Origin of the sequence: Ectopseudomonas oleovorans, assembly GCF_029845265.1 — a bacterium.
Lineage (GTDB): Bacteria > Pseudomonadota > Gammaproteobacteria > Pseudomonadales > Pseudomonadaceae > Aquipseudomonas > Aquipseudomonas oleovorans.
On sequence record NZ_JAOCLK010000007.1, the window covers coordinates 1 to 112,437 of the forward strand.

Below are 112,437 nucleotides of genomic sequence, written 5' to 3' on the forward strand. Positions count from 1 at the left end.
CATAAAAAACCGCGGCCCAAGGGCCGCGGTTTTCGTTCTACGCGATAGGCATCAAGCTTTGGCGCGCATTTTCTCGGTGTTGATCAGGAAACGAGCCAGGGCCGGCAGCAGCCAGATCGCACCGATCATGTTCCACAGGAACATGAAGGTCAGCATCAAGCCCATATCGGCCTGGAACTTGATCGCCGAGAAGATCCAGGTCGCCACACCGATGGCCAGGCAGACACCGGTGAACAGCACCGCCTTACCGGTAGATTTCAGCGTCTCGTAGTAGGCTTCCTGCAGCGGCATGCCCTGACGCAGGTAGGTCTCCAGACGGCTGTAGATGTAGATGCCGTAGTCGACACCGATACCCACACCCAGGGCGATCACCGGCAGGGTGGCGACCTTGACGCCGATGCCCATGAAGGCCATCAGCGCGTTACCCAGCACCGAGGTCAGCACCAGCGGCAGGATCACGCACAGGGTCGCAGCCAGCGAACGGAAGGTCAGCAGGCACATGATGCTCACCGCCGCGTAGACCGCGATCAGCATGGTGGTCTCGGACGCCGCGATCACCTCGTTGGTGGCCGCTTCGATACCCGCGTTACCGGCAGCCAGCACCACCTGCAGCTCGTCGGTGTTGTGCTGCGCGGCGAACTCTTCGGCGGCAGCCACGGCACGCGACAGGGTCTCGGCCTTGTGGTCCTCGAGGAAGATCAGCACCGGCGCTACCGAACAGTTGGCGTTGTACAGACCTTCGGCACGGGCGATGGAGTTGTTCAGCACGTCCTGGTTACGCGACAGCGTTTCCCATTTCAGGTTGCCCTCGTTCATGCCCTTGATCATCTGCTTGGACACGGTGACCATGGAGATGGCGGACTGCACACCCTTGGTGTTCTCCATCTTCCACATCAGCTCGTCCATGGCGGACAGTGCTTCATAGGTGGAGCAACCCTCGCTAGGCGTCTTGATCATCACCACCAGCACATCGGAGCTGGTCGAGTAGTTGCGGATGACGAAGTCGTTGTCCAGGTTGTAGCGCGAATCTGGATGCAGTTCCGGCGCGCCCTGGTCGAGGTCGCCGATCTTCAGGTTCTGCCCGTACCAGACGCCGCCGGCCAGTGCCACCACGGCGATGACCACGGAAATCGGCGCAACCATCGGGTGAGCGAAGTTGGAAATTGCGCGCCAGATCGGGTGATCCTTGGCGGCTTCCTCACGGCTCTTCTTCACCGCACGCTTGCCGATGCCGATGTAGGAAATCAGTACCGGCAGCAGGATCAGGTTGGTCAGGATGATCACCGCCACGCCCATGGACGCACCGATGGCCAGTTCGCGGATCACACCGATATCGATCAGCAGCAGGGTGACGAAACCCACTGCGTCGGACAGCAGCGCCACCAGGCCGGGAATGAACAGCTGACGGAAGGCCATGCGCGCAGCGGAGAGCGCGTCGGTCGCCTCACCCGAGGCCATGGCGATGCCGTTGATCTTCTGCACCCCATGCGAGATACCGATGGCGAACACCAGGAACGGCACCAGCATCGAGTAGGGATCGAGACCGAAACCCAGGGTATGCAGCAGGCCGAGCTGCCAGATCACCGCGATCAGGGTGGTGATCACCACGACCAGGGTGCTCTTGAAGCAGTGGGTGAACCACAGCAGCAGAACGAAGGTGATGCCGATGGCGACAGCGAAGAACAGCGCCACGCCAACCAGGCCATCGATCAGGTCGCCGACCTTCTTGGCGAAGCCGATGATGTGCACCTTGACGTTGGGATTCTGCGCCTCGTACTTCTCGCGAATCTTCTCTTCCAGTTCGTGAGAGAAGCTCTGGTAATCCAGCTTGATCAGCTTGCTCTGATCATTTGGATCCGGATAGGACTCCAGCAATGGCACATCGACGATGCTGGACTTGAAGTTGTTCGCCACCAGGCGACCGATCTGGCCCGACTTGAGGATATTGCTGCGCAGGTCTTCGAGGCTGTCGGCAGAACCGTCGTAGGTCTGCGGGATCACCTCGCCACCGGCGAAACCTTCTTCGGTCACTTCGGTCCAGCGTACGCTCGGGCTCCATAGCGACTTGAGACCGGAACGGTCGACGCCGGGAATGTAGAACACCTCGTCGTGGATCTGACGCAGGGTCTCCATGTACTCCTTGCTGAAGATGTCGCCATCGGTGGCCTCCACCGCGATCCGCACGGTATTACCCAGGTTGGCCAGGTCGTTACGGTGCTCGAGCATCTTCTGGATGTAGGGGTGGCCCAGCGGAATCATTTTCTCGAAGCTGGTCTGCGGGCGTACCTGCGCAGCCTGATAGAACAGGAAGATGCTGATCAGCAGGCAGATCAGGATTACCGCCGGGCGGTTGTTGAAAATCAGCCGCTCAAGGAAGGAGGCAGGCTGTTGTTGGTGCTTGCTCATGCAAAGGCTCCCGGCTTGTTATTGTTGGCCCAGATCGGCGCCAGTCGAGGCGGCGAGGTGAACGCCGCCCTGCCCCACCAGGATCAGGTTGCCGTTATCCAGTGCAGTTACACCGGCCAGCGAAAGACGGTCAGGGCGGTTGATGAGACTGAACGTCTGGCCGTGATCAGTGCTGCGCAGCACGGTACCGCCATGCCCCACGACCGCGATGCTGCCGTCGCGCAGCAAGGTGCCATCGGCAAGGCCAAATTCCAGCGGGCCATTATTTGGCGTGTGGAGGGTGATCTGCTGCCAGCTGTCTCCGAAATCGGCGGAACGGAATAGATGACCCCGCAGGCCGTAAACCAGCAGCGTGCCGGCTTCGTCGGTGCCCAGCGCGCCGAACAACGAACCCTCGTAGGGTTTATTTTCGACGGTCTCCCAGGTTTCACCCCAGTCGCGCGAACGGAACATGCCACCCAGCTCGCCGACAATGAACAGACCAGCATCCTTCACCGCGGTGATGGCATTGAGATGATAGGCATCTTCATTATCGAGACGATCACTGACGTCTTCCCAGTTCTCACCGCCGTCGGTGGTTTCCAGCAGCGCACCATAGGCACCCACGGCGTAACCGGTCTCGAGATCCTTGAACCAGATATCCAGCAGCGGCGCTTCGCGCTCCAGATCTTCGAACTGTTTGGTCCAGGTCAGGCCGCCGTCGGTGGTGGCAAGAATCTGCGCATCGTGACCGACCACCCAGCCATGCTGGGCATCGACGAAAAACAGGGAGGTCAGCATCTGCCGGGTCGGCACCTTGGCCTGCTGCCAGCTTTGTCCCTGATCATTGGAATAGAGAATGTGGCCGCGGTCGCCAACGGCAACCAGGCGCTCACCGGTGTTGACCACATCGAGCAGCAGGCTATGCACGGCCTTGGGCGACTCGATGGCGTAACCGGCGTCAGCCGCAGCCGAGGTCTCGGCCTGCAAGGGTGCGGCAGCGAAAGCCAGAATGGAAAGCACACTGCACAGCGAGAGCGCTTTAGCCAGCGGCGAATGGACACGGAGCGCCGATTTGCGCGCCTGTTTGGGCGCCAGACCGGACTGGGTGCGCCACATGACGGGCTCACTCATATACCTTCCCCCTTTCTTGTTATAGGCGGTACTGCTGATTAGCAGGCTGCCCATCCTAGCGAGCTTCGGAAAGCCCTGACAATTGGCGTGACGTTATGTTTTGTTAAGGCAGAACCCGCGTGATAGAAGCCTATTCGCCAAGCTGATACGAAAAGGCCGCTACTACCGTAGCGGCCTTCGCGTGAGACTACACGACTATTATCGAGTGCCGCGGCGACGCAGGGCAGCCGGTTTGAAATAACCGTCGTCCGGAACCGCCTGGGTGAAGTCGATGGTGTTGTTCTCTTCGTTGTCCAGGTTCTGCACGTGGTAACGGCGCGCCTGCAGATCGTGGAACACATCGAGTGCAGACCAGGTGGTCGGCAGATCGTAGTAGTTCTTCAGATAGGCGATGGACACGCGCCACAGCTCACCACGGCCGTCGTACTGATCCACCACCGCAGCCTGCCAGCTGTCCTCGTCGAGGAACAGGGTGCGCTTGGAGTAGATATGGCGGGCGCCGGACTTCAGCGTGCCCTCGACCACCCACACACGGTGCAGCTCGTTACGGGTCAGCGCCGGGTTGAGGTGACCGACCTGCAGCAGATCCTTGTACTTAACCTCAGGGCTGGTGACCTTGTAGTTGTTGTACGGGATGTAGATTTCCTTCTTGCCCACCAGTTTCCAGTCATAGCGATCCGGAGCACCGTTGAACATGTCGGTGTCGTCGGCGGTACGCAGACCGTCAGCCGCGGCGATCGGGGTATCGTAGGCCAGGTTCGGCGCACGACGCACGCGGCGCTGGCCGGCGTTGTAACCCCAGGCCTGACGCGGCTCTTTCACCTGATCGAGGGTTTCATGAACCAGGGTCGCGCCACCGGCCAGACGCGCCGGGCTGGTGGTGAACGACAGGTAATAGAACATGATGTTGTTCAGATCGGCGAACGAGCCGTTCTGCAGGTAGTACTTGAACAGCGCTTCCTGCTGCGAGGTCACCAGCGAATAGGCGCCATTGCGCTGCACGGCCACTTCCGAGGCACGGCGCACGATGTAGGTGCCACGGTAACGGGCGATGTGGTTCCACAGCGCCTCGACACCGCTCTGCGGAATCGGGAACGGAATACCGCCGTAAGCGTCGATAAAGCCGTTACCACCATCGGCCAGCTTGGCGCTGGTGGCGTTCTTGATGCTGTTGTCATAGACCCACTGCGGCGCGGAGCCGGAGCGGCGGGTCTGGTAGACCGGCATCTGATAGGTTTCCGGATAAGCCTTGAACATGGCGATCTGACCCGGCGTCAGATTGGCCTCGTACTGGCTCAGATTGGCCGCGGTGATGGTGAACAGCGGCTTGTCTTCCGGGAACGGATTGACGTGGTGCTGGCCCGAGCGGGTGTAACCCGCCGGCGGCTGGGTGATGCCACCGGTCCAGGCCGGAATGGTGCCAGCGGCATTGCCGGCTTTTTCGGCGCCGAAGGGGGTCAGGGTATCGCCAAGTTTTGCGGCTTCCTGCGGGGAAACGGCAGCCAGCGCGGAGCCGGCGGAAAATGCCAGCGCAACGGCTACGGCCATCAGCCTGTGCTTGTTCAGCATGGGTAATTCTCCATGAAGAGTCATGACGGGCGCCCGCAAGCGCCCGGCGTTCTTTCCGATTTTGGTTATTAGAAGGAGTACTTGACGTTGACGCCGATATTGTCGCGATCGCGCGCACCGTTGTTCTGGCCAGCGCCATAGAACTCGGTGTACTGAATCTCGGCTTCCAGGCTGTTCAGGTAGCTGGCGCGCATACCGACGGTGTACGCCTTACGACCTTCGATGAAGTTGCCGGTCTGGTGCGAGTTGCCTTCGAAGTCGTGCTTGAACACGGCGAAGGGCGACAGGTTCACGCCAGCGTAAACGTCGTTCCAGGTGCCCGACATCATCAGGGTGTAGCCGTAAGCGTTCTTGTTGATCTGGTCGTCGCGGCCATAGTCCGAAATGTAGGAATTGTTTGGACGCCCAGCATAATAACGAACATTACCCTGATAATCCGTGTACTTCAGGCTATCGCCACGCACATGCTCGGAAGCGAGTTCTGCGATACCGAACAGAGAGTCAAAGCTCAGCGTCGGCCCAAAGTTATGAATGGCCCCAAGGGAAGTATTGAAGGCTTCTACACGGGTGTAGTTGCTGATGGAACCATCACGGGCGACCTGCCGCCCAGCGATTACCGCAGTTCCGGCGTTTGGCAGCGCACCAGAATTATCGGCAAGCTGTGCCCCCTGCCCCGCCAGGTCGCCCAACAAATCGTTAGTCGCAGCGATACCGATAGGCAGGTTAGGACGATAGGAAAGCTCGCCGAAGACCGATGTCTGGCCAACCGTTGTATTGAAGCTGAGGCCATACATACGGATATCTTCCGCGTACTCCCTACGAGCCTGCACGTTAGCCAGCAGATCCGCAGTAGCCAAACCACCAGCAAGCGACGCATTACCCAGCGCACCAGCAAGAGCACCTACGTTGACACCTTGATAACCGTTCAAGTCCGCGTAGATGCTGGGTTCTTTGCCGTGGTAGTTGACGAAGTAGAAACCAAACTCAGTAGAGTTGAGTTCCTCTGCTATATAGCGAAACGCAACACCATACTGACCGTCATTCTTTGCATTCAGATCACCGCCAATCTTAGCCACTTGCGCAATCTGATCACCCGGATAAACGAACGTCTTCCCACCCGGCCCTTGGTACAAACCCAACGCACCGAAAACAGCCTGACTCTGGCCGATGAGGGCTGGGTTATTGTATACGCCCAGCACGGTATTATTGAGCAGCAGTGGGTTCCTGGCCCCGAGTGCGGTTTGCGAGAAGTCGTTATAAGCCGTATTCCCGCCGTCGGCAAAAAGATCTGTCTCGGAGAAATAAGTTCCGACCGGATCGACTGCGGTTTCCTTCCAGTTGAACTGGTAGAAGGTCTCCATCGACAGATTATCGGTCAAACCGATGTTGAAACTAAGCGCCTCGACCGGAACCAGCACTTCCTTCACTTCCGAGCCTGGCAAACGGAACTTGGCAGCATCGACCGGGTTGGTGGTGTTCACCCCACCGCGGTAGTACAAACCTTCACCCCAGTTGAATACCTGCTTACCGAAACGACCGGAGACCGGCATGTTGGCCACGTCCCAGTTGCCATAGACGTAGGCGTCAAGAATCTGCGCATCGCGACCTGCCTTGTGGCGGGTTTCGCGAGTGAAGCTGTTATCCCGCGGATAGCTTTGGCTGGGCTGAGCCGGCGTGTTGGCGTCGTAATAGTCGTTGCGCTTATCCATGATCTGGGTGTCATAGAACGCAGTACCACGGATAAAGACGCCGTAGTTACGGTAAGACGCCTCGAGATCCGAGGTAATTTTGAACACTTCGGAAACCAGGCCGGTATCGAAGTTGCGGTTGCCATCGTTGGTGTTGATGTCGTTGTTGGTCTTGTCCTGGCCTTGTACGCGCCACAGTTGACCGTAGGAGATGGTGGTATCGAGGGAGCCGGTGATTTCGTTATCGGCGAAGCTGAACTCCACCGCATGAGCCTGGGCGGCGACCAGCAACGGCAGAACACCAGCGAACGCAAAGCCGGCCTTGGCCGGGGCAAAACGTAGAACGGGCTTGCGGGACTTAATTTCCATCGAGACTCACTCCGTGGACAGATCATTCTTTTGGGCGATCCCGTAGCCGGGCCGCGAATTGCCGTACTGACGACGGCTTGTGTTTTTATTTTGTAGCGACGTGTTCCAACGACCAGCGAGCGCTTGCACGCGGTCAAATCCAGTGCGACGCTGCAACCATAGTGCCAATTCAAACACTTGTATCAGCGCAAAAGCGCCTTGCAGAGCGATTGCCGGATTTCTTTTCGTGACTGATCAGCCACTGACCAATGGATCAGAAAAGATGGCGCACTTTGTCCTACGATCCGACGCTTTATGCCAATTACCACGCGCCTCGCAGCGCAGTTGGGTGATGAATATCACCTCGCTGTCAAGCGACGAAGCCCGAACTTAAGTGTGCAAAGGCATAACGGACTGCATGCATATTTCATTGGGTAACAAAAAAGTGTTACCAACCAGAGGTCGGTAACACTTTTTTTGTGGAGCAAAACCCGTTTCAGGCCTAAAGCCAACCAGTCAAGCGTCGACGTACCGAGTATGTAGGAGCGGCGCCTCGCCGCGAACCTGAAAAGCTTCGCCCCGGGGCGGGGCTCCTACGAAACACAGCTTCCGCAGCCTTGCCTAAGCGGCATCAGTCTTAGGCCAGGCTCTTGCTCACCACTTCATAGACATCGCTGGACAGCTCACCGGAGGCAAGGATGCGCTCCAGTTCGGCCTTCATCAGTGCCTGCCGCACCGCACCGTATTTGCGCCAACGGGTCAGCGGCGCCAGCAGGCGCGAAGCGATCTGCGGGTTGAGCGCATTGAGGGTGATCACCTGGTCGGCGAGAAAGCGGTAGCCCGCCCCGTCCGCGCGGTGAAAGTTGATCAGGTTCTGATTGGCAAAAGCACCGATCAGCGCGCGCACCTTGTTCGGGTTCTTCAGGGTGAAGGCATCGTGCTGCATCAACGCATGCACGCGCTCCAGACCACCCGGCAGCGGGCAACCAGCCTGCACGCTGAACCACTGATCCATGACCAGCGGGTTGTCCTTGAAGAACTCGGCGAAGGACGCCAGCGCTTGGCTGCGCTCAACCTCGAACGGTGAGTTGACCAGCACCGCCAGGGCCGCCAGGCGCTCGGTCATGTTGTCGGCGCTGTCGAACTGATCGACGCAAGCCGCCAGCACTTCAGGCTTCTCGCTGAGCATCAGGTAGGACAGCGCGATGTTCTGCAGGCTGCGACGGGCGAAGTGCGCCGCCTCGGCCACGTAAGGGGTGGCCTTGGAGACTTCACGATTGGCTTGGTAGCGCGCCCACAGTGGAGCGAACAGCGCGTCAGCCAGCGCCTTGCGAGCGAACTCGCGCGCGGCGTGGATGGCCTCGACATCCGCCACCTCACTGATTTCGGTGAGATAGGCCTCGCCCGGCAGCGACAGCATCTCGGCGACCATGGCCTGATCCAGCGACTCGTCTTCAAGCAGGGTGCGCAGCGCGGTGACCAGGCGCTGATCCAACACCAGAGCTTCACCACGCTGGTGCTGGCCAATCAGTTCCTGCAGTACCTGCACGGACAGCTGCTGGCCGGCTTCCCAGCGGTTGAAGCCGTCGCTGTCGTGCTGCATGAGGAACATCAGTTGGTCACGGCTGTAGGGGAAGTGCAGCTTGACCGGGGCGCTGAAGCCGCGCAGCAAGGAGGGCAACGGTTTCTCGGCGACGCCCTCGAAGGTGAAGGTCTGCTCGGCTTCAGTCACCGACAAAACGCGACTGCTGCCCTGCGCCGCGCTTTCGCCCTGCAGGCGCAGCGGCAGCTCATTGCCCTGGGCATCGAGCAGGCCGAGCGCCACTGGAATCACGAACGGCAGCTTTTCGCTCTGCCCCGGCGTGGCCGGGCAGCTCTGGCGGAAGGTCAGGCTGTAGGTCTGCGCCGCCTCGTCATAGGCTTCGCTGACGTCGAGACGTGGCGTGCCGGCCTGGGTGTACCAGCGCTTGAACTGGGTCAGGTCAATGCCGCTGGCATCTTCCATGGCCTTGACGAAATCGTCGCAGGTCACGGCCTGGCCGTCGTGACGCTCGAAGTACAGGTCCGAGCCCTTGCGGAATAGCTCCGGCCCGAGCAGGGTGTGAATCATGCGCAGTACTTCGGCACCCTTCTCGTAGATGGTCAGGGTGTAGAAGTTGGAGATTTCCATGTACGCGTCCGGGCGCACCGGGTGCGCCATGGGGCCGGCGTCCTCGGCGAACTGGTGAGTGCGCAGGTAGGCCACGTCTTCAATGCGCTTGACGGTACGCGAGTGAGTGTCGGCAGAGAACTCGCTGTCGCGGAATACGGTGAAGCCTTCCTTGAGCGACAGCTGGAACCAGTCGCGGCAGGTCACGCGGTTGCCCGACCAGTTGTGGAAGTACTCGTGTGCCACCACCGCCTCGACGCGCTGATGGGCAGCGTCGGTGGCGGTCTCGGCCTTGGCCAGCACGCAGCTGGAGTTGAAGATGTTGAGGCCCTTGTTCTCCATGGCGCCCATGTTGAAGTCGTTGACCGCGACGATCATGAAGATGTCCAGGTCATACTCGCGGCCGTAGACCTCCTCGTCCCACTTCATCGAGCGCTTGAGGCTGTCCATGGCGTGCTGCACCTTGTCGATGTTCTCCGGCTCGACGTAGATGCGCAGCGCCACTTCGCGGTTGCTCATGGTGGTGAAGCTGTCCTCCACGCACCAGAGGTCACCGGCGACCAGGGCGAACAGGTAGGCCGGCTTCTTGAACGGGTCTTCCCAGGTGGCCCAGTGCCGGCCGCCCTCTTCCGAACCACTGGCAATCGGGTTGCCGTTGGACAGCAGCACCGGGTAGGCATGCTGCTCGGCGCTGACCGTGGTGGTGAATTTGCTCATCACATCCGGGCGGTCGAGGTAAAAGGTGATCTTGCGGAAGCCCTCGGCCTCGCACTGGGTGCAGAACATCGTGCCGGACTTGTACAGGCCTTCCAGTGCGGTGTTGCTTTCCGGGTGGATGCGCACACTGCTGTCGACCACGAAGCGTTCCTGCGTCGGCTGCAGGGTCAGGTGGCTGTCGGTCAGCGTGTAGTCGCCCTCGCCCAGCTCGCGGTCATCGAGCTTGAGCTCCAGCAGTTCAAGCTGCTGACCGTCGAGCACCAGTTTCGGCAGGCCAGCGCCGGCGGCGGGGTTGCGACGCATGACCAGTTGCGCGTGCACCAGGCTGTGATCCTCGAACAGCTCGAAGGTCAGGTGGGTCTCGTCGATCAGGTAATCGGGAACCTGATAGTCCTTCAGGTAGATGGTCTTGGATTGTTCGGTGCGCATGGCTCTTGGCCTCTCGTCTGCGGCGCCCCGGGCGCCGGTGGCAATCGGGTGTCAGGCGGCGATCTCGTGGATGGCCAACTGATAGGCGGTGTACTTGCGGATATTGATCACGCCGGTGTCGAACATCAGGTACTGGCCCTTGATACCGAGCAGAGTACCTTCGGCCAGCGGCTGCTTGTCCAGGTTGAAGCTGCTGATCTTGGCCGGGTAGGCCTCGATGGGGTAACGAATCTCCAGCACTTCGGCTGCGCTCAGCGGCTGAATGGCTTGCAGGCCGAAGCGCTGCTGCAGCTCGGTGATGCCCGAACCGCAGCTATCGAACAGTTGCTCGCGAATCGCCAGCAGATCGACCGGCACGGCATCGCCCTTGAGCAGCGCGCGCCAGTTGGTCTTGTCCGCTACCTGGCTACGCAACAGGTCCTCGACGAAACCGGACTGCTGCCGCGTGGCCACGCGCAGGATGGGCAGCGCCTGGGTCGCACCCTGGTCGATCCAGCGTGTCGGCACCTGACTGGCGCGGGTGATGCCGACTTTCACGCCGCTGGAGTTGGCCAGATAGACGATGTGATCGGTCATGCAGAACTGCTCGCCCCAGCTCGGCTCGCGGCAAGTGCCTGCATCGTAATGACACTTCTCCGGGCTCATGATGCAGACGTCGCACTGCGCCAGCTTCTGCATGCAGGGGTAGCAATAACCCTGGCTGAAGCTGGTCTTGGTCTTGCGCCCACAGTGCGAGCAATGGATGGCGCCGAGGTATTCCAGGCGCAGGTGCTTGCCCACCAGCGGGTTGACCGGCACCTCTTCATCGCCCAGGCGAAAGGCGTACTGCACCGGCGCGTCGAGGTGCGCCTTCATCTTGCTCAGCGAGCCACGTCCCAACTCGCTCATCAGTGCAGGGTATCCGAGGACTTGAACAACAGGTTGGGGAGCGGCTCGGACTTGCTGCTGCATTCCTGCGGGCCCATGTAGCCGGTGCGTTCCTCTTCCGGCAGGTTCTGCATTTCCCAGGCGATCATCGCCTGCAGGCTCAGCTCTTTCTGTTCCTGAGTCAGCTTGCGGCCGTCCGGCCATTTACCGATTTCCACGGCCAGCTTGAGGCTCTCGTAGATTTCCGGGGTGATGTTTTCAATCGCATCGAGAAAGGACGACATACAGGTCTCCAAGTAAATCATAGGGCGGGTGAACCCCGCCGAAACGCCGTGCTGGCGGGTTGCACCCGCCCTACAGGTCAAAAAGTCGAATCAAGCGCTACGTCGGGCCAGCATACCGCCAAGCAGCCCGGTCAGGCAGCCGATGAGCAAGCCGCCGACGTGCGCGGCGTTGGCGATGGCGCCGAACTGCAACAACTCGAAGATGCCGGTCATGCAGATCAGCAGCCAGGCCAGCATCATCACCAGCACGCCGGGCGGCAGACGATAGGCAGCATTCGGTGCCAGACGCTGGTAAATCCAGCAATGCCCGAGCAAGCCATAAAGCACACCGGACAGCCCGCCGAACAACGACGGCCCGGCCCACCAGTATTGGGCGAAATTGGAAGCGAAGCCGAATAGCAGCGTCAGCCCCAGCAAGCCGACGGCCCCCTGGCGAAACTCGATGCGCCGACCCAGCTCCCAGTACCACAGGCTGTTCATCGCCAGGTGCAGCCAGCCGAAGTGGATCAGCATGGGCGTGATCAGGCGCCACCACTGGCCGCTATCGAGCGTGGCCTCAAGATAGGTCAGATAGATGCGCTCGCCGTCGATTCGAAAATCAACGAAGCTCAGCCAGCGGATTGCCGAGAAATTCTCGCCCGCCCAGGTCACGGCGAAGACGATAAAGGTCGCCAGCAGCATCAGGCCCGTCACCGGGCTGCGCCGTAACTGGGCAACAAACCCCTCACGCACCGGCGCCGGCCTGGCCGGCAATTCGGCACCCGCGTCGCCCTGCGGATGGCGCACGTAAAGCTCACGCACCTGCTCGGCGAGCTCCTCACTCGGCACCCAGAGCACCTGTTGCCCACCCTCTTCCGCCACCCGGTGCGGCACTCGCAGACGCTGCAACAGGGCGACGAAGCCGCTCAAATCGGTATCCAGCGGCAAGCGCAAAACTACGACTGCCGTCATCGCGGCGCCTCCTGCGGGTCGACGTCGACCCAGACGAATTTAGCCGCATCCAGGCGCGTTTCCTGATCCAGGCGGTAAGCCACCAGCCTGCCGCCGATCACCGCGCTGTAGTCCAGACAGGCCAGATTGGGGCGAATCGGCGCCGGCTTGCCACGGCGCCAGTAGTGGCCGACGAACAGCAACGGCTCGTGCGCGCCATAGCGCAGCAGTTCATCCTTCTGCAGCTCGCTCAGTGGCGTCTGCGCCGCCAGTTCCGGCAGGGCATCAGGCTGGAAGACGATATCGCCATAGGTCTGCGGATTTTCTTCCCAGAACTTGGTACGGAAATAGGAACGGGTAAAGCCGTCACCACCGGTCAGGGTCAGGCCATGCGGCAGGCGCATGTCGGTGCCACGCAGCAGGCGGTCGAGCGCCATGTTGGCGAAACTGCCCGGTACGGCTGCAGCCTGAAGGAAATGCTCGTCGATGCAGCCATCGGGGAACTGCGCCTTGAGCGGGGTGATCAGGTCGTCGTCCCAGCAGGCATGCACCACGCGGAAGCGCCCGGCGTCGATGAACAGTGGCATCTCGTAGAACCAGCGCAGAAATTCGCGCCATTCCTGCGGATAAGCCTCGAACTGCGCCAGGGTTTCGCGCATCAGGCGCTGATGCCGTGGGCTGTGATCACGCACGTACTGTCGGCCGCTGCCTGGCGGTGCCGGCGTGCTCCAGCCCAGCGCGTTGAACTCGTGATTGCCCATGATGCACAGCGCCTGACCAGCACGCACCATGTCATGCACCAGATGCAGGGTTTCGCGAATACCCGGGCCACGGTCGACCAGATCACCGAGGAAGATCGCCATGCGCGTCGGATGGCGCCACACGCCACCCTGGCGGCTGTAACCCAGCCGTTCGAGCAGGCGTTCGAGGGTTTGCGCACAACCGTGGATATCACCGATCAGGTCGTAGCCACGACGGGGGTCGAGGGACATTCAGTCCTGCCCTCCCAGGCGGCTGCCCCATCCAAGCTTGGTGCGGCAGACCTCATAGTAGTTGTGATCCAGCGGATGGATCAGGCGCAGCTTCTGCGCCTTCTTGGCCACATGCAGGGTATCGCCCGGGGCACAGGTGAAGTGGTTCTGGCCGTCGCAGGACACCTGCGGATAGATGGTCATGTCCGCCGACACCACCACCTTCAGCTCGCTATTGCCGTCGACCACGATGGGCCGGCTGGACAGCGTATGCGGGTACATGGGAACCACCACGATGGCATCGAGTTTGGGATGCATGATCGGCCCGCCAGCAGACAGCGCATAGGCGGTCGAGCCCGTGGGCGTGGCGACGATCAGGCCGTCGGCCTTCTGGCTGCAGACGAACTGGCCATCGATGTACAGCTCAAACTCGATCATCCGCGTCGACTTGCCGGGGTGCAGCACCACGTCGTTGAGCGCATCGCCCTGGCCGATGGCTTCGCCCTGGCGGCGAACTTCGGCCTCGAGCAGGAAGCGGTTCTCGGTCAGGTACTGCCCTTCGAGCACCTGCGCCACTTTCAGCTCCAGCTCATCGGGGCGGATATCGGTGAGAAAGCCCAGACTGCCACGGTTGATCCCCAGCACCGGCACCTTGTGCCGTGCCAGGGCGCGGGCTGCGCCGAGCATGCTGCCGTCGCCACCGACGACGATCACCAGGTCGCAGACCTCACCCAGCATCTTGCGTGAGGAGGTTTGCAGGCCGTGTCCCGGCAGCAGGTCGGCGATGGTGTCCTCGAGGATCACATGCAGGTGGCGGTCGATCAGAAAGCGCTTGAGCCGACGCACGGTCTCCAGCACCCGCGTACTGCCCAGACGCCCGATGATGCCAACATTGCGAAATTGCTCCATGGGACTCCCGCCAGACAGATAAGAAACGATGAGGTATTATCGGCCAAAGCTCTGGCCGGCAGCAAACCGCCTCTGTTACTGCGCTATGCTCGGGGCCATGAGCAATTCCGAACTGCTGCATGACCTGCTGCTTGAGCTGCGCACCCCGGCGGTGCGCGATCTGGCCTGGGCGCTGCTCTCGCCCGCCTTGCTGGCCAACACCACACCGGGCCAGCGTCATCCGCTGCAGGCCAGTTGCTGGATGCAGCAACCACAACAACTGGCCGACTGGCTTGCGCAACAGGACAAGGATGCCGGCCCCCTGCACGCCTGGCTGACGGCAAAACCGCTGCGCCGTCTCGGTCTCTATTACGAGCGCCTGTGGCAATACGCGCTGCATGCCGCACCATACATAGACGTGGTCGCTGCCAATCTGCCGATTCGCCAGAACGGTCAGACCTTGGGCGAGCTGGATCTGTTGTTGCGCGATGACGAAGGCGAGCACCACCTGGAGCTGGCGGTGAAGTTCTACCTGGGCACGGGTGGCGGCGACGCCGCTGACTGGCTGGGCCCGGGCAGCCAGGACCGGCTCGACCTGAAACTGGGCCACCTCACGCAACACCAGTTACCCCTGTTTTCGCGCCGCGAGGCACGGGTAGCGCTGAACGACCTGCAACTGGGCGAAACCCGATCCGCCTTCTGGCTCGGCGGCTACCTGTTCTATCCCTGGCCTTATGGTTGCCCATCACCTCGCGGCGCGGGTACCGAGCACTGCCGGGGCAATTGGCTACACCAGCGCGACTGGGATACGTTCGCCGCGACCAAACCAGACGCTCGCTGGCAACCCTTGCCGCGATTGGCCTGGCTCGCACCCGCGCTGATAAAGACTGGCGAGGCCTGGCCCGCAGACACCTTCCAGCAATGGCTGAAGCTGTTACGACCGGACGCTCAGGCGCAGCTGCTGGTGCGCCTGGAGGAAGATCACGCCGGGGATTGGCGAGAGGTCGAACGAATCTTTCTGGTCAACGATCAGTGGCCGGCGCAGTCGTAGCCCGATGCAATCCGGGATGCTGCTACCGGCAATCCGCGGGCGTCACCCACCTCGTTGATAGGCCGCAGGGCCAGCGCCAATCAACGGCTACGCTCGGTACGCCCGCCGGAACGCGCCAGATACCCCGCCCCGCTTTCACACAGCAGCGCATCACGCTGCACCGCCGGCAGGACGTCCAGGCCTCCGCGCAAGGCATAAACGCTGTAACCCAGTTGCGAGAGCAGAAACACTGCACTGCTGCTGCGCTTGCCGCTATCGCAATAGCACAGGTAGGTACGTGAGCGATCCAGCAGGCGCGCCTTGAGGCGCAACAGCTGCAGCGGCATATGCAGCGCTTGCGGCGCGTGCGCCTTCTCGTACTCTTCCTGCAGCCGCACATCCAGCCACTGCGCGCCCTGTGTCAGCAACCTGGCGCCCTCGCCCAGCGACACCTCGGCCACGACTGGAGCCTTGAGCAAAGCAAAGAAATCCTGGCGATCCAGGCGCAACACACTGCCCGCCTCGACCATGGTCACCGTGGCATTGCGTGGCCGATCAGCAAGCAGCGCTTCTTCACCGAAACAGGCGCCCACCTCCAGCTCCGCCAGCACCTGGTGATCACTGCCGGCGCCGCGAATCACCTCGGCGCGGCCGCTTTCCAGGAAATAGCAGCAATCGCCAGTGGCACCCTCTTCGATAATCTGGCTGCCAGCCGCCAGCTCGATCTTCTGCAAGCGAGCGAGCATGTTCTGCACGTTGGCCGGCGGCACCTTGGCAAACAAGGGGTTTTCCAGCAGCCGCTCCAGCCACTCGACATCGGCGCCACTCTGTTGCAGCGCCAGCAGCAGGTCCTGATGCGCCAGGCGCCAGGTCAGCAGGCGATCGAGCGTGGCACTGTCGATCATCAGCACGCTGACATCGCTCACGGCGCGGGCGTCATGTAACCGCGGCAGGCCGGGCGACAACGGGTGGCAGCTGATCTCGCTACCGGCCTGCACCCTCTGCGTCCTGCCCTCGGCATCCTGCAGCTGCAACTCGCCGGCCAGCAGATAGCAGGTCAGTCGCGCCTGATCCCCCCGACGAAACAGCAGTTGCCCGGCCAACAGAGGCTGCGGCACCAGTTGGCTACGCAACTCGCGCCACTGCTGCGCGGAAAGCGCGTTGAGCGGCGTCAGGCTGCGCAGTTGTTCGGGGGTAAGGGGTTCGCTCATGAGGATTTCCAGGCTCCGCTGGTCAGACCTGAGTGTAGTCGGCGCTGGCGCCCATCAACACCCGACGCCCTTGCAAGCCGCCAGTATGAATGAATATCAGCCGACTGCCGCGCGCAAGTTGACCGCGCTTGCAGAAATCGCGCAGCGCCATCAGCGCCTTGCCGGTATACACAGGCTCCAGCGGCACAGCGCTGGCCTGCTCGGTTTCCAGGATGAACTGGCGCAGTGGCTCGTCGAGCCGGGCAAAACCGCCGCGCGCGGCGTCGATCAGTTGGTAGCGCCGCTCCGACGCCCCGGCCTCGTCCAGCAGCCCGGCGACCTGAGTGGCGACGCCGTGATCGCTCGGTACCGCCTGCGCGCCGAACACGCGGCGCCGAACATCACCCAGCAGCACACCGGCCAGGGTGGTGCCGGTCCCCGTAGCCAGCCACCAGGCATCGAAATCAGACCAGCCGATATCGGCCAACTGCGCTTCGGCCATCGCCACCAGACAGCTGCAGCCACTAGCGCCCTGAAGGCCCAGGCCGCCCTCGCCGATTACCTGGAAACCCGGATAGCGGGCGAGCCAGGGCGCCCAGAAGTCCGGCTGATGCCGCGCACGGTAGCCGCCGTAACCCAGCCAGTGCAGCGTCATGCCCATGCGCTGCAGATCATCGACGGTCGGGGTCTGCTGCGCTTCACCACGCAACAGACCGACGCAGGCGAAACCGAAACGCCGGCCCGCCGCCGCCAGCGCATGCAAATGATTGGAGTGCGCTCCCCCCAGGCTGATCACCCCCTGCGCGCCGGCCGCAGCGGCCTGCTCAAGATAGGGCGCGAGCTTGAACCACTTGTTGCCGGACAGCAGGGGGTCGACAAGATCCAGGCGCAGACAGGCAAGCTCGACACCGGCAGCCTCGAGCCAGTCCAGTTGCAGAGGTTGTAGCGGCGCCCGCGGGCGCCAGGTGGGAATCCGTATTGGCAAGGTCAGCTGACAGTGCGCAGACGACTACTCGCCTTGTGCCGCGCGCAGCAGTTCGAATCACCCAGGGTGAAACGGCTGGGCGTATCGACACGATCGATGGGAATGGCGCAGCGCTCTCCACTAGGCAAAGCTGCGTCGCAGCTGGGCTGCTGATAATGCGCCAACCAGTGTCGATACTGCTCTTCGGAAACGAAGCATTTGCCAGCGGCGTAGGCCATGGGATTGTCCTGATAGCGGGCGACATCCTGCAGGGGAATGGTCAGGTGCCCGGCGCCGGGGTGGTACACCACGAACACCACGCCAAGCTTGGCCAGACGATCCAGCACCTGATCACCGCCCTGACTGGCGAATGCATCGCGCTCACGCTTGAGGCGTTCGATTTCCGCTTGCAACTGGGCATCCAGCTCGTTGCGATAGGCCAGTTCGACGTCGCGTATGGCAATCTGTTCCTTGTACTCCGCCACGGCCGCAGCGACCTTGGCGCGCATTTCACCATCGTACTGCGCCCGCAGGATATCGCCCTCGGTACGACCATGACGCTCCAGGGCACGCAGTTGTTGAGTCATTTCCTCACGGCTGCTCTGGAAACTTTCGGCCTGGGCGGCCAGTTGCGCCTTGAGGTTGGCGTTGAGCTCCTCCTGCTGGCGCAGCGCCTGATGCAGTCCATGGATCTGCGCCTGCAGATTCTTGCTCTGCTCCTCGCTGGCCAGTTTGAACTTGGCCAGCTCGTCTTCGTGCTGCTGGGTCAGGCTGGTGATGCGCAGACGCTGCTGCTGAATCAGTTGTGCGGTCTTGGCGCGGTGCTCCTGGTCCATTTTCTGCGCCAACTGCTCGGCCACTTCCTTGGCCGGATCGGGCGCATACCATTTGTCTTCGGAGGCCACCTGCAAACGCTCGGCAACCACCGCCTGAGCACTGTCGTCCTCGATCAGCAGCCCAAGCTGATTGCGCTTGACTGCATCGCGCAGCAATACCAGATCGTTTTGCCCCGGCGCCAGACTGGGGTCCCACAGGTGCATCTGGTGCCAGGACACCGGGCACTGACTGCGACAAGCCAGACGAATCGGCCCGGCGCCGAGATCCGGGCCACGCCCGGCACGCTCGGCCAGATGTTGCAGAGGAATATTCCAACCCTTGTCGGGGCAACCGTCCTCGTCGAAATCCAGAAAGAAGAATACCGCCGCCCTGACCAGCAGCCGCGGGTTGATCACCACGAACACCGCGCGCATCTGTTCGTCGGCGAACTCGGGCATGTTCACTACACCATCGAGCAAGGCTTCGAACTCAGGGAACATCATCTGTTTGCAGATACCGCGTTCACTGAAGAACATCACGGCTTCCACCATCTGCGGCTTGTTCTGCATGCTCATTGAGGACCCTCTGGACCAACCGGGAATACGTCGCGTGACAGCGCAGCGCAGACTCTGCACCGATATCGTCCTTGATACCTCGAGCAAGTCTAGGGGAAAACCCAACCACAGCAATGTGACTGGGTTGGCACTCACTCTGCGAGCCAGCCCAAATAGGCCACTGCTTGGCGCAAAAATGTGACCAGACCGGAAAGTACGAAAGCTGCCAGCGGTCCGGTCCGCCGGGATGAGTAACAGCCTGCCCAACACAACTCTATCGGCGGATTCTTGCTTTTCACCCCTGCCTCACAAGCGGAATCTTGCCTATTTCAGCCCGTAGCATTGGGCTCATCCGCTCTAGAGCTTGTCGCCGCTGAAGCGCCTCCCACGGTTTGCGGTGCTCCACAATTCAGCGCGTTGGGCGGGTGCAACCCGCCATCGCCATTCTGGCGGGTTGCACCCGCCCTACGATGTATCGGTCACCTGTGAATTGAAGAGGGGAGGCAAGCCGGGCTGGCTCAGTGTTAGGGGCTTCAGCCGCGACTGCTGTAGAGCGGTGATCCGACAACCTGGCACGTCACCTGCTCTGGCACGTACAAGCTCGCGCGCCTGTCGCGCGGCCGGACTGATAAAAAAGACAAGAGGTCAGCCATGTTCTGCTATCACCTCACTGCCAACCCCTCATCGTTCAATCCGCTTCGCGAGTGCCTATTCCGGCGCCAGAAGACTGCCTGCACAGCACTGCCGCGTCCTTAGCTAAAAATAACAACAACGGAGAATTCCCATGCACTTAGCCAAGCGCCTTGGCCTGTTCGCCGCTGCCGCGATTTTGGCCAGTAGTCCCAACGCTCACGCCAATCCAACCTCGATCAACATCCTTACCGGCGGTATCGGCAGCAGCGCCTATCAGTCGGGCACCATTCCTGGCGGCACCTACAAAGGCCAGGCCAGCGACGTGACGACGGCGACCATCACCAACGTTCTGGTCAGCCAGACCAGCGTTTCCGACGCCGTGGCCTATCAGATGACCAAGCTGCTCTTCGAGAACCTCGACCGATTGGCCGATGCGCATCCAGCCGCCAGGGACATTAGGCTCTGCACGAAAAGTGCCTGCGCTCGGTGATGCTTCGTTAAAAACGGGTTCGGAATGCTCATTTACAGCTCGTAAACTCCGCTTCCTCACCCGTTTTTGCCTCGCCTGACCTTCGCTCGACGACTTTTCGTACAAACCCTGGGCTGGAGCGAGCCACCAGTGGTCTGCCGATTCCGCTGCACCCAGGCGCCGAGCGCTTTTACCGAGAAGTGGGCGTTCTCAAGTAGAGCGCCGTTCAGCCTTTGGCTGCGGCGAGAAAAGGCGCCAGGCGCTGCGCCATCTCGGCACCGAGCGCCTGCAGCCCACTCATCGGGCGCACCATCACCTCGAACTCGACGATTAGCCCCGAATCGTCGAAACGAATCATGTCGATTCCTTTCAACTCGCGCCCACCAACCTTCGCGGAAAACTCCAGCACCACATTGAGGCCATCGGCGGTGGCCAGTTCACGGTGATAGGCGAAGTCCTCGAATACCTTGAGCACAGTATTGAGGATCATATTGACCACCTGCGCTCCCGGATACGGGGTGTGTGCCATCGGTGAGCGGAACACCGCCTGTGGGTGCAGCAACTCAGGCAAGGCGCTCAGATCCTTGGCGGCGACGAATTGGTGCCAGCGCTCGAGGCTGGCTGCAGCGGCAGGTTGCAGCAGGGCATTGAGAGACACCGGCTCCTCCTTGTTGTTTTCAGGCCAGATAGCAAACGCCCCGCACTAGGCGGGGCGTCATCATTACAGCTCAGCAGCCAGACGCGAGCCCTGGTTGATCGCCCGCTTGGCATCGAGCTCGGCGGCAACATCCGCGCCGCCGACCAGGTGCACGCGTTGGCCGGCGCTTTCCAGACCTTCCTGCAGCTCGCGCAGCGGGTCCTGGCCAGCGCAGACGATCACGGTATCGACTGGCAGCACCTGCTCCTCGCCACCAGCAATGCGGATATGCAGGCCGGCATCGTCGATCTGCACGTACTCGACGCTGTTGAGCATCTGCACGTTCTTGTTCTTCAGGCCGGTGCGGTGAATCCAGCCGGTGGTCTTGCCCAGGCCATCGCCGACCTTGGACTTCTTGCGCTGCAGCAGGAAGACCTGACGCGCCGCCGGGTGCGGATGCGCCTTGACGCCCGCCACGCCACCACGCGCTTCAAGCGCGGTATCGATGCCCCATTCCTTCCAGAACTCGTCACGGTCGAGGCTGGTGGCCTTGCCCTGATGGGTGATGAATTCGGACACGTCGAAACCGATGCCGCCGGCACCGATCACCGCGACCTTCTGCCCGACCGGCTTGCGCTCGAGAATCGCGTCCAGGTAGCTGATCACCTTGGCATGCTCGATTCCCGGAATATCCGGCGTACGCGGGGTAATGCCGGTGGCCAGGATGATTTCGTCAAAGCCGCCCGCCACCAGGTCGTCCACCGACACACGGGTATTCAGGCGCACGTCGACGCCCGTGGTTTCCAGCTTGCGCTTAAAGTAACGCAGGGTCTCGAAGAACTCCTCCTTGCCCGGCACGCGCTTGGCCACGTTGAACTGGCCACCGATCTCGCCAGCCGCATCAAACAGGGTCACGCTATGGCCACGTTCGGCGGCGACGGTGGAAGCGGCCAGGCCAGCCGGGCCGGCACCGACCACGGCGATCTTCTTCACCGTGGTGGTGGGGATGTAGTTCAGCTCGGTCTCATGGCAGGCGCGCGGGTTGACCAGGCAGCTGGTCAACTTGCCGCCGAAAGTGTGATCCAGGCAGGCCTGGTTGCAGCCGATGCAGGTGTTGATCTCGTCCGCGCGGCCTTCGGCGGCCTTGTTGACGAAGTCCGGGTCGGCGAGGAACGGGCGCGCCATCGACACCATGTCGGCATCGCCCTCGGCCAGCACTTGCTCGGCCACTTCCGGGGTATTGATGCGGTTGGTGGTGATCAGCGGGATCGACACCTCCCCCTTGAGCTTGGCGGTGACCTTGGTGAAGGCCGCACGCGGCACCTTGGTGGCGATGGTCGGGATGCGCGCCTCGTGCCAGCCGATGCCGGTGTTGATCAGGGTGGCGCCCGCCTTTTCGATGGCCTTGGCCAGCAGCACGATCTCGTCCCAGGTGCTGCCACCCTCGACCAGATCGAGCATCGACAGGCGGTAGATGATGATGAAGTTCGGCCCGACCGCCTCACGCACGCGACGGACGATCTCCACCGGCAGGCGCATGCGGTTCTCGTAGCTGCCGCCCCAGCGGTCGGTACGATGGTTGGTGTGGGCGACCAGGAACTGATTGATGAAATAGCCTTCCGAACCCATGATCTCGACGCCGTCGTAGCCGGCCTGCTGGGCCAGGGCGGCGCAGTTGACGAAATCAGCGATCTGCTTCTCGATGCCCTCCTCGTCCAGCTCGCGCGGCTTGAACGGGTTGATCGGTGCCTGGATGGCGCTCGGCGCAACGGATTTGGGGCTGTAGGCATAACGCCCGGCATGCAGAATCTGCATGCAGATCTTGCCGCCGGCCTCATGCACGGCCTGGGTGACGACCTTGTGCTTCTCGGCCTCTTCCACTGTGCTCAGCTTGGCTGCGCCGGAATACACGCCGCCCTCCTCGTTCGGGCCGATGCCGCCGGTGACCATCAGGCCAACGCCGCCACGGGCACGCTCGGCGAAATAGGCGGCCATGCGCTCGAAGCCGCCCGGCTTCTCTTCCAGACCAGTGTGCATGGAGCCCATCAGGGTACGGTTGCTCAGCGTGGTGAAGCCGAGGTCTAGCGGGGCCAGCAGGTGCGGGTAACGAGCAGTCATGGAATTCTCCACATCGCGGTGCAGTTCACGGATTGCCGCGGTCTCATGGTCACGCGGTCGGTTATGGAGCCAGACGATAAAGAGGCTGCCAGCCATGCTCAATGATCAAAACTAACAAGATAATGATCAAAACTAGCAATAGAGGTTGGCAGCACGGCTCGACCGACCTAACCTGCACCGCAACCAAACCGAAAAAACCCAATGCGCCTACTGATCACCCTTCTGCTCGCGCTCGCACTGCTGACCGGTCTTGGCAGCTACGCCCACTGGATCGCGCAGCGTCCCAGCAGCCATTACCTGTCCGACCTGCGCAGCCAGGTCGCGCTCGATATCGGCGAGCCCGGCCCGCGCGGTAACCTGCTGGGCATCCAGCCGGAGCTGTTCCCAGCGGACTACCAGAGCCTCGCCCGTCTGCGCCTGAAGCTGGCCGCCTACCTGGATCACGCCCGCGAGCAGGGCATGCTCAACGAACGTACCGTCGTCGTGCTGCCCGAACATATCGGCACCTGGCTGCTCGCCGTCGGCGAGAAGGAAGAGCTCTACCACGCCGCCGAGCGCCGTCAGGCCATGCACTGGCTGGCGGCGAGTAATCCACTGGACTTTCTCGGCGCACTGCTCAGTGCTGGAAGCGAGGCGCGCCTGGACGACGCCATGTTGCGTACCAAGGCCAAGGCCATGGCGCGCGACTATCAGCAGCTGTTTGGCGATCTGGCCCGCGATTACCAGATCACCCTGATTGCAGGCTCGATCGTTCTGCCCGAGCCTCGTATAGAACGGGGTCGCCTCGAAGTCGGTCGCGGGCCGCTGTACAACGTCAGCCTGGTATTCGACCGAACCGGCAAGCCACTGGGGCAACCGCAGCGCCATGCCTTCGAGGCCGGCACACTGACCACCGCGGCAGCCGACACCCTGCAGGTGCTGGAAACTCCGGCCGGTCGACTTGGCGTGCTCCTCGGCAGCGACACCCGCCACCTTGCCCGGGCTCAGACGCCGCACCATGAAGCCATCGAGCTGCTAGCCATGCCCAGCGACCTCGACGACCAGACGGACGACACGCCGCTCATCGCACACCTGCAGGCCCATGGCATTCGCGCCGGGCTGAAAGTCCATCTGCGCGGCAGATTGTGGGAGCGCAGCGGCCAGCCCAGCGCGCTCGCCTTCGATGCAGGTCGCAGCACTCACAGCGCCAGCGACCGGGGCGCACAACTGGTCAATATCTGGCTATGAAGAGCTCACGCGTTCGCCTCGGCGACCTCTCCGTCGGTTTCACCCAACCACTGGCCGCTGCACTGCGCGCCAAGGGGCACGATCCACAGCCCCTGCTGCAACAATTCGGCCTCGACACCGCCCGCCTGAGCGAGCCACGCGCACGCCTGTCGATCCCTCGCTTCATGCGCCTGGGCCACAGCGCCATCGCCCTCTGCGCTGATCCTGCGCTGGGGCTGGAGATGGGCAGGCACAGCCACCCAAGCCAGGTTGGCCTGGCCGGCATCTGCGCCGCGCAGGCACCGAACCTGCGCGAGGCAGCACGCACCCTGACGCGCTTCGAGCCACTGTATGCCGCCAACTATCGCGGCCGCTCGAGCTTCGATGAAGACCCGCGCGGCGCCTGGCTGCAGTTCTATTCCATCAGCCCCTACAACGCCTACAACCGCTTCGTGGTGGATTCGGTGCTGGCCGGCTGGCAGGCCAACCTGACCCAGGTGGTCGGCCATGACATCAGCCCGGAAAGAGTCGAGATCGAATTTCCCGAACCGGAGTACGCCGAGCGCTATGCAGCGCTGTTCGGCTGCCCGCTGGAGTTTTCCGCCAGCGCCAACCGCTTGCGCCTGAGCAACGACAGCCTGGCCCTGCGCAACCCGCAGCACTGCCCCGGCACCTGGCGCCATCTCGTGGAGTTGTGCGAGCGCGAGCTGGAGCAACTGACCCGCACGCGCAGCCTGCGTGAACGGGTGATCCAACTGTTAGGCCCACTGCTGCATGGGCACGAACCGGATCTGGAGGAAGTGGCCAGGCGCCTGCACCTGCCGAGCTGGACGCTGCGGCGCAAACTGGCCGAGGAAGGCACGCAGTTCCGCGCCATTCTCAACGATACCCGCCGTGACCTGGCCACGGCCTATATCCGCGATACCGAACTGGCCTTCGGCGAGATCGCCTACCTGCTCGGCTTCGCCTCGGCCGAAGCCTTCCAGCGCGCCTTCAAGCGCTGGCTCGGGCAGACGCCGGGCGATTACCGCCGCACACAGCGCAGGGCCAGCGGCGCAGCTCAGAGTTCGGTGGCGTCGTCGTCCACATCGGGCATGTCCTGACTGAGGACGTCGCGCTCGAGCAGTTCTTCCTGATAGTCATCCATCGGGCATTCTCCTGGGGCATTTCATCTTTCGTCAGCAAGCTACGTTGCCAGTGTGAAGACAAGATGACGAAAAGCCGCAGGGCGATTGATTACCTCGGATCACAGGCAATAAAAAACCCGTCGATCGTGCGATCGACGGGTTTCGTATATGGCGCAGCGGACGGGACTCGAACCCGCGACCCCCGGCGTGACAGGCCGGTATTCTAACCGACTGAACTACCGCTGCATGTCGGTTGGACTTGCGTCCAAAGAACTCTTGAAACTCTGTTGCATCTGATGGCGCCCTTGCGGGCTTTGCCATCTCAAATCGACAAGGTGCCGATCTGGGAAATAATGGCGCAGCGGACGGGACTCGAACCCGCGACCCCCGGCGTGACAGGCCGGTATTCTAACCGACTGAACTACCGCTGCGCGTCGGTGGACTTTCGTCCTTCTCACTGGGCTATGGTGGGTGATGACGGGATCGAACCGCCGACCCTCTGCTTGTAAGGCAGATGCTCTCCCGGCTGAGCTAATCACCCATGTGCCTTAGCGAGGCGCGCACTTTATGCAGGCGGCGATGCTAAGTCAACACCCCGCTTGAATTTTTTCTGAAAAAGGCGGGGTCACCGCCTGATGCCTGGCAGTTACACGTCGCCGCTGCGAATGCGTAGGAGCGGCGCCCCGCCGCGAACCGGGGCGATGCGCCATTGAAAAGCTTCGCCCCGGGGCGGGGCTCCTACGAAAGGCCGGTTTGGCAACCTAGGGTCATCGCCCAGCTCATTCCATCTCGCCGCACAGCTCGGCCGCTCTCAATAGCGCCGCTGTCAGGCTGTGGCGCTCCCAGTCGGCCAGCGCAGCGAAACGCTGGTTGAATTCCGGTGGCATCAACGAAGGTGCTTGCTGGATCAGTTCACGGCCCGCATCGCTGATCAACAGCCACTGGCGCCGGCGATCCTGATCATCGCGCTGGCGCTGCAACAGACCACGCTCTTCCAGGCGATCGAGCATGCCGGACAGCGTCGCAGCGGTCAGGCTAACGCGGCTGCTGAGCACGCTGGCGGTCATCCGCGTCTCGCTGGCCAGCACCTGCAGCACCATCAACTGCATGGGCGTCAGCCCACCGAAGCGGCCCAGGCGCTTGGCGTGCACCTCCCCCGCCTGCTGCAAGCGCCGCAGCGCCTGAAACAGGGGCATCTCGAAGGCCATGACCGATGACAAATCTATTTCAACAGGAACTTTTTTATCACTCATAATCACCAATTCATAACAACCAAAACTTTGACATGAAAGCATTATTTTGTTTTGGTGTAAAAGGCTCGACCACGAGCCACTCCCCAACGGCAACACCGGTAAGGAACTATGTGCGGAATAGCTGGAGAACTTCGTTTTGATCGACGCCCCGCGGACCTGGCGGCAGTCGAACGCATCACCCACCACCTGGCCCCTCGCGGACCCGACGCCCATGGCTTTCATAGTCAGGGTCCCATCGCCCTGGGCCATCGCCGGCTGAAGATCATGGATCTGGCCGAAGCCTCGGGCCAGCCGATGATCGACAGCGATCTCGGCCTGTCCATGGTGTTCAACGGCGCCATCTATAACTACCCCGAGCTGCGTGCCGAGCTGGAAGCGCTGGGCTATCGCTTCTTCTCCGGCGGTGACACCGAAGTGCTGCTCAAGGGCTATCACGCCTGGGGCGAAAAGCTGCTGCCCAAGCTCAATGGCATGTTCGCCTTCGCCGTCTGGGAACGTGACAAGCAAAGCCTGTTCATCGCCCGCGACCGCCTCGGCGTCAAACCGCTGTATCTGTCCCGTACTGGCGAGCGCCTGCGCTTCGCCTCGTCGCTGCCAGCCCTGCTGCAGGGTGGCGACATCGCCAAGACGCTGGATGCCGTCGCCCTCAACCACTATTTGAACTTCCATGCCGTGGTACCCGCGCCGCGCACCATTCTGGCGGGCGTGGAGAAACTGCCGCCAGCCACCTGGATGCGTGTCGATGCCGACGGCAAGGTCGAGCAGCACACCTGGTGGACGCTGCAGTTCGGCCCGCAAGGCGAGGAAGTGAACTTCGGTTTTGAAGAATGGCGCGACCGCACACTGCAGACCATGCGCGAAGCGGTGGAGATTCGTCAGCGCGCGGCGGTCGACGTCGGCGTGCTGCTCTCCGGTGGCGTCGATTCGAGCATGCTGGTCGGCCTGCTGCGCGAAGCCGGCGTGGAAAACCTGCTGACCTTCTCCATCGGTTTCCAGGATGCCGGCGGCGAGCGCGGCGACGAGTTCCAGTATTCGGACCTGATCGCCCAGCGCTTCGCCACCCGCCACCACCAGTTGCGCATCGGCGAGCACGAGATTCTCGAGCAGCTGCCGCAGGCCTTCCGTGCCATGAGCGAGCCGATGGTCAGCCATGACTGCATCGCCTTCTACCTGCTTTCGCGCGAAGTCGCCAAGCACTGCAAGGTGGTACAGAGCGGCCAAGGCGCTGACGAACTGTTCGCCGGCTACCACTGGTATCCGCAAGTCGATGGCGCCAAGGATGTCTTCGCCGCCTACCGCGCCGCCTTCTTCGACCGCGAGCACGACGAATACGCGGCCTGCGTGCAGCCCGCCTGGCTGACCGGCGACATGGCCGGCGACTTCGTGCGAGAGCACTTCGCCATGCCCGGTGCCGATGCTGCAGTGGACAAGGCCCTGCGCCTGGACAGCACGGTGATGCTGGTCGACGACCCGGTCAAACGCGTGGACAACATGACCATGGCCTGGGGCCTGGAGGCGCGCACACCGTTCCTCGACTATCGCGTGGCCGAACTGTCGGCGCGCATTCCCGCGCAGTTCAAGCTGCCGGAAGGCGGCAAATATGTGCTCAAGGAAGCGGCGCGCAAGGTCATCCCCAGCGAGGTGATCGACCGGCCCAAGGGCTACTTCCCGGTGCCGGGTCTCAAGCATCTGGAAGGCGCCACCCTGGGTTGGGTGCGCGACCTGCTGCTCGACCCCAGCCAGGATCGCGGCCTGTTCAACCCGACCATGCTCGATCAGTTGCTGACCAACCCGCAGAGCCAGCTCACGCCGCTGCGCGGGTCCAAGCTGTGGCAACTGGCGGCGCTCAACCTGTGGCTGAGCGAACAAGGCCTATAACTCACGTGGAGCGGCCCTCGGGCCGCTCCTGCAGGATCAATGGTCATAGCCCGGCAAAGCCGGGATGTGTCGCGACTCAATGACGATCCGGCCAAGACCGGACGTAGTGAACACGGACAGGGATTATTCCATGCGCTCCACTGCCTTCAACCAACGCCTGCTGCGAGGCCAGACACCCTCCTACGAGCGTCTGCAGGCCCGCCTGGCCGAGGATCACAGCAGCCAACCCAGTCAGCCACAAGCCATTCATTGCGGCTGGGGTCGCCTGCTGATCGGCCATACCTACCCCGACGCCACTGTCCTGGCCGAATCCCTGCTGGACGAACAGCCCGGTGAACGTGACATCGCCCTGTACGTGGCGGCCCCGCACCAGGTGCTGGCGCATGCACCGCAGCAACTGTTTCTCGACCCCTCCGACACGCTGCGCCTGTGGTTCACCGACTACCGCCCGGCGCGCCGTAGCTTCCGTGGCTTTCGTATTCGCCGGGCGCAGAACGATGCCGACTGGCAGGCCATCAACTGCCTGTACCAGACCCGCGGCATGCTGCCGATCGACCCGGCCAAGCTCACGCCTTACAACGAGGGCGGCCCGACCTACTGGCTGGCCGAGGACGAAGACAGCGGCGCGGTGATCGGCAGTGTCATGGGCCTTAACCACCAGCGCGCCTTCCGTGACCCGGAAAACGGCAGCAGCCTGTGGTGCCTGGCGGTCGACCCGCACTGCAGCCGACCCGGTGTCGGCGAGGTACTGGTGCGTCACCTGATCGAGCACGGCATGAGCCGTGGCCTGAGCTACCTCGACCTGTCGGTGCTGCACGACAACCAGCAGGCCAAGAAGCTCTACGCCAAGCTCGGCTTCCGCGAGTTGCAGACCTTCAGCCTCAAGCGCAAGAACGGCATCAACCAGCCGCTGTTCCTCGGCCCCGGCCCGCAGGCCGAGCTCAACCCCTATGCGCGCATCATCGTCGACGAGGCCCTGCGCCGCGGCATCGAAGTGCAGGTGGATGACGCCGAGGCCGGGCTGTTCACCCTCAGTCACGGCGGCCGACGCATCCGCTGCCGCGAATCGCTGTGCGACCTGACCAGCGCCGTGAGCATGACCCTGTGCCAGAACAAGCACCTGACCCATCGCACCCTGTCGCGGGCCGGTCTCGGCGTGCCGGCACAATGCCTGGCCGGCAGCGCCGAGGACAACACCGCCTTCCTGGCCGAACACGGTTCGGTGGTAGTCAAACCGGTGGACGGCGAACAGGGCCAGGGCGTGGCGGTGGATTTGCGCACACCGGGCGAGGTGCAGGAAGCCATCGAACGCGCCCGGGTATTCGACCAGCGCGTATTACTGGAAAGCTTTCATGAGGGCTTTGATCTGCGCGTGCTGGTGATCGGCTATGAAGTCGTAGCCGCCGCCATTCGTCGTCCGGCCGAGATCATCGGCGACGGCCGCCACAGCATCGGTGAGCTGATCGACGCACAGAGCCGCCGTCGCCAGGCCGCCACCGGCGGTGAAAGTCGCATCCCCAAGGACGCCGAAACCCTGCGCACCCTGCACGGCGCCGGCCTCGACTACGACAGCGTACTGCCTGCCGGGCAGCGTCTGGCCGTGCGCAAGACCGCCAACCTGCACACCGGCGGCACCCTGGAAGACGTCACCGCGATCCTCCACCCGACCCTGCGCGACGCCGCGATCAAGGCCGCACGCGCGTTGGAAATCCCGGTGGTCGGCCTCGACCTGCTGGTGCCTGCCGCCGATCAAGCCGAGTACGTATTCATCGAAGCCAACGAACGCGCCGGCCTGGCCAACCACGAACCGCAGCCAACCGCCGAACGCTTCGTCGACCTGCTCTTTCCGCTAAGCCAGGCGACCAGCTGATTTCAGCGGGCAACGAACCAGACAGCCCCAGGAGACTCCATGCAGCCACTCCCCGAACCCGACCTCGACTATATGCAGAAAGTGCTGCTGGAGATGCTTGCCATCCCCAGCCCCACCGGCTTTACCGACACCATCGTGCGCTACGTCGCAGAGCGTCTCGAAGAGTTGGAAATCCCCTTCGAGCTGACCCGCCGTGGCACCATCCGCGCCACCCTGCGTGGGCGCCAGAGCGAGTACGAACGTTTCGATCGCGCCGTATCCGTGCATCTCGACACCATTGGCGCCATCGTCCGCGAGATCAAGGACAACGGCCGCCTGGGCCTGGCGCCGGTGGGTTGCTGGTCGAGCCGCTTCGCCGAGGGCAGCCGCGTCAGCCTGTTCACCGACAACGGCGTGATTCGCGGCAGCGTGCTACCACTGCTGGCCTCGGGGCACGCCTTCAACACCGCTGTCGACAGCATGCCGGTGAGCTGGGATCACGTCGAACTGCGCCTGGACGCCTACTGCGCCACGCGCGCCGACTGCGACACGCTGGGTATTGCGGTAGGAGACTTCGTCGCCTTCGACCCGTTGCCGGAGTTCTCCGAAAGCGGCCATATCAGCGCCCGTCACCTCGATGACAAGGCCGGCGCTGCGGCGCTGCTGGCCTCGCTCAAGGCCATTCGCGATCAAGGCCTGCAACCGATGATCGACTGCCATCCGCTATTCACCATCACCGAGGAGGTGGGTTCCGGCGCCGCCGCCGCCCTGCCCTGGGACGTCAGCGAGTTCGTCGGCATTGATATCGCCCCGGTCGCACCAGGCCAGCAGTCCAGCGAGCACGCCGTCAGCGTGGCCATGCAGGATTCCGGCGGCCCCTACGACTATCACCTGTCGCGCCAGTTGCTGCGCCTGGCAGCTGAATATGAGGTACCGGTTCGCCGCGACCTGTTCCGTTACTACCACAGCGACGCACAGTCAGCAGTCACCGCCGGCCATGACATCCGCACCGCGCTGTTGGCCTTCGGCTGCGACGCCACCCATGGCTACGAGCGTACCCATATCGACAGCCTCAAGGCCCTCAGCCGCCTGCTCACTGCCTACATGATGAGCCCGCCGGTGTTCGCCAGCGATGCGCAACCGGCACAGGGTTCGCTGGAGCGCTTCAGCCACCAGCTGGAGCATGACGCTCAGATGGAAAGCGATACCCGTGTACCACCAGTGGATAGCCTGCTCGGGCAACGCGAACAGGATGCTTGAAGGCCATCGGCCATAAAGGCAAAGTGACACACAGGACAGGGGGGGAACACAGGTTCCCCCCCTGACGTGTTCTGCCCCTTGCGGCAGCCACCCGGCACGCTAAAAGCCGCCCACGCGCAGGGTCACCAGAGGTTCACGGATGCCTCGTTTCTGTCTGGCTTTTCTGCTTTTCTGCCTGATCGGCCAAGCTGGGCATTACAGCCCGTGGTGCTGGACAGTCAGGAGCAGCGCCTGTCGCTGACACCCTACCTGGGCAAGCTGGAACATCCTCGCCAGCCTGACCGTTTCGCTGGTGTCGCTGATCCTCCTGCTGACCGGTCTTTACGTCTGGCGCCAAGGCGGCGGACTGTCTGCCGAGCAAATTCCTGTGCTGGTGGTAAGAGATCGCAGTGGTCAGCAGGCAGACTTCAAGTTGGAAAAGCTGGATGCACAGCACATAGGGGAGCGGCTACGCCCGCTGATAGACGCGGATGCGATTCTCTGTACTGACAGCGCAGGTGTCTACGCCCATTTCGCCAAGGTTGAAGGCATCACTCACCGACCGATTAACCCGAGCCAGAATCGACGGGTTGATGGTGCTTTCCACATCCAGAACGTGAATGCCTACGACAGCCGACTCAAGAGCTGGATGATTCCTTTTCATGGTGTGGCCACCAAGTACCTAACGAACTATCTGGGCTGGCGCCGCCTGCTTGAGCGCTACAAAACACAGCTCAACCCATTGATTTGCTTGAAAGAGGCGTTGGGGTATAGGGATATGCAACAGTTAACTCAGACATAGCTTTTTTGAAACGCCCCGGCAATCGCTCCTGAACGCTCTCGCAGTTGAGCGCCCTCTAGCTCTATCATGGCTGCCAACAAATGGAGTCGATTCGCTGTGCTGATCCCCGCTCACCTGCTGCAAGCCGATACCCTCACCGCCCTGATCGAAGATTTCGTCACCCGCGACGGCACCGACAACGGCGATGAAACCCCGCTGGAAACCCGCGTGCAGCGCGTACGCCGCGCCCTGGACAAGGGCGAGGCGGTTATCGTCTTCGACCCTGACAGCCAGCAATGCCAACTGGCGATGAAGCGTGACGTACCCAAGGAATGGCTGGAGGCCTTGCAGCAATCGCTCAGTGATTGACCGTGTGCGCCAGCATCACCGATAGCTGACACAGCGGCCGCCCGCTCTCGGCCTGCCACTGGTTGAAGGCAGCCTGCACTGCGGCCAGGTCTTTCAGACTGGTCGGCGCCTTGTCGATCACGCCCTGCGCCTTGAGCGCGGCGACCATGTCATCGGTAGGGACGAAGGTGTCCTTGCCCACCATGCGCAGAAAGCGCGGTGCAGACAATCCACCCAGCTGGCTGCCATGCTTGGCCAGATACTTCCACAACCCGACGATATCGCTCACCGGCCAATCGGCGATCAGGGTGCCAAAAGAAAAATCGGCCGCAGGTCGAGCCTGATGCCCTTCTCCCTCTGGGAGGCAGCTCCCGCTCCCGGCGGGAGTCCTGCATTCACCACATCCCTGTGGATCAAGGTGGCGCGCAGCGCCGGATGAGGGACTGCCTTGTAAGCGTCCAGCCCGCACATCAAGAATGAACTGAGCGTTGCGCGGCACGCTTTTCAGCTTGCCCAGGTGGCGGATCAACCGCGTGTCCTGCATCAGGTTTTCCAGGCGCTCGGCGCCCATCAGTACCACCTTCTCCGGGTCGAAGCCGAAGAAGGCCTGCTCGAATGCCGGCCACTTGGCATCCACCAGGCTGTGCTTGAGCCCGGCGCGGAAGATGCGCAGGCTGATCAACGACAGGTAGCGGTCATCGCTCAGCGCGCGCAGTTCGGCATCGCTGCGCGGTTGCGGCAGCCTGGACTCCAGCGCCCTGGCTGAGCCGAAGCGGTTGAGGCAGAACGCGTGCAGCCACTTGTAATCACGCATGAATCGAGTCCTTCATAAAACGAACGACGAAGCCTGCACGGAGTGAGCGTCACAGTTCAAGTCCAGTGGGAGCCCCGGGGCGAAGCGTTTTGCCTCTGCGCCTGGGGCCTGAGCACATTCGCCGCGAGGCGCGGCGCCTACAGTAAAGCGCCGCCCGCCTACTCTCACCCGCGCAACCGCTCGGCGGCCTGGCGCAAAGTTGCCTCGGTGACACTCCAGCCCAGGCAGCCATCGGTGACTGATACGCCGTAGCGCAACTCGCCGGACAGCGCCTGGCAACCGTCGAACAGGTGACTCTCCAGCATCACCCCGCGCAGGCTGCTGTCGCCGGCCAGGCGCTGCTCGATCACGCTCTCCAGCACCGCGGGCTGGCGCAGCGGGTCCTTGCCGCTGTTGGCATGGCTGCAGTCGACCATGATCCGCGGCGCGATGCCCTGGCGCTCGAGCGCCTGCCGCGCGGCGGCGACGCTGGCGGCATCGTGGTTCGGCGCGCCGTGGCCGCCGCGCAGCACTAGGTGGGTGTCCGGGTTGCCGGCGGTATGCAGCAGCGCCGGGTGGCCGAGGTCGTCGATGCCGAAGTGCTGGTGCGGATGCGCTGCCGAGCGCATGGCATCGCAGGCAATACCGACGCTGCCATCGGTGCCATTCTTGAAACCCACCGGCAGATCCAGGCCACTGACCATCTCGCGGTGCACCTGCGATTCGCTGGTACGCGCACCGATGGCGGCCCAACCGAGCAGGTCGTCGAAGTAACCAGCGGCCATCGGTTGCAGCAATTCGGTGGTCAGCGGCAGACCACGCTCAAGGATATCCAGCATCAGCTGTCGCGACAGGCGCAGGCCTTCGGCCATGTCACCGCTGCCATCGAGGTGCGGATCGTACAGCAGCCCTTTCCAGCCCACCGTGGTGCGCGGTTTTTCCACGTAGGCGCGCATCACCAGCAGCAGTTGGTCATCGACCTGTGCCGCCAGCTCAGCCAGGCGTTCGGCGTATTCGAGGGCGCTGGTGCGGTCATGCAGGGAGCAGGGGCCGACCACCACCAGCAGGCGCGAATCACGGCCATCGAGCACGGCACGGATGGCGTCGCGGTCGGCGGCGATACGTTCGGCAAGGGCGTTGGGCAACGGCAGGCGCTGGCGCAATACGGCGGGGCTGGGCAGCGGCTGGGCGCTGCGGCGGGCGATGGTGGTAACGGTAGAAGCGAGTTGAGCGGAGCTGTTCATGATCTGGCGGTTCCTTGGCCGGCGCGGTCTATACCGCGGCGGCGCTAACTGAGTGTTCGTGGCAAAGGTGTCAGGGCGGTGGTGACGCTGCTAAATCGCCAGTCGTTGCGGTAATAGTTCTGGTAACGGTTCATCTGCACATCCTCTAAGTGGTTGGCCGTTTTTCGGCCGGAAAAAACAAAACCCCCGGTCGGGTTGCCGACCGGGGGTTTTCTGGAAAACGTCTCTGGTGGCGACCCTGGTGTCTCAGGCCGCCTGTGGGGTATCAGGCGCGCCTGTGGCTAAACCAATACCCAAAGAAATAATACGCTGCCGCCACAAGCGCCTGCGCACGCGCCAACGCGGCGCGCGAGGCACCGGCTTGCAGCATGGACAGAAGGTTGAGGCTGGCGGACATGAGATTCTCCAAAGCGATGGCCGAACCATACTCCAGGCCTTTGCGGCCTGGCAAGCGTCGCGACTAAAGCCGCTCCCACATGCGACGCGAGCCGTGGGAGGGGCTTTAGCCGCGATGGCTTACAGGCTCATCACATCGAGGAAGCGCGGCGTGGCGCTGTCGTCGATCTTCAGGCTCTTGAAGTCGAACAGGTTGCGGTCGGCCAGTTGCGAGGGGTGCACGTTCTGCAGGGCGCGGAACATGATCTCGACGCGACCCGGGCTCTTGCGCTCCCACTCCTGCAGCATCTCCTTGACCACCTGGCGCTGCAGGTTCTCCTGCGAACCGCACAGGTTGCAGGGGATGATGGGGAATTCCTTGAGCTGGCTGTAGGCCTCGATATCGGCCTCGGCGCAATAGGCCAGCGGGCGGATCACCACGTTGCGGCCATCGTCGGAGAGCAGCTTGGGCGGCATGGCCTTGAGCGTGCCGCCGTAGAACATGTTGAGGAAGAAGGTTTCCAGAATGTCGTCGCGGTGGTGCCCCAGCGCCATCTTGGTCGCACCGATCTCGTCGGCGTAGGTGTACAGGGTGCCACGACGCAGGCGCGAGCACAGCGAGCAGGTGGTCTTGCCCTCGGGGATCTTCTCCTTCACCACCGAGTAGGTGTCCTTCTCGATGATGTGGTACTGCACACCAATGGATTCCAGATAGGCCGGCAGCACATGCTCGGGGAAACCGGGCTGCTTCTGATCCATGTTCACCGCGACGATCTCGAACTGGATCGGCGCCACCTTCTGCAGGTACAGCAGCACGTCGAGCATGGTGTAGCTGTCCTTGCCGCCGGACAGGCAGACCATCACCTTGTCGCCATCCTCGATCATGTTGAAGTCGGTGATGGCTTCGCCGGCCAGGCGGCGAATGCGCTTCTGCAGTTTGTTCTGGTTGACCGAAAGGGTGCCCATGGTGCGTCGAAATCCGAGGGGTGAGAACGAAAGCGCGACATTTTACGCACAAAGGCGCCGCGCCCCTACCCCATCGGCGGTTAAATGCTAGGCTCGGCCGATGAATGACGACCTCGACCCCAGCCAGGATCTCGCCGACCAGGTACTGCAACTGCTGCAGGCAGCTCCGGACGGGCTGGCCGAATACGCCCTGATCCAGCAGCTCAAGGCCCGCCATAGCGGCCACCTGCCCAACCTACCACTGACCGACAAGCTGGTGCTGTTTCGCACCCACTTTCTGCTGTTCAACGCCCTTTACCGCCTGCGCGATCAGCTCCGGCAGGCTCAGACGTATCTGCTCGAAATCAGCCCGCTGTGCATTCGCCTGCTGCCCTATCAGCCCGGCACGGCTGCACTGAGCGAGCGCGACGAGCTGCGCGACTACTACCTGGACATGAGCCAGCTGCGCGATACCGACGAACGCGACGTCGAGCGCCTGCTCACCAGTTTCTGGACACGCATGCAGGGCGGTGACGAAAAACAGGCCGCGCTGGAGCTGTTCGAGCTGAACCACGAACAAACCCTCGACTTGCCACGCATCAAGCAGCGCTACCGACAAATGGTCAGCCTGCATCACCCGGACAGAGGCGGCAGCACAGAGCGGCTGCAGTCGATCAACCTGGCCATGGAAATTCTAGAGCGCTATTACCGCTGACCGGCACAGAGCAATTTGCTCTAAAGCCAGGCATCACGCCGGCTTCAGGCTCTGCCTATACTGCGACATAAGGTCGCAACGATTTGGCCTGATACCCGGTAACGCTGTCCATGCGCGCCGGGCCTCCGCCGGGGGGCGACTGTCATAAGAAAAGGAGGTGTCTGGCATGATCCACCACGTTTGGGGGCTCTTCACCCATCCCGACCAAGAATGGCAAGAAATTCGTGGCGAGGAAGAAACCATCAGCCACATGTACCTGACCCACGTACTGATTCTCGCGGCGATTCCTGCCGTCTCGGCTTACATCGGCACCACCCAGGTCGGCTGGGCCATCGGCGACCGAGCGCCGGTGATGCTGACCGAAGGCAGTGCGATGGTGATGGCCATCATGTCCTACCTGGCGATGCTCGCAGGGGTAGCCGTGATGGGCGCTTTCATCCACTGGATGGCGCGCACCTACGATGCCAACCCGAGTCTGACCCAGTGCGTCGTGTTCGCCGCCTACACCGCCACCCCGCTGTTCATCGGAGGTCTTGCAGCGCTGTACCCCCACCTGTGGCTGGGCATGATCGTCGGCACGGTCGCCATCTGCTACACGGTTTACCTGCTCTACGTCGGCATACCGACCTTCATGAACATTCCCGAGGACGAAGGCTTCATGTTCTCCAGTTCAGTGCTGGCGGTAGGCCTGGTGGTGCTGGTGGCCATGATTGCCAGCTCGGTCATTCTCTGGGGCATGGGCATCGGCCCGGTCTACACCAGTTGAATAGTTGAGGTATCGACATGGCCGCCCTCGGGCGGCCTTTTCATTGGCAGCGGCACGGGCTGCCGGCTTACGGCATAATCAGCGCTCAGCCAGCCCCTGCTCTCCCCCGCCTATGCCCGAACAGATTCACGCCCGCGTCGAAGCCTGCTACCAGCAGGCCGAAGCCTTCTTCAAGCAACGCTTTGCCCGCCCCGAGATCAGCTTCAAGCTGCGTGGGCAGAAGGCGGGGGTCGCGCACCTGACGGAAAACAAGCTGCGCTTCAATCTGCAGCTGTACCGGGCCAACCAGGAAGACTTCCTGCGCCAGACAGTGCCGCACGAAGTCGCCCACATGGTCGCCCATCAGCTATTCGGCCCACGCATTCAGCCGCATGGCGAGGAATGGCAACTGATCATGCGCGGCGTCTACGAACTGCCGCCGCATCGTTGCCACAGCTATGAAGTCGAACGCCGCAAAGTCAACCGCTTCATCTACCGCTGCAGTTGCGTGGATGGCGAGTTCCCCTTCTCGGCCCAGCGTCATGCGCTGGTCGCCAAGGGCCGCCGTTACTATTGCCGGCGTTGCAAGGTAACGCTGACCTTCAGTGGTGAGCAGCGTCAGGAGTGATGAGGGAAGCTCCATAACGCTGGTGAACACCGCCAGGAATGACCGCAGGCCCTCCATAAGGCATTGGTGCGCACAGCGCACCCTACACCAGCATCGAAATCGCCCACACCGGCTACGCTAGCCTCAAAATCCCGTAGGGTGCGCCGCGCGCACCGGCAATCACCACGCGCTGCAGCTTGCGGCTCAACCCAGCGCCCTGGACGCCCTCAACGCCGCGATCTGTTCGGCGTCATAACCCAACTCCAGCAGCACCTGCTCGGTGTGTGCGCCGACTGCCGTCCCCACATGCCTGGGCGGTGGCAAACCTTCGGAGAATTTCAGTGGGCAGGCCAGTTGCGACTGCGCCGGTAATCCTCCGCGCGGCACCTCCACCACCAGGCCACGCGCCTTGATCTGCGGGTGCTCGACCGCCTCGGCCAGCGACAGCATGGGTTCGACGCAGGCATCAAGCTCAGCGAAGACTTCGCACCATTGCGCAAAATCACGCTTCTCGAACTCGATCTCGATCTCGCGCTTGAGCGCGCGTTGAACCTCGGGCTTCTGCGACAAGCCACGTGCGGCCAGCTCGGGGCGGCCAATGGCGGCGCAGAACTGCTGCATGAACTGCGGCTCCAGACTACCCACGGAGAACCAGCGCCCATCACGGGTGCGGTAGTAGTCGTAGAAGCTACCGCCATTGAGCGCCTGGTTTTCCATGTCAGGCTCGACGCCAGCACCGAGGTAACCAGCGCCCGCCATGCCATGCAGGCTGAACGCGCAGTCGGTGATGCTCACGTCGACCTGCTGCCCCACACCGGTGGCCTGGCGCTGCACCACGGCCGCGAGCAGGCCGATCACGCCATGCAGCGAGCCGCCGGCCAGGTCGGCCAGTTGCACGCCAAGCGGCAATGGCCCGCTGTCGCGACGCCCGGTGTAGCTGGCGATCCCGGCCAGCGCCAGGTAGTTGATGTCATGCCCCGCGCGGTCACGGTATGGCCCGCTCTGCCCGTAACCCGTGATCGACACATAGATCAGCCGTGGGTTGATCGCCTTGAGCGCGGCATAGCCGACGCCCAGCTTGTCCATCACACCGGGGCGAAACTGTTCGAGCACGATGTCGTACTCACTGACCAGGCGCTTGACCACTTCCACAGCTTCGGGCCGTTTGAGATCGAGGGCGATGCTGCGCTTGTTGCGGTTAAGGTAGGCGTGGCTAGTGGAGGTTCCGCCATCGTGCGGCGGCAGCACGCGCACCAGGTCCATGCGCGTGGGCGACTCCACCCGCAGCACCTCGGCGCCCATGTCGACCAGCAGAAGCGAGGCAAACGGCCCCGGCAGCAGGGTGGAGAAGTCGAGAATTTTCAGCGAAGACAGTGGGCCGGACATGGTGACTCCCGATTTGCTTGTTTAACGTAACCGGATTGCATCCGGCTACGGATTAACGTTCCCAGACGATGACGGCATCACCGGGCATGGCGGCAATGGCCTCGGCATAACGCACCTCCAGCACGTTGCGGCGAATCTTCATGGTCGGCGTCATGCTGCCGTTATCCACTGTCCAGGCCTCGCTGACCAGGTAGAAATGGCTGACACGCTCGTGCGCCTCCAGTCGTTGATTGACTGCATGCAGATGCTCGGCAAGTGACTGGCCGAGCAACTCACGCGGTTGCTGGCGAGCGGCGGGTGACAGCTCGACCAGCGCCAACGGTTGATCCAGGTTGCTGCCCATCAGGCACACCTGTTCGACCCAATGAGTCTTGGCGATCTTGCCCTCGATGGGCGCTGGCGCGACGTATTTGCCCTTGCTGGTCTTGAAGATGTCCTTGACCCGCCCGGTGATGCGCAGGTAGCCCGCCTCGTCCAGCTGGCTGCGGTCACCGGTGTGCAACCAGCCGCCCCAGCAGCGGGATACGCAGCAGGCTCTCGAGCTTGTGCGCCGGCAATTTCTCCAGCACGCCCTGCTGAAAGCGCGTCCACAACCGTGGCACCGAGAAGAACACAGTGGGACGCACCTGGCGAAGGTCTCCAGCGACTCGACAAAGGCCACCGGTGCGCCGCAGTAGAGGCTGTTGAATTCGACCAGAAAGCGCTCGGCGGCATGCGACAGCGGCAGGTAGGAAAAGAACTGATCTGCGGCGTCATGTTCAGCTCCGCCGTGGCGTGAGCCGCAGAGAACGCCATGGCGTGGGCCGAGAGCATCACGCCCTTGAGCTGCCCGGTGGTGCAGGAGGTATAGAGGATCGACAGCAGATCCTCGCCGCGTTGCAGATGCGCGCCGAGCAGCGACTCATGCGCCGCCAGCAAGGCCTGCCACTGGTGCTCGGCAGGCATGGTCGGATAAGGCATGGCGATGCGGGTGATATGCGCCGCGATACCGGTGGCCAGCTTGTCCGGCTCATCCAGCTTGCCAACCAGGATTACCTTGCAGCCCGCCTGCTCCAGCACATAGGCGATCTGTTCCGGCGCCTGCAGCGGATGCAGCGGCACGCTGACCAGTCCGGCGAGCTGGATCGCCAGGTCGCTGATAAACCATTCGGCGCAGTTCTTCGCCAGCAGCGCAACGCGCTCGCCCGGCACGCAGCCCAGCGCCAGCAGCGCGCTGGCCAGGCGACGCGCCTGGTCGTCGACCTGGCGCCAGCTGTAATCATGCCAGACGCCCTCTACAGGCTGGCGCAGCCAGATGGCATCGGGCTGCCGATGCAGCCAATGGTTGAAGCGTTCGAGAGGCAGTTGCAGAGATTGACTCATCGCGCTGACCTTGGTTTTTGTTATAGGTAGCTGCCCGTAGGGCGGGTGCAACCCGCCAGAGCGCCGATGGCGGGTTGCACCCGCCCTACGGATGAAGCCTGCACAATCCTACAGCTTCATCCCGCGACTGATGATCTCCTTCATGATCTCCGACGTACCGGCGAAGATGCGCTGGATGCGCGCATTCGCGTACATCTTGCAGATCGGATACTCCCACATGTAGCCCCAGCCGCCGTGCAGTTGCACGCCCTCGTCCACCACCTTGCCGAGCAGTTCGGTGGTGAACAGCTTGGCCTCGGCGGCCACTTCGGGAGTGAGCTTCTTCTGGTTGTGGTCCATCACGCAGCGGTCGGTGAACACCTGCGCCACGTCGACCTGCGTGCGCATTTCCGCCAGCTTGAAGCGGGTGTTCTGAAAGTGCGCCACCGGACGGCCAAAAGCGTGGCGCTCCTTGACGTACGCGATGGTGGTCTGCAATGCCGCCTCGGCGCCGGCCACTGCGCCACAGGCATTGGTCAGACGCTCCTGGGCGAGCATGTTCATCAGGTAGAAGAAGCCGCCCTTGGCATCGCCCAGCAGGTTGTCCTTGGGCACCTTGACGTCATTGAAAAACAGCTCGGCGGTGTCCTGACTGTGCATGCCGAGTTTCTTCAGCTTCTTGCCGCGCTCGAAACCGGGCATGCCGCGCTCCACCAGAAATAGGCCCATGGCGTGCTTGTTGGCCGGGTCGGTCTTGGCCGCAACGATCACCACATCGGCCAGATAGCCATTGGAAATGAACACCTTGGAGCCGTTGAGTAGCCAGTGGTCGCCCTTGTCCACCGCTGTGGTGCGCATGCCGGCCAGATCCGAGCCGGCAGACGGCTCGGTCATCGCCACCGCCAGGATGGTTTCACCGCTGATGATGCCCGGCAGCAGGCGCGCCTTCTGCTCGGCATTGCCGTACTCGGCGATATAGGGGCCGCACAGCGCCGAGTGTAGCGGGATCATGAAACCCGGTTCGTTGATGCGCGCCAGCTCCTCGCACATGATCTGCTCGTAACGAAAGTCCTTGAGCCCCGCTCCGCCGTACTCCTCGTCCGCCCAGGGCAACAGAAAACCCATCTCGCCGGCTTTGCGCCACACGCTGCGATCCACCACACCAGCCTCTTCCCAGGCTTCCTGATGCGGCACCACCTCTTTATCGAGAAACGCAGCGAAGGCGTCGCGGAACAGGTTGTGCTCGGTGTCGAAATGGTTGCGTTGCATGGGGCGGGTCCTCCGCTGTTGTTATGTCCTTGAGGTTAAGGGCCGCCCCGCCGCCCCTCAATGACCCATGCGCTCAGCCTCGGTTGACCCAATCGCTCGGTTGGCTTGCCCTGGCTGGGAGCAACTGCCTACCATCGACCACCCTCGATTTCGGAAACCCAGCATGCGCGAACGCACCATTGCCAGCCACTTCGTCCGCGCCGCCCTGCGCGGTGCGGACCGCCACGGCCTGGCCTGCGACCCGATACTGCGCCAGGCTGGCATCCAGAGCGCCGTGCTGGTCGAGCCACGCGCACGCATCGCCCCGGAACAATTTTCCCGGCTGATGCAACTGCTGTGGGAAGCGCTGGACGACGAATACCTCGGCTTCGGCCGCCAGCCGAGCAAACGCGGCACCTTCGCCATGATGGGCCACGCCATTATTCACTGCCGCAGCCTGGAAAAAGCCCTGAGTCGTGGCGCGATGTTCTACGGCCTGTTTCCCGACGCGCCAGGCATCAGCCTGCAACGCGAAGGCGACTGGGCGCGGCTGAGCGTCGACGACAGCACGCTGTGGGACCCGGACCATTTTCTGGTCGAAAGTCTGCTGGTGATCTGGCATCGCCTGGGTAGCTGGCTGATCGGCCAGCGCATCCGCCTGGAAGAAGCCACCTTCGCCTACCCCGAACCCGCGCATGCCGCCGAGTACGAACTGCTGTTCCCCTGCAGCCGGCGCTTTGCCGCCGGACAAACCAGCCTGCTGTTCCACGCCCGCTACCTGGCCATGCCGCTGCTGCAGGACGAACGCACGCTCAAGCAATTCCTCCAACACTCCCCCGCCGATCTGCTGGCCCGTCCCGACGGCGGCGACAGCCTGATCAGCCAGATTCGTCGCCTGCTCGGCCGCGACTGCCGCACCTGGCCGGACCTGGAACAGGTCGCCCAGCACCTGCACACCAGCCCACAAACCCTGCGCCGCCACCTGCGCGAAGAAGGCACCAGCTTCCAGGAACTCAAGGACCACCTGCGCCGCGACCTCGCCATCTACCACCTGGGCCGCGACGAACTGGCGATTCAGGACATCGCCGAACAACTCGGCTTCTCCGAACCCTCGGCCTTTCATCGCGCGTTCAAGAAATGGACGGGGCTGACACCGGGGGCGTATCGGGCACAGGAGGGGTAAGGCAGCATGGCTGCCTGTGCATCGGGCTTCGTGGATGGACAGGTCAGGCGGATATGCACTAGGTTCTGACCCAAGCCTGCTGGCAATGCGCCAGAGGCGATAGGCTTGCCGTTCTTCATGTCGCTTTTCATCCTGGGTGCTGTCGCGGGCGGTTGCAGGAGCTGAGTGCAACACGCGCACTCGCGCGCCGAGCCTGCTTGCCCGCATGAATACTGTGTAATACATTGCATTCAAAAGTATGGAGGCATATCCATGAGCGTCACAACCGTCCGGCTTCAACCGGAACTCGAAGAAAATCTTGGCGCTATGGCCGAGAAGCTTCAGAGAAGTAAAAGTTGGCTTATTAATCAAGCACTTAGAGAGTTCTTTGAGCGCCAGGAGCTAGAGCAGAACCGCTGGCAAGAAACACTGCAAGCGATGGAGTCAGTGGCGCAGGGCCGAGTTGTATCCGGCGAAGCTGTAGCTGCCTGGCTGCAAAACTGGGGCACCGACAATGAGCTATCCCCACCGAAGGCTGGTCAGTGAGACTGGCCTACTCAGAAAACGCGGTGGCAGACCTCGTTCGCCTGCGCGAATTCATAGCAGAGAACGATCCTCTTGCTGCTGCACGCATTGCAGCAGAGCTCCTTTCCCGCATCGAGAATCTTTGTCTATATCCAGAAATGGGCCGCGCTGTTGAGCTTGCTCCAAGCCCAAAAGCCATTCGAGACGCAGTTTTCGGAAAATATAGAGTCCGCTATTCAGCCCACACAGAAACTATCGTCATTCTTCGTATATGGCACCACAACGAAGACCGTACACCAAGCATCTAACAACTGACATGGACTCTCCCCACAAGTAGTGAGCAAAGCTTCGCTTTGGCACCTGTCACCAGCGCGATGACATTCGTATATCCGGCCTGTTCTGGGCCTTTGCGCCCTGGCCATTCCGTAGTTCGCGCCGCGAGGGCGAAGCGTTCAATTGATCAGGGCTCACATTTGGTATCGACCTTGTTCCGCTGCAGGACTCGCCTGGTCCGGCAGCGGATCGCTTCCATACAAGAATCGAAAGAACATGCCTGACAGCAAGGCTCAGTCGTACAACCGCACCCTGAAACAGGCGCCGCCCAGTTCCGAATCTTCCAGGCTTAGCTCGCCGTCGTAGCTGTCGACGATATCTTCCACCACCGCCAGGCCGATGCCCTGCCCCGGGTTCTGTGCATCCAGTCGTTCGCCGCGCTGCAGCACCCGCTCACGCTGGTGCGGGGGCACGCCGGGGCCGTCGTCTTCGATGGTCAGCAGGCAGCCGCCAGCCAGGGGTTGCAGCCTCACACGCACCTGTTGCAGGCACAAGCGGTAGGCGTTTTCCAGCAGGTTGCCGAGCAGTTCCATCAGCGCGCCACGTTCCATGGTGATCTGGCTGTGCGCGGGCACGTCCAGGGTCGCTTCGACGCGCTTATCCCGGTAGACCTTGTCCAGCGAGCGGCACAGGCTATCGAGCAGCGGCCAGACCTGTTCGCGATGACGCACCAGGCCGCTGCGACGCAGGCTGGCGCGTTGCAGTTGATAGCCGACCTGCTGGCTCATGCGTTCGATCTGCGCCTGCATCAGTTGCGCCTGTTCGCGATTGTCCGGCTGCACAGCCAGGCTTTCACCAATGCCCTGCAACACGCTGAGTGGTGTTTTCAGGCTGTGGGCGAGGTCTTCCAGCGAGTCGCGGTAGCGCTCGCGCTGACGCCGTTCGCTGTCGAGCAGGCGGTTGAGGGAGTTGGTCAGGCGCAGCAATTCGCGCGGGTGTTCGTCACTCAGGCGCTGGCGGGTACCGGCCTCCACGCCATCGAGCTCGTCGCTTAAACCTCGCAAGCTGCGAAAGCCCCAGGTCAGGCCGAACCAGAGCAGGCCCAGCAGCACCAGCAGGGCGATGCCCAGCCACAGGCGCAGTTGCCAGGCGAAACCGTTGAACAGCCCCTGGTATTCGCGGGTCGGCTGCATGGTGACGATGCTCAGCGCGGTTTGATCGCCGCGCAGCAGGTCTACTTCGATGTCATAGACAAAGTATTCCTGGCCGTTTTCGTCGCGAATGCGCACGAACTCGTGGCCGCGACCGTCATAACGCGGCAGGTAGCGCACCAGTTCGTCGATGGATGAGCGCGAGCGCCAGAGCATCTGGCCTTCACGGTCGAAGATGAAGCCCAGCAGGTGCGAGTCGAGGCTGTCGAATTCTTCGTCCGGCATCTTCTCCGGCATGTGCAACTGGCCGTCGTCGATACGCGCGGCGGATATCAGCGCTGCCGCGTCGGAGGCCAGGCGCTTTTCGATGGTCTGCTCCAGGGCCATGAGAAACACGCCCTGCAGCACCGGCATCAACAGCAGCATGAACAGCATCGCCAGCGCGGCGCTGGCCAGCATCAAACGCAGCCGCAGGGAGGCGAAACGCATACGCAGCTTGCGTAGAACGGCGCGCGCTCGACTCACTTGCAGCGCTCGTTGAACATGTAGCCCTGGCCACGCACGGTTTCTATCGGTTTGCCGCCCAGCACTGCCTCCAGCTTGCGCCGCAGACGACCTACCAGCACTTCTATGACGTTGGGATCACGCTCGTCGTCGCCCGGATAGAGCTGTTCCATCAGGCGCTCCTTGGCCACCACCTGCTGATGGTGCAGCATGAGGTACTCGAGGATGCGGTACTCGTAGGCGGTCAGCTGCAGCGACTGTTCATCCACCGTGGCCTGCTTGCGATTGAGGTACAGCACCAGGGAGCCCGCTTCGATGGTCGACTTGGTGAACCCGGAAGAACGTCGCAGCAGCGCGTTCAGACGTGCTTCCAGCTCCTCGAACTGGAACGGTTTGACCACATAGTCGTCGGCACCGCAGGAAAGCCCTTCGACCTTGTCCTGCCAGTTACCGCGTGCGGTGAGTATCAGGATCGGAAAGTTCTTGTCCTGGCTGCGCAGCTCACGGATCAGGTCGATACCGCTCATACCAGGCAGACCGAGGTCGACCAGGGCCAGGTCATGATTGAAGGACTCAGCTCGGTACAGGGCTTCTTCGGCGGTGCGCACGGCATCCACCACATGCCCGTTTTCGCTGAGGCGAGTGAACAGATGGTGACGCAGCAGCGCCTCATCCTCCACCACCAGCAATTTCATCAGACTTCCCCTTTTTAAGTGGCTATGTCCCTGTTAACTGTTGCTAGGGTTCCAAGGAAGGCCGGGAGCCTTGTAGGGTGGGCTTTAGCCCACGCCAACCACCGTTGGTGGGCTAAAGCCCACCCTACGGGCCTTTGCACCCACTCCCAACACTTAGCGCAGACATAGCCTTTTAAGTTGTGCGAAGGCCGGGCAAATCAGTCAGCGTGAAAACTACTGCGCTCGGCCATGCTGCGTTAAAACCCGGCTCAGAATGCTCATTTACAAGTCGTAAACTGCGCTTCTTCGCCGGCTTTTACCTTGCCTGACCTTCGCTCGCTACGTTTTCACTCGGACTGATGCCCGGCCTGGTAACGCTATGCCGCCATTAGAAGGCGAAGTTGGCGCCGAGGTAGAGCTGCGAGCTGCTGTGCAGATCCAGCGACCCGACCTTGTCTGCACCATGCGGCGCCATTTCCGTGCTGGCATTGGTACGCAGGTAACGATAGCCGGCTTCGATCGAGGTGTTGCTGTTCAGTTCCTGCAGAATACCGGCCTGCAGGCCTGCGGCAAAACCGATGTCACTGTCACGGGAGAAGCCACGGCTCTCCTGTTCGAGCTTGACCAGGCCGGCCGTCACACCACCGAACAGCTTGGTGTTGTTGCTGCCCAGCGGTACGAACATGTCGTAGCTGCCCAGCAGATTCTGCTGACGCAGCTTGTAGCCATTGTGACTGTCCGAGACATTCTCGTAGGTCGCGTAGTAGCGGCCGTCAGCGGTCGTCTGGCCGGCCCGGATACCCCAGGTGCCTTCACCATCGATCACCTTGTCCAGCTTCGGATTGCCGAGGTTGGCATTCAGCGCGTTGGACTTCTGGATGTTGTTGTCGGTCTGGCCCCAGGTCAGGCCGACGAAATTGTCGTTGGCCTGGGCAGCGCTTGCACCCAGGGCCAGGCAGGTAGCGAAGGCGATACGGTTCAGGGTGATTTTCATGGCGTCATTCCTCTCGTTGCGGTTTTGATCAACTTGGCAACGAGTCTGCCGGAAGACGACTGAATCCCCGCTGAACCCTCCTTGAACCTGCACTGAACGAGTGGCAAACAGGCTAGATACGCCGCACCAGAGCACCCGCAACGACAAACAGCGCAGCCAGAACGCCGAGCAATGCCAGCCAGCCGGCATGCTCCCAGACATAACCGCCGACATAGCCCACCAGGCTGGAGCCCAGATAATAGGCGCACAGGTACAGCGCCGATGCCTGCGCCTTGGCGCCCTGCGCATGGATGCCGACCTGCCCGCTGGCCACCGCATGGGCCGAGAAGAAGCCCAGGGTGAACAGCGCCAGGCCGACCACCGCCGCGCTCAGCCAGGGCGCAGCGCACAGCGCTACGCCTAGCAGCATCAGGCCGATGCCGCCATTGAGCACCTGACGCGCGCCAAAGCGTGGCACCAGGCGCCCGGCCCAGCCAGCACTGAGAATGCCGAGCAGGTACACGGTGAACAGCAGGCCGATGACCGTCGCCGACAGGTTGAATGGCGCACCCGCCAGGCGAAAGCCGACATAGTTGAACAGTGCAACGAAACCGCCCATAAGCAGAAAGCCCAGGGCGAACAGCACGCGCAAACGCGGGTTCTTCAGGTGCAGGGCGAAGTTGCCCAGCAGCCCGCGCACCGACAGCGGCTGGGCGGTAAAATGCCGCGACGGCGGCAGCAACCAGATGAACAGCCCCAGCACCAGCAAACCCAGCCCGGCAATGCCGCCCAGGGCCCAGGGCCAACCGCCCAGGTCGCTGAGCAAACCGGCCAGCAAACGTCCGAGCAGACCACCCAGCGCCGTGCCACCGATATACAACCCCATCGCTGCCGGTAGCGCTTCAGGGTCGAACTCCTCACCGACATAGGCCATGGCCAGCGCCGGCAAACCGCTCAGCGCCAGCCCCAGCAGCGCACGCAAAATCAGCAGGCTGCTCCACTGCTCCACCAGCGCGCAGGCGATCCCCAGTAGCGCGGCCAGGCCCAGCGCCGCGACCATCACCGGCTTGCGCCCCCAGCTCTCGGCCAGTGCACCGGATACCAGCAGGCACAGGGCCAGGCTCAGGGTAGTCAGCGAAAGCGCCAGGCTGCTGCTGGCCGCAGACACGCGAAAGTGCGCGGCCAACAACGGCAGCAGAGGTTGCACGCAGTAAAGCATGGCGAAGGTGGCGAAACCGGCGCAGAACAGCGCCAGGGTGGCACGCCGATAACCGGCGCTGCCACGGCTCAGATGAGTCACGGACATGGATGGACTGGCTCACGAAGCTGGATGCAAGCGATAGCCGGAACATGCCGCAAGACCGAACCGGGTGACGCCTGCAGGTGAATGAAACCAGACGAAATATTAGCACGCTATCGATAATCGCGAGCGCGTGCCATTAGCGCTCGTGCAATTCCTTTTCCTTGATCCAGCTCAACAGACTTTGCCCTTACTAACGTTAGGGTCTAGACTCAATTGCGAACGCAACGGAGAAGAGCGAATGGCTACCCCGCCCGAGCGCAGCGCCATGAAAGGCAAGGAAACTCGCCTGTTCGTCTTTCTCGTGGTCTGCCTGTTCCCCATCCTTTCGGTCGCGCTGGTCGGCGGCTACGGATTCATCATCTGGTTCATGCAGATGCTGCTGGGCCCACCTGGCCCACCCACCTGATCCTTCCTTACCTACGGAGCCACGGAACATGGCCGCCTCTATGCATATTTCCAGTCTGCTGGTGCACGTACGGCCCGAATGGCTGGCTGCGGTGAAAGCCAACCTGCGCCAGCTGGAAGGCCTCGAACTGCATCAGGAAAGCCCGCAAGGCAAGCTGGTGGTGGTGCTGGAAACCGAACACGAACGCCACATCCTCGCCCGCCTCGAACAGATCAACGCGTTGCCAGGCGTGCTCAATGCCGCTCTGGTTTACCACGAACTCCTCGACACAGAAGGAGACTCAGAATGAAGCTTTCCCGCCGTGAATTTGCCAAGGCCAACGCTGCTGCCATTGCCGCCGCTGCCGCCGGTCTGCCGTTGGTGACGACCGCCAGCAACCTGATCACCGAAGCGGACATGACCCGCCTGGACTGGAACAAGGCGCCCTGCCGCTTCTGCGGTACCGGCTGCAGCGTGATGGTCGCCACCCGCGACAACCGCGTGGTGGCCACCCACGGTGACGTCAAGGCCGAGGTCAATCGCGGCCTGAACTGCGTCAAGGGCTACTTCCTGTCGAAAATCATGTACGGCGTCGACCGCCTCAACCAACCGCTGCTGCGCATGAAGAATGGCGTGTACGACAAGCAGGGTGAATTCCAGCCGGTGAGCTGGGAGCAGGCCTTCGACATCATGGAACAGAAGACCAAGGAGGCGCTGCGCGAGCATGGCCCCGAGGCCGTCGGCATGTTCGGTTCAGGGCAATGGACGGTGTGGGAAGGCTACGCCGCCAACAAGCTGATGAAGGCCGGTTTCCGTTCCAACAACATCGATCCCAACGCGCGCCACTGCATGGCCTCGGCGGTGATGGGCTTCATGCGCACATTCGGCATGGACGAGCCGATGGGCTGCTACGACGACATCGAGGCCGCCGACGCCTTCGTGCTGTGGGGCTCGAACATGGCCGAGATGCACCCGATTCTCTGGAGCCGGGTCACCGATCGCCGCCTCAGCCATCCGAACACCAAGGTCGCCGTGCTTTCCACCTTCGAGCACCGCAGCTTCGACCTCGCCGACATCCCGCTGGTATTCAAACCGCAGACCGACCTGCTGATACTCAACTACATCGCCAACCACATCATCCAGAGCGGCGCAGTGAACAAGGAGTTCATCGACAAGCACACCCGATTCGCCAAGGGTGCCACGAACATCGGCTACGGCCTGCGTCCGACCGACCCGCTGGAGCTGAAGGCCGAGAATGCCGCGGTGGCCAACACCTGGACCGACATTGGCTACGAGGACTACGTCGAGTTCCTCAAACCCTACACCCTGGAACACGCCGCCAAGGAATCGGGCGTACCGGCCGAGCGCCTGAAGGCCCTGGCCGAGCTGTACGCCGACCCCAAGGTCAAGGTGATGTCCTTCTGGACCATGGGCTTCAACCAGCACACCCGCGGTGTCTGGGCGAACAACATGATCTACAACATCCATCTGCTCACCGGAAAGATCAGCGAGCCGGGCAACAGCCCGTTCTCGCTCACCGGCCAGCCGTCGGCCGGCGGCACCACGCGCGAGGTGGGCACCTTCTCCCATCGTCTGCCCGCCGACATGCTGGTGGCCAACCCCAAGCACCGTGCAACCGCCGAGAAGATCTGGAAGCTGCCGGCCGGCACCATCCAGGAAAAACCCGGCTTTCATGCCGTGGAACAGAGCCGCAAGCTCAAGGACGGCGTACTCAAGGTCTACTGGACGCAGGTCAGCAATAACATGCAGGCCGGCCCCAACATCATGCAGGAGGTCCTGCCGGGCTGGCGCAACCCGCAGGCCTTCGTCATCGTCTCCGATGTCTACCCCACCGTCTCGGCCCAGGCTGCCGACCTGATCCTGCCCAGCGCCATGTGGGTGGAGAAGGAAGGCGCCTACGGCAATGCCGAGCGCCGCACGCAGTTCTGGCACCAACTGGTCAAGGCACCGGGCGAGGCCAAGTCCGACCTGTGGCAACTGGTGGAATTTTCCAAGCGCTTTACCACCGACGAAGTCTGGCCTGCCGAACTGCTGGCCAAGGCCCCGGAATACAAGGGCAAGACGCTCTACCAGGTGCTGTTCGCCAACGGCCAGGTCGACCAGTTCCCCCGCGAACAGATCGAGGCCGGCTATGCCAACGACGAGGCCGAGGCCTTTGGCTTTTACCTGCAGAAGGGCTTGTTCGAGGAATATGCCCAGTTCGGTCGCGGCAATGCCCATGACCTGGCGCCCTTCGACAGCTATCACGCCGAGCGTGGCCTGCGCTGGCCGGTGGTTGACGGCAAGGAGACGCGCTGGCGCTATCGCGAGGGCCACGACCCCTACGTGGAAAAAGGCAGCGGCGTGCAGTTCTACGGTTACCCGGATAAGCGCGCGCTGATCTTCGCCCTGCCCTACGAACCGCCAGCCGAGGCGCCGGATGACGACTTCCCGTTCTGGCTCAGCACTGGCCGCGTGCTCGAACACTGGCACACCGGCAGCATGACCCAGCGCGTCGAGGAGCTGCACGGCGCGGTACCCGATGCCCTGGTGTACATGCACCCGGACGATGCCAGGGCACTCAAGGCGCGACGCGGCAGCGAGGTCAAGGTGATCAGCCGACGCGGGGAAATCCGCGCACGCATCGAAACCCGCGGGCGTAACAAGCCGCCGCGTGGCCTGGTGTTCGTGCCCTTCTTCGACGCCAACAAACTGATCAACAAGGTCACCCTGGACGCCACCGACCCGATCTCCAAGCAGACCGACTACAAGAAGTGTGCGGTGAAGATCGAACTGGTCAGCCTGGCCTGAGGAGAACCGTCATGAGCCTGCGTTTCCTGCCTCTGCTACTGCTCGCCGCCTTCGGCCTGGCCATCGCCGGTGAGCTCGATTACCCACTCGACGCCCCCGCGCCGGACGGCCGCCGCCCCGGCGGCACCCTCAGTCAGACCCTGCCGGCACCGGTGCTGGGCAACGAGGCGAACAAGGACCTGCGCCGCGAGCGCAACTACCCGGAACAGCCACCGACCATCCCGCACAGCATTCGCGGCTACCAGGTGGACGCCAACGGCAACAAGTGCCTGACCTGCCACAGCCGCGCCGGTAGCGCCCGCAGCCAGGCGCCGATGATCAGCATCACCCACTACATGGATCGCGACGGTCAGGCTCTGGCGGCGGTTTCACCACGGCGCTACTTCTGTACCCAGTGCCACGTCACCCAGCAGGAGGTCAAACCTCTGGTCGGCAACGCCTTCCGCAATATCGACCAGTTGCTCGGCGACGAAGCAGCCGGCACGGCAAAACCCTGAGGAGGCCTTTCATGAAGTCGTTAATGGCCCTGCTCAAGGAGTACTGGGGCATCCTGCGCCGCCCAAGCGTGCATTACAGCCTGGGTTTTCTCACGCTTGGCGGCTTCATCGCCGGGATCATTTTCTGGGGCGGTTTCAACACCGCGCTGGAGGCCACCAATACCGAGCAGTTCTGCATCTCCTGCCATGAGATGCGTGACAACGTGTACGTCGAGCTGCAGGACACCATTCACTACAGCAACCGCTCCGGGGTGCGCGCCACCTGCCCGGACTGCCACGTACCGCACCAGTGGACGGACAAGATCGCGCGCAAGATGCAGGCGTCCAAGGAAGTCTGGGGCAAGATCTTCGGCACCATCAGCACCCGCGAGAAGTTTCTGGAAAAGCGTCGCGAACTGGCCGAACACGAATGGGCACGGCTCAAGGCCAACGATTCGCTGGAATGCCGCAACTGCCACAACTTCGACTACATGGACTTCACCAAACAGAGCCCACGCGCCCGCCAGATGCACTCCAGCGCCCTGGCCAGCGGCGCAGCCACCTGCATCGATTGCCACAAGGGCATCGCCCACCAGTTGCCGGACATGAGTGGGGTGCCGGGTTGGTAAGACAGGCACCGCTTGTTCGCGGTGCTCCGCTCTTGCGCTGGTCTATTCGCCGCGCAGGCGTTCGAGATGTGCGAGCAGCCCGGCGGATGTCTGCTCACCGACCAGGCGCTCACGCAGTTTGCCCTCGGCATCGACAATGTAGGTGACCGGCAAGACATCGGTGCGTGGCAGTTCGAAGCGTGCCGCCGGATCCTGCGCCAGCACGGTGAAGCGGATGTCGAAACTGTCAGCCGCACGCTTGAGGTCATCGCCCTGCAAGGCGTCGAAGTTGACGCCAATCACCCGCGCCGACTGGTTTTTCAGCGTTTCTTCCAACGCGTTGAGTTCAGGAATCTCGGTGCGGCACGGCGCGCACCATTCGGCCCAATAATTGATGATCAGCCACTGGCCATCGAGGCTGTCAGCCGTTACCTTTCGTCCATGCTGGTCAGGGCCGAAATCTTCGGCGCAAGCCGTTAGCAGCAAACCGGTGCAGATAACCAAGACAGCCTTGCCGAATTTCCGGAGCCCTAAGCCCATGTACTCGATCCTCGTCCACCCGGGGTTGATATGACGCTGGATGCCCTGCGCCTGGAAGTACCGGACATCCGCGAGGACAACAGTTTATCGCCGGCGGAAATCGCCCAGCAACTCGCGGCGGCCCGCCTGCTGGAGCAGGAACATGGCCTGCAACAAGTGCTGGGCCTTTTGTTTTCGCTCAATCGCAGCGCTCTGACCTTACTGGAAAGGCAGCGTGCGCTGCAAAACTTCAGTGACGAGTACCGCCATTACACCAGCCTTGCCAATCGCCAGCATCCGCCAAGCCCTCTATTCGTGCGGTTGTGCGGCGAATTGGCGATCGGTTTCAAACGCCTGCTACTGCAAATTTTGCAGGGTCGCCAGCCGTCGATGCCGCACCTTGCCTGGTGCCTGTACATGGCCCAGCATTTCCTTGCCCAGCAGTTGCTGCGCCACTACCACCTTTATCAGGAACCCCCGCCAGCACTGTGGCGCGACAGCCATTTGCTGTACTGGATCGGCGAACACCAGCAGTGCCTGGACGAGCCCGTGGCTGCTGCGTTCGAGCCGAAACCGGCCAGCACCCTGCGCGGCCTCTACCAGCAGATGCTGCTCTTGGCCCTGAGCAACCCCTTCCATCTCGATGAAGGCGAATGCCTGACTCTGTTCAGCGCGCTGGCACCTCTGGCGGCGCTGGCCAGGCTGCAAGCCCGGGACGAGGAAGACGATGCCGAAGGCCCGGTAGTCGACCTCAGCGAATCACAGGCTTGCCTCAGTTTCGAACAGCGTATCGAAGGCGAAGCCGCCAACCTGCGCCGCTTCGAACTGGGCGCGCTGCTGATCGCCCTGCATGAGCCGGCACCACTGCAAAGCATGCAGGAACGCCAATTACTCGAACGGGTACGCCAGCACTGGCTGGGCCGCCAGCAACGTCGCCATGAACGTGCCGAACTGGAAGGCCAATGCAGCCTGGTGGTGGGTCTGCCGGCCATTCATGCGCAGCTGCTGGATAAACTGCCGCAGCGTACCGAGGCGCAGATTCTCGACGCCAGCCCGGGCGGCGCGCGCCTGCTGTGCAACGCCAACGAGGGTGGACAACTGCAGGTCGGGCAACTGGTTCTGCTGCTGACCAATGCCACACCGACCCTGGCACTGGTGCGTTGGCGTCATCTCAATAGCGAAGGCCTGCACCTCGGGCTGCGCTATCTGAAAGGCCTGCCGCGGCCGGTCTGGCTGCGGCGTGCACCCAATGCGCAGACTCACCCTGGCGTACTGCAAAGCACCCCGGCACCGGGCAACGGTTGGCACCACGGCCTGTGGTTGCCCAACGGCCAGTTCAGCTCCGGCGAGCATCTTTGGCTGCAATTGGCCAGCGTGCATAACCAAGCGATTTTGCCGCTGCCCGACAGTAACCTGCAGACCTCATCGGTTACCCGCCACCCGCTACGCCTGGCCTGATATACAAAACTGCGACTCCAGTCACGCGGCCTGTCCGCCGAGTACACAGTTTCGCCAACAGGTGGCTGCTTATAATTCCAGGCACTCAAGTCTCACCCTGCCTGGAATTTCACCATGTCCCAAGCGCAAGACAAGCTGATTGGCTCCGTGCCCTCGCGCATCGTCGACGTCGCTCACCTGCTGGTCACTCCCTACGAGGGGCGCGTGGCCGAATACAACGTCGCCACCTGGCTGCAATTGCCGGGGCTGGCCAACCTGCCGGTATCGCTGCTGGTGAGTTATCGCGACGGGGACAAGCGCCGCGAGGTGAATGTCGACCATGGCAAGGTCAATGCCCATGGCAAGATCCTGCTCTCCGGGATCGCTCGCATGCCAGTGCGGATGAAGATCGAAGACATGCAGGTACGCCTGCGCTCAGCTGTGCCGGCGCAGAGTCTGGTGGTCGAGGAATTCTTCGTTCAAGCCGTCGAATTGGCCAACAGCGAGACCCGCCAGGCCATGGCCTGAACCAGAACGGCAACATCGAACCCCGCGCAGTGACGCGGGGTTTTGCTTTCAGCCAGAGGAAACTCCGGGGCTGGGCGCAGCCCGCGGGATTGAACCGTCAGCGTCTGGCTGCAGGTTTTCGGCAACCACGTGTTCGAGCAGCGACTCCGGCCAACGCGCGAACTCCAGCCCAGTGATTCGGTTGAGCCGCGCCAGCGCTTCCTGCGGATCGCGTCGATGAAGGTGGATTACCCTGTTTTTTACCGTCATTACTGCCTGCGTCCTCAGCGATCCCTGCCCCTGCTGGCAGTTCGATAGCAACTGCTCCTGCAGTAGCTAGAAGCGTGCCAGCCCTTGTACAACGCATTCCTTGGCGCCTACCCCTTGCGTCCAGGCCACGGCAGGACTAGGCAACGCCTGAAACTGACGCTTTTTGTCACCCATTTTCGGCGCCTTCTCTCATTCACCGTCGCCCACAATGTCGCGCAAGTTTGCTCAGCCCTTGCCCGGTAACCAATCCGCCAGACTGACTCCGAACTGCTCCTCGCGCTCCGCCTGCAGGCGCTCCAGTCCCTCGCGCAATGCCGGATACCAGGGTTCGTCGAGCTGAGCGGGCAGTTGCGCCAGAGTCGGCAACGGCCAGGGACTGCACTCGAGCAACTGATGCAGGGAAAAATTGTGCAGATCACGGCACAGCACCCAGCCGCCGCCACTGGCCTTGCAAGCCAGGTGCTCACGCTCGAGAAAGTCCATCACCTGGTTCCACTCGTCTTCCGGCAAACGCCAGCCAGCGCGCTGCATATCGCCGTAATGCAGGGCTTCGCCCTTCTGCTGGCGCTTGAGCAACAGGCGCAACACCACCAGCAGAACCAGTCCCTTGGGGATGGGTTCGCGACGCCAGTGCCGTGGTTGCGAGAGGCCGTACACCAGCTCGGCACCCAGCAGCACAATCAACCAGGACAGATAGATCCACACCAGAAACAGCGGCACCGTGGCGAAGGCGCCGTAGATCAGGTGATAACCGGGAAACAGGCGCACGTAGAGGCCGAACAGCGCCTTGGCCACTTCGAACAGCACCGCGCTGAACAAGCCGCCCAGCACCGCATGGCGCAAGGGCACCCGAGTATTGGGGACCGCCGCATACAGCAAGGTGAAGGCCGCAATGCTCGATAGCAACGGCGTGAAGGCAAGCAGCGTCTTGGCACCGACTACTGCGTCCGGACCGGAAATCAGCGACAGCGAGGCGATATAGGTACTGACCGCAAAGCCCGCACCCAGCAGCAGCGGTCCGAGGCTGAGAATCGCCCAGTACAGCAGGAAGCTGGACATGCCGCGGCGCGGCTGGCGCACCCGCCAGATCACGTTGAAGGTCTTTTCGATGGTTACCAGCATGAGGAAGGCGGTGACGGCCAGCAGCCCCACGCCAAACCAGGTCAACTGCCGCGCCTGGGTGGTGAACTCACGCAGGTATTCCTGCACCGTCTCGCCAGTGGAAGGTACGAAGTTGTTGAAGATGAACCCCTGGATTTCCTCGCCCACGCCCTTGAACGCCGGAATCGCCGACAGCATGGCGAAGGTCACGGTCATCATCGGCACCACGGCGAACAAGGTGGTGTAGGTCAACGCCGCTGCGTTGCCTGCGCCGCGGTTATCCACGAAACGCTGATACAGGCTGAGCCAGAACCCCATCCAGTCCTTCAAACGACGCAGCATGACCTCTCCTTAGCCCTCAAACCTAAACAGACAGACAATGCGCCGCGTAAAAAGGTCGCAGCAAAGCCGCCCCAGCGGTTTGCGTGCATCCGCGCATCAGGCGGTTAGAATAGCCGCCACTTCAAGCCGGATGCGAGCCACCATGACCGACCTGACCCTCTACCACAACCCGCGCTGCTCAAAATCCCGCGCCGCTCTGGAGCTGCTGCAAGCCCGCGGCCTGCAACCGCACGTCGTGCGCTATCTGGAAACGCCACCCAGCGCCAGGGAGCTCAAGAGCCTGCTCGGCAAGCTGGGTATCTCCGCACGCGACCTGCTGCGTAGCGGCGAGGACGAATACAAGACGCTGGGCCTGAGCGATGCCAGCTTGAGTGAGGCGCAGCTGATCGAGGCCATGGCTAAGCATCCCAAGCTGATCGAGCGCCCGATCCTCATCGCTGGCGACAAGGCCGTGATCGGCCGACCACCGGAAAAAGTGCTGGAGCTGCTGGCATGAGCGCGCCCTACATCCTCGTGCTCTACTACAGCCGCCATGGCGCCACCGCGCAGATGGCCAAACAGATTGCCCGTGGCGTCGAGCTGGCTGGTTTGGAAGCACGCCTGCGCACAGTGCCGGCGGTATCCAGCGAATGCGAGGCCGTTGCGCCGAGCGTGCCGGAGGACGGCGCCATGTACGCCACCCTGGACGACCTGAAGAACTGTTCGGGTCTGGCCTTGGGCAGCCCGACCCGTTTCGGCAACATGGCCGCACCACTCAAGTACTTCATCGATGGCACCAGCAACCTGTGGCTGACCGGCGAACTGGTCGGCAAGCCGGCAGGCGTGTTCACCTCCACCGCCAGCCTGCATGGCGGCCAGGAGACCACCCTGCTGTCGATGATGCTGCCTCTGTTGCACCACGGCATGCTGGTCTGCGGCCTGCCCTATAGCGAATCGGCCCTGCTCGAAACCCGCGGCGGTGGTACGCCCTACGGCCCCAGCCACCATGCGGGCGGCGACGGTAAACGCGCGCTGGACGAACATGAAATCGCCCTGTGCCGTGCACTGGGTCGACGCCTGGCGCAAACCGCCAGCAAACTGGAGCGCTGAACGTGGCCCGAGCAAAGAAGCCCCTGCCCAGCCTTGAATGGCTGGAGCCACGGGTCAAACTCAGTCGAGCACTGAGCCTGTTCAGTTTCATCGCCCTGCTGACCCTGCTGCTGGTGTGGAACCTGGCCTTCGCCGATCTGCATGGCGCGCGGGTCGGCGTGGTGCTGGCCATTCAACTGTTGCCACTGGCGCTGCTCGCCCCCGGGATGTTGATGGGCAACGCCCGTGCCCACGCCTGGACCTGCTTCGTCGTCAACATCTACTTCATCCAGGGCGTACTGGCCGCCATCGACCCGGCGCGCGCACTGTTCGGCGCGTTGGAGGCGGTAATCAGCTTCGGCCTGTTCTGCTGCGCCCTGCTCTACACCCGCTGGCGTTTTCAGTACGACCGTAAACTCGCAGGTGAATAAATGTCCTGATGTGGGAGCGAGCTCTGCTCGCGAAGCGCTTGTGCAGCTAAAAATTCGCGAGCAGAGCTCGCTCCAACACATGAACTCCCGAAGCAGCTACCAGCCCAAGGTTTCCTTGAGAAAGGGAATGGTCAGCTTGCGCTGGGCTTGTAGCGAGGCCTGATCCAGGCGTTCCAGCAGCTCGAACAACGCGCTCATACTGCGTTCGCCACGGGTGAGGATGAAGCGGCCGACCTCATCGCTCATCTGCAGGCCACGACGCGAGGCGCGCAGCTGCAGGGCGCGCAGCTTGTCTTCATCGGACAGCTCGTGCAACTGGAAGACCAGCGAAAGGGTCAGTCGCGACTTCAGATCAGGCAGTTGAATCGGCAACTCGCGTGGCGACATGGTGCCTGCCAGCAACAAGCGCCTGCCGCTGTCACGCAGTCGGTTGAACAGGTGGAACAGCCCTTCTTCCCAGTCGCTGCGTCCGGCCACGGCATCGAGATCATCGAGGCAGACCAGCTCGCACAGTTCAAGGTTGTCGAGCAACTCCGGGCCGTGCTGCACCACTTCGCTGAGCGGCAGATACACCACCGCTTCGCCACGCTGCTCAAAACGCAGGCAGGCCGCCTGCAGCAGGTGGCTGCGCCCGACGCCTTCGGCGCCCCACAGGTAGATCAGGCTTTCCGTCCAGCCGGCGTCGGCCTCGCACAAGCGCTCGACATAGCCCAGGGCCGCGGCATTGGCGCCGGGGTAGTAATTGGCGAAGGTGGCGTCATCACGCAGACGCACCCCCAAGGGAAGCTGGATGGGTTTCATGTGGGGGGCTCGTGGGAACCGCTGCTCTCTCCGTAAAGGCCGGAAAGTTTATACCCTTCGTCTAGGGGTGTCACTGCGGGTCTATTTGGTTTCAATTCAAGAGGTTAGGTGCGGTGGCTGGGTCAATTTGGGATCGATTAGGGCTAGTGTTTTCGACACTTTTTCGACACTAGTAGCCGCATGCCTTGCGGTATTCGTTTGTCGCTCGTTCGGTTGGGTTGCTCTCGTATTGGTCCCGCCAGAATCGGCATTGTGGCGAGAGCTGTCGGGCTTCCTGCTTTTGCTGTGCCTGCTCTTGCATTACTCGTCTTAGGGCCTCGGTTTTTTCGGCCTCATAGACTTTTCTTCTCTGTTCGTTTTGGGCTGCGCTTTCTCTTGCGTATTGCTGGCTTCGCCTGGTTGACTCCTGCACTGCAGAGTTAAGCGATTGTGAGAACTGTTTTAGCGCGGCTAATGCGCGTTGTTCTTGGATGTAGTCGTAATAGACTTTTCCGCCCCATATGCCTGCAACCAGAATTAACGCGGCGATAATGATCGCTGTTCCAGTATCGATGGGCTGTTTTCGGCTGGCGGATACTCTTGCCTGCCGTTCCTGCATCTCTTCGTCCATGTCGAACTTAAGGTTTTTAAACTGTTCATCCATCGTTCGCCTCCTTTCGGGCAATCCAGCGCCTGGCTACTTCTTGAGTGATCGCTATCCCGCGTTTGGTTTGGGCAAGTTTGAATTGGCTTCGTCATAGTCGGGGCTTGTTTGCCCGCACTCGGGCACTACCTGCCCGCTTACGATCCATAGTGCAAATTGTGGATATAGCTTCACTACCGCTTCTATTTCGTCTTCCTTAATTTCCCTGCTTTTAGCAGGGTTTTTAAGGTTGCTCCAGGTATACCGGCTTATTCCGGTTAGCTTTTCTAGCTCTGGAAGCCTTATGCCGCTGTGCTTCAAGACAGCTATAACCCGTTCTTTTATCATTCCAAATCGATCTATATTTACTCTATTCAAAATGACTAGAGTTAGGCACAATTCAATCAGGCTCTAGTCAATTTGGATAGAGCCAAAATGTTTTAGCGGCTAAATGGGTGTGCATCTCGGATGCGTGGCCAGGATCAAGCCGCCAATGACCCTAAATAGTGCCGGAATGACCCAGACAATGGAAACGGAAAACCTAGATCAAACCCAAGCGGCGCCCCTGGCTGACGTTGAACTGCCTGAGGTCTGGGCCGCACGCAACGGCGTAACCCCTGATATGGCTCGTAACTGGGTCAAAAAGGCTGTTCTGCCGTCTGTCAAGGTCGGCAAGCGTCGCATGGTCAATTGCGTGCTGTGGCGTCAGCACCTGGCTGAATTGGAGTGGGTATCGTGAACGATCAACTGAAAGCCTTCCTGTCTGTCCTGCTTACTTCCCTCGTCCATCTGCGTAAATTCGGCTTTGGGGACGGTCACTCTTATTCCTATGTGCTTGGCATGTTGAGGGCTGCTGAGGTCAGCGGCGTTCTGACGTATGAGCAAGCAAGTTCGTTGCGTCACATTCTCGGTAACGCTGCAAACCATGCGCGATATCCGTTCCCGTGTGAGGAAAATGCAGGCCCTTGCATGCCTATTGATGTTTGGTGGTCTCGTCACAAAGCCGCTCTTGAAGTCAAAGCCCGCCTAGCAAAGCTTTCAGCGCGGGACTCGGCCAATGAAAAGCCTGAGCCAGTACCTGCGCCAACCCCACGCCGAAGCCTGCGACTGCTCTGTGTGCTGGTTAAATCGAAATTGGACCCCGCCCAAGGCACCTACTTACCCATACATACAATGCACCGATTGCCGCCCCGCGCAATGGTCAAAGGTCAATGGTCGGAACCACGTTTCGCAGGCTTATACCTGCGAGAAACACAAGCCACCACGCCGACCGCCAGCGTTCTGGAGCGTTGCCTTCCAAAGCACCACCTCCGCACCAACGGACGACTTTCCGTTCTAGGGGGCACAGTATGAACCAGTCGCCCGAACTGACCGACGCCTACGTCCTCTGCCAGGACTGCGGCCACGCCGAGCCATACAGCGATGCTAAGCACCTGGGCAGCGAGACCTGCCCCAAGTGCGGCGGCGACTTCTGCGGCTGCAATGACTGCTCTGGTATCGCTGGCCTCAGCGATCCGGCCAACGCCGCCGATGCTGAACAGGTCAAGGGCCGCGCCCCCGGCTTGTCCGAACACGCTTCATCGTTCGGTCAAACGGAGGCGCGGGCGTAGCGAACCCTTGAACGGCCACCTGACAAAGCAAGCCTTGGCTGGGGAGTTGGGGCAGCTTTTCCGCCCCAGCTCCCGAGCCCTCGGCGGCGAGAGCGGGATTACAAGGGCAGAGCCCTTGGTGTTGCGAAAGGGATCGTTACCCGAAGGGCCAAGACAAACACGCTTCACCGTTTGGCTTGGTGAGCGAAGCGAGTAGAGCCCGGCCCGAAGGGATCGCCCAATAGTTAATTAACACGCACTAGAAGCGGCAAAAGAAACACAAGTAACGCAGGCACCGGAACCGAAGTAAGGCCAATGGAAAAGTTGGCCAATTGGAACTGGTCAACCTGAAAAACCTGAAAGCGCACAACTAGCGCAACTATGCGAGGTAACAAAGATGGCACGCACTACGATGGAACTGGCATTCATCAGCGCTGAGCGCGTTAAGTTCGACAACGTTGATCTTGTGAAGTTGTATCTGGGCGATGAGCCGGACGGCGAAAAAGACGTGGGTATTTCTCTGCTCTCGATGCAAGTCTCCGAAGATGTCCGCGACGAAGTTTGGAACGCCTGCAAAGGCATCGACGTGCTGGAAACCGCCCGCGTAACCGTGGAAATTGAACGCGGCTCCAAGAACGCGGGCAAGTTCATCGTCCTGCACGTCGAGTCGGCCAAGCCCGCCCAGGCCGCCAAGCCCACTGCCCCACAAGCCACCCAACAACAGCCCAAGCCGACCGGTGCTCAACCGGACGCGGCCAAGGCCTGACGGGAGGGCGCCGCCATGCTGATCGTTGATCGCGTGCTGTGTGACTGCTGCGGGCAGCCCATGGGCCAGCTCTACAACCAGTCCGCCCCCCAGCCCGACCTGCTGCCCGATCTGCGCGCGGCGCCACACGAAACCATCTGCCCCGACTGCCTGGACATGGCTGAGGTCGTCCGCGACCCCAGCCTGGCTGAGTAACCGAGGGCCTATGAATTTCATTGCCTGCGATGGGGAATGGTCGGCTGGAGCTACTGGGGAGCCTCGGTGCACTGGCCAACTGGTTTCCATCACGGGTGCTGAAATCCGGGCGGAACTCTCTCCCGGATTAACCGATGAGGAGGCGATCACCATGCTGGATGCCGCCGTAGGCGTATTCGCCACGGTGTTCATCTTCCTCGTTCTCAAGAAGCTAGTGAGGTAAGTCCTATGAAACTCCGCAATACCCTGCGTCACTACGGCCGCCAAGTCGGCGCCGTTGCTGTCATCAGCGCCTTTGGCATCGGCCAGGCCTACGCCTCTGCTGCAGACGTGGTTACCAAGATGGAAGGCGGTGAAGGCGATATCAGCATCATCGGCTATGCCGGTCTCGGCCTGCTCGTCGCTGCGGCGCTGTTCAAGTACATGCGCCGCGCCGTTTAACCCACCAACAGAGGTCAACCCCGCTTCGGCGGGGTTTCTGCTTATGGCGATTGATCCTAACACTTACTACTTGGTGGTTATGACCCTTGCCTTCGCGGCGCTGCTGTTTGGGAGGGTGTGAGATGCGCAACGTTCGGTTTTATATCGCACAGCTTATGCTGATTCTTTCGGCGGCGTTTTATTCTGGGGTTTCGCTGGCTGAAGATTATTATTGGCAAATTGGTTCTGATATTCAAACCAGGGGCGAGACCGCTGACTCTAGCTGTTCTAAACTTGCCAGCAAAAATGGCAGGACATACCAGCTTCTTTATTCTGGTGGCTCTACTGCGGCTTGCTATCTCTATAGCGGTCCTGTTTTTATTTCTCAGCATTCTGTTGTACGGCAGGGGTCTGGTTGCACTCCGCCCTCCGTTTATAATCCTGTAACGGGCGGATGCGAGGCACCTCAGCCCGACCAATGCGAATCAACCATTGGCGACGTGGTTTACCATGAGTTTCGCTTTGCTACCCTCGGCGATGATGGCAACCCTTCTGTTGACCCGCCCGTAACTGTCTGCAAAAGCGGCTGCCAGTACTCTCACACCTTTGGTGGCTTCAGTTCCAAGCGCGACTTCGGCCCACCTGATCAGCTCGTTGGCTCCTTTGAGTACAAGGGCAACGGCATCAGCTGCACTCCGTCGGCCAACGACCCATCGGTATTCGATCAGCCTCCGGCGAAAGATCCAGTAACCGAGGCGCCTAAGTACGACACCAATAATGAGTGCTCTGGCTGGGAAACTCAGCCGGACGGGAGTCTTAAGCGCAACTGCACGGCCACCAAGAAGTTTGAAGACAAGGGCGAAGTCGAGTGCAAAGAAGGCTCTATTCAGCAGTTCAAAACCAACTGCACACCTTCAAAGACCAAGCCGCCTCAGAAGTCGGAAACCAAGGTCGATCAGGAAACGACCAAGAAAGAAAACGCGGACGGTTCTAGCGAAACGACCACGAAAACCGACACCACTAAGACAAACTGCAAGGGCATGAACCCATGCAACTCCACCAGCAATTCTGAAACTGATTCAGAAACAACTGACGCCAACGGTAATACCACTAAAAAGGGAGATTGCGTCGGTGACGGTTGTAACCCTGACAAGCCTGACGGCGATGGCATTGGCGATGATGAAGGCGAACAGGGTGAAGAACGAACCGCCACGGTGGGCACCTGTGACGGCGGCTTTACCTGCACGGGTGACCCCATCGACTGCGCCATCCTCAAGCAACAGAAAGAACAGCAGTGCTACGCCGAAGAAATGGGCGACTTCGACGGCAAGAAGTCCGATATCGAAGGTCTCTTCCAAGGCGAGAACTTCACACTCCCTGAAGCTGAAGTCTCGGCTCCTAGCATCATCGGAGAGGCTACTCGCTTCTTGCCTGCTGGATGCCCTGCACCTGAGCACGCCCAGCTCTCTGGCGGCTCCCTTTCGTTTAGCTATCAGCCCCTCTGCACCATAGCCGTTGATCTTTCCTGGATCATCGTTGCCGTGGCCAGCATTTGGGCGGCGGCCTATGTCGGTCGTGCCTTTGGAGGTGAATAACCATGCACTTTTTCTATCTGGCTCACCTGTTCCTGATCATCGTCCTGCCCATCGTCAAACAAGTGCTGCGGGCCATTGGTATCGGCGTAGTCGCCTACGTCGGCATCAATTTGGTCATCAACGAAGCCAAGGACTACGCCATGGCCAACCTGGGCAACCTTAGCCAGTCCCTGCAAATGATCCTGGGCCTGGCCAAGTTCGATGTGGCGGTAAATATCTACTTCGCAGCGATTACCACACGCCTTGTTCTGGTGGGTATTGATCGGATGGCTGATCGCCGCACCAAGCTCTCCACCAACACCACCTTTACGGCCTGATCATGCTCTATATCCGCACCGGCCTGATGGGCCATGGCAAGACGCTGAACACCATCAAGGAGGTCGATCAGGCTGCCAAGAAGCATGGCCGGGTCGTCTACTACCACAACGTCACCGACCTCGATGCGAGCAAGCTTCAGGCTGATTGGTTTCCCTTCGATGATCCGCTCAAGTGGTATGAGTTACCTGACAACGCCCTGATTGTGGTGGATGAGGCGCAAGGCTGGTTTGGCGTGCGCGATCCTCGTAAGGAAGTACCAGAACATATTTCGCGCTTCGAGATCATGCGCAAGCAGGGCCATGAGGTTCACTTGATCACCCAGGACCCTCGATTCATCGACGTGCATGCCCGCCGTCTCTGCAACAAACACATTCACTATTGGCGAATCTTCGGTAGTAGCAAAGTCTCGCGCTATGAGATAGAACGCGTTTACAACGATGTTGAAAAGATCAACACCTGTAAAGATGCCAGCCGCACCATCATCAGCCTGGATAAGCGCTACTTCGGTGTCTACACCAGCGCCAAGGCTGAGCACCATTTCAGCTTCAAGCCGTCGCGTAAATTCGTACTCGCCACCCTTGGCTTGGGCATATGCATCTATGCTTCGTTGCGCGGCTACAGCTTCATCTACGGCGCCAAGGAAACTGAAACACCCGTCACCGATGCGGCGCCCACTCAAAGCGCGCCCAAGGCCGAAAGCGGCAACCTCGCCACCGACTTGGCCAAGTCGCTGATACCTGGCATCACGAAAGAAACCTCCGCGCCTATGTCTCGTGGGCAGTACCTGGCCGAGCGTATCCCTCGCGTCGAAAACGTCCCTTCATCTGCCCCGCTTTACGATGATCTAACCAAGCCTCAGTCGTTTCCGCGGCTCTACTGCATGTCCAGTACTGACCCGGATAACTACGCCCGCAATTTCACCCGTATGGCTAGTGCCACTGTCAACGGAAAGCAGACCGTTTGCCAGTGTTACACCCAGCAGGGAACCCGCGTAGAAACTGATTTCAGCTTCTGCATGCGAGTGGTCGAAGTCGGCTACTTCGATCCCACACGGCCTGATCGCTCACAGCAAGCGTTCGGCCAGCTCCAGCAGCCGCAATCCATACCGGGCTTTTCACAGCCTCACATGCAGCCCCCGGCCGATTCCCAGGCGACACCTCCTATCAACGTCGTCAGCTACGAAAAAGGCCGCTTCCTGTGGTGATCAAGTGTCAGCGCGCCCTGGCTTTTGCGCCAGCGGGAGCCTGCGAGCGCGGCGCAAAGCCTGCGCGCTGACGTCCCTGTAACACGTCAGATAAACAGAAAAGAAAACGGCCAATTAGGGTCAATGAGGGAAAAAAGCAATGAAGGTTAAAGATTTTGCTCGTCTTGGACTGAATGCCCAACCGGCTGTTGATGGCCGTATCTTTGTTGATCCGAATACGGCTCAGATTTTCGACCTGTCGAAAGTCCGCTTATTGCGCTGTGGCGTTGATACCGTCCGCCAACTCTATCGCGGTTTGATCCGCCCCGAAATCATGTGCTTGTTCGACAAGCCAGGCACCATCGTCGACTTCGCTGGCCAGCGTTGGCACTCGGGTCGCGTCAGCAAGGATTCCGGGTACCAGTACAAGCTGCAGAATGCGGACCTGGGTATCATTCTGCTGGTGAAGAACTTCAACGCCAAAATCGAGAATATCGGCCCCCATCTGAAAATCGAGGTGTCTCCGCATGCCATCGACCAGTTCTGCCCCGAACGCCTACAGGAACGCCTGGACTACTACGCCGACCACGTGCTGACCAACGTCGACCGCAACCAGTGCGCGGTTCACCTCGCGCTAGACCTGCAAGGTTGGACGCCCCCTTCTGATCTGGTCGCCCGTATGCATTGCCGCGCACGCGCCGCCCGCGACATTTCCGGCATTAAGGAAATTACCTGGGCAACGAAAAGCAGCGTCTACGGGCGTGGCGAAACCTCCATGTTTGGCTCGGCCAACGGCGTGCAACTCGCCATCTATAACAAGACCGAGCAGGCCCGCTCCATCGACAAGCTCGACTATTGGGAAAACGTCTGGAAGCGTCGTGACAGCTTCGACGAAGCCGACCCGCACAACTACAACCCCGAACAAGACGTGTGGCGCGTAGAGCTGCGTTATCACCACTCGGTTATCCAGCAATTCGCTTCCGGCTCGTTCGATCTCCAGACCAATAAGATCATCGAAACCAACAGCTATGCCGCATTCGCACCGCACCTAGACGGCCTGTGGCGCTACGGCCTGCGCCAGTTCAAGTTGCTGGCTCGCCCTGGCTACTTTGAGCCCATCTGGACGCTGATCCGTGACGATGTGCGCGTTGATCTGCCGGTGGATTCCCTGGTGGATGACACCGAGTACAAGCGCCAATACAAGACCTCGCGGGGCTTTTCCGGCAAGAACGTCGAGTTATTCCTGGGAAACTTCGTCAGCCTGCTGGCACGGGAGCGAGTGGGCGCTAGGCGAGCATTTCACCGGCTCAAGGATTGGGAGTGCTGGCCGGTGATCCGCGATCATTATGCCTCTAAAGGCATGGATGAAGACGGCCTATATAAGCATATCAAGGGCATCCTTGAAGAACGGCATGTGCGTTGGGGGCGTGCTGTCTGATGGCTATCGAACAACTGCCTGACGGCCGCTGGAAAGTCGATGTTGAGCCGCTCAAGGGGAAGCGCTTTCGTAAGACGCTCAAGACCAAAGCCGAAGCCCTGCGATTTGAGGCCAAGTGCCGAACCGAATGCATTCAGCCTCGCGATTGGAACCCTAAGCCAAAGGACAATCGCCGGCTAAGCGAAGTCATTCAGCGCTGGTATGACCTGCATGGCCATGCCATTACCAGCGGTCAGCGTCGCACAAACGCTCTCAAACTCATGGCCAAGCGCCTGGGTGATCCCATAGCCCGCAAGCTCAACGGTTCGGCGGTTGTAGACCTTCGGCGTCGTGAATTAGAGGGCGGCGCTAAGCCTAAGTCGATCAACAACCGGCTGTCCTACCTCAAGACGGTTTTCAACGAACTGTACCGCTTGGGCGATATCGACTATTCCAGCCCGCTGGCCAAGCTCAAGCCCCTCAAGTTTCAGGAGACGCAGCTATCGTATCTGTCGATAAATCAGATCCCGCAACTGATCGAAGCTCTCGATAAAAGCCGGTCGCATAGCGTCCGCCTTGTTGCTGAGCTATGTCTGGCCACGGGTGCCAGATGGTCAGAGGCTGAAGGTCTTCGGCCTGAGCTTGTCAGGAACGATACCGTGACATTCGTCAACACAAAGTCGAAGCGTGTTCGCACGGTGCCGATTAGCTCTGACCTGGCCAAGCGCCTGACTGTGCATTTCGAGGAACGTAACCGCTTTACCAGCTGCATGCGTGCCTTCCGCATTGCGCTGAAGGCCAGTGGCATCAAGTTGCCAAGGGGCCAGGCCAGTCATGTGCTTCGGCACACCTTCGCCAGTCATTTCATCATGAACGGCGGTGGCATCCTGGCGTTGAAAGAGATTCTAGGTCACTCGTCGTTGACCATGACCATGCGCTATGCACACCTTTCGCCCTCGCACCTGCGCGACGCGGTTCGCTTCAATCCGCTGGATGGTTTCGACACTTCTTCGACACCAGTCAAGCGAACCAAAAAGAAAACCCTTAAAAATCAGTCGCTTGAAGGCGATTCACCGTAAAGACCTGAAAGTTTATACAAATCATGGGCATGGCGCAGCAGAACCATGATCACCGCTGCTACCGGCAAGGCCAACAGCACGCCGGTGAAGCCAAACAGCTGGCCGCCAGCGAGGATGGCGAAGATCACCGCGACCGGGTGCAGACCGATGCGATCGCCCACCAACATGGGCGTCAGCACCATGCCCTCGAGCATCTGGCCGATCATGAACACCACAGCGATGCCGATCAGGGGATAGGGTTCGAGGCCGAACTGGAACAGCGCGGCGGTCAACGCCGCACCGATGCCGACGATAAAGCCCATATAGGGCACGATGCTCGCCAACCCCGCCAGCACGCCAATCAGCAATCCCAGCTCCAGCCCCACCAGCATCAGGCCCGAGGCATAAATGATGCTCAGCGCCAGCATCACCAGTAGCTGGCCACGCAGGAAGGCGCCGAGCACCTCATGGCATTCGCCTGCCAGCTTGACCACCAACCCCTCGCGTTGACGCGGCAGCAGGCGCCGCACCTGCTCGACCAGCACATCCCAGTCGCGCATCAGGTAGAAGCTCACCACCGGAATCAGCAGCAGATTACCCAGCCAGGCCAGCAGCGCCAGGCCCGAAGAGGTCGCCTGAGCCAGCACCGCCTTGAGCACATCGGTGGTCTTGCCGATGTTGTCGGCGAACACCTGCTTGAGCTGGTCGACCTGCAACAGGTCGTCCTGCAAGCCCAGGTGCGATTGCGACCAGGGCAGTGCCGTGCCCTGCAGCCAGTCGATCATCTCCGGCGCCAGTTGATACAAACGCACCAGTTGCCGTCCCAGCATGGGCACCAGCACCAATACGAGTATCAGCAGCGCCAGCGCAAACAGGGTGAACACCACCACCACGCCAGCGGTACGCGACAGGCGATGCCGCTCGAGGCGGTCGACCAGCGGATCGCCCAGGTAGGCCAACAGGATGCCGATCAGGAAGGGGGAAAGAATCGGGTGCAGCAGGTAAAGCAACCAGCCGAGCAGAAACAGCCCAGCCATCCATAGCCAGCGGGTGGAATCGGTCATGCTCGCGTCCTCGATGCGCAACGGCGCCAGAAGGGCGCCGCGTAACTGGGCGGTGATTTATCCGCCGGCAAGCTTACCAGCGAAAACGCAGCTGATCGGTGCGCGGCTTCACCTGCGGCGCCTCGGTTGCCCCCTCCTGGGGATTCTCCGGCGGTGCAGCAGCATCGAGCGGCTCGCTGACTTCCTGCAGTTGCCCCAACGCCAGTTGCGCGCGCAGTTGCTCCGGGCTGGCACTGACCTGATAGACCAGGCGCTGGCCGTCGATCTCCTGCAAGCGCGCGGCGAAGGGTTCGAGCAAGCGCTCCAGCGCCGCGAAACGGCCCAGGTCAGCACCTTCGATAACCAGCGTCAGGCTGTGCGCCGCGCCAGGCTTGACGACGAACCGCGGCGCCAGGCGCTCGGCCACGGCCAGCAGCACTGCATCGGCCAGCGCAGCCTGATCGGCGCCCTCAGCCTTGCCCTGTTCACGCTCGTCGCCCAGCCACAGGCGCCAGGTCGCCTGCCAACTGCCGCCGCTTTCGGTCGCCTGCACGGCCAGCAAGGCATCGGCGCCATAACGCTCGGAGGCCTCACGTAGCGCCTGTGGATCGTTGGCCAGCAGCACATCGGCATTGCCCAGTGCCTGCTCGCTCAAATCAGCCAGAGGCAAACGCAGCGGCAGGCCGCGGTGCTGAGCCGCCTCGCGCAGCAGCGCCGACGCACTCTGACTCTCGCCGACCAGCTGGCTGCCTTCTGGCGCTTCGTTGAGCCACCAGGTCAGGATCACCGGTCGATTGGCGCCCCACAGGGCCAGGCCAGCCTGGCGCAGCTGTTGATCCGTGCTGACCGGATCGAATTCGACCAGCAACGCATCGCCCTCGAAACCAAACTGGCTGACGATCTGTTGCGGATCCTTGCGCAGGCCTTCCAAGCCAGCGCTCTGCAGCGCCTTGGCATCACCGGTCAAGCGCAGCACCAGGGTCTGCAGGGCCTTCTGCATGGCCGCGTCGCGGCTTTCCGGCTGTTGATCCGCCACAGGCTCACGCACCTGGTACAGACCGGCAACCGGCGCGGCCAATGCCGGCAGGCTCAGAAGCGACAGACAGACGAACAGCAGGCGGATGGGCAAACGCATCGGGGGACTCTCGCAAGGGATGGCCGTACGGCGGGCGGGCACAAAGGCCTATACCTTAAACAGCCGCTCAAGCCCCGGCAACCAGAGCCAGCGCCTGCGACGAAGCGCATGCACGCGAGTGGCCGCTACCGGGCAAGCCTGATAAAATCGCGCGCCTTCGCCAGCCGGTACGCGCGCCAGGTTCCCTGAATGAGCCTGCGCCACGTCGGCGCCTACACGAACTCCCCATTCAAAGGCCCGGATCTATGAGCAAGCAACCCTCCATCAGCTACAAGGACGCAGGCGTCGACATCGATGCCGGTGAAGCCCTGGTCGAACGCATCAAAGGCGTCGCCAAGCGCACTGCGCGTCCGGAAGTCATGGGTGGCCTGGGCGGCTTCGGCGCCCTGTGCGAGATCCCGGCCGGCTACAAGCAACCCGTACTGGTGTCCGGCACCGACGGCGTCGGCACCAAACTGCGCCTGGCACTGAACCTGAACAAGCACGACAGCATCGGCCAGGACCTGGTCGCCATGTGCGTCAACGACCTGGTGGTGTGCGGCGCCGAGCCGCTGTTCTTCCTCGACTACTACGCTACCGGCAAGCTCAACGTCGACGTCGCCGCCACCGTGGTCACCGGCATTGGCGCCGGTTGCGAGTTGGCTGGCTGCTCCCTGGTCGGTGGTGAAACCGCGGAAATGCCGGGCATGTACGAAGGCGAAGACTACGACCTGGCCGGCTTCTGCGTTGGCGTGGTGGAAAAGAGCGAAATCATCGACGGCTCCAAGGTCATCACTGGCGACGCGCTGATCGCACTGCCCTCCTCCGGCCCGCACTCCAACGGCTACTCGCTGATCCGCAAGATCATCGAAGTCTCCGGCGCCGACATCAAGCAGGTGCAACTGGATGGCAAGGCCCTGGCCGACCTGCTGATGGCGCCGACCCGTATCTACGTCAAGCCGCTGCTCAAGCTGATCAAGGACACCGGTGCGGTCAAGGCCATGGCCCACATCACCGGCGGCGGCCTGCTGGACAACATCCCGCGTGTGCTGCCGCAAGGCGCCCAGGCGGTGATCGACGTGGCCAGCTGGAATCGTCCGGCGGTGTTCGACTGGCTGCAGGAACAAGGCAACGTCGACGAACATGAAATGCACCGCGTGCTGAACTGCGGCGTCGGCATGGTCATCTGCGTCGCTCAGGATCAGGTCGAAACCGCCCTGGCCAGCCTGCGCTCCAGCGGCGAGCAACCCTGGGTCATCGGCCAGATCACCGAAGCGGCAGAAGGTGCAGCCCAGGTGCAGCTGAACAACCTGAAAGCCCACTGATGCCCTGCAATGTCGTCGTCCTGATCTCCGGGTCAGGCAGCAATCTGCAAGCGCTGATCGACAGCGTCGCCCACGACGGCAATCCGGCCCGCATCGCCGCGGTTATCTGCAACCGCGCCGGTGCCCACGGCCTGGAGCGGGCGAAACAGGCCGGGATCGCCACCGAACTGCTTGATCACAAGCAGTTCGACGGCCGCGAAGCCTTCGATGCCGCCCTGATCCAGGCCATAGATGCCCACCAGCCTGACCTGGTGGTGCTGGCCGGTTTCATGCGCATCCTCACGCCTGGCTTCGTTCAGCACTATGCAGGCCGCCTGCTCAATATCCACCCGTCACTGCTGCCCAAGCACAAAGGCCTGCACACTCATCAACGAGCTATCGAAGCCGGCGACAGCGAACACGGCTGCAGCGTGCACTTCGTCACCGAGGAACTCGATGGTGGCCCTCTGGTCGTACAAGCTGTATTGCCAGTCATGGCAGACGACACGGCCGAAAGCCTTGCGCGCCGCGTGCATCAGCAGGAACACCAGATCTATCCTCTGGCGGTGCGCTGGTTTGCCGAAGGCCGCTTGCGTCTTGGCGCTCAAGGCGCAATGCTGGATGGCCAGCCGCTGCCCGCCAGCGGCCACCTGATTCGAACCTAGGAGACTCTATGCGTCGCGCCCTGCTGTTCGCCCTGACACTGTTCAGCCTGCCCGCCCTTGCCGAGGATCTGCAGCCTTTCTCCGCCAGCTACACGGCGGACTGGAAGCAACTGCCGGTCAGCGGCAGCGCCGAACGCAGCCTCAAGCGTGAGGACGACGGCCGCTGGACCCTCAACTTCGAAGCCTCGATGCTGGTTGCCAGCCTTACCGAAGAAAGCACCTTCCGCGTCGACAACGGCGCCCTGCTGCCCTTGACCTACCGCCTCAACCGCAGCGGCCTGGGTAAAGGCAAGAAGGTCGAGCAGGACTTCGACTGGGAGCAGAAACAAGTCATCGGCAATGACCGTGGCGATGCCGTACGCCTCCCGCTCAATCGCGGCCTGCTGGACAAGTCGACCTACCAGGTCGCCCTGCAGCAGGACGTCGCGGCGGGCAAAAAGAGCGTGAGTTACCAGGTGGTCGACGGTGACGAAATCGAAACCTATGACTTCCGTGTACTGGGCGAAGAAGTGGTACGCACCAAGGCTGGCCTGATCGATGCGATCAAGGTCGAGCGCGTGCGTGACCCCACACAAAGCACCCGCAAGACCGTGCTGTGGTTCGCCAAGGACTGGGGCCACCTGCTGGTACGCCTGCATCAGGTGGAAACCGACGGCAAGGAATACCAGATCATGCTCAAGGACGGCACCGTCGCCGGCAAGCCGGTGGAAGGTCGTCGCGACTGATCTGCAACCAAATAAAAAACCGGGCCATTGCCAAGGTGTTGGCTTAATCTGTTGATGCAGATCGCTAACGCCATGATCTGAAAGACAAAAAACAAAAATCCCCAGCAGAAAATATCTCCGCTGGTTTTTTGCTTCTAGGGCCCGTAACCACTAGAGGCTGTTGCCGTTTTTCTCTAACCAGTTGATATATAAGAGAAAACTCGCATCGTTGAAGCTCTAGTCCAACATCGATACGAGTTTACAATGCCCCGATTATTGCTCAGTGATGAGCATTGGTCGAAGCTGCGGGAAATTCTGCTGCGCAAGGCCATCTACCACAAGCGTGATCTACGAATGACCGTGGAGGGCATGCTGTAGCATGTGCACGGGATGCCCCTGGAGAGATCTACCCGAAGCGTTCGGGAACTGGAATAAGGTCTATAAACGCTTCAATGCGTGGTTCGCAACTGGAAAAACGATGAGGCCATAGGAAAAAGTCGAGCTGACAATACCAGCAAGATTCACCTGGCAGTTGATGCTCATGGACTACCCATCGAGTTTGAAATTACGGGGGGCAAATCAATGATTGCACCCAGGCTCCCGCATTGATTGCCAAGCTCCCGGAGGCAGAAACCATTGTCGCGGACAAGGGCTATGACAGCGAGAGAGTTCGGCAGCAGGTTGAGCAACAAGGGGCCAAGGCCGTGATCCCGAGAAAGCGTAACTCCGTGAAAGGCAATGCGGATCTGGACAGAGGTCTTTACCGCAACCGGCACTTGGTGGAGAACGCCTTCGCCCGGCTAAAGCACTACCGGGCAGTGGCATCTCGGCTCGACAAACTCAAGAGAAATTACGAAAGCAACGGTCGCGGTAGGGACGGCAGTTACCTGCCGCCCCCCGCACAGATCCGTACGTGCGGAACTACCGCATACGGCTCCTGCCTCAGGTTCGTGACGCGAAGCGTTCCTCCGGATAGGGATGTGCAGTTCTGGGCTTCGGTATGTAGATGTCTGCGAGACGACCAAAGCGTGACCTCTGGAGCCGGTTACGCTGGCTGCGCCGCTTGAGAGCTTGCCGCCAGAGGCGGCAGACCGCCGAACGAAAACCACCAAGACGTATCAGGTTTCCCGGCACCGCGTGGTAATTGAGTAACCGCTCCATAAACCCCGTCCTGGCGGACGGTTTTTTCAGGAAGCAGAGGCAGAAGCTGGCGAGCAGTTCCACGGCAGCAGCGCTTCGTAATCCTCGACGCGACTGGCCGCTGGCAGGCGTTCAAGGATGTGGCGCAACCAGGCGTAAGGCTCTTGCCCGTTGGCTTTGGCAGTTTCGATCAGGCTGTAGATCTGCGCGCTGGCGGTAGCGCCTTTCGGCGTGTCGCTGAACAGCCAGTTCTTGCGGCCGATGACGAAGGGACGGATGGCGTTCTCGGCGCGGTTGTTGTCGATCGGTAGATGCCCGCCTTCGATGTAGCGCACCAGCCTGCTCCAGTTGCTGGCCAAGTAGTTTACCGCCTTGCCCAGGGCCGTCTGCCCAGCGACCTGCGGCTGGGTTTTGTCCAGCCAGGCCTTGAGTTGGTCGATCAGGGGCTGGCTGCGTTGCTGGCGGACGTCGAGGCGTTCGCTATGGTCAGCGTCCTTCAGGTCACGCCACAGGTCGATACCGTCGAGCAGCCAGTTCAGTTCGTCGACCGTCAGCTCGATGGCCTCGTCACCGGCATCGGGTTTGGTCTTGAAACGCTCGGCTTCCAGACGCTTGAGCCACAGGCAGAAGCCATTGCGCTCCCAGTAGAGAATCTTGACCTGGCTGCGTGTGCGATTGAGGAACACGAACAGCACCGGGTTGAACACCTCCACCTTGATGTCCAGCTCGACCAGCGCGGCCAGTCCGTTGATGGATTTGCGGAAGTCGACGGGCTTTGGGTAGAGATAGACCTTCTGCACTTTGGCGTCGGGACGCATCATGACGGAACTCCACGGGAAAATAGGGAGCCCAGCATCCGGGATACGGAGAGGTCAGTTAAAGATGGGGTCTATGGAGCGCATACCAAGTATCGGGCTTTGGCGATTATGGCCACCTCACCCCGCTGCGCCGCCTCATCCGCTTCCTGTTCGTCAGGCCAGCATTTTGCCTCGGGCTTCCTTCAGGTTCGCAGTCACCCGCGACACCCTTGCCTCTGGCTAACGCTTCCCCTTGCCGGGTGTGTAGAGGACTTTCACCTCCAAGTCGCCAGGCTCACCACCACAGTGAACCCGACAGCGCCAGTCACGGCGCTACGCGCCATGCCTGGCGCACCATAAAAACCCGGCCGGAGCCGGGTTCATAATCGAAGCGAAACCTCACTGGAACAAGGCGTCGCTGGACAAGCCGTTCTTCTCCAGGATTTCCCGCAGACGCTTGAGCGCCTCAACCTGAATCTGCCGCACCCGCTCGCGGGTCAGACCGATCTCCTGCCCCACTTCTTCAAGGGTACAGCTTTCATGGCCGCGCAGACCGAAGCGGCGCACAACGACTTCCCGCTGTTTGTCGGTCAGGTCGGAGAGCCACTGATCGATGCTCTGCGACAGATCATCGTCCTGCAACAGCTCGCAGGGATCGGTCGGACGATCATCGGTCAGGGTGTCGAGCAGCGTCTTGTCCGAATCCGGACCGAGCGAGACGTCCACCGAGGACACTCGTTCGTTGAGGCCGAGCATGCGCTTGACCTCGCCCACTGGTTTTTCCAGCAGGTTGGCAATTTCTTCCGCAGAAGGCTCGTGGTCGAGCTTCTGGGTCAGTTCACGAGCCGCACGCAGGTAGACGTTGAGCTCCTTGACCACATGAATCGGCAAACGGATGGTTCGCGTCTGGTTCATGATGGCGCGTTCGATGGTCTGGCGGATCCACCAGGTTGCATAGGTCGAGAAACGGAACCCCCGCTCCGGATCGAATTTTTCCACGGCGCGAATCAAGCCGAGGTTGCCCTCCTCGATCAGATCGAGCAGAGAGAGACCACGGTTGACGTAACGCCGAGCGATCTTCACGACCAGGCGCAGGTTGCTCTCGATCATGCGTTTGCGCCCGGCAGGATCACCCTTCTGCGCCAGACGCGCGAAGTGCACTTCCTCTTCGGGAGTAAGCAAGGGAGAGAAACCGATTTCGTTGAGGTAAAGCTGAGTGGCGTCTAGCGCCCGGGTGTAGTCGATGTATTTGTGCTGCTTGGAGGGGGTGGCGTTCTTGGCCTTGGTACGTGCGACCGGTGCTTCCACCTCATCGCCCTGAACCTCGCCGAAAACGATGCCTGGCTCCATGAGGAGCAGTTCATCGTCGACGTCAAACTCCGGCGCTTCTTTTTTGATGAGAGCCATTGTTGTTGTCCCTAGCTGAGTTCGACAACAGACTCTGGCGGAACCGTCCTGGCCACACCTGAGCCCGTCCCTCTTACGTGATGGAACGGGTCAGCGACGGATCAACGACGTGGCAGATATTGCAGCGGATCGACAGGTTTACCTTGGCGGCGAATCTCGAAGTGCAGCTTCACCCGGTCGGCTCCTGTGGACCCCATTTCGGCAATACTTTGCCCGGCTTTGACCTGCTGCCCCTCCCGTACCAACAACCTGCGGTTATGACCGTAAGCACTTACGTAGGTATCGCTGTGTTTGATAATGATCAACTCGCCGTAGCCCCGCAAACCACTCCCGGCGTACACCACTGATCCATCAGACGCAGCTAAAACAGGCTGGCCTAATTGCCCTGCGATATCAATGCCTTTATTCAAACTACCGTTTGAGGAAAAACGACTGATTACTGTGCCCTCGGTTGGCCAGGACCAACCACTGGCCGAGCGACTCACTGGTGTTACTGGCGTAGTCGCTGGCGTGTTGGCTACCGGCGGGCGGGCGGGCTGAGTTGCAGGCGGTGCAGTCACGGCAACCGGCGGACGACTGGGCACTGGCTGAGTGACAACGGGCGAGGTGGCCGCAGGCGGTGCCGAAACGACCTGCTGACTGCTGCCCACCGGGCGGTTGTCGAAACGGATCGTCTGACCCACGCGGATCAGATAGGGATCGCGCAAACCGTTATGAGCAGCGAGTGCCTTCCAATCCCAGCCGAAACGAAAGGCGATCGAATAGAGGGTATCGCCACGCTGCACCACATAGTGGCCATCACGTACGGGCTGACGCTGAACCACCGGGGCACGCCCCTGGTTCTGGCCACGGTCGACCACCTGTACGCCACCCGGTGGCGAACTGACGCAACCGGCCAACGCGGAGGCGGCAAGCATGGCGAGCGGCAGGCGAAACGCTGCAACTGCGCGGACTAGCACGTGAAGGACGGTGAAACTCACCCAACTGCTCCCTGAATGATTCCGAGTACGGCGCCCATTGTGCCGTATTTATTCGGTGCGACCAGTATCGAGCACCTGACGACCAGCCAGCCACTCCAGGCCAAGCACCAAGGCGATACCGCCGATTGCCAATACCACGGCAAGCAAGAGCTGTGGGTCCTGGCCACTGATTTCTGCAAAATGCCCCGGTAGCAGATTGCTCTGCAGCAGCGGCACCTGCTCACCTTTACTGTCGATACGCCAGCTCAGGGTCTCCTTCCAGGGCCAGACCTTGTTCAGCGAACCCAGCATCAGGCCGACCAGAAACGCCAGACTGAGGTCACGCCAACGTGACAGCAGCCAACTGAGCAGACGCGCGAAACTGAGAATGCCAACCAGGCAGCCGCTGGCGAACACCGCCATAACCAGCAGATCGAGGTCCTTGACCGCCCCCAGCACCACCGAGTAAAGCCCGAGTAGAAGCAGGATGAAGCTGCCCGAGATACCCGGCAGAATCATCGCGCAGATGGCGATGGCACCGGCCAGGAACAGGGTTGGCAGATCACTGCCCCACTGCATCGGAGCGGCAACGGTGATCCAGTAGGCGAAAGCCAGGCCAAGCAGAAAACTCACCGCCCGGCTCCAGTTCCAGCGAATGATCTCTCGCCCGACCATATAGGTAGACACCAGAATCAGGCCGAAGAAGAACGACCATACCGGAATCGGATGGTACTCAAGCAGATAGGTGATCAGCCGCGCGAGTGTGAGAATGCTGGTCAGGATGCCGCACAGCAGCACCAGCAGGAACGTCGCGTTGGCCATCTGCCAGGCATCCTTGATGCGGCCCCGCAGCAGCAGCAGGAACGCTTCGGGAATACTGGCGATGGAGCGCAGCAGCTCGTCATAGATGCCACTGATAAAAGCGATGGTGCCGCCGGAAACGCCGGGCACGACATCTGCAGCGCCCATCGCCAAGCCCTTGGCATAGAGCAGAAAATATTTCTTCATGGATCCTTCCGCTGCGAAAAAGCGATCAAGCCAGCGGCCCGTTGAGTAGCGGCACGAAGCGCACCGCATCGAGCACGTGACGGGAAAAACCACCCTCTTCACGCACGATCAGCAGCAGTTGCTGCACATCGCCACTGCCGACCGGAATGACCAGACGTCCGCCTGGAGCCAGTTGATCGAGCAAGGCCTGCGGCACTTGCGCGGCGGCGGCGGTGACAATGATGCCGTTGTACGGACCGAGCGCGTTCCAACCTTCCCAGCCATCCCCCCAGCGAAAGACCACGTTGCGCAGCTTGAGTTCGGCCAAACGCTCCTTGGCGCGATCCTGCAGCACCTGAATACGCTCGACCGAAAACACTCGCTCGACCAATTGCGCCAGCACGGCGGTCTGGTAACCAGAACCGGTACCGATTTCCAGCACCTTGTCCAGCGGGCCCGCGGCCAACAACAGCTCGGTCATGCGCCCAACCATATAAGGCTGGGAAATGGTCTGGTTATGGCCGATGGGCAGCGCGGTGTCTTCATAGGCGCGGTGCGCCAGGGCTTCGTCGACGAACAGATGGCGCGGCGTACGGCGGATCACTTCCAGTACCCGCGCGTTGGACAGCCCTTCCTCATAGAGACGCTGGATCAATCGTTCGCGGGTGCGCTGCGAGGTCATGCCGATCCCGCTGCGCTGCATCTCGTCCTGTCCGCGCATCAGAAGATGCCCTCCAGCCAGCCATCCATAGTTTCAAGGGCCTCATTGAACGTGCGGTCGAGCCGTAGCGGCGTGATCGATACATAACCTTGCATCACGGCATGAAAATCGGTGCCCTGACTGCCATCCTCGACATCACCGGCGGCGGCAATCCAGTAACCTTCCTTGCCACGCGGGTTGACCACCTTGACCGGCGCCGCCGCACGCGCGCGATGACCGAGTCGGGTCAGCTGCACACCACGGATATGTTCCAGCGGCAGGTTCGGCACGTTGACGTTGAGTACGGTACGCGGCGGCAGTTCAAGGCGCTCATGCGCCTCCACCAGCTTGCGGGCGAAGTAGGCCGCAGTCGGCAGATTGTCGGGCAGGCGCGACAACAGCGAAAAGGCGAACGCCGGCTTGCTCAGGAAACGTCCTTCGAGCGCGGCGGCGACGGTACCGGAATAGAGCACGTCATCGCCCAGGTTGGCGCCCAGGTTGATGCCGGAGACGACCATATCCGGCGTCTGCTCGAGCAGACCATTGAGCCCCAGGTGCACGCAATCGGTCGGCGTGCCATTGAGGCTGATGTAGCCATTGGCCAGGGCCATGGGATGTAGCGGACGGTCGAGCGTCAGCGCACTGCTGGCACCGCTCCTGTCTTCGCCAGGGGCGATCACCACGCACTCGGCATAGTCGGCCAGCGCTTGGTGCAACGCAGCGATACCGGGCGCGTTCACCCCGTCGTCGTTGGAAATCAGAATTCGCATGGAGTATCCGTCTGCCCTGCTGGCACCAGATCGAGCAATTCGCGCACCACCACGGTGGCGAAACACCCGGCCGGCAGGACGAATGCAAGTTGCAGAATATCGGGTTCGGGATAATGCCATGACAGGCCGCCGATGGGGAGGCGCAGAATTCGCCGTTCGTGCGCCATGTCCGCCTTGATCAGCCATTGCACCAGTTGCGCAGCCTCATCGGCTACTTCCTGCTCCAGCTGCCGGGTCACACCAGCGCTCGGCAAAGGCCCGTCGCCCCACAGCGGCCCGGTCGGATGCAGGTCAAGAATGGCCAGGCGCGGGTCAATGCACTCAGTCTCGCCAGCCATGAAGAAACTGCGACTGGCAGTGAAGGCCAGCAAGTCACCGATCTGTGCCTGGTTCCAGGTGCCTGCCGCCACGCGCTTGGCCAGCACCTGATTGAACAAATAGCTGCGCGCCGAAGAGAGCAGGCGCGAGCGCAGGTTGCGCTGCACCGGCAACTCCAGGCGCGCGGCAAAATCGCACGCCTGCAGCACGTTACCGCCATCGAAGCCGAAACGCTGCAAGCCGAAGTAATTGGGCACGCCTTGCTCGGCGATACGCTGCAGGCGCTGCTCCAGCGCATCGCGATCAGCTTCGAGGGCTGTCAGGCGCAAGGTGAAACCATTGGCGGTATGGGCGCCACGCTGCAATTTGCGGTTATGCCGCTGACTGCGCAGGATGACCAGATCATCACCCTGCGCGGTCGCCAGATCGGGATCGGCCTTGCCCGGCAGGTGCAGGCTGAACCACTGGCGAGTCAGCGCCTGACGATCCTTGAGTCCAGCGTAACTGACCGCCTTGAGCGGCAGGCCGGCAGCGCGGGCGATACGCCGAGCGGCCTCCTCGGTATTCAGGCCGCGTTTTTCAACCCATAGCCAGAGGTGCTCACCCTGCCCAGTGAGCGGGATGTCGAGCACCTCGTCGACCTGGAAGTCCTCGGCCGTGGCCTTGAGCACCGCGCGCCCACAGGCCTCGCCGTGGGCACGCGGCCCGAGCAGTTGCAACTCGTTCATGCCTTGACCAGCAGGGCCACGGCGTGCACCGCGATACCTTCCTCACGTCCGGTGAAACCCAGCTTCTCGGTGGTGGTGGCCTTGACGTTGACCTGATCCAGCTCGATGCCCAGATCCTCGGCAATGCGCTCGCGCATGCTCTGAATGTGCGGAGCCATCTTCGGCGCCTGGGCGATGATGGTGGCGTCGACGTTACCCACCGCGTAACCCTTGCCCCGCACCAGGCCCATCACATGGCGCAGCAGGGCGCGACTGTCGGCACCCTTGAAGGTCGGATCGGTATCGGGGAAGTGCTTGCCGATGTCGCCAAGCGCCACGGCGCCAAGCAGCGCATCACTCAGCGCGTGCAGCAGCACGTCACCGTCGGAGTGAGCAACAAGACCGAATTTATGGGGAATCCGTACGCCGCCGAGGGTGATGAAATCGCCTTCGCCGAAGCGGTGTACGTCATAGCCATGGCCGATACGCATAAAGAACAACGCCCTGAAAAAGTCAGGGCATGATTCTAACCGCATTGCCACGTAGCCTGGATGAAATCAGAGGAGCGAATTTCGCGGCTGCCATCCGGGCTACGACTACCGCAAAGCGGCAGCGTGATGACGCAGGTGATCGTCGATGAAGCTGGCGATGAAGTAGTAGCTGTGGTCATAGCCAGGCTGCATGCGCAGCGTCAGCGGATGAGCGGCCGCCTTGGCAGCAGCCTGCAGCACCTGCGGCTTGAGCTGGCCTTCGAGAAAATCGTCACGATCGCCCTGATCGACCAGGATCGGCAACTTCTCCTCGGCCTCGGCGATCAGCACGCTGGCATCCCACTCACGCCAGCGCGAACGCTCCTCACCCAGATAAAGGGAAAAGGCCTTCTCGCCCCATGGACAGTTCATCGGATTGCTGATCGGTGAGAACGCCGATACCGACTGGTAACGCCCCGGATTCTTCAACGCACAGATCAGCGCACCGTGACCGCCCATGGAATGGCCGGCGATGCCACGCTTGTCCGAGACGGGGAAATTGGCCTCGATCAGCGCCGGCAACTCCTGCACCACGTAGTCGTACATGCGGTAGTGCGACGCGAAGGGCTCCTGGGTGGCATTGACATAGAAGCCTGCACCAAGACCGAAGTCATAGGCGCCATTGGCGTCATCGGCCACCCCCTCGCCACGCGGGCTGGTGTCCGGCGCGATGATGATCAACCCCAGTTCGGCTGCCATCCGCTGAGCGCCAGCCTTCTGCATGAAGTTCTCGTCGGTGCAGGTCAACCCGCTCAGCCAGTACAGCACCGGCAGCTTGGCGCCCTGCTCGGCCTGCGGCGGCAGATAGACGGCGAACACCATGTCGCAGTTGAGGCTGCTGGAGCGATGGCGGTAGCGCTTGTGCCAGCCGCCGAAGCTCTTGTTGCTTGAAACGATTTCGAGGGTCATGAGCCGCTCCGTAGGGTGCGCCATGCGCACCAGGGATTAGCGGTGCGCGCAGCCTAGGAGGCCCCACGCACCCTACGAAAGAATCCGCACGACCATCAGCCGTGCGGCACGCCATCAGAAATGGATGACAGTACGAATGCTCTTGCCCTCGTGCATCAGCTCGAACGCTTCGTTGATCTGATCCAGCCCCATGTTGTGCGTGATGAAGGTATCCAGCGGGATTTCGCCTTTCTGCGATTTCTCGACATAGCTCGGCAGCTCGGTACGGCCCTTGACGCCACCGAAGGCACTACCGCGCCAGACGCGGCCGGTGACCAGTTGGAACGGACGAGTGCTGATCTCAGCACCGGCCGGCGCCACGCCGATGATGGTCGACTCGCCCCAGCCCTTGTGGCAGCACTCCAGTGCGGCACGCATCAGTTGCACGTTGCCGATGCACTCGAAGCTGTAGTCGACGCCGCCATCGGTCATTTCGACGATGACTTCCTGGATCGGCTTGCTGTGCTCTTTCGGATTGACGAAATCGGTCACGCCCAGCTCACGTGCCACGGCTTCCTTGGCCGGATTGATATCGATTCCGATGATGCGCGAAGCTTTGGCCATCTTGGCGCCGATGATCGCCGCCAGACCAATGCCACCCAAACCGAAGATGGCCACGGTGGAGCCCTCGGTCACCTTAGCGGTGTTGAGCACGGCGCCAATTCCGGTGGTCACGCCACAGCCAAGCAGGCAGATCTTCTCCAGCGGCGCCTCCTTGGGGATCTTGGCCAGGGAGACTTCCGGCAGCACGGTGTACTCGGAGAAGGTCGAGCAGCCCATGTAGTGATAGATCGGCTCGCCGTTGTAGGAGAAGCGGCTGGTACCGTCAGGCATCACACCCCTGCCCTGGGTGGCGCGCACCGAGCTGCACAGGTTGGTCTTGTTGGATTTGCAGAATTTGCACTCGCCGCACTCGGCGGTGTACAGCGGGATCACGTGGTCGCCGACCGCCAGCGAAGTGACGCCCTCGCCCACCGCCTCGACGATGCCACCACCTTCGTGACCGAGAATGCAGGGGAACACGCCCTCGCTGTCCTGGCCGGACAGGGTGTAGGCGTCGGTGTGGCAGACGCCGGTCGCGACGATGCGCACCAGCACCTCGCCGGCCTTGGGCGGCGCCACATCGACTTCGACGATTTTCAGGGGTTCATTCGGGGCGAAGGCGACGGCGGCACGAGACTTGATCATGACAGTTCTCTCAGGGGGGGAATGGACAGTGGCCGGCAGTCTAGTTCATGTCCAATACGAGATAATCAGCAGAAGAGCAAAACATTATTGCTGTACAGGGATAATATTCGGCCTCCTTACATCGCCCGCAAGCGGGCTCCTACAGGGGCAGCCGGATGCAATCGGCAGCACAGGAGAAGAAGCATCGATGAATCGCTGGGAAGGACTCGACGAATTCGTTGCCGTCGCCGAATGCGGGCAATTCAGTGCCGCCGCCGAGCGCCTGGGATTGTCCACCTCGCAGGTCAGTCGCCAGGTCGCACGCCTGGAAGAGCGCCTGCAGAGCCGTCTGTTCTACCGCAGCACCAGGCGGGTAGCCCTGACCGAGGCCGGCCAGTTGTTTCTGCAACACTGCCAGCGCCTGCAGGATGCCCGCGAAGAAGCGTTGCGTGCAGTCGGCGATCTTGGCGCCGAACCCAAAGGGCTGCTACGCATGACCTGCGCCGTGGCGTATGGCGAGCGCTTCATCGTGCCACTGGTCAATGACTTCATGGCGCGACATCCACAGTTACGCGTCGAGATAGAACTGTCTAACCGCCCTCTCGACCTGCTTCACGATGGCTTGGACCTGGCCATCCGCCTGGGGCGCCTGCAGGACTCACGACTCATGGCCGCACGCCTGGCCCCCCGCGAGATGTACCTGTGCGCGGCACCCGAGTATCTGCAGCGCTACGGGCGTCCGCACTCGTTATCAGAGCTAGCCCGACACAACTGCCTGGTTGGTAGCAGCGACCACTGGAACTTTGCCCAGAACGACCGTGAAACCCAGGTGCGCATACAGGGTAACTGGCGTTGCAATAGCGGCCAGGCCGTGCTCGACGCAGCGCTGCGCGGATTTGGACTGTGTCAGTTGCCGGACTATTACGTATTGGAACACCTGCGCAGCGGACGGCTGATCTCTCTGCTGGAGCAGCATCGCCCACCCAATACCGCAGTTTGGGCGCTTTACCCGCAGCAACGTCACCTTTCGCCCAAGGTACGCCAGTTGATCGACTCGCTGCGCCAGGGACTTGGCCAACGCGCCGAATACCTCGATCACTCCTGAGACTCTGTAACAACCTTGTCACCCAGCTGAACGGTCATGGAATGTCACAAGCCGGGCGAAACTTGAGCGAGACGACCGCGTCACAACCCATGCACCCCGCCCAAGCGGGCTCTCACGAACTCAGCTACATGAGGACATGGTTATGCAGGTTCTGGTCAACAGTGGTAAGCACGTCTCCTCCTCGATGGACTTCAAGGACGACATTCGCAGTCGCATCCGGGACAAGCTCCAGCGCTACGAGGACCACCTCACCCGGATTGAAATTCATCTCTCCGACGAGAACGCGCTCAAGAGTGGCCCACAGGACAAGCGCTGCAAGATCGAGGCGCGGATAAAGGGACGCGATCCGCTGACGGTCTCCCACGATGCCAGCGAACTGCACCAAGCCCTCGATGGCGCCATGAACAAGCTGACCAACGCGCTGGATCGCAACCTGGGCAAAGATGCCAAACGCTGGACACACTGATGCGACTGTTCTAGTTCAACGGCCTTGCGGCCATATGGACTGTAGATAATGCAGATCTTCCGGGCGGGTGACCTTGAGGTTGTCCGCCCGGCCTTCGATGAGCCGGGGCGACTGCCCTGCCCACTCCATGGCCGAGGCCTCATCGGTCACTGCCACACCTTCTTCCAGCGCTTGCGCCAGTGCCTCGCGTAACGCCCCCAGGCGGAACATCTGCGGTGTGTAGGCCTGCCAGATCACGCTACGATCCACGGTCTCCAACACTCGGCCATCGCTGCCGATACGCTTGAGCGTATCGCGCACCGGCACCGCCAGCAGGCCGCCGACCGGATCATCGGTCAGACTCTCCAGCAGACGAGCCAGATCCGCCGGGGTGAGGTTAGGACGCGCGGCGTCGTGCACCAGCACCCAGTCATCGCTATCGGCACCACCGACCAGTAACGAGTCCAGCCCGGCCAGCACCGAGTCGGCGCGCTCACGCCCGCCAGGCGCACGGCGGATGCGCGGATCACGCGCCAGTGACAGCTGCGGCCAGAACGGGTCATCCACGGCAAGGCATACCACCGCGGCCAACAGGCCGGGATGATCGAGAAAACAATGCAGGGTATGTTCGAGAATGCAGCGGCCGGCGATCTGCAGGTACTGCTTGGGGCGGTCGGCGGCCATCCGCGCGCCGACGCCGGCGGCCGGGATCACCAGCCAGAATTTCGTGGTCATTCGGTCAACAGATAGAGGGTTTCACCCTCTTTGAGCATGCCCAACTCGTGACGCGCGCGTTCTTCCACGGTTTCCATGCCGCGCTTGAGCTCCATCACTTCGGCCTCGAGGATACGATTGCGCTCCAGCAAACGCTCGTTCTCGCCCTGCTGTTCGGCGATCTGCTGTTGCAGACGGCTGGCAGCAGCCAGGCTGCCGTCGCCGACCCACAATCGATATTGCAGACCGCCCAGCAACAGAACCAGCACGATAAACAGCCAATACGGACTACGCATGGAGCGGCTCGCAGATTGAGTCATCGGCATGGTAGGGGCTACGTTCATGCTTGAAAAGAAGCCGTCTGATGAGTGACATGGGGTTTCGGTACCTGCATCCGTGCATTGGTTCCCAGAGATCGACGAAGCGTCCACGAAAAAGGCCATGCCCGCAATGACGCAGCCTTTGTAGGAGCGGCTTCAGCCGCGAAAAATCGCGGATAAATCCGCTCCTACAGCATGCAGCGCAAACGCTGGAATAACCACGAAAAAGGGCGACTTGCGTCGCCCATTTTCAGGCTAGAACGATCTCGCGAGCTAGAGACCTGCAAGGCACAACGACCAACGGGAGTAATAGCCGAAGGCTGGCCCGAAGGGTGAGCGCCAGCGAATCAAACAGGCAAGGAACGGTCGGGGTCGCGCTCGACTTTACTGAAGTAAATGAGCATTACTCATCTGTTTTTAACGCAGTAGGGCCGACGCGCAGCAGATCGTGATCAGCCGCGGAACTCGGCACGGCCCTTGTAGGGGGCTTTGCCGCCCAACTGCTCTTCGATACGCAGCAGCTGGTTGTACTTGGAAACGCGGTCGGAACGGCACAGCGAACCAGTCTTGATCTGACCGGCGGCAGTACCCACGGCCAGGTCGGCGATGGTGCTGTCCTCGGTTTCGCCACTGCGGTGCGAGATCACGGCGGTGAAGCCTGCAGCCTTGGCCATCTGGATGGCTTCCAGGGTCTCGGTCAGCGAGCCGATCTGGTTGAACTTGATCAGGATCGAGTTACCGATCTTCTCGTCGATGCCACGCTTGAGAATTTTGGTATTCGTTACAAACAAGTCGTCGCCGACCAACTGAACTTTTTGACCAATTTTGTCGGTCAGGACTTTCCAGCCAGCCCAGTCGGACTCGTCCATGCCGTCTTCGATGGAGATGATCGGGTAACGCTCGGTCAGGCCAGCCAGGTAGTCGGCGAAACCTTCGGCGCTGAATACCTTGCCTTCGCCAGACAGATCGTACTGACCGTCCTTGAAGAACTCGGAGGAAGCGCAGTCCAAGGCCAGGGTCACGTCATCGCCCAGCTTGTAACCGGCGTTGGCAACGGCTTCGGCGATGGCGGCCAGAGCGTCTTCATTGGAGGCCAGGTTCGGCGCGAAGCCGCCTTCGTCACCCACAGCGGTGTTCAGGCCACGGGCCTTCAGTACGGCCTTGAGGTGATGGAAGATCTCAGCGCCCATGCGCAGGGCATCGGCAAAGTTCTTGGCGCCAACCGGCTGCACCATGAACTCCTGGATGTCGACGTTGTTATCGGCGTGCTCGCCGCCGTTGATGATGTTCATCATCGGTACCGGCATGGAGTAGACGCCCGGAGTACCGTTCAGATCGGCGATGTGCGCGTACAGCGGCACGCCCTTGGCCTGGGCAGCAGCCTTGGCGGCAGCCAGGGACACGGCGAGGATGGCGTTGGCGCCCAGCTTGGCCTTGTTCTCGGTACCGTCGAGTTCGATCATCGCGCGGTCCAGGGCCTGTTGATCGGTCGCGTCCTTGCCCAGCAGCAGGTCACGGATAGGGCCGTTGATGTTGGCCACGGCTTTCAGCACGCCCTTGCCCAGGTAACGGCTCTTGTCGCCGTCACGCAGTTCCAGCGCTTCGCGCGAGCCGGTGGAGGCGCCGGACGGAGCACACGCGCTGCCGACGATACCGCCTTCCAGAATTACATCCGCTTCCACGGTGGGGTTGCCGCGGGAGTCGAGAACCTCACGACCCTTGATGTCGACGATCTTTGCCATTCTTGTTAACACTCCAAAGGTTGACGATAAGACGGCAGCAGCAGGCTGCGCGAGACCGCCGCTGCCCGTTGGGCAGCCCGGCGGCACACTCTGACTCACGGGTCAGGGGGGAATTTCTGGGGCGGCACTTTACCGGATTACGACCGGATCAGGCAGTCTCGATTGGCGGAAAACTCTTGATCAGGTCATCCAGCTGCTTGAGCTGAGTGAGGAACGGTTCCAGCTTGTTCAGGCGCAGGGCGCATGGACCGTCGCACTTGGCGTTTTCCGGATCCGGATGGGCTTCGAGGAACAGACCTGCCAGGCCCTGGCTCATGCCGGCCTTGGCCAGGTCGGTGACCTGGGCGCGGCGGCCACCGGCCGAATCGGCACGACCACCCGGCATCTGCAGGGCGTGGGTCACGTCGAAAAACACCGGGTACTCAAACTGCTTCATGATGCCGAAGCCGAGCATGTCCACCACCAGATTGTTGTAACCGAAGGAGCTGCCGCGCTCGCAAAGGATCAACTGATCGTTACCGGCCTCTTCACACTTGGCCAGGATGTGCTTCATTTCCTGCGGGGCGAGGAACTGCGCTTTCTTGATGTTGATCACCGCTCCAGTCTTGGCCATGGCCACCACCAGATCGGTTTGCCGCGAAAGGAAGGCCGGCAGTTGGATGATGTCGCACACTTCGGCCACGGCAGCGGCCTGGTGCGGCTCGTGAACGTCGGTGATCACCGGCACGCCGAAGGTCTTCTTCACTTCCTCGAAGATCTTCATGCCCTCTTCCAGGCCAGGGCCGCGGAAGGAGGTGATGGAAGAGCGATTAGCCTTGTCGAAGCTGGCCTTGAACACGTAAGGGATGCCGAGCTTCTCGGTCACCCGCACGTATTCCTCGCAAGCCTGCATGGCCAGGTCGCGCGACTCAAGCACGTTGATGCCACCGAACAGCACGAACGGCTTGTCGTTGGCGATCTCAATGCCGCGAACCTTGATGATCTTCTGTGCCATTCGTTAAGCCTTCTTCGCTTTCTGCGCCAGAGCAGCGTTGACGAAACCGCTGAACAGCGGGTGACCGTCACGCGGCGTGGAGGTGAATTCCGGGTGGAACTGGCAAGCGACGAACCACGGATGATCCGGCGCCTCGACCACTTCGACCAGCGCGCCGTCGCCGGAACGACCGGTGACCTTGAGGCCAGCCTCGGTCAGTTTCGGCAGCAGGTTGTTGTTCACTTCGTAACGGTGACGATGACGCTCGACGATCACGTCCTTGCCATAGCAGTCGTGAACCTTGGAGCCGGCCTGCAGTTGGCAATCCTGGGCGCCCAGGCGCATGGTGCCGCCCAGGTCGGAGGTTTCGCTGCGCTGTTCGGTGGCCCCGGTCGCATCCTGCCACTCGGTGATCAGGCCGACTACCGGATGCTGGCTGGCCATGTCGAACTCGGTGGAGTTGGCGTCGGTCCAGCCCACCACATTGCGGGCGTACTCGATCACCGCGACCTGCATGCCGAGGCAGATACCCAGGTAAGGAATCTTGTTCTCGCGAGCGTACTGCACGGTCTTGATCTTGCCTTCCACGCCACGCAGACCGAAACCGCCCGGCACCAGGATGGCGTCGACACCTTCGAGCAGCGAGGTGCCCTGGTTCTCGATGTCTTCGGAGTCGATATAACGCAGGTTGACCTTGGTACGGTTCTGGATGCCGGCGTGACTCATCGCCTCGATCAGCGACTTGTATGCATCGAGCAACTCCATGTACTTGCCGACCATAGCGATGGTGACTTCTTTTTCCGGATTGAGCTTGGCATCGACCACGCGATCCCACTCGGACAGGTCGGCACCGCCACACTCCAGGCCGAAACGCTCGACGACGAAGTCGTCCAGACCCTGGGCATGCAGCACGCCCGGAATCTTGTAGATGGTGTCGACGTCTTCCAGGCTGATCACCGCACGCTCTTCGACGTTGGTGAACAGGGCGATCTTGCGGCGCGAGGAGACATCGATCGGATGGTCGGAGCGGCACACCAGCACGTCAGGCTGCAAGCCGATGGAGCGCAGCTCCTTGACCGAGTGCTGAGTCGGCTTGGTCTTGGTCTCACCAGCGGTGGCGATGTACGGCACCAGGGTCAGGTGCATCAGCATGGCGCGCTTGGCGCCCACTTCCACACGCAACTGGCGAATGGCTTCGAGGAACGGCTGCGACTCGATGTCACCGACGGTGCCGCCGATTTCCACCAGGGCCACGTCGGCATCGCCGGCGCCCTTGATGATGCGACGCTTGATCTCGTCGGTGATGTGCGGGATGACCTGGATGGTGGCACCCAGGTAGTCACCACGGCGCTCCTTGCGCAGTACGTCTTCGTACACGCGACCGGTGGTGAAGTTGTTGCTCTTGCTCATCGTGGTGCGGATGAAGCGCTCGTAGTGACCCAGGTCGAGGTCGGTCTCGGCGCCGTCGTGGGTGACGAACACCTCACCGTGCTGGAACGGGCTCATGGTGCCCGGATCGACGTTGATGTAAGGGTCCAGCTTGAGCATGGTGACCTTCAGGCCCCGCGCCTCCAGGATGGCCGCCAGTGAAGCCGAGGCGATGCCTTTCCCCAATGAAGAAACAACACCACCCGTGACGAAGATGTAGCGCGTCATGAAAAACCCTAGAAGTCTGCGTTTAAGCGGTCAGTGCCGCCGGGGAAAGCAAAGGATCGCCATCAGTACGAACAATGGCATGCCCGCCAAGCTCCCTGAGGGAGTCGGCAAAAGCTGTATTAAGACGGGAGCGTAGTCTACCCGAAAGGCCTTACCAGCTCAAACCTTGCGCGCCGATAGGCGGCGACCAGTGCAGAGTCGCCCCGCCAGCCTGGATTTCTGACGATTGCGACAGGTTCGCCACCGCCATCAGTTCATCGCCATCGAACAGCAGCGGCAGACGTGGACGCACGAATCCCGGCACGCGCAGTTCGTTGAGCAGACGCTTGAGATCACGCCTGCCGCGCCCCGGCAGCTGCAGCGACTCACCACCCTGGCGGTAACGCAAATACCAGCGACCTAGCGGCAACTCGCCCTGTAGATGCACATGACCATTGCCGGGAAGTTCAACCGATTCGGAAAACGAGTCGCAGGCTAGATCGAGGGGATCGAGCGACCGCAGCCACTCACCACTGAGCCACCAAAGCCGACCATCGGCACGGTGCAACTCGCCATCGGTCAGTTTCCAGATCGGCGCCGCATCCGTGGCGGCATCACGCAGGTCACACCAACCGACCCAATGATCGCTATCGGGCATGCGGCTCAAGGGCGCTAACCAATGCCGCAGCAAATTGCGCTGACGCGCATCGCTCAACGCGGTAACGGCCGACAAATCCAGAGAAGGCAAAGGCAACCAGGGAAATGCGCAAACGCCACGCGCAGCCAACAGGTCCATCTCGGCAAGCTCGTCCAGCAGTTGCTGGGCCTCGCCCAGATGGCCGGCGCTGCGTGCAAGGCTTGCCGTCACCTGCGGCCAGCGCTCGGCCAGCAGCGGCATCACCTGCCTACGCAGGAAATTGCGACTGAAACGCTCGTCGGCGTTGCTCGGATCCTCGACCCAGGCAAGCCCACGCCTCTGCGCATAGGCCTGCAACTCAGCCCGTGAGCAGTCGAGCAGTGGCCGAACCAGGCTGCCCTGCCCCAACGGCCGACTGGCCGGCATCGCTGCCAGCCCGCGCACGCCAGCGCCCCGCAACAGACGCAACAGCAGGGTTTCGGCCTGGTCATCACGATGCTGGGCGCCAAGCAATACCTCGCCAGAGCCCAGTCGCTCAGCGAACGCCGCATAACGCACCCGCCGCGCGGCCTGCTCCAGACTTGCCCCGGGCGCCACCTGCACCCTGACGACCTCCAAGGGAATATCCAGGCGGGCACAAAACTGCGCGCAATACTCCGGCCAGGCATCGGCCGCCGGCTGCAGGCCATGATGGACATGAATGGCGGAGAGAGGCGGCAGATCCTCATGCCGCGCCCAGTCGGCGAGCAGATGCAACAGCACGCTGGAGTCCAGGCCACCGGAGAAGGCAATACGCCAGGCAGGGGCCGTACGCCAGGGCTGCAGAGCCTGGCGCAGGCGAAGTTCGAGAGCAGTCATCATTCAAGCTTAAACAACAACGAGCCCGAAGGCCCGTTGATATATGCGCAGAAAAGACTCAGGCGATGCCGTAGCTCATCAGACGGTCATAACGACGCTTGAGCAGCGTTTCGGTGTCATACTTCTGCAGGCTGGCCAGTTGCTTGGTCAGCTCCTGGCGGATCGACTCGGAAGCCGCAGCCGGATCGCGGTGTGCGCCGCCCAGTGGCTCGGCGATGACCTGATCGACGATACCCAGATCCTTCAGGCGCTCGGCGGTGATGCCCATGGCTTCAGCGGCATCCGGCGCCTTCTCGGCGGTACGCCACAGGATCGAGGCGCAGCCTTCCGGCGAGATCACCGAATAGGTGGAGTACTGCAACATGTTGAGCTGGTCGCAAACACCGATGGCCAGTGCACCACCGGAACCACCCTCACCGATAACGGTGGCGATGATCGGGGTTTTCAGGCGCGCCATCACCCGCAGGTTCCAGGCGATGGCCTCGCTCTGGCCGCGCTCCTCGGCATCGATACCCGGGTAGGCACCGGGGGTGTCGATGAAGGTGAGAATCGGCATCTTGAAGCGTTCGGCCATTTCCATCAGGCGGCAGGCTTTGCGATAGCCTTCCGGGCGCGGCATGCCAAAATTACGGCGCACCTTCTCGCGCACCTCACGGCCTTTCTGGTGACCGATGATCATCACCGGCTGATCACCCAGACGGGCAATGCCACCGACAATGGCGGCATCGTCGGAGAAGTGCCGGTCGCCGTGCAGTTCATCGAACTCGGTGAAGATGTGCTGGATGTAATCCAGGGTATACGGGCGGCGCGGATGGCGTGCCAACTGGGCGATCTGCCAACTGGTCAGGTTGCCGAAGATGCTTTCGGTCAGTGCGCTGCTCTTGTCCTGCAGGCGGGCAATCTCGTCGCCGATGTTCAGCGAATTGTCATTACCAACCAGGCGTAGCTCTTCGATCTTGGCTTGCAGGTCGGCGATCGGCTGTTCGAAATCGAGGAAATTCGGGTTCATAGTCATCCGTCTTGCGTCGACGGCCAAGTGGCCGGGGAGCTGTATCCATTAGGCGCCATACCTTAAGGGATAGGGCGCAGCGGGTCGACACCCTCGGGTGCCTTTGCTGTCACGAAGAGGAAATTCCCTCTCGTATATCAGCGGTAGTGCAAAAAGACGTTGTCGCGCCCGAACTGGTCACGCAATGCCTGAATCAAAGTGTCGGCCGGATCGATTCGCCAGGCGTCGCCAAATTGAAGCAAGGCGCGCGCCTGCTCGCCACTGTAGTCGACGGTCACCGGGCAGGCACCCTTGTGCTTGCTGCACAGTTCGGCCAGCCAGCGCAGACGATCCCCCTTCAATGCCTCACCGGCGACTTTCAGCCGCAGGCTGTCGGCCAGGCCGGTACGTGCTTCTTCCAGACTCATCACGCGCTTGGCACGCAGACGCAGGCCACCGGAGAAGTCGTCATTACTGACTTCGCCCTCGACTACCACCAGCGCATCATTCTGCAGCAGCGCCTGGTTGCTGGCGAAGGCATCGGCGAAGAGCGAAGCCTCGATGCGCCCGGAGCGGTCGTCGAGGGTGATGAAGCCCATCTTGTCGCCCTTCTTGTTCTTCATCACCCGCAGGTTGACGATCATCCCGGCGATGGTCTGAGTATCGCGCGCCGCCTTCAGTTCGACGATGCGCTGGCGGGCGAAACGGCGAATCTCGCCTTCGTACTCGTCGATGGGGTGGCCGGACAGGTAAATGCCCAGGGTGTCCTTCTCACCTTTCAGGCGCTCCTTGATCGGCAGTTCGCGGGCCTTGCGGTGATTGGCGTAGACGTCGGCCTCGGGCTCGGCGAACAGACCGCCGAACAGGTCCATATGGCCGCTCTCGGCGCTGCGCGCGGTCTGCTCGGCGGACTGCACGGCCTCTTCCATGGACGCCAGTAGCACGGCGCGGTTCTTGTCCACGCTGGCCTGGTAGGCCTTGAGCTCGTCCTGATAGTACGGGCCAAGGCGATCCAGCGCGCCGCTGCGGATCAAGGCTTCGAGGGTGCGCTTGTTGATGCGCTTGAGGTCGACGCGATTGCAAAAGTCGAACAGATCCTTGAACGGACCACCTTCGGCGCGGCATTCGACGATGGCCTCCACCGGCCCCTCGCCCACACCTTTGACCGCACCGAGGCCGTAGACGATACGGCCGTCGTCGTTGACGCTGAACTTGAACTCGGAGACGTTCACGTCCGGCGGATCGATGCGCAACTTCATGTTGCGGCACTCTTCCACCAGGATCACCACCTTGTCGGTGTTGTGCATATCCGCTGACAACACGGCGGCCATGAACGGCGCCGGGTAATGCGCCTTGAGCCAGGCAGTCTGGTAGGAGACCAGGCCGTAGGCAGCCGAGTGCGACTTGTTGAAGCCGTAGCCGGCGAATTTTTCCACCAGGTCGAAAATGTTGCCGGCCAACTCGGCATCGATTCCATTCTTCGCACAGCCTTCGATAAAGCCACCGCGCTGCTTGGCCATCTCCTCGGGTTTCTTCTTACCCATGGCACGACGCAGCATGTCCGCGCCACCGAGGGTGTAGCCGGCCATCACCTGAGCGATCTGCATCACCTGCTCCTGGTACAGGATGATGCCGTAGGTGGGCTTGAGCACCGGCTCCAGGCCAGCGTACTGGTAATCCGGGTGCGGGTAGGACAGCTCGGCACGACCGTGCTTGCGGTTGATGAAGTCATCCACCATGCCGGACTGCAGCGGGCCCGGACGGAACAGCGCCACCAGTGCGATCATGTCTTCCAGGCAGTCGGGCTTGAGCTTCTTGATCAGCTCCTTCATACCGCGCGATTCGAGCTGGAAGACCGCGGTGGTCTCGGCCTTCTGCAGCATGTCGTAGGTTTTCTTGTCATCCAGCGGGATGAAATCGATGTTGACCAGGTCCTCGTCCGAGGCACCATCACGCTTCTGGATGCGGTGGATGGTCTCCATCGCCCATTTGATGATGGTCAGCGTACGCAGACCGAGGAAGTCGAATTTGACCAGGCCGGCCTGCTCGACGTCGTCCTTGTCGAACTGGGTCACCAGGCCACCGCCCTCCTCGTCACAGGCGATCGGCGAGAAGTCGGTGAGCTTGGTCGGCGCGATCACCACGCCCCCGGCGTGCTTGCCGGTGCCGCGCACCACGCCTTCGAGCTTGAGCGACATGTCCCAGATTTCCTGGGCCTCCTCGTCGTTCTTGAGGAACTCGCGCAGCGGCTCCTCCATCTCGTAGGCCTTCTCCAGGGTCATGCCCACTTCAAAGGGGATCATCTTCGACAGTCGGTCAGCCAGGCCATAGGACTTGCCCTGCGCCCGCGCCACGTCGCGCACCACCGCCTTGGCCGCCATGGAGCCGAAGGTGATGATCTGGCTCACCGCGTTGCGCCCGTATTTCTCGGCCACGTAGTCGATCACCCGGTCGCGACCGTCCATGCAGAAGTCGACGTCGAAGTCGGGCATGGAAATCCGCTCGGGGTTGAGGAAACGTTCGAACAGCAGGTCATAGGCCAGCGGATCGAGGTCGGTGATCTTCAGTACGTAGGCCACCAGCGAACCGGCACCCGAGCCACGGCCCGGGCCGACCGGCACGCCGTTGTTCTTGGCCCACTGGATGAAGTCCATCACGATCAGGAAGTAACCGGGGAAACCCATCTGGATGATGATGTCCAGCTCGAAGTTGAGGCGGTCGACATAGACCTGCTTCTTCGCCTCGTAATCCGGGGTGTCCTTGGGCAGCAGCACGGCGAGACGCTCTTCCAGCCCCTCGAAGGAGGCATGGCGCAGGTAGTCGTCGATGCCCATGCCGTTAGGCGTGGGGAAGTCCGGCAGGAAGTACTTGCCAAGCTGAACGTCGATATTGCAACGCTTGGCGATCTCGACGGTGTTCTCCAGTGCCTCGGGCAGGTCGGAGAACAGCTCCCACATTTCCGCGGGTGTCTTGAGGTACTGCTGATCGGAGTAATTGCGCGGCCGGCGCGGGTCATCCAGGGTACGGCCTTCACCGATACAAACCCGCGTTTCATGCGCCTCGAAATCGTCCTGCTTGATGAAGCGCACGTCGTTGGTCGCCACCAACGGCGCCTCGACGCGATCGGCCAACGCCACGGCGGCATGCAGGTATTCCTCGTCGCCGACGCGACTGGTGCGTTGCACTTCCAAGTAGAAGCGCTCAGGGAAGGCCGCCATCCACTCGCGCAGGCGCATCTCGGCCAAGGCTTCGTCGCCGGCCAGTAACGCCATGCCGACTTCACCCTCACGCGCGCCGGACAGAGCAATCAGGCCTTCGGCGGCCTCCTTGACCCAGTCACGCTGAATGATCACCAGGTCGTTGCTCTGCCCTTCGGCCCAGCCGCGGGAAATCAGCTCGGTGAGATTGCGGTAGCCCTTGGCGTTCATCGCCAACAGGGTCAGGCGCGTCAGCGGGCCGTCTTCCTCGGCGCTGGCCAGCCAGATATCCGCGCCGCAGATCGGCTTGACCCCGGCGCCCATGGCCGCCTTGTAGAACTTCACCAGCGAGCACATGTTGCTCATGTCGGTGACCGCCACCGCCGGCATGCCGGCCCCGGCAACGGCCTTGATCAGCGGCTTGACCCGCACCAGGCCATCGACCAGGGAGTATTCGGTGTGCAGACGCAGGTGGACGAAAGCTTGAGTCATGGGCGGCCTTGCAGGTGAAAACGACAAAGCGGCGATTGTAGCCTAAGCGCGTCTGGCTGAGGGCCAGAGGTTCAGATCGTGGCAGCGATGCGATCGAGGGCTACAGGCTCGAGCAAAGCGCGCACCGGCGCGAAGGAACGCCGATGGATGGGGGTCGGCCCCAGGCGCTGCAGCGCCTCGAGATGAACGGGCGTCGGATAGCCCTTGTGACCGGCAATGCCGTAGCCGGGATAGAGACGATCCATCTCGAGCATCTCGCGGTCGCGGCTGACCTTGGCCAGGATCGAAGCTGCAGCAATCGCCGGAACCCGGCTATCGCCTTTGACCACAGACGCACTGGGCACTGCCAGCCGGGGGCAGCGATTGCCATCGATCAGTGCAAGTTTCGGCGTCACGCTCAGGCCTTCGACAGCCCGCTGCATGGCCAGCATGGTGGCATGCAGGATGTTCAGGCGGTCGATCTCTTCCACCTCAGCGCGAGCGATGCACCAGGCCAGGGCCTTCTCGCGAATTTCGTCGAACAGCACTTCGCGACGCGCCTCGGTGAGCTTCTTCGAGTCATTGAGACCGATGATCGGTCGCATCGGATCGAGAATCACCGCCGCCGTGACCACCGCGCCGCAAAGCGGGCCACGGCCGACTTCGTCGACGCCGGCGACCAGTTCTTCGACCAGGGTGAAGTCGAGACCCAACTGCATCAGTCGCGCCCCGCCAGTTTCAACACCGCGTCAGCCGCCGATACCGAGGCATCACGGCGCAGCGCGCGATGGATCACGTCGAAGCCTTCGGTCTGCACCTGACCACCATCGATCAGCGGAGCCACAGCTTGCGCCAGGGCCTCTGGCGTCGCCGCATCCTGAATCAGCTCAGGCACCAGCAGACGCTCGGCCAGCAGGTTGGGCAGCGAGATATAGGGGCTTTTGACCAGGCGCTTGAGAATCCGGTAGGTCAGCGGCGCCACACGGTAGGCCACCACCATCGGACGCTTGTACAGCAATGCCTCCAGGGTGGCGGTGCCCGAGGCAATCAACACCGCATCACAGGCAGCCAGGGCCTCGTGAGAACGGCCGTTGAGCAGGGTCAGCGGCAAATCGCGCCCGGCCAGCATCTGTTCCAGCTGCTCGCGGCGCTCGGGCGTGGCGCAAGGCAGCAGGAAATGAATCCCCGGACGCAGCGCACGCAGACGAATCGCGGCATCAAGAAACAGCTCACCGAGGCGCGCCACCTCACCGCCACGACTCCCCGGCATCAAGGCAACCACCGGCTCATCCTGCGGCAGGTCCAGCGTCGCCCGCGCAGTAGCACGATCGGCCTGCAACGGAATCGCATCGGCCAGCGGATGCCCGACGAAGCGCACCGGCACCTGATGCTCGTCGTAGAACTGCGCTTCGAACGGGAACAGGGTCAGCATCAGGTCACAGGCTTCACGGATCTTCAGCACGCGCTTCTGCCGCCAGGCCCAGACCGAGGGGCTGACATAGTGCACGGTCTTGATTCCGGCACGGCGCAGCTTGAGTTCCAGGCCGAGGTTGAAATCGGGGGCATCGATGCCGATGAATACATCCGGTTTGGCAGCAATCAGATCGCGAGCAAGCTGGCGACGGCGACCGAGCAACTCGAACAGTCGCCCCAGCACCTCGACCAGGCCCATCACGGCCAGGCGCTCCATGGGGAAATAGGATTTCAGGCCTTCGGCTTCCATGCGCGCGCCACCGACGCCAATGAATTCGGCATTCGGGTGGCGCTGCTTGATGGCCTGCATCAGGCCGCTGCCGAGGATGTCACCGGACGCCTCACCGGCGACCAGTGCGACGCGAAGAGGTCTGGTCATAGGAATCAGCGGGTGATGCCGCGGGTGGAAGCCTGGATGGAATCGCGAAATACCGCTACTTCGGGAAACTGCGCAGCGGACTCGGCCAGCTCACTGAGGGCCTGCTCCACCGTCAGCGCCTGGCGATAGACCAACTTGTACGCCTTGCGCAAGGCAGCAATGGCTTCGGCAGAAAAACCGCGACGGCGCATGCCCTCGAAGTTCATGCTGCGCGCCTCGGCCGGGTTACCGAACACGGTAACGAAAGCCGGAACATCCTTGCCAATCGCGGTGCCCATGCCCGAGAAGCTGTGCGCGCCAATGCGGCAGAACTGATGCACCAGGGTATAACCGGACAGAATCGCCCAGTCATCGACCCAGACATGCCCAGCCAGTGCCGTGTTGTTGACCAGGATGCAATGATTGCCGATCACACTGTCATGGCCGATATGGGCATAGGCCATGATCAGGTTATGGTCGCCAATGGTGGTTTCGCTGCGATCCTGCACGGTGCCACGGTGAATGGTGACACCCTCACGAATCGTGTTGTGATCACCGATCACCAGGCGCGTCGCCTCGCCCTTGTATTTCAGGTCTGGCGTGTCTTCACCGACCGAAGAAAACTGGTAGATGCGGTTGTGCTTGCCGATCACGGTCGGCCCCTTGAGCACGACGTGCGGGCCGATGACTGTACCCTCGCCGATTTCCACATCGGCCCCGACAATGCTCCAAGGGCCAACGACGACGTCGTCGGCCAATCTGGCACTGGGGTCGATGATCGCGCGGGGGTCAATCAAACTCATAGCTTGCGTTCCGCACAGATGATTTCAGCAGCGCAGACTTCCTTGCCATCGACGGTGGCGCGGCACTCGAATTTCCAGATGCTGCGACGGTCGCTAAGGTATTTGGCTTCCAGCGTCAGCTGGTCACCCGGCAACACCGGCGAACGGAAACGCAGCTTGTCGGAGCCAACGAAGTAATACAGGGTGCCATCAGCCGGCTTCACACCCATCATCTTGAAGCCGAGGATACCGGCAGCCTGCGCCATGGCCTCGATGATCAGAACGCCCGGCATGATCGGGTGCTCGGGGAAGTGACCGTTGAAGAACGGCTCATTGATGCTGACATTCTTATAGGCGCGAATCTGTTTGCCTTCGACGTCCAGGTCCACCACGCGGTCCACCAGCAGGAACGGATAGCGGTGCGGCAAATATTCACGAATTTCGTTGATGTCCATCATGTCCGGTTAAGCCTGTAAGAAAAGAAAAGAGCACGGTCACGCCGCACTCAGGCATCAGATGAGACGTTTGTCGTCTGGGTCACGGCGGCCAGCTGTTTTTCCAGCTCGCGCAGGCGCTTGGCCATCTCGTCCAACTGACGAATGCGGGCAGCGCTCTTCTTCCACTCGCCCGCCGGTTGCATGGCAGTGCCGGAAGAATAAGCGCCCGGCTCGGTGATCGAGCGAGTCACCATGGTCATACCGGTGACGAACACGTTGTCGCACACCTCGATATGGCCAACCATGCCCACACCGCCGGCGATCATGCAGTTCTTGCCGATCTTGGTGCTGCCGGAAATACCACAGCAGCCCGCCATGGCCGTGTTGTCACCGATCTGCACGTTGTGCGCAATCATGATCTGGTTATCCAGCTTCACGCCATTACCGATCAGGGTATCGGACAGCGCACCGCGATCCACCGTGGTGTTGGCGCCGATCTCGACGTCATCACCGATGGTCACCCCACCGATCTGTGCGATCTTCTGCCAGACGCCCTTTTCGTTGGCGAAACCGAAGCCTTCGCCACCGATCACCGCGCCGGACTGGATCACTACACGCTTGCCGATACGCACGTCGTGATACAGCGTCACGCGCGGCGCCAGCCAACCACCCTCACCGATCACGCTACGCGCGCCCACCACGCAGTGCGCACCGATGCTTACATCAGCACCGATGCGAGCACCGCTTTCGATAACCGCAAAAGCGCCAATACTCGCACTCGGATCGATCTGAGCATCGCCTGCAACCTGCGCAGTGGCATGAATGCCGGGAGCCGCCTTGGGCTTGCGGTCGAACACATGCGAAAGCTGGGCATAAGCCAGATAAGGATTGGCAACAATCAAGGCATCGCCAGCATAGCCTTCAGCATCGGCTGCGGTGAGCAACACAGCACCGGCCTGGGTCTGCGCCAGAAACTTGCGGTACTGGGCATTGGCCAGGAAGCTCAATTGTTCGGGCCCGGCCTCCTGTAAGGTGGCCAGGCCCGTGATGACCTTAGCTTCGGCGCCACGCAAGGTGGCGCCCAGGCGCTCGGCCAACTGACCGAGGGTAAATGTCGCAGTCATGCTTAACGCATCTGATTCATGCGCTCGATGACCTGGCGAGTGATGTCGTACTGAGGTTTGACCTCGATCACCGCACCACGCTCGAGCACCAGGTCGAAGTTACCGTTCTTGATCACTTCTTCGACGGCCTTGTCCAGATTCGGCTTCAGCTTGGCCAGCATCTCGCGGTCAGCGATGGCCTTGGCTTCGTTCAGCTCCTTGGACTGGAACTGGAAATCACGGGCTTTCTGCTTGAATTCGAGCTCAAGGCGCTCGCGCTCGGCCTGCTGCATCCTCTCGCCGTCCTTGACCATGCGATCCTGAATGCGCTTGGCATCGCTTTCCAGGGTCTTGAGCTTGTTCAGCTGCGGGCCGAACTTCTTCTCGGCATCGACGGCGTAGCGCTTGGCTGCATCCGACTCGAGCAGCGCCATCTGATAGTTCAGCACGGCCACCTTCATCTCGGCGAACGCCGGAGTGCCGATCAGGGCGGCGGTGAACAGAACCAGTTGAGTCAACTTACGCACAATGCACTCCTGCAACAAAACTGTTGGCTTTCTGTGAAACGAAATTAGAAGGTTTGACCCAGGGAGAACTGGAATACCTGGGTATCGGCATCATCCGGCTTCTTGATCGGCATGGCCAGACTGAAGCTCAGCGGGCCCAGTGCGGTGATCCAGGTCAGGCCGACACCCACGGAGCTGGCCATGCTGCTGAAGTCGATATTGCAGCTGTCGCTCAGCCTCTTCTGGCTGGAGCTGCAGTTGGTATCGAAGACGTTACCCACGTCCCAGAACAATGCGGTACGCAGCGAGCGCTGATCCTTGACGAATGGCAGCGGGAAGAGCATCTCGACGCCGCCCTGCACCAGCACGTTACCACCGAACGGCAGCGGATCCTGATCCGGGTCAGCGAGAGTACCGGCTTTGGTACCGCTGCTAGGCGTACTGCGCGGGCCCAGGCTGCTGTCCTTGAAACCACGTACCGAGTTGAAACCACCGGCATAGTAGTGTTCGTAGAACGGCAGTTCAGCGGTGGAACCGTAGCTGTCGCCATAACCCAGCTGGGTATGGAAACGCAGGGTGTAGTTGTCGCTGATCGGGGTGAACACCTGGCCGCGGTAGTCGAGCTTGTAGAACGACAGATCGCTACCTGGCAGCGTGGTTTCCAGCACCAGGCTCTGCGAATGACCACGGTTGGCCAGCACGCCACGGTTCAGGGTCGACTCGGACCAGCCGATGGAGCCCTTGAAGTTCAGGTAGTCGTCACCTTCGGCCTCGATGAAATCGAAGATCTCGTCGACGGTGTAACGGCCGGTATCGATGCTGTCCTGCTGCACGGTCAGACCGTAGGTCAGACGCGCGGTTTCGCTGATCGGATAGCCGATGTTGATACCGGCGCCCAGGCTGTCGACCGAGTAGCTGGATACGTCGACATCGAGCTCATCGTAGTCGGTGGTGCGGTAGAAGGCGTTGTAACCCAGGCTGACGCCGTCGACGGTCCAGTAGGGGTCAACGAAGCCGAAGCTGTATCGGGTCTGGTATTCGCTACGGGTCAGGCCGATGCTGACGCGGTTACCGGTACCGAGGAAGTTGTTCTGACTGATCGAACCGCCGAGGATCAGACCGGCGTTCTGGGCGAAACCGACACTGGCGGTGATGGAGCCGGACGGTTGCTCTTCGACGCTGTAGTTGACGTCGATCTGGTCGTCGGTGCCCGGCACCTGTGGCGTTTCGACGTTGACTTCCTTGAAGAAGCCCAGACGTTCCAGACGCACCTTGGACTGGTCGATCAGGTAGGTCGAGGCCCAGCCACCTTCCATCTGACGCATTTCGCGACGCAGCACCTGGTCTTCGGACTTGGTGTTGCCGCGGAAGTTGATGCGGTTGACGTAAGCACGCTTGCCCGGATCGACGAAGAAGGTGATCGAAACGGTGTTGTCCTCGTCGTGCGCTTCCGGTACGCCGTTGACGTTGGCGAAGGTATAACCCTCGTTACCCAGGCGACGGGTGATCAGCTCACTGGTGGTGGTCATGATCTTGCGCGAGAAGACCTGACCTTCCTTGACCAGCAGCAGTGCACGTACGTCCTCTTCCGGCACCTTGAGGTCACCGGACAGTTTCACGTCGCGCACGCTGTACTTCTCACCCTCTTCGACGTTGACGGTGATGTAGACGTGTTTCTTGTCCGGGGTGATGGATACCTGGGTGGAGCTGATATCCATGTTGATGTAGCCGCGATCCAGGTAGTAGGAACGCAGACGCTCGAGGTCACCGGACAGCTTCTCGCGGGCGTACTTGTCGTCGTTCTTGAAGAAGGACAGCCAGTTGGTGGTCTTCAGCTCGAACAGATCCACCAGATCTTCATCGGAGAAAACGGTATTGCCGACCACGTTGATGTGGGAGATAGCGGCAACGGTGCCTTCGTTGATGGTGATCTTCAGCGCCACGCGGTTACGCGGCTGCGGAATCACTTCGGCTTCGATCTCGGCCGAGTAGCGGCCCTGAGCGACATACTGGCGTTGCAGTTCGTTACGCACGCCTTCGAGAGTGGCGCGCTGGAAGATCTCGCCCTCGGCCAGACCGGACTGGTTCAGGCCCTTGAGCAGGTCTTCGGTGCTGATGGCCTTGTTACCTTCGATCTCGATACCGGAGATGGAGGGACGCTCGACCACGGTAACCACCAGCACGTCGCCATCGCGACCGAGCTGGATATCCTGGAAGAAGCCAGTGCGGAACAGAGAACGAGTGGCATCGACCAGTTGGCGATCATCTACCTGCTCGCCCACGTTGAGCGGCAGTGCGCCGAATACGCTACCTGCAGACACCCGCTGCAGGCCATTGACGCGTATATCGGAGATGGTGAAGGACTCGGCGTGAACTTCGGCGATCATCAATGCGGACAGTACCGCAGGTAGCAGCAGACGTTTCATGAAGTCCTTTCTTATTCCAACTGACGATAAAAACTGCCGCTTAGGCGACACTTCTTTAAATCTCAAGAACGTATTCAGCAATGCTTACAGGCGGCTGAGGTCGTTGACCAGGGCAAGCAACATGACCCCGATGACCAGACTGATGCCGATCTGCATCCCCCAACCCTGAACCCGCTCAGACAAGGGGCGACCACGCACCCACTCGACCAGATAAAACAGCAGATGCCCACCATCCAGTACAGGAATGGGCAGCAGATTGAGAACCCCCAGGCTAATACTCAGATATGCAAGGAATTTCAGGAAATCCCCCAGCCCTGACTCAGCTGAAGCGCCCGCCACTTTAGCAATGGTTATCGGCCCACTCAAGTTTTTTACCGAGAGCTCCCCGAACAGCATTTTCTTCAGCGAATCGAGGGTCAGCAGGCTCATGGACCAGGTTTGACGCATACCTTCGACGACGCCATCGAGCGGGCCGTAGCGCACCTCGCGGAGCATCTCCGGCGGCCATTCGACGCCTTGCACGCCAGCCCCCAGGTAGCCACTGCGGGCCTCCCCTTCGCCGCGCGACGCCAGGGTCAGCTGTACGTCCTGCGCTTGCCCCGCGCGCTCGAAGCGCAACGTGACCGCCTCGCCCGGCAATGCCCTTACGCGATCGACCAGCCCCTGCCAGTCGGCAAGCGGCTCACCATCGAGCGCCAGCAGTCGATCTCCGGCTTGCAGACCTGCCGCATGGGCAGGTCCCTTGGCGTCGACCTCTGCCAGGACCGGCTCCAGCGCCGGACGCCAAGGACGGATGCCCAGCGAACCGATCGGGTCCGGCTCATCGGCACCGCGCAGCCAGTTGTCCAACTGCACCTGCTTGGACGTCTCGACGGTGGAACCCGGCTCGAGCACACGCAGGTCGAGCGTACCGCTCTCGCCCAGACGCCTTACCAGTTGCAGGTTGACCGCCGCCCAGCCACTGGTGGCCTCACCGTTGACCGCAACGATCTCCTGCCCGGCACGCAAGCCGGCCATCTCGGCCAGGCTGCCCGCCTGCACCGCACCAATGACGGGGCGCACCTGCTGACTGCCGAGCATGGCAACGAACCAGAAGAACAGCAGCGCCAACAGGAAATTGGCCAGCGGGCCGGCAGCGACGATAGCGATGCGCTGGCGCACGCTCTTGCGATTGAACGATTGCTCGGCGAGCTCGGCCGGCACATCGCCCTCGCGCTCATCGAGCATCTTCACGTAGCCGCCCAGAGGAATGGCCGCTATGACGAACTCGGTACCTTGGCGGTCATGCCAACGCACCAGTGGCGTACCAAAGCCAACGGAGAAACGCAGCACCTTGACGCCGCAGCGGCGGGCTACCCAGAAGTGCCCGTACTCATGAAAGGTCACCAGGACACCCAAGGCGATCAGGGTGCCAACCAGCATGTACAACCCACTCATTTCACTTCTCCAGATGCTCAGGCACCGATACGCAACAGCCCTGCATAGCCGCGATCAACGGCGCGCGAGCCACTGCCCGGCCAACTCACGCGCACGCCGGTCAGCGTCGAAAACAGCGTCGAGCGCTTCGACAGCCTGGACAGGCTGCGCGTTCAGTACGGACTCGATCATACCCGCGATATCGCTGAAACGGATGCGCCGCTGCAGGAACGCCTCGACTGCCACCTCATTGGCCGCATTGAGCATCGCCGGTGCACTGCCGCCAGCCTGCGCCGCCTCGCGCGCCAGGCGCAGGCAGGGGAAGCGCTGCTCGTCGGGACGCTCGAAATCCAGGCGACCGACGGTGAACAGATCCAGCGGCGATACGCCTGAGTCGATACGCTCCGGCCAGGCCAAGGCGTGGGCAATCGGCGTGCGCATATCCGGATTGCCCAGCTGGGCCAGCACCGAACCGTCGATGTAATCGACCAGCGAGTGAATCACGCTCTGCCGGTGGATGACCACCTCGATCTGCTCGGGGCGGGCATCGAACAGCCAGCAGGCCTCGATCATCTCCAGCCCCTTGTTCATCATGCTGGCCGAATCGACCGAAATCTTACGTCCCATCGACCAGTTGGGATGTGCACAGGCCTGTTCCGGCGTGACATGCTCCAGCTCGGCCAGAGGCGTCTCGCGGAATGGCCCGCCGGAAGCCGTCAACAGCACACGGCGCACGCCGACTGCCTGCAAACCGCGTGCATAGTCGCCGGGCAGACACTGGAAAATGGCGTTGTGTTCGCTGTCGATGGGCAGCAGCACCGCCCCGCTCTGCCTGACGGCCTGCATAAACAGGGCGCCAGACATCACCAACGCCTCCTTGTTGGCCAGCAGCACTTTCTTGCCGGCCTGCACCGCAGCCAGCGTCGGCCTGAGCCCGGCAGCGCCAACAATGGCAGCCATCACGCAGTCGACGGCCGGATCAGCGGACACGGCGCACAGCCCTGCCTCCCCCACCAGCACTTCGGTCACCAGGCCGCCAGCACGCAGAGCGCCCTGCAGTTCACGCGCCGCCTCAGCATCAGGCACCACGGCATAGCGCGGGCGATGTTGCACACACAGCGCCTGCAGTTGCGCCAGCCGGGAAAAACCGCTCAGGGCGAACACCTGATAACGCCCGGGATGACGGGCGATCACATCCAGCGTACTGAGGCCGATGGAGCCGGTCGCCCCCAGCACCGTGACCTGCTGCACGGCGCTCACAACGAGCCCCAGCCAGCCAGCCAGAGCAGTGCGGCGAATACCGGAATGGCGGCGGTAAGACTGTCGATACGGTCCAGCACACCACCATGGCCCGGCAACAGATTACTGCTGTCCTTGATGCCCGACTGACGCTTGAACATGCTCTCGGTCAGGTCGCCCACGACGGAGATCAGCACCACCACAGCCGCGCCAAGCAGGGCCAGCACCAACCCGGAGACCGACCAACCCTGCTGCAGGCCGACCACCAAGGTGATCGACAGACTGACAGCCAGACCACCATACACCCCTTCCCAGCTCTTGCCCGGGCTGACCCTGGGTGCCAGCTTGCGCTTGCCGAAGGCCTTGCCGGAGAAGTAGGCACCAATATCCGCGCCCCAGACCAGCACCATCACCGCAATGATCAGCGCATTGGCCTGAGGCCATTGCTTGAGCAGCACCAGCCCATGCCAGGCCGGCAGCAGAATCAGCAAGCCAATCAGCAAGCGCCCCGGCATTGCCCCCCAGTAGCGGCTGCTATCGGGATAGGTCAGCACCAGGAAGGTCGCCGCCAGCCACCACAGCACTGCCACCGCCAACAGCACGGGCGCGAACAGCGGAAACATGTACAGCGCCGCGAGCAATACGGCCACTGCAGCGGCATAAGCCACCCGCAGCGGCTGCGCCTGGAGCCCCGCCAGGCGCGCCCACTCCCAGGCGCCCAGCGTCACTACCAGACCAATGAACCAGGCAAAAGCAGCGCCATCGAGCAGGAAAAAGCCGCCCAGAGCGATAGGCAGCAATACCAGCGCCGTGATGATTCGTTGTTTGAGCATTAAGAGCGCGCCTCAGCTTCCACCTGCTCGCTGGTCTTGCCGAAGCGACGCTGGCGGGTAGCGAAATCGGCCAGCGCCTTGCGCATGGCCTCGTGCTTGAAGTCCGGCCAATACAGGTCGGAAAAGTACAGTTCGCTGTAAGCCAACTGCCACAGAAGGAAATTGCTTATGCGGTGCTCGCCCCCCGTACGGATGCACAGATCGGGCAAGGGCAGGTCACCGGTAGCCAGGCAGCCCTGGAGCAAATGTGGGGTGATGTCCTCTGGCTGCAGATGCCCCGCCTGCACCTCACGTGCCAGGCGTTGAGCCGCCTGAGCGATATCCCACTGACCGCCGTAGTTGGCCGCGATCTGCAAGGTGAAACGCCGGTTGCCGGCTGTCAGTTGCTCGGCCTCACGCATGGCTGCCTGCAACTCGGGATGAAACCGCGAGCGGTCCCCGATGATGCGCAGGCTAATGTCATTATCCAGCAGACGCTTGGCCTCACGACGCAGCGCACCGAGGAACAACTCCATCAGCGCGCCGACCTCTTCGGCCGGGCGCTGCCAGTTTTCACTAGAAAAGGCGAACAGGGTTAGCACCTCGACACCCGACTCGGCACAGACTTCGATTACCGCGCGAACCGCATCGACCCCGGCCTTGTGCCCTGCCACACCAGGCAACAGGCGCTTCTTCGCCCAGCGGTTGTTGCCATCCATAATGATGGCGACATGCCGCGGCACCGCCCCCTGCTTGTTCTTGTCCATGTATGGGCGCCGAGCCGTCAAACGGCCATCAGGTCCGCTTCTTTGACCTCGAGCGCCTTGTCTATGTCACCGATGAACTTGTCGGTGATTTTCTGCAGCTCGTCAGCGGCACGACGCTCTTCGTCCTCGCTGATTTCCTTGGCCTTGGACAGTTTCTTCAGCTCGGCCAGGGCATCACGACGCACATTGCGCACCGCGACCTTGGCATCTTCAGCAACCCCACGCGCCTGCTTGGTGTAGCCCTTGCGGGTTTCCTCGGTCAGGGCTGGCATCGGTACGCGAATGGTAGTGCCGGCGCTGCTCGGGTTCAGGCCCAGGTCGGAAGTCAGAATGGCCTTCTCGATGGCGGCGCTGAGGCTCTTGTCGTGAGCGACGATCTTCAGGGTGCGCGCATCTTCGACGGTGATCGCGGCTACCTGATTGAGCGGCATGTCGCTGCCCCAGGCCGGGACCTTGATGCTATCGAGAATGCTCGGATGGGCACGACCGGTACGAATGGAAGCAAGGTTGCGACCCAGCGCCTCCAGGGACTTGCTCATGCGTTCCTGAGCGTCTTTCTTGATATCGTTGATCATTGTGCATCCTCCTCGATCAGAGTTCCTTCGGCGCCACCCACTACAACGTTCAGCAGGGCGCCGGGCTTGTTCATGTTGAAGACCCGCAGCGGCATGTTGTGATCGCGGCACAGGCAGATGGCGGTCAGATCCATCACCCCCAGCTTGCGATCGAGCACTTCGTCATAGGTCAGGCGCTCGAACTTTTCGGCATGCGGGTCTTTGAACGGGTCGGCAGTGTACACGCCATCGACCTTGGTCGCCTTCAGTACCACGTCCGCATCGATCTCGATGGCACGCAGACAGGCGGCCGAATCGGTGGTGAAGAAGGGGTTGCCGGTACCCGCTGCGAAGATCACCACCTCACCGGTTTTCAGGTGGCGCATGGCCTTGCGGCGATCGTAATGATCGGTCACGCCGACCATGGAAATCGCCGACATAACGATGGCCGGGATGTTCGAGCGTTCCAGCGCATCACGCATGGCCAGCGCGTTCATCACGGTCGCCAGCATGCCCATATGGTCACCGGTAACGCGATCCATGCCGGCAGCGGACAGTGCTGCGCCGCGGAACAGGTTGCCACCACCGATCACCAGTCCGACCTGCACGCCGATGCCGACCAGTTGACCGACTTCCAGCGCCATGCGATCGAGCACCTTGGGATCGATGCCGAAATCTTCCGAGCCCATCAGGGCTTCGCCGCTAAGTTTGAGCAGAATGCGTTTGTAGCGAGGTTGGCGACCAGTCGTCTGCTGAGCCATTGCAAGTCTCTCCTGCGGCGATATGAAATTCTTCTGTAACACGCTTGCGCGCTGCAATTATCCGGCACTTCGAACGTGCCGACGACCGTAGGTTGCACGGCCGCTTGTATATTTGTCGCCCCTTATTCGGCAAAGAGGCCGCACGCGCAAGCGGGCAGCCTCTCTGGGACAACTGGCCGAACCGCCGATTACTGCTTGCTGGCAGCAACCTGAGCGGCAACTTCGGCAGCGAAGTCGGTCTCGGCCTTCTCGATACCCTCGCCCACTTCGTAACGAACGAAGGAAACGATTTCGGCACCGGCTTTCTTCACCAGGTCACCGACCTTGACTTCCGGATCCATGATGAAGGCTTGCTCGACCAGACTGGCTTCGGCCAGGAACTTGGCGATACGACCTTTGACCATGTTCTCGACGATGTTTTCCGGCTTGCCGGCGATCTTCTCGGCGTTCAGCTGCAGGAAGATTTCCTTTTCCTTGGCAACCAGCTCTTCGGAAACCTGGTCCGGGGAAACCACGGCCGGGTTGGAAGCAGCAACGTGCATGGCAACGTGCTTGGCCAGCTCGTCGTTGCCGCCTTTCAGGACAACCAGAACACCGATGCGGTGGCCGTGCAGGTAGGCACCAACGGTCTCACCGGAAACAGCGGTCAGACGACGGATGTTGACGTTCTCGCCGCACTTGGCAACCAGCGCCTCACGAGCCGACTCGCGGGAAGCGATCAGCGGAGCAGCGTCGGTCAGGTTCTTTTCGAAGGCTTCGTCGATGCTTTCCTTGACGAAGGCCTTGAAGTCGTCCTGCAGAGCCAGGAAGTCGGTCTGCGAGTTGACTTCGATGATCACGCCACGGCCACCCTCGACGCGAACGGCGATGGAGCCCTCAGCGGCGATGTTGCCGGCCTTCTTGGCAGCCTTGATGGCACCGGAAGCGCGCATGTCATCAATGGCTTTCTCGATGTCGCCACCAGCGGCAACCAGGGCCTTCTTGCATTCCATCATGCCTTGGCCGGTACGCTCGCGCAGTTCTTTAACCAGGGCTGCAGTAATTTCTGCCATCTTGAAAATCCTCTCGGTAGGTCTTCAACCAAATCAAATCTTTGAGTGGCAAAAAGGGGGCCTAGCACTAATGCCAGTCAGTTAAGCCGTTGCACTCGATCTTTGTAGGAGCCGGCTTGCCGGCGATCCGCCATAAAAAGCATCGCCAGCAAGCTGGCTCCTACGAAAAGCGCCCCCTCTACTGCAAGTAGGAGGGGGTGGTGACGAACTTATCTGATCAGCATTAGGCCTAGCCCCCTTCTTGCACAGCGCATAACGCTAAATGCTTGGCGTTAACGCTTAGCCTTCGGCGCTCTCGGCAGCAGCTTCTTCGACGAACTCTTCAGTCGCGCCGCCAGCGTTGCTGCGACCACGGATCACAGCGTCGGCCATGGCACCCATGTACAGCTGGATGGCGCGGATGGCGTCGTCGTTACCCGGGATGATGTAGTCAACGCCTTCCGGGCTGCTGTTGGTATCGACAACGCCGATAACCGGGATGCCCAGCTTGTTGGCTTCGGTGATAGCGATGCGCTCGTGGTCAACGTCGATCACGAACAGAGCGTCCGGCAGACCGCCCATGTCCTTGATACCACCCAGACTGCGATCCAGTTTTTCCAGATCACGGGTACGCATCAGGGCTTCTTTCTTGGTCAGCTTGGCGAAGGTGCCGTCCTGGGACTGGGTTTCCAGCTCGCGCAGGCGCTTGATCGAAGCACGGATGGTCTTGTAGTTGGTCAGCATGCCGCCCAACCAGCGGTGATCGACGAACGGCGAGCCGCAACGAGCCGCTTCTTCGCGAACGATCTTGCCAGCGGAACGCTTGGTGCCAACGAACAGAATCTTGTTCTTGCCAGCAGCCAGCTTCTCAACGAACGACAGGGCGTCGTTGAACATCGGCAGGGTTTTCTCGAGGTTGATGATGTGAATCTTATTGCGCGCGCCGAAAATGTACTTGCCCATTTTCGGGTTCCAGTAACGGGTCTGGTGGCCGAAGTGCACACCGGCCTTCAGCATATCGCGCATAGTGACTTGGGACATGATAGTTCCTTGATAAGTCGGGTTAGGCCTCCACGCATCCCAGTTTCCAACCCTCGAACTTGTCGAAGGCACCCAGGAAACCGTGTCGATACGTGTGTGGGTTTAAGCTTTCGGACGCACTGCCCGTAAAGCGGCGCGTTTTATACCACAGAAAGCAGCGACAAGCTACAAGGCAAACGCCGTAAACAGGGGCGAAGCCTAGGGTCTGTTGCCGTTTCGCGCACGGCCGCGACGGAGCCAGTTTTTGCGTGGGACCAGGCGCGAGACGCGAAGTTTGGTCGCCCAAATGAGCCGTCGAGTAACGACGTACCACGCAAAAACCGGCCCGTCCCTTCGGGTTGCGTGGCGCAATTTGGCGCAGCAACGCGGCTCGCGTCGAAACGGCAACAGACCCTAATGCCGATCAGATAAGGTTTTTTGCTCTTGCAGGGTGGGCTTCAGCCCACCAACGGCGGCCGGCGTGGGCTGAAACGGAGCGCCGCCCGACCCACCCTACAAATCGAACCGACTGGCAACAGTTAAATTCCTTCCTATACGATTGCAGCGCCCGTAAACCAAGTGTCTAGGCGCTTAACTGACTGACATTAGGGCAAAGCCCGCTCATTAACACATGCGACTCGATGCTTGCAGCTGCCTTTGGGGCTTGCACCACGTAGCTGCTAATATATGCCCCTTTTCTGCGTACACTCGAGAGCCCGATATGACCGTCACCATCAAATCCGCCGAAGAAATCGAGAAAATGCGCGTGGCTGGCCGCCTGGCCGCCGAAGTGCTGGAGATGATCGGCGAGCACGTCAAGCCGGGCGTCACCACCGAAGAGCTGGATCGCATCTGCCATGACTACATCGTCAACGTGCAGCAGGCCATCCCCGCCCCGCTCAACTACAAGGGCTTTCCCAAGTCGATCTGCACCTCGGTCAACCATGTGGTGTGCCACGGCATCCCCAGCGACAAGCCACTGAAAGACGGCGACGTGCTGAACATCGACGTCACCGTGATCAAGGACGGTTACCACGGCGATACCAGCAAGATGTTCATGGTCGGCAAGGTTG

At 61.5% G+C, this 112,437-nt stretch carries 109 protein-coding genes, 3 tRNA genes and 6 pseudogenes (1 of these 118 only partly in view); 46 read left to right on the plus strand and 72 right to left on the minus strand.

The window, feature by feature from the left end; all coding sequences use genetic code 11:
* Window positions 1-51: 51 nt before the first annotated feature.
* The 10 genes from N5J71_RS05155 to N5J71_RS05200 all read right to left on the minus strand — a co-directional run bounded on the left by N5J71_RS05155 (window position 52) and on the right by N5J71_RS05200 (window position 14,380).
* On the minus strand, window positions 52-2,406 hold the full coding sequence (locus tag N5J71_RS05155; RefSeq protein ID WP_257598431.1) for an efflux RND transporter permease subunit: 2,355 nt from the start codon (window positions 2,404-2,406) through the stop codon (window positions 52-54).
* 18 nt (window positions 2,407-2,424) lie between these two features.
* Complete coding sequence (locus tag N5J71_RS05160) at window positions 2,425-3,519, minus strand: WD40/YVTN/BNR-like repeat-containing protein (protein ID WP_279916451.1); 1,095 nt, start codon at window positions 3,517-3,519, stop codon at window positions 2,425-2,427.
* Between the two features lie 198 nt (window positions 3,520-3,717).
* The gene (locus N5J71_RS05165) at window positions 3,718-5,088 is read right to left on the minus strand and encodes a DUF1329 domain-containing protein (RefSeq protein WP_279871078.1); all 1,371 of its coding nucleotides are present in this window, start codon (window positions 5,086-5,088) and stop codon (window positions 3,718-3,720) included.
* A 68-nt stretch (window positions 5,089-5,156) separates the two neighbouring features.
* The gene (locus N5J71_RS05170) at window positions 5,157-7,145 is read right to left on the minus strand and encodes a DUF1302 domain-containing protein (RefSeq protein WP_279916452.1); all 1,989 of its coding nucleotides are present in this window, start codon (window positions 7,143-7,145) and stop codon (window positions 5,157-5,159) included.
* A 616-nt stretch (window positions 7,146-7,761) separates the two neighbouring features.
* Window positions 7,762-10,419 carry an aminopeptidase N gene (gene pepN, locus N5J71_RS05175; protein WP_279871076.1) on the minus strand — a complete coding sequence of 886 codons (2,658 nt, stop codon included), beginning with the start codon at window positions 10,417-10,419 and terminating at the stop codon, window positions 7,762-7,764.
* 51 nt (window positions 10,420-10,470) lie between these two features.
* Entirely contained in the window at window positions 10,471-11,307 is an 837-nt protein-coding gene (locus N5J71_RS05180) for a DUF2797 domain-containing protein (RefSeq protein ID WP_279871075.1), read from the minus strand.
* Window positions 11,307-11,570 carry a YeaC family protein gene (locus N5J71_RS05185; RefSeq protein WP_075748596.1) on the minus strand — a complete coding sequence of 88 codons (264 nt, stop codon included), beginning with the start codon at window positions 11,568-11,570 and terminating at the stop codon, window positions 11,307-11,309. The genes N5J71_RS05180 and N5J71_RS05185 overlap by 1 nt, the downstream gene beginning before the upstream one ends.
* A 90-nt stretch (window positions 11,571-11,660) precedes the next feature.
* The gene (locus tag N5J71_RS05190) at window positions 11,661-12,521 is read right to left on the minus strand and encodes a rhomboid family intramembrane serine protease (RefSeq protein ID WP_279871074.1); all 861 of its coding nucleotides are present in this window, start codon (window positions 12,519-12,521) and stop codon (window positions 11,661-11,663) included.
* Complete coding sequence (locus tag N5J71_RS05195; protein ID WP_279916453.1) at window positions 12,518-13,492, minus strand: metallophosphoesterase; 975 nt, start codon at window positions 13,490-13,492, stop codon at window positions 12,518-12,520. Before N5J71_RS05195 ends, N5J71_RS05190 begins: the two co-directional genes overlap by 4 nt.
* A complete protein-coding gene (locus N5J71_RS05200) occupies window positions 13,493-14,380 on the minus strand; it encodes an NAD(+) kinase (protein WP_106735531.1) in 888 nt (295 codons plus the stop codon).
* A gap of 97 nt (window positions 14,381-14,477) precedes the next feature.
* Between N5J71_RS05200 and N5J71_RS05205 the strand changes: the two genes are divergently transcribed.
* The gene (locus N5J71_RS05205) at window positions 14,478-15,410 is read left to right on the plus strand and encodes a DUF1853 family protein (protein ID WP_279871072.1); all 933 of its coding nucleotides are present in this window, start codon (window positions 14,478-14,480) and stop codon (window positions 15,408-15,410) included.
* Window positions 15,411-15,490: 80 nt separating this feature from the next.
* Here the strand turns inward: N5J71_RS05205 and N5J71_RS05210 are convergent, their stop codons facing one another.
* From N5J71_RS05210 to N5J71_RS05220, 3 genes are read right to left on the minus strand one after another with little or no spacing between them, the layout of a single operon-like run.
* Window positions 15,491-16,600: a cyclic nucleotide-binding domain-containing protein gene (locus N5J71_RS05210; RefSeq protein WP_125874939.1), complete on the minus strand. Its 1,110-nt coding sequence runs from the start codon at window positions 16,598-16,600 to the stop codon at window positions 15,491-15,493.
* 22 nt (window positions 16,601-16,622) lie between these two features.
* The gene (locus tag N5J71_RS05215; RefSeq protein ID WP_074860122.1) at window positions 16,623-17,564 is read right to left on the minus strand and encodes a 1-aminocyclopropane-1-carboxylate deaminase/D-cysteine desulfhydrase; all 942 of its coding nucleotides are present in this window, start codon (window positions 17,562-17,564) and stop codon (window positions 16,623-16,625) included.
* 2 nt (window positions 17,565-17,566) lie between these two features.
* Complete coding sequence (locus N5J71_RS05220; RefSeq protein WP_279916454.1) at window positions 17,567-18,934, minus strand: coiled-coil domain-containing protein; 1,368 nt, start codon at window positions 18,932-18,934, stop codon at window positions 17,567-17,569.
* Window positions 18,935-19,802: 868 nt separating this feature from the next.
* Here N5J71_RS05220 and N5J71_RS05225 point away from each other — a divergent pair.
* Together N5J71_RS05225 and N5J71_RS05230 are read left to right on the plus strand one after the other, a co-directional pair.
* Window positions 19,803-20,009: pseudogene (locus N5J71_RS05225) on the plus strand (TAXI family TRAP transporter solute-binding subunit); the annotation flags it as partial.
* Window positions 20,010-20,149: 140 nt separating this feature from the next.
* A pseudogene (locus N5J71_RS05230) lies at window positions 20,150-20,233 on the plus strand (TAXI family TRAP transporter solute-binding subunit); the annotation flags it as partial.
* A gap of 8 nt (window positions 20,234-20,241) precedes the next feature.
* On the opposite strand, the gene N5J71_RS05235 reads toward N5J71_RS05230, so the two are convergent.
* Window positions 20,242-20,673 carry a nuclear transport factor 2 family protein gene (locus N5J71_RS05235; protein WP_003461489.1) on the minus strand — a complete coding sequence of 144 codons (432 nt, stop codon included), beginning with the start codon at window positions 20,671-20,673 and terminating at the stop codon, window positions 20,242-20,244.
* 63 nt (window positions 20,674-20,736) lie between these two features.
* Window positions 20,737-22,770, minus strand: coding sequence for an NADPH-dependent 2,4-dienoyl-CoA reductase (locus tag N5J71_RS05240; RefSeq protein ID WP_279916455.1), 2,034 nt, complete (start codon window positions 22,768-22,770; stop codon window positions 20,737-20,739).
* A 201-nt stretch (window positions 22,771-22,971) separates the two neighbouring features.
* Between N5J71_RS05240 and N5J71_RS05245 the strand changes: the two genes are divergently transcribed.
* Together N5J71_RS05245 and N5J71_RS05250 are read left to right on the plus strand one after the other, a co-directional pair.
* Window positions 22,972-23,997, plus strand: a complete 1,026-nt coding sequence (locus N5J71_RS05245; RefSeq protein WP_279916456.1) for a carbon-nitrogen hydrolase family protein — start codon at window positions 22,972-22,974, stop codon at window positions 23,995-23,997.
* Window positions 23,994-25,079: an AraC family transcriptional regulator gene (locus tag N5J71_RS05250; RefSeq protein ID WP_279916457.1), complete on the plus strand. Its 1,086-nt coding sequence runs from the start codon at window positions 23,994-23,996 to the stop codon at window positions 25,077-25,079. Before N5J71_RS05245 ends, N5J71_RS05250 begins: the two co-directional genes overlap by 4 nt.
* A gap of 193 nt (window positions 25,080-25,272) precedes the next feature.
* Here the strand turns inward: N5J71_RS05250 and N5J71_RS05255 are convergent.
* The 4 genes from N5J71_RS05255 to N5J71_RS05270 all read right to left on the minus strand — a co-directional run bounded on the left by N5J71_RS05255 (window position 25,273) and on the right by N5J71_RS05270 (window position 26,356).
* Window positions 25,273-25,349 (minus strand) — tRNA-Asp (locus tag N5J71_RS05255).
* 108 nt (window positions 25,350-25,457) lie between these two features.
* Window positions 25,458-25,534: transfer RNA gene (locus N5J71_RS05260), tRNA-Asp, on the minus strand.
* 34 nt (window positions 25,535-25,568) lie between these two features.
* Window positions 25,569-25,644, minus strand: a tRNA-Val gene (locus tag N5J71_RS05265).
* Between the two features lie 238 nt (window positions 25,645-25,882).
* On the minus strand, window positions 25,883-26,356 hold the full coding sequence (locus tag N5J71_RS05270) for a MarR family winged helix-turn-helix transcriptional regulator (RefSeq protein ID WP_279916458.1): 474 nt from the start codon (window positions 26,354-26,356) through the stop codon (window positions 25,883-25,885).
* 108 nt (window positions 26,357-26,464) lie between these two features.
* Here N5J71_RS05270 and N5J71_RS05275 point away from each other — a divergent pair, with 108 nt between their 5' ends.
* From N5J71_RS05275 to N5J71_RS05295, 6 genes and pseudogenes are all read left to right on the plus strand, one after another.
* Window positions 26,465-28,234: an N-acetylglutaminylglutamine amidotransferase gene (locus tag N5J71_RS05275; protein ID WP_279916459.1), complete on the plus strand. Its 1,770-nt coding sequence runs from the start codon at window positions 26,465-26,467 to the stop codon at window positions 28,232-28,234.
* Window positions 28,235-28,364: 130 nt separating this feature from the next.
* Entirely contained in the window at window positions 28,365-30,104 is a 1,740-nt protein-coding gene (gene ngg, locus N5J71_RS05280) for an N-acetylglutaminylglutamine synthetase (RefSeq protein WP_125875083.1), read from the plus strand.
* A 39-nt stretch (window positions 30,105-30,143) separates the two neighbouring features.
* Window positions 30,144-31,343 (plus strand): osmoprotectant NAGGN system M42 family peptidase, encoded by a 1,200-nt coding sequence (locus N5J71_RS05285; RefSeq protein ID WP_003461497.1) that lies wholly within the window; start codon window positions 30,144-30,146, stop codon window positions 31,341-31,343.
* A gap of 256 nt (window positions 31,344-31,599) precedes the next feature.
* Window positions 31,600-31,683: pseudogene (locus tag N5J71_RS22480) on the plus strand (hypothetical protein); the annotation flags it as partial.
* A 3-nt stretch (window positions 31,684-31,686) separates the two neighbouring features.
* A pseudogene (locus N5J71_RS05290) lies at window positions 31,687-32,124 on the plus strand (IS1595-like element ISAchd1 family transposase); the annotation flags it as partial.
* A 66-nt stretch (window positions 32,125-32,190) separates the two neighbouring features.
* A complete protein-coding gene (locus tag N5J71_RS05295; protein WP_003461499.1) occupies window positions 32,191-32,472 on the plus strand; it encodes a YheU family protein in 282 nt (93 codons plus the stop codon).
* Here the strand turns inward: N5J71_RS05295 and N5J71_RS05300 are convergent.
* The 4 genes from N5J71_RS05300 to ttcA form a co-directional block, all read right to left on the minus strand.
* A complete protein-coding gene (locus N5J71_RS05300) occupies window positions 32,462-33,265 on the minus strand; it encodes a DNA-3-methyladenine glycosylase I (RefSeq protein ID WP_279916460.1) in 804 nt (267 codons plus the stop codon). The genes N5J71_RS05295 and N5J71_RS05300 overlap by 11 nt on opposite strands.
* A 164-nt stretch (window positions 33,266-33,429) precedes the next feature.
* The gene (locus N5J71_RS05305; protein ID WP_279871289.1) at window positions 33,430-34,488 is read right to left on the minus strand and encodes a 3-deoxy-7-phosphoheptulonate synthase; all 1,059 of its coding nucleotides are present in this window, start codon (window positions 34,486-34,488) and stop codon (window positions 33,430-33,432) included.
* A 265-nt stretch (window positions 34,489-34,753) separates the two neighbouring features.
* Window positions 34,754-34,885 (minus strand): hypothetical protein, encoded by a 132-nt coding sequence (locus N5J71_RS05310; protein WP_017679025.1) that lies wholly within the window; start codon window positions 34,883-34,885, stop codon window positions 34,754-34,756.
* A gap of 119 nt (window positions 34,886-35,004) precedes the next feature.
* Window positions 35,005-35,829 (minus strand): tRNA 2-thiocytidine(32) synthetase TtcA, encoded by an 825-nt coding sequence (gene ttcA, locus N5J71_RS05315; protein ID WP_074861325.1) that lies wholly within the window; start codon window positions 35,827-35,829, stop codon window positions 35,005-35,007.
* Window positions 35,830-35,929: 100 nt separating this feature from the next.
* Between ttcA and N5J71_RS05320 the strand changes: the two genes are divergently transcribed.
* From N5J71_RS05320 to N5J71_RS05330, 3 genes are all read left to right on the plus strand, one after another.
* Complete coding sequence (locus N5J71_RS05320) at window positions 35,930-36,523, plus strand: DNA-J related domain-containing protein (RefSeq protein WP_084342296.1); 594 nt, start codon at window positions 35,930-35,932, stop codon at window positions 36,521-36,523.
* Window positions 36,524-36,689: 166 nt separating this feature from the next.
* Complete coding sequence (locus N5J71_RS05325; protein ID WP_003461508.1) at window positions 36,690-37,289, plus strand: Yip1 family protein; 600 nt, start codon at window positions 36,690-36,692, stop codon at window positions 37,287-37,289.
* 112 nt (window positions 37,290-37,401) lie between these two features.
* Complete coding sequence (locus N5J71_RS05330; RefSeq protein ID WP_092376440.1) at window positions 37,402-37,896, plus strand: SprT family zinc-dependent metalloprotease; 495 nt, start codon at window positions 37,402-37,404, stop codon at window positions 37,894-37,896.
* Window positions 37,897-38,079: 183 nt separating this feature from the next.
* Here the strand turns inward: N5J71_RS05330 and N5J71_RS05335 are convergent, their stop codons facing one another.
* The 5 genes and pseudogenes from N5J71_RS05335 to N5J71_RS05355 form a co-directional block, all read right to left on the minus strand.
* Window positions 38,080-39,261: a CaiB/BaiF CoA transferase family protein gene (locus N5J71_RS05335; RefSeq protein ID WP_279916461.1), complete on the minus strand. Its 1,182-nt coding sequence runs from the start codon at window positions 39,259-39,261 to the stop codon at window positions 38,080-38,082.
* Window positions 39,262-39,313: 52 nt separating this feature from the next.
* Entirely contained in the window at window positions 39,314-39,763 is a 450-nt protein-coding gene (locus N5J71_RS05340) for an acyl-CoA synthetase family protein (RefSeq protein WP_241199347.1), read from the minus strand.
* The gene (locus N5J71_RS05345) at window positions 39,750-39,887 is read right to left on the minus strand and encodes a hypothetical protein (protein WP_231976634.1); all 138 of its coding nucleotides are present in this window, start codon (window positions 39,885-39,887) and stop codon (window positions 39,750-39,752) included. The genes N5J71_RS05340 and N5J71_RS05345 overlap by 14 nt, the downstream gene beginning before the upstream one ends.
* A 205-nt stretch (window positions 39,888-40,092) precedes the next feature.
* Window positions 40,093-40,623 (minus strand): annotated as a pseudogene (locus tag N5J71_RS05350) (AMP-binding protein); the annotation flags it as partial.
* Window positions 40,624-40,731: 108 nt separating this feature from the next.
* Window positions 40,732-41,871 (minus strand): acyl-CoA dehydrogenase family protein, encoded by a 1,140-nt coding sequence (locus N5J71_RS05355; protein ID WP_279916462.1) that lies wholly within the window; start codon window positions 41,869-41,871, stop codon window positions 40,732-40,734.
* Between the two features lie 163 nt (window positions 41,872-42,034).
* Between N5J71_RS05355 and N5J71_RS05360 the strand changes: the two genes are divergently transcribed.
* The 3 genes from N5J71_RS05360 (at window position 42,035) to N5J71_RS05370 (ending at window position 43,845) form a co-directional block, all read left to right on the plus strand.
* On the plus strand, window positions 42,035-43,033 hold the full coding sequence (locus tag N5J71_RS05360; protein WP_279916463.1) for an AraC family transcriptional regulator: 999 nt from the start codon (window positions 42,035-42,037) through the stop codon (window positions 43,031-43,033).
* 252 nt (window positions 43,034-43,285) lie between these two features.
* The gene (locus tag N5J71_RS05365; protein WP_279916464.1) at window positions 43,286-43,558 is read left to right on the plus strand and encodes a CopG family ribbon-helix-helix protein; all 273 of its coding nucleotides are present in this window, start codon (window positions 43,286-43,288) and stop codon (window positions 43,556-43,558) included.
* Complete coding sequence (locus N5J71_RS05370) at window positions 43,555-43,845, plus strand: type II toxin-antitoxin system RelE/ParE family toxin (RefSeq protein ID WP_074860660.1); 291 nt, start codon at window positions 43,555-43,557, stop codon at window positions 43,843-43,845. The genes N5J71_RS05365 and N5J71_RS05370 overlap by 4 nt, the downstream gene beginning before the upstream one ends.
* Window positions 43,846-44,103: 258 nt before the next feature.
* Here the strand turns inward: N5J71_RS05370 and N5J71_RS05375 are convergent, their stop codons facing one another.
* The 4 genes from N5J71_RS05375 to N5J71_RS05390 all read right to left on the minus strand — a co-directional run bounded on the left by N5J71_RS05375 (window position 44,104) and on the right by N5J71_RS05390 (window position 48,418).
* Entirely contained in the window at window positions 44,104-45,486 is a 1,383-nt protein-coding gene (locus tag N5J71_RS05375) for an ATP-binding protein (protein WP_279916465.1), read from the minus strand.
* Window positions 45,483-46,160: a response regulator transcription factor gene (locus tag N5J71_RS05380; protein WP_003461521.1), complete on the minus strand. Its 678-nt coding sequence runs from the start codon at window positions 46,158-46,160 to the stop codon at window positions 45,483-45,485. Before N5J71_RS05380 ends, N5J71_RS05375 begins: the two co-directional genes overlap by 4 nt.
* A 367-nt stretch (window positions 46,161-46,527) precedes the next feature.
* Complete coding sequence (locus N5J71_RS05385) at window positions 46,528-47,133, minus strand: outer membrane beta-barrel protein (protein WP_039964769.1); 606 nt, start codon at window positions 47,131-47,133, stop codon at window positions 46,528-46,530.
* Between the two features lie 112 nt (window positions 47,134-47,245).
* Complete coding sequence (locus tag N5J71_RS05390; protein WP_003461523.1) at window positions 47,246-48,418, minus strand: MFS transporter; 1,173 nt, start codon at window positions 48,416-48,418, stop codon at window positions 47,246-47,248.
* Window positions 48,419-48,653: 235 nt separating this feature from the next.
* Between N5J71_RS05390 and napE the strand changes: the two genes are divergently transcribed.
* Genes napE through N5J71_RS05415 form a run of 5 tightly spaced genes read left to right on the plus strand, consistent with a single transcriptional unit; the run spans window position 48,654 to window position 52,716 of the window.
* Complete coding sequence (gene napE, locus N5J71_RS05395) at window positions 48,654-48,821, plus strand: periplasmic nitrate reductase, NapE protein (protein WP_039964770.1); 168 nt, start codon at window positions 48,654-48,656, stop codon at window positions 48,819-48,821.
* 28 nt (window positions 48,822-48,849) lie between these two features.
* Complete coding sequence (locus tag N5J71_RS05400; RefSeq protein ID WP_003461524.1) at window positions 48,850-49,110, plus strand: chaperone NapD; 261 nt, start codon at window positions 48,850-48,852, stop codon at window positions 49,108-49,110.
* Window positions 49,107-51,611: a nitrate reductase catalytic subunit NapA gene (gene napA / locus N5J71_RS05405; protein ID WP_279916466.1), complete on the plus strand. Its 2,505-nt coding sequence runs from the start codon at window positions 49,107-49,109 to the stop codon at window positions 51,609-51,611. The genes N5J71_RS05400 and napA overlap by 4 nt, the downstream gene beginning before the upstream one ends.
* A gap of 11 nt (window positions 51,612-51,622) precedes the next feature.
* Complete coding sequence (locus N5J71_RS05410; RefSeq protein ID WP_279916467.1) at window positions 51,623-52,108, plus strand: nitrate reductase cytochrome c-type subunit; 486 nt, start codon at window positions 51,623-51,625, stop codon at window positions 52,106-52,108.
* A gap of 11 nt (window positions 52,109-52,119) precedes the next feature.
* Window positions 52,120-52,716: a cytochrome c3 family protein gene (locus N5J71_RS05415; RefSeq protein ID WP_003461527.1), complete on the plus strand. Its 597-nt coding sequence runs from the start codon at window positions 52,120-52,122 to the stop codon at window positions 52,714-52,716.
* Between the two features lie 42 nt (window positions 52,717-52,758).
* Here N5J71_RS05415 and N5J71_RS05420 read toward each other — a convergent pair whose 3' ends face one another.
* Window positions 52,759-53,235 (minus strand): TlpA disulfide reductase family protein, encoded by a 477-nt coding sequence (locus N5J71_RS05420; protein WP_074860676.1) that lies wholly within the window; start codon window positions 53,233-53,235, stop codon window positions 52,759-52,761.
* Window positions 53,236-53,265: 30 nt separating this feature from the next.
* Between N5J71_RS05420 and N5J71_RS05425 the strand changes: the two genes are divergently transcribed.
* Both N5J71_RS05425 and N5J71_RS05430 read left to right on the plus strand, forming a co-directional pair.
* Window positions 53,266-54,672 carry a cyclic-di-GMP receptor FimW-related protein gene (locus N5J71_RS05425; protein ID WP_206419417.1) on the plus strand — a complete coding sequence of 469 codons (1,407 nt, stop codon included), beginning with the start codon at window positions 53,266-53,268 and terminating at the stop codon, window positions 54,670-54,672.
* Between the two features lie 114 nt (window positions 54,673-54,786).
* The gene (locus N5J71_RS05430; RefSeq protein ID WP_003461530.1) at window positions 54,787-55,179 is read left to right on the plus strand and encodes a hypothetical protein; all 393 of its coding nucleotides are present in this window, start codon (window positions 54,787-54,789) and stop codon (window positions 55,177-55,179) included.
* A 48-nt stretch (window positions 55,180-55,227) separates the two neighbouring features.
* On the opposite strand, the gene N5J71_RS05435 is transcribed toward N5J71_RS05430, so the two are convergent.
* Window positions 55,228-55,428, minus strand: coding sequence for a hypothetical protein (locus tag N5J71_RS05435; RefSeq protein WP_074860691.1), 201 nt, complete (start codon window positions 55,426-55,428; stop codon window positions 55,228-55,230).
* 225 nt (window positions 55,429-55,653) lie between these two features.
* Window positions 55,654-56,871, minus strand: a complete 1,218-nt coding sequence (locus N5J71_RS05440; RefSeq protein WP_279916468.1) for a YihY family inner membrane protein — start codon at window positions 56,869-56,871, stop codon at window positions 55,654-55,656.
* A gap of 142 nt (window positions 56,872-57,013) precedes the next feature.
* Here N5J71_RS05440 and arsC point away from each other — a divergent pair, with 142 nt between their 5' ends.
* Genes arsC through N5J71_RS05455 form a run of 3 tightly spaced genes read left to right on the plus strand, consistent with a single transcriptional unit; the run spans window position 57,014 to window position 58,370 of the window.
* A complete protein-coding gene (gene arsC / locus N5J71_RS05445; protein ID WP_039964772.1) occupies window positions 57,014-57,367 on the plus strand; it encodes an arsenate reductase (glutaredoxin) in 354 nt (117 codons plus the stop codon).
* Window positions 57,364-57,960 (plus strand): NAD(P)H:quinone oxidoreductase, encoded by a 597-nt coding sequence (wrbA, locus tag N5J71_RS05450; RefSeq protein ID WP_003461536.1) that lies wholly within the window; start codon window positions 57,364-57,366, stop codon window positions 57,958-57,960. Before arsC ends, wrbA begins: the two co-directional genes overlap by 4 nt.
* Window positions 57,961-57,962: 2 nt before the next feature.
* A complete protein-coding gene (locus tag N5J71_RS05455; RefSeq protein ID WP_003461538.1) occupies window positions 57,963-58,370 on the plus strand; it encodes a DUF2069 domain-containing protein in 408 nt (135 codons plus the stop codon).
* A gap of 96 nt (window positions 58,371-58,466) precedes the next feature.
* Here the strand turns inward: N5J71_RS05455 and hda are convergent, their stop codons facing one another.
* Entirely contained in the window at window positions 58,467-59,171 is a 705-nt protein-coding gene (gene hda / locus N5J71_RS05460) for a DnaA regulatory inactivator Hda (RefSeq protein ID WP_003461540.1), read from the minus strand.
* A 169-nt stretch (window positions 59,172-59,340) separates the two neighbouring features.
* On the minus strand, window positions 59,341-59,814 hold the full coding sequence (locus N5J71_RS05465; RefSeq protein WP_279916470.1) for a hypothetical protein: 474 nt from the start codon (window positions 59,812-59,814) through the stop codon (window positions 59,341-59,343).
* Between the two features lie 472 nt (window positions 59,815-60,286).
* Between N5J71_RS05465 and N5J71_RS05470 the strand changes: the two genes are divergently transcribed.
* From N5J71_RS05470 to N5J71_RS05525, 12 genes are all read left to right on the plus strand, one after another.
* Entirely contained in the window at window positions 60,287-60,532 is a 246-nt protein-coding gene (locus tag N5J71_RS05470; protein WP_424960558.1) for a DNA-binding protein, read from the plus strand.
* A 318-nt stretch (window positions 60,533-60,850) separates the two neighbouring features.
* A complete protein-coding gene (gene pflM / locus N5J71_RS22485; RefSeq protein WP_424960559.1) occupies window positions 60,851-61,132 on the plus strand; it encodes a lysogeny maintenance protein PflM in 282 nt (93 codons plus the stop codon).
* 10 nt (window positions 61,133-61,142) lie between these two features.
* On the plus strand, window positions 61,143-61,403 hold the full coding sequence (locus N5J71_RS05480; RefSeq protein ID WP_279916472.1) for a hypothetical protein: 261 nt from the start codon (window positions 61,143-61,145) through the stop codon (window positions 61,401-61,403).
* A 376-nt stretch (window positions 61,404-61,779) separates the two neighbouring features.
* Window positions 61,780-62,148 (plus strand): hypothetical protein, encoded by a 369-nt coding sequence (locus N5J71_RS05485; RefSeq protein ID WP_279916473.1) that lies wholly within the window; start codon window positions 61,780-61,782, stop codon window positions 62,146-62,148.
* A gap of 15 nt (window positions 62,149-62,163) precedes the next feature.
* Window positions 62,164-62,343, plus strand: coding sequence for a hypothetical protein (locus N5J71_RS05490; protein WP_279916474.1), 180 nt, complete (start codon window positions 62,164-62,166; stop codon window positions 62,341-62,343).
* A gap of 10 nt (window positions 62,344-62,353) precedes the next feature.
* Window positions 62,354-62,566 carry a hypothetical protein gene (locus N5J71_RS05495; RefSeq protein WP_279916475.1) on the plus strand — a complete coding sequence of 71 codons (213 nt, stop codon included), beginning with the start codon at window positions 62,354-62,356 and terminating at the stop codon, window positions 62,564-62,566.
* A gap of 5 nt (window positions 62,567-62,571) precedes the next feature.
* Window positions 62,572-62,784, plus strand: a complete 213-nt coding sequence (locus N5J71_RS05500; protein ID WP_279916476.1) for a major capsid protein — start codon at window positions 62,572-62,574, stop codon at window positions 62,782-62,784.
* A 122-nt stretch (window positions 62,785-62,906) separates the two neighbouring features.
* Window positions 62,907-64,358, plus strand: a complete 1,452-nt coding sequence (locus N5J71_RS05505; RefSeq protein WP_279916477.1) for a virulence factor TspB C-terminal domain-related protein — start codon at window positions 62,907-62,909, stop codon at window positions 64,356-64,358.
* A 2-nt stretch (window positions 64,359-64,360) separates the two neighbouring features.
* On the plus strand, window positions 64,361-64,675 hold the full coding sequence (locus tag N5J71_RS05510; protein WP_196446822.1) for a DUF2523 domain-containing protein: 315 nt from the start codon (window positions 64,361-64,363) through the stop codon (window positions 64,673-64,675).
* A gap of 2 nt (window positions 64,676-64,677) precedes the next feature.
* Complete coding sequence (locus N5J71_RS05515; RefSeq protein WP_279916478.1) at window positions 64,678-65,880, plus strand: zonular occludens toxin domain-containing protein; 1,203 nt, start codon at window positions 64,678-64,680, stop codon at window positions 65,878-65,880.
* Between the two features lie 139 nt (window positions 65,881-66,019).
* Window positions 66,020-67,297 carry a phage replication initiation factor gene (locus N5J71_RS05520; RefSeq protein WP_279916479.1) on the plus strand — a complete coding sequence of 426 codons (1,278 nt, stop codon included), beginning with the start codon at window positions 66,020-66,022 and terminating at the stop codon, window positions 67,295-67,297.
* A complete protein-coding gene (locus N5J71_RS05525; RefSeq protein ID WP_279916480.1) occupies window positions 67,297-68,355 on the plus strand; it encodes a phage integrase in 1,059 nt (352 codons plus the stop codon). The genes N5J71_RS05520 and N5J71_RS05525 overlap by 1 nt, the downstream gene beginning before the upstream one ends.
* On the opposite strand, the gene N5J71_RS05530 is transcribed toward N5J71_RS05525, so the two are convergent.
* Window positions 68,328-69,398 carry an AI-2E family transporter gene (locus N5J71_RS05530; protein ID WP_279916481.1) on the minus strand — a complete coding sequence of 357 codons (1,071 nt, stop codon included), beginning with the start codon at window positions 69,396-69,398 and terminating at the stop codon, window positions 68,328-68,330. The genes N5J71_RS05525 and N5J71_RS05530 overlap by 28 nt on opposite strands.
* Window positions 69,399-69,471: 73 nt before the next feature.
* Complete coding sequence (locus tag N5J71_RS05535) at window positions 69,472-70,512, minus strand: DUF2066 domain-containing protein (protein ID WP_279916482.1); 1,041 nt, start codon at window positions 70,510-70,512, stop codon at window positions 69,472-69,474.
* 245 nt (window positions 70,513-70,757) lie between these two features.
* On the opposite strand from N5J71_RS05535, the gene purM reads away from it, so the two are divergent.
* From purM to N5J71_RS05555, 4 genes and pseudogenes are all read left to right on the plus strand, one after another.
* Window positions 70,758-71,816 (plus strand): phosphoribosylformylglycinamidine cyclo-ligase, encoded by a 1,059-nt coding sequence (gene purM / locus N5J71_RS05540; RefSeq protein ID WP_003461545.1) that lies wholly within the window; start codon window positions 70,758-70,760, stop codon window positions 71,814-71,816.
* A complete protein-coding gene (gene purN / locus N5J71_RS05545; RefSeq protein WP_084342005.1) occupies window positions 71,816-72,460 on the plus strand; it encodes a phosphoribosylglycinamide formyltransferase in 645 nt (214 codons plus the stop codon). The genes purM and purN overlap by 1 nt, the downstream gene beginning before the upstream one ends.
* A gap of 8 nt (window positions 72,461-72,468) precedes the next feature.
* On the plus strand, window positions 72,469-73,185 hold the full coding sequence (locus N5J71_RS05550; protein ID WP_084342004.1) for a DUF3108 domain-containing protein: 717 nt from the start codon (window positions 72,469-72,471) through the stop codon (window positions 73,183-73,185).
* Window positions 73,186-73,428: 243 nt separating this feature from the next.
* A pseudogene (locus N5J71_RS05555) lies at window positions 73,429-74,024 on the plus strand (IS5 family transposase); the annotation flags it as partial.
* Between the two features lie 327 nt (window positions 74,025-74,351).
* On the opposite strand, the gene tnpB reads toward N5J71_RS05555, so the two are convergent.
* The 10 genes from tnpB to N5J71_RS05605 all read right to left on the minus strand — a co-directional run bounded on the left by tnpB (window position 74,352) and on the right by N5J71_RS05605 (window position 83,615).
* Entirely contained in the window at window positions 74,352-75,125 is a 774-nt protein-coding gene (gene tnpB, locus N5J71_RS05560) for an IS66 family insertion sequence element accessory protein TnpB (protein ID WP_341793963.1), read from the minus strand.
* Between the two features lie 375 nt (window positions 75,126-75,500).
* Complete coding sequence (gene rpoS / locus N5J71_RS05565; protein ID WP_004424060.1) at window positions 75,501-76,508, minus strand: RNA polymerase sigma factor RpoS; 1,008 nt, start codon at window positions 76,506-76,508, stop codon at window positions 75,501-75,503.
* A 101-nt stretch (window positions 76,509-76,609) separates the two neighbouring features.
* Window positions 76,610-77,488: a peptidoglycan DD-metalloendopeptidase family protein gene (locus tag N5J71_RS05570; RefSeq protein ID WP_004424059.1), complete on the minus strand. Its 879-nt coding sequence runs from the start codon at window positions 77,486-77,488 to the stop codon at window positions 76,610-76,612.
* 48 nt (window positions 77,489-77,536) lie between these two features.
* Complete coding sequence (locus N5J71_RS05575; protein ID WP_017674761.1) at window positions 77,537-78,475, minus strand: polyprenyl-phosphate transporter; 939 nt, start codon at window positions 78,473-78,475, stop codon at window positions 77,537-77,539.
* A gap of 25 nt (window positions 78,476-78,500) precedes the next feature.
* Entirely contained in the window at window positions 78,501-79,175 is a 675-nt protein-coding gene (locus tag N5J71_RS05580; RefSeq protein ID WP_017674762.1) for a protein-L-isoaspartate(D-aspartate) O-methyltransferase, read from the minus strand.
* A complete protein-coding gene (gene surE, locus N5J71_RS05585) occupies window positions 79,175-79,924 on the minus strand; it encodes a 5'/3'-nucleotidase SurE (RefSeq protein ID WP_004424054.1) in 750 nt (249 codons plus the stop codon). The genes N5J71_RS05580 and surE overlap by 1 nt, the downstream gene beginning before the upstream one ends.
* Complete coding sequence (gene truD, locus N5J71_RS05590; RefSeq protein ID WP_074855722.1) at window positions 79,912-80,970, minus strand: tRNA pseudouridine(13) synthase TruD; 1,059 nt, start codon at window positions 80,968-80,970, stop codon at window positions 79,912-79,914. Before truD ends, surE begins: the two co-directional genes overlap by 13 nt.
* A complete protein-coding gene (ispF, locus tag N5J71_RS05595; RefSeq protein ID WP_004424049.1) occupies window positions 80,967-81,440 on the minus strand; it encodes a 2-C-methyl-D-erythritol 2,4-cyclodiphosphate synthase in 474 nt (157 codons plus the stop codon). Before ispF ends, truD begins: the two co-directional genes overlap by 4 nt.
* Before the next feature lie 105 nt (window positions 81,441-81,545).
* Window positions 81,546-82,388 (minus strand): S-formylglutathione hydrolase, encoded by an 843-nt coding sequence (gene fghA / locus N5J71_RS05600; protein ID WP_004424047.1) that lies wholly within the window; start codon window positions 82,386-82,388, stop codon window positions 81,546-81,548.
* A 114-nt stretch (window positions 82,389-82,502) separates the two neighbouring features.
* Window positions 82,503-83,615: an S-(hydroxymethyl)glutathione dehydrogenase/class III alcohol dehydrogenase gene (locus N5J71_RS05605; RefSeq protein ID WP_279916483.1), complete on the minus strand. Its 1,113-nt coding sequence runs from the start codon at window positions 83,613-83,615 to the stop codon at window positions 82,503-82,505.
* 187 nt (window positions 83,616-83,802) lie between these two features.
* Here N5J71_RS05605 and N5J71_RS05610 point away from each other — a divergent pair, with 187 nt between their 5' ends.
* Window positions 83,803-84,699, plus strand: a complete 897-nt coding sequence (locus N5J71_RS05610) for a LysR family transcriptional regulator (RefSeq protein ID WP_004424045.1) — start codon at window positions 83,803-83,805, stop codon at window positions 84,697-84,699.
* Window positions 84,700-84,841: 142 nt separating this feature from the next.
* Window positions 84,842-85,165 (plus strand): HPF/RaiA family ribosome-associated protein, encoded by a 324-nt coding sequence (locus tag N5J71_RS05615; RefSeq protein WP_004424043.1) that lies wholly within the window; start codon window positions 84,842-84,844, stop codon window positions 85,163-85,165.
* A 15-nt stretch (window positions 85,166-85,180) separates the two neighbouring features.
* On the opposite strand, the gene ispD is transcribed toward N5J71_RS05615, so the two are convergent.
* The 23 genes from ispD to rpsB form a co-directional block, all read right to left on the minus strand.
* Entirely contained in the window at window positions 85,181-85,879 is a 699-nt protein-coding gene (ispD, locus tag N5J71_RS05620; RefSeq protein WP_004424041.1) for a 2-C-methyl-D-erythritol 4-phosphate cytidylyltransferase, read from the minus strand.
* Complete coding sequence (locus N5J71_RS05625) at window positions 85,876-86,154, minus strand: septum formation initiator family protein (RefSeq protein ID WP_039964483.1); 279 nt, start codon at window positions 86,152-86,154, stop codon at window positions 85,876-85,878. The genes ispD and N5J71_RS05625 overlap by 4 nt, the downstream gene beginning before the upstream one ends.
* Window positions 86,155-86,630: 476 nt before the next feature.
* Window positions 86,631-87,920, minus strand: a complete 1,290-nt coding sequence (gene eno / locus N5J71_RS05630) for a phosphopyruvate hydratase (protein WP_004424037.1) — start codon at window positions 87,918-87,920, stop codon at window positions 86,631-86,633.
* A gap of 148 nt (window positions 87,921-88,068) precedes the next feature.
* A complete protein-coding gene (kdsA, locus tag N5J71_RS05635; protein ID WP_072425445.1) occupies window positions 88,069-88,914 on the minus strand; it encodes a 3-deoxy-8-phosphooctulonate synthase in 846 nt (281 codons plus the stop codon).
* Window positions 88,915-88,917: 3 nt separating this feature from the next.
* The gene (locus N5J71_RS05640; protein WP_004424033.1) at window positions 88,918-90,549 is read right to left on the minus strand and encodes a CTP synthase; all 1,632 of its coding nucleotides are present in this window, start codon (window positions 90,547-90,549) and stop codon (window positions 88,918-88,920) included.
* 151 nt (window positions 90,550-90,700) lie between these two features.
* Window positions 90,701-92,023, minus strand: coding sequence for a tRNA lysidine(34) synthetase TilS (tilS, locus tag N5J71_RS05645; RefSeq protein ID WP_039964482.1), 1,323 nt, complete (start codon window positions 92,021-92,023; stop codon window positions 90,701-90,703).
* Window positions 92,024-92,081: 58 nt separating this feature from the next.
* Window positions 92,082-93,032: an acetyl-CoA carboxylase carboxyltransferase subunit alpha gene (locus N5J71_RS05650; protein ID WP_039964481.1), complete on the minus strand. Its 951-nt coding sequence runs from the start codon at window positions 93,030-93,032 to the stop codon at window positions 92,082-92,084.
* A 137-nt stretch (window positions 93,033-93,169) separates the two neighbouring features.
* Window positions 93,170-96,700 carry a DNA polymerase III subunit alpha gene (dnaE, locus tag N5J71_RS05655; protein WP_279916485.1) on the minus strand — a complete coding sequence of 1,177 codons (3,531 nt, stop codon included), beginning with the start codon at window positions 96,698-96,700 and terminating at the stop codon, window positions 93,170-93,172.
* Between the two features lie 71 nt (window positions 96,701-96,771).
* Window positions 96,772-97,398, minus strand: coding sequence for a ribonuclease HII (gene rnhB, locus N5J71_RS05660; protein WP_279916486.1), 627 nt, complete (start codon window positions 97,396-97,398; stop codon window positions 96,772-96,774).
* Complete coding sequence (gene lpxB, locus N5J71_RS05665; protein ID WP_279916487.1) at window positions 97,398-98,531, minus strand: lipid-A-disaccharide synthase; 1,134 nt, start codon at window positions 98,529-98,531, stop codon at window positions 97,398-97,400. Before lpxB ends, rnhB begins: the two co-directional genes overlap by 1 nt.
* 5 nt (window positions 98,532-98,536) lie before the next feature.
* A complete protein-coding gene (gene lpxA, locus N5J71_RS05670) occupies window positions 98,537-99,313 on the minus strand; it encodes an acyl-ACP--UDP-N-acetylglucosamine O-acyltransferase (RefSeq protein WP_279916488.1) in 777 nt (258 codons plus the stop codon).
* Complete coding sequence (gene fabZ, locus N5J71_RS05675; protein WP_017674781.1) at window positions 99,310-99,750, minus strand: 3-hydroxyacyl-ACP dehydratase FabZ; 441 nt, start codon at window positions 99,748-99,750, stop codon at window positions 99,310-99,312. Before fabZ ends, lpxA begins: the two co-directional genes overlap by 4 nt.
* Before the next feature lie 47 nt (window positions 99,751-99,797).
* Window positions 99,798-100,853 (minus strand): UDP-3-O-(3-hydroxymyristoyl)glucosamine N-acyltransferase, encoded by a 1,056-nt coding sequence (lpxD, locus tag N5J71_RS05680; protein ID WP_279916489.1) that lies wholly within the window; start codon window positions 100,851-100,853, stop codon window positions 99,798-99,800.
* A gap of 2 nt (window positions 100,854-100,855) precedes the next feature.
* On the minus strand, window positions 100,856-101,359 hold the full coding sequence (locus tag N5J71_RS05685) for an OmpH/Skp family outer membrane protein (RefSeq protein ID WP_206408151.1): 504 nt from the start codon (window positions 101,357-101,359) through the stop codon (window positions 100,856-100,858).
* 44 nt (window positions 101,360-101,403) lie between these two features.
* Window positions 101,404-103,764 (minus strand): outer membrane protein assembly factor BamA, encoded by a 2,361-nt coding sequence (gene bamA / locus N5J71_RS05690; RefSeq protein WP_279916490.1) that lies wholly within the window; start codon window positions 103,762-103,764, stop codon window positions 101,404-101,406.
* A gap of 84 nt (window positions 103,765-103,848) precedes the next feature.
* A complete protein-coding gene (rseP, locus tag N5J71_RS05695; protein ID WP_279916491.1) occupies window positions 103,849-105,201 on the minus strand; it encodes a sigma E protease regulator RseP in 1,353 nt (450 codons plus the stop codon).
* A gap of 54 nt (window positions 105,202-105,255) precedes the next feature.
* A complete protein-coding gene (ispC, locus tag N5J71_RS05700) occupies window positions 105,256-106,440 on the minus strand; it encodes a 1-deoxy-D-xylulose-5-phosphate reductoisomerase (RefSeq protein ID WP_279916492.1) in 1,185 nt (394 codons plus the stop codon).
* Window positions 106,437-107,252: a phosphatidate cytidylyltransferase gene (locus tag N5J71_RS05705; RefSeq protein WP_206408142.1), complete on the minus strand. Its 816-nt coding sequence runs from the start codon at window positions 107,250-107,252 to the stop codon at window positions 106,437-106,439. Before N5J71_RS05705 ends, ispC begins: the two co-directional genes overlap by 4 nt.
* Window positions 107,252-107,998, minus strand: coding sequence for a polyprenyl diphosphate synthase (gene uppS, locus N5J71_RS05710; protein ID WP_004424015.1), 747 nt, complete (start codon window positions 107,996-107,998; stop codon window positions 107,252-107,254). The genes N5J71_RS05705 and uppS overlap by 1 nt, the downstream gene beginning before the upstream one ends.
* Window positions 107,999-108,015: 17 nt before the next feature.
* Window positions 108,016-108,573: a ribosome recycling factor gene (gene frr / locus N5J71_RS05715; protein ID WP_004424013.1), complete on the minus strand. Its 558-nt coding sequence runs from the start codon at window positions 108,571-108,573 to the stop codon at window positions 108,016-108,018.
* On the minus strand, window positions 108,570-109,313 hold the full coding sequence (pyrH, locus tag N5J71_RS05720; protein WP_004424012.1) for a UMP kinase: 744 nt from the start codon (window positions 109,311-109,313) through the stop codon (window positions 108,570-108,572). Before pyrH ends, frr begins: the two co-directional genes overlap by 4 nt.
* 188 nt (window positions 109,314-109,501) lie before the next feature.
* Complete coding sequence (tsf, locus tag N5J71_RS05725; protein ID WP_278618543.1) at window positions 109,502-110,365, minus strand: translation elongation factor Ts; 864 nt, start codon at window positions 110,363-110,365, stop codon at window positions 109,502-109,504.
* Between the two features lie 279 nt (window positions 110,366-110,644).
* Entirely contained in the window at window positions 110,645-111,385 is a 741-nt protein-coding gene (gene rpsB, locus N5J71_RS05730) for a 30S ribosomal protein S2 (protein WP_279916493.1), read from the minus strand.
* 700 nt (window positions 111,386-112,085) lie between these two features.
* On the opposite strand from rpsB, the gene map reads away from it, so the two are divergent.
* Window positions 112,086-112,437: the 5' end (the start) of a type I methionyl aminopeptidase gene (gene map / locus N5J71_RS05735; RefSeq protein WP_074855685.1), read on the plus strand. The gene runs 431 nt beyond the window's last position; the window shows 352 of its 783 coding nt (coding positions 1-352); the start codon lies at window positions 112,086-112,088; its stop codon lies beyond the right edge, outside the window.

Bases quoted from the DNA above. Each gene is read 5' to 3' on its own strand.
- N5J71_RS05580 (WP_017674762.1), bottom strand. From the start codon at position 79,175: ATGCGCGGACAGGACGAGATGCAGCGCAGCGGGATCGGCATGACCTCG.
- N5J71_RS05505 (WP_279916477.1), top strand. From the start codon at position 62,907: ATGCGCAACGTTCGGTTTTATATCGCACAGCTTATGCTGATTCTTTCG.
- ttcA (WP_074861325.1), bottom strand. From the start codon at position 35,829: ATGGGCACCCTTTCGGTCAACCAGAACAAACTGCAGAAGCGCATTCGC.
- ngg (WP_125875083.1), top strand. From the start codon at position 28,365: ATGCGCTCCACTGCCTTCAACCAACGCCTGCTGCGAGGCCAGACACCC.
- N5J71_RS05430 (WP_003461530.1), top strand. From the start codon at position 54,787: ATGTCCCAAGCGCAAGACAAGCTGATTGGCTCCGTGCCCTCGCGCATC.
- N5J71_RS05550 (WP_084342004.1), top strand. From the start codon at position 72,469: ATGCGTCGCGCCCTGCTGTTCGCCCTGACACTGTTCAGCCTGCCCGCC.
- purM (WP_003461545.1), top strand. From the start codon at position 70,758: ATGAGCAAGCAACCCTCCATCAGCTACAAGGACGCAGGCGTCGACATC.
- pflM (WP_424960559.1), top strand. From the start codon at position 60,851: ATGAAAAGCCTGAGCCAGTACCTGCGCCAACCCCACGCCGAAGCCTGC.
- surE (WP_004424054.1), bottom strand. From the start codon at position 79,924: ATGCGAATTCTGATTTCCAACGACGACGGGGTGAACGCGCCCGGTATC.
- N5J71_RS05410 (WP_279916467.1), top strand. From the start codon at position 51,623: ATGAGCCTGCGTTTCCTGCCTCTGCTACTGCTCGCCGCCTTCGGCCTG.
- N5J71_RS05625 (WP_039964483.1), bottom strand. From the start codon at position 86,154: ATGCGTAGTCCGTATTGGCTGTTTATCGTGCTGGTTCTGTTGCTGGGC.
- tilS (WP_039964482.1), bottom strand. From the start codon at position 92,023: ATGACTGCTCTCGAACTTCGCCTGCGCCAGGCTCTGCAGCCCTGGCGT.
- N5J71_RS05295 (WP_003461499.1), top strand. From the start codon at position 32,191: ATGGCTGCCAACAAATGGAGTCGATTCGCTGTGCTGATCCCCGCTCAC.
- N5J71_RS05535 (WP_279916482.1), bottom strand. From the start codon at position 70,512: ATGCGTTTGCCCATCCGCCTGCTGTTCGTCTGTCTGTCGCTTCTGAGC.
- fghA (WP_004424047.1), bottom strand. From the start codon at position 82,388: ATGACCCTCGAAATCGTTTCAAGCAACAAGAGCTTCGGCGGCTGGCAC.
- tnpB (WP_341793963.1), bottom strand. From the start codon at position 75,125: ATGATGCGTCCCGACGCCAAAGTGCAGAAGGTCTATCTCTACCCAAAG.
- N5J71_RS05185 (WP_075748596.1), bottom strand. From the start codon at position 11,570: ATGTCGTCCTTTCTCGATGCGATTGAAAACATCACCCCGGAAATCTAC.
- N5J71_RS05510 (WP_196446822.1), top strand. From the start codon at position 64,361: ATGCACTTTTTCTATCTGGCTCACCTGTTCCTGATCATCGTCCTGCCC.
- lpxA (WP_279916488.1), bottom strand. From the start codon at position 99,313: ATGAGTTTGATTGACCCCCGCGCGATCATCGACCCCAGTGCCAGATTG.
- rnhB (WP_279916486.1), bottom strand. From the start codon at position 97,398: ATGCAGTTGGGTCTCGACTTCACCCTGGTCGAAGAACTGGTCGCCGGC.
- N5J71_RS05305 (WP_279871289.1), bottom strand. From the start codon at position 34,488: ATGAACAGCTCCGCTCAACTCGCTTCTACCGTTACCACCATCGCCCGC.
- N5J71_RS05495 (WP_279916475.1), top strand. From the start codon at position 62,354: ATGAATTTCATTGCCTGCGATGGGGAATGGTCGGCTGGAGCTACTGGG.
- ispF (WP_004424049.1), bottom strand. From the start codon at position 81,440: ATGCGTATCGGCCATGGCTATGACGTACACCGCTTCGGCGAAGGCGAT.
- N5J71_RS05355 (WP_279916462.1), bottom strand. From the start codon at position 41,871: ATGCAACGCAACCATTTCGACACCGAGCACAACCTGTTCCGCGACGCC.
- uppS (WP_004424015.1), bottom strand. From the start codon at position 107,998: ATGGACAAGAACAAGCAGGGGGCGGTGCCGCGGCATGTCGCCATCATT.
- N5J71_RS05380 (WP_003461521.1), bottom strand. From the start codon at position 46,160: ATGAAATTGCTGGTGGTGGAGGATGAGGCGCTGCTGCGTCACCATCTG.
- truD (WP_074855722.1), bottom strand. From the start codon at position 80,970: ATGAACGAGTTGCAACTGCTCGGGCCGCGTGCCCACGGCGAGGCCTGT.
- N5J71_RS05575 (WP_017674761.1), bottom strand. From the start codon at position 78,475: ATGAAGAAATATTTTCTGCTCTATGCCAAGGGCTTGGCGATGGGCGCT.
- frr (WP_004424013.1), bottom strand. From the start codon at position 108,573: ATGATCAACGATATCAAGAAAGACGCTCAGGAACGCATGAGCAAGTCC.
- hda (WP_003461540.1), bottom strand. From the start codon at position 59,171: ATGAAACCCATCCAGCTTCCCTTGGGGGTGCGTCTGCGTGATGACGCC.
- N5J71_RS05210 (WP_125874939.1), bottom strand. From the start codon at position 16,600: ATGAGCGAACCCCTTACCCCCGAACAACTGCGCAGCCTGACGCCGCTC.
- kdsA (WP_072425445.1), bottom strand. From the start codon at position 88,914: ATGGCACAGAAGATCATCAAGGTTCGCGGCATTGAGATCGCCAACGAC.
- N5J71_RS05605 (WP_279916483.1), bottom strand. From the start codon at position 83,615: ATGATCAAGTCTCGTGCCGCCGTCGCCTTCGCCCCGAATGAACCCCTG.
- N5J71_RS05465 (WP_279916470.1), bottom strand. From the start codon at position 59,814: ATGGATGAACAGTTTAAAAACCTTAAGTTCGACATGGACGAAGAGATG.
- N5J71_RS05640 (WP_004424033.1), bottom strand. From the start codon at position 90,549: ATGACGCGCTACATCTTCGTCACGGGTGGTGTTGTTTCTTCATTGGGG.
- wrbA (WP_003461536.1), top strand. From the start codon at position 57,364: ATGAGCGCGCCCTACATCCTCGTGCTCTACTACAGCCGCCATGGCGCC.
- N5J71_RS05400 (WP_003461524.1), top strand. From the start codon at position 48,850: ATGGCCGCCTCTATGCATATTTCCAGTCTGCTGGTGCACGTACGGCCC.
- N5J71_RS05325 (WP_003461508.1), top strand. From the start codon at position 36,690: ATGATCCACCACGTTTGGGGGCTCTTCACCCATCCCGACCAAGAATGG.
- N5J71_RS05615 (WP_004424043.1), top strand. From the start codon at position 84,842: ATGCAGGTTCTGGTCAACAGTGGTAAGCACGTCTCCTCCTCGATGGAC.
- tsf (WP_278618543.1), bottom strand. From the start codon at position 110,365: ATGGCAGAAATTACTGCAGCCCTGGTTAAAGAACTGCGCGAGCGTACC.
- N5J71_RS05320 (WP_084342296.1), top strand. From the start codon at position 35,930: ATGAATGACGACCTCGACCCCAGCCAGGATCTCGCCGACCAGGTACTG.
- pepN (WP_279871076.1), bottom strand. From the start codon at position 10,419: ATGCGCACCGAACAATCCAAGACCATCTACCTGAAGGACTATCAGGTT.
- napA (WP_279916466.1), top strand. From the start codon at position 49,107: ATGAAGCTTTCCCGCCGTGAATTTGCCAAGGCCAACGCTGCTGCCATT.
- N5J71_RS05300 (WP_279916460.1), bottom strand. From the start codon at position 33,265: ATGCGTGATTACAAGTGGCTGCACGCGTTCTGCCTCAACCGCTTCGGC.
- N5J71_RS05195 (WP_279916453.1), bottom strand. From the start codon at position 13,492: ATGTCCCTCGACCCCCGTCGTGGCTACGACCTGATCGGTGATATCCAC.
- napE (WP_039964770.1), top strand. From the start codon at position 48,654: ATGGCTACCCCGCCCGAGCGCAGCGCCATGAAAGGCAAGGAAACTCGC.
- bamA (WP_279916490.1), bottom strand. From the start codon at position 103,764: ATGAAACGTCTGCTGCTACCTGCGGTACTGTCCGCATTGATGATCGCC.
- N5J71_RS05335 (WP_279916461.1), bottom strand. From the start codon at position 39,261: ATGTCCGGCCCACTGTCTTCGCTGAAAATTCTCGACTTCTCCACCCTG.
- arsC (WP_039964772.1), top strand. From the start codon at position 57,014: ATGACCGACCTGACCCTCTACCACAACCCGCGCTGCTCAAAATCCCGC.
- N5J71_RS05525 (WP_279916480.1), top strand. From the start codon at position 67,297: ATGGCTATCGAACAACTGCCTGACGGCCGCTGGAAAGTCGATGTTGAG.
- N5J71_RS05480 (WP_279916472.1), top strand. From the start codon at position 61,143: ATGAACCAGTCGCCCGAACTGACCGACGCCTACGTCCTCTGCCAGGAC.
- N5J71_RS05220 (WP_279916454.1), bottom strand. From the start codon at position 18,934: ATGAGCATGCAGAACAAGCCGCAGATGGTGGAAGCCGTGATGTTCTTC.
- rpoS (WP_004424060.1), bottom strand. From the start codon at position 76,508: ATGGCTCTCATCAAAAAAGAAGCGCCGGAGTTTGACGTCGACGATGAA.
- purN (WP_084342005.1), top strand. From the start codon at position 71,816: ATGCCCTGCAATGTCGTCGTCCTGATCTCCGGGTCAGGCAGCAATCTG.
- fabZ (WP_017674781.1), bottom strand. From the start codon at position 99,750: ATGATGGACATCAACGAAATTCGTGAATATTTGCCGCACCGCTATCCG.
- N5J71_RS05530 (WP_279916481.1), bottom strand. From the start codon at position 69,398: ATGACCGATTCCACCCGCTGGCTATGGATGGCTGGGCTGTTTCTGCTC.
- N5J71_RS05310 (WP_017679025.1), bottom strand. From the start codon at position 34,885: ATGTCCGCCAGCCTCAACCTTCTGTCCATGCTGCAAGCCGGTGCCTCG.
- N5J71_RS05420 (WP_074860676.1), bottom strand. From the start codon at position 53,235: ATGGGCTTAGGGCTCCGGAAATTCGGCAAGGCTGTCTTGGTTATCTGC.
- N5J71_RS05390 (WP_003461523.1), bottom strand. From the start codon at position 48,418: ATGTCCGTGACTCATCTGAGCCGTGGCAGCGCCGGTTATCGGCGTGCC.
- lpxD (WP_279916489.1), bottom strand. From the start codon at position 100,853: ATGACTGCGACATTTACCCTCGGTCAGTTGGCCGAGCGCCTGGGCGCC.
- rseP (WP_279916491.1), bottom strand. From the start codon at position 105,201: ATGAGTGGGTTGTACATGCTGGTTGGCACCCTGATCGCCTTGGGTGTC.
- N5J71_RS05520 (WP_279916479.1), top strand. From the start codon at position 66,020: ATGAAGGTTAAAGATTTTGCTCGTCTTGGACTGAATGCCCAACCGGCT.
- N5J71_RS05165 (WP_279871078.1), bottom strand. From the start codon at position 5,088: ATGCTGAACAAGCACAGGCTGATGGCCGTAGCCGTTGCGCTGGCATTT.
- N5J71_RS05155 (WP_257598431.1), bottom strand. From the start codon at position 2,406: ATGAGCAAGCACCAACAACAGCCTGCCTCCTTCCTTGAGCGGCTGATT.
- N5J71_RS05240 (WP_279916455.1), bottom strand. From the start codon at position 22,770: ATGACTGCTCGTTACCCGCACCTGCTGGCCCCGCTAGACCTCGGCTTC.
- N5J71_RS05160 (WP_279916451.1), bottom strand. From the start codon at position 3,519: ATGAGTGAGCCCGTCATGTGGCGCACCCAGTCCGGTCTGGCGCCCAAA.
- N5J71_RS05205 (WP_279871072.1), top strand. From the start codon at position 14,478: ATGAGCAATTCCGAACTGCTGCATGACCTGCTGCTTGAGCTGCGCACC.
- N5J71_RS05190 (WP_279871074.1), bottom strand. From the start codon at position 12,521: ATGACGGCAGTCGTAGTTTTGCGCTTGCCGCTGGATACCGATTTGAGC.
- dnaE (WP_279916485.1), bottom strand. From the start codon at position 96,700: ATGACTCAAGCTTTCGTCCACCTGCGTCTGCACACCGAATACTCCCTG.
- N5J71_RS05425 (WP_206419417.1), top strand. From the start codon at position 53,266: ATGACGCTGGATGCCCTGCGCCTGGAAGTACCGGACATCCGCGAGGAC.
- N5J71_RS05330 (WP_092376440.1), top strand. From the start codon at position 37,402: ATGCCCGAACAGATTCACGCCCGCGTCGAAGCCTGCTACCAGCAGGCC.
- N5J71_RS05485 (WP_279916473.1), top strand. From the start codon at position 61,780: ATGGCACGCACTACGATGGAACTGGCATTCATCAGCGCTGAGCGCGTT.
- N5J71_RS05170 (WP_279916452.1), bottom strand. From the start codon at position 7,145: ATGGAAATTAAGTCCCGCAAGCCCGTTCTACGTTTTGCCCCGGCCAAG.
- N5J71_RS05365 (WP_279916464.1), top strand. From the start codon at position 43,286: ATGAGCGTCACAACCGTCCGGCTTCAACCGGAACTCGAAGAAAATCTT.
- N5J71_RS05270 (WP_279916458.1), bottom strand. From the start codon at position 26,356: ATGAGTGATAAAAAAGTTCCTGTTGAAATAGATTTGTCATCGGTCATG.
- N5J71_RS05515 (WP_279916478.1), top strand. From the start codon at position 64,678: ATGCTCTATATCCGCACCGGCCTGATGGGCCATGGCAAGACGCTGAAC.
- N5J71_RS05180 (WP_279871075.1), bottom strand. From the start codon at position 11,307: ATGAGCGAGTTGGGACGTGGCTCGCTGAGCAAGATGAAGGCGCACCTC.
- N5J71_RS05360 (WP_279916463.1), top strand. From the start codon at position 42,035: ATGCGCGAACGCACCATTGCCAGCCACTTCGTCCGCGCCGCCCTGCGC.
- N5J71_RS05650 (WP_039964481.1), bottom strand. From the start codon at position 93,032: ATGAACCCGAATTTCCTCGATTTCGAACAGCCGATCGCCGACCTGCAA.
- ispD (WP_004424041.1), bottom strand. From the start codon at position 85,879: ATGACCACGAAATTCTGGCTGGTGATCCCGGCCGCCGGCGTCGGCGCG.
- N5J71_RS05610 (WP_004424045.1), top strand. From the start codon at position 83,803: ATGAATCGCTGGGAAGGACTCGACGAATTCGTTGCCGTCGCCGAATGC.
- rpsB (WP_279916493.1), bottom strand. From the start codon at position 111,385: ATGTCCCAAGTCACTATGCGCGATATGCTGAAGGCCGGTGTGCACTTC.
- lpxB (WP_279916487.1), bottom strand. From the start codon at position 98,531: ATGACCAGACCTCTTCGCGTCGCACTGGTCGCCGGTGAGGCGTCCGGT.
- pyrH (WP_004424012.1), bottom strand. From the start codon at position 109,313: ATGGCTCAGCAGACGACTGGTCGCCAACCTCGCTACAAACGCATTCTG.
- N5J71_RS05245 (WP_279916456.1), top strand. From the start codon at position 22,972: ATGCGCCTACTGATCACCCTTCTGCTCGCGCTCGCACTGCTGACCGGT.
- N5J71_RS05285 (WP_003461497.1), top strand. From the start codon at position 30,144: ATGCAGCCACTCCCCGAACCCGACCTCGACTATATGCAGAAAGTGCTG.
- N5J71_RS05440 (WP_279916468.1), bottom strand. From the start codon at position 56,871: ATGCTGCGTCGTTTGAAGGACTGGATGGGGTTCTGGCTCAGCCTGTAT.
- N5J71_RS05705 (WP_206408142.1), bottom strand. From the start codon at position 107,252: ATGCTCAAACAACGAATCATCACGGCGCTGGTATTGCTGCCTATCGCT.
- N5J71_RS05435 (WP_074860691.1), bottom strand. From the start codon at position 55,428: ATGACGGTAAAAAACAGGGTAATCCACCTTCATCGACGCGATCCGCAG.
- N5J71_RS05275 (WP_279916459.1), top strand. From the start codon at position 26,465: ATGTGCGGAATAGCTGGAGAACTTCGTTTTGATCGACGCCCCGCGGAC.
- eno (WP_004424037.1), bottom strand. From the start codon at position 87,920: ATGGCAAAGATCGTCGACATCAAGGGTCGTGAGGTTCTCGACTCCCGC.
- N5J71_RS05490 (WP_279916474.1), top strand. From the start codon at position 62,164: ATGCTGATCGTTGATCGCGTGCTGTGTGACTGCTGCGGGCAGCCCATG.
- N5J71_RS05200 (WP_106735531.1), bottom strand. From the start codon at position 14,380: ATGGAGCAATTTCGCAATGTTGGCATCATCGGGCGTCTGGGCAGTACG.
- N5J71_RS05500 (WP_279916476.1), top strand. From the start codon at position 62,572: ATGAAACTCCGCAATACCCTGCGTCACTACGGCCGCCAAGTCGGCGCC.
- N5J71_RS05385 (WP_039964769.1), bottom strand. From the start codon at position 47,133: ATGAAAATCACCCTGAACCGTATCGCCTTCGCTACCTGCCTGGCCCTG.
- N5J71_RS05470 (WP_424960558.1), top strand. From the start codon at position 60,287: ATGACCCTAAATAGTGCCGGAATGACCCAGACAATGGAAACGGAAAAC.
- N5J71_RS05250 (WP_279916457.1), top strand. From the start codon at position 23,994: ATGAAGAGCTCACGCGTTCGCCTCGGCGACCTCTCCGTCGGTTTCACC.
- N5J71_RS05415 (WP_003461527.1), top strand. From the start codon at position 52,120: ATGAAGTCGTTAATGGCCCTGCTCAAGGAGTACTGGGGCATCCTGCGC.